Source organism: Streptomyces sp. NEAU-W12 (assembly GCF_026242095.1).
Classification (GTDB): Bacteria; Actinomycetota; Actinomycetes; order Streptomycetales; family Streptomycetaceae; genus Streptomyces.
Genome location: NZ_JAPJDM010000021.1, coordinates 1 through 115343, shown reverse-complemented (window position 1 = coordinate 115343; position 115343 = coordinate 1). Strand labels below are relative to the sequence as shown.

Annotated in this window: 100 protein-coding genes and 3 pseudogenes (1 of these 103 running past the window's edge); 49 read left to right on the top strand and 54 right to left on the bottom strand. The window is 71.3% G+C overall.

What is annotated here, in order from left to right; translation table 11 throughout:
- Both xseA and ORI94_RS25215 read left to right on the top strand, forming a co-directional pair.
- On the top strand, nt 1–589 hold the final stretch of the coding sequence (xseA, locus tag ORI94_RS25220) for an exodeoxyribonuclease VII large subunit (RefSeq protein ID WP_266079624.1). 620 nt of this gene lie to the left of the window's left edge; 589 of the gene's 1209 nt are visible here — the last part of the coding sequence; its start codon lies off the left edge, out of view; its stop codon occupies nt 587–589.
- A gap of 9 nt (nt 590–598) precedes the next feature.
- Nucleotides 599–901, top strand: coding sequence for an exodeoxyribonuclease VII small subunit (locus tag ORI94_RS25215; protein ID WP_266079622.1), 303 nt, complete (start codon nt 599–601; stop codon nt 899–901).
- 53 nt (nt 902–954) lie between these two features.
- On the opposite strand, the gene ORI94_RS25210 is transcribed toward ORI94_RS25215, so the two are convergent.
- Complete coding sequence (locus ORI94_RS25210; protein WP_266079620.1) at nt 955–1176, bottom strand: DUF4287 domain-containing protein; 222 nt, start codon at nt 1174–1176, stop codon at nt 955–957.
- A 256-nt stretch (nt 1177–1432) separates the two neighbouring features.
- Between ORI94_RS25210 and ORI94_RS25205 the strand changes: the two genes are divergently transcribed.
- A complete protein-coding gene (locus ORI94_RS25205) occupies nt 1433–2023 on the top strand; it encodes a malonic semialdehyde reductase (RefSeq protein ID WP_266079618.1) in 591 nt (196 codons plus the stop codon).
- Nucleotides 2024–2137: 114 nt separating this feature from the next.
- Here the strand turns inward: ORI94_RS25205 and ORI94_RS25200 are convergent, their stop codons facing one another.
- A complete protein-coding gene (locus ORI94_RS25200; RefSeq protein WP_266079616.1) occupies nt 2138–2665 on the bottom strand; it encodes a DUF4245 domain-containing protein in 528 nt (175 codons plus the stop codon).
- Between the two features lie 126 nt (nt 2666–2791).
- On the opposite strand from ORI94_RS25200, the gene glpX reads away from it, so the two are divergent.
- Nucleotides 2792–3826, top strand: coding sequence for a class II fructose-bisphosphatase (gene glpX / locus ORI94_RS25195; protein WP_266079614.1), 1035 nt, complete (start codon nt 2792–2794; stop codon nt 3824–3826).
- A gap of 308 nt (nt 3827–4134) precedes the next feature.
- Here the strand turns inward: glpX and ORI94_RS25190 are convergent, their stop codons facing one another.
- Nucleotides 4135–4512: a WhiB family transcriptional regulator gene (locus tag ORI94_RS25190; protein WP_266079612.1), complete on the bottom strand. Its 378-nt coding sequence runs from the start codon at nt 4510–4512 to the stop codon at nt 4135–4137.
- 199 nt (nt 4513–4711) lie between these two features.
- On the bottom strand, nt 4712–5407 hold the full coding sequence (locus tag ORI94_RS25185; protein WP_266079610.1) for a DUF1707 SHOCT-like domain-containing protein: 696 nt from the start codon (nt 5405–5407) through the stop codon (nt 4712–4714).
- A 230-nt stretch (nt 5408–5637) separates the two neighbouring features.
- On the opposite strand from ORI94_RS25185, the gene ORI94_RS25180 reads away from it, so the two are divergent.
- The 5 genes from ORI94_RS25180 (at nt 5638) to ORI94_RS25160 (ending at nt 13811) form a co-directional block, all read left to right on the top strand.
- Nucleotides 5638–7314 carry a fumarate hydratase gene (locus tag ORI94_RS25180; RefSeq protein ID WP_323056088.1) on the top strand — a complete coding sequence of 559 codons (1677 nt, stop codon included), beginning with the start codon at nt 5638–5640 and terminating at the stop codon, nt 7312–7314.
- Nucleotides 7315–7716: 402 nt separating this feature from the next.
- Nucleotides 7717–8685: a M28 family metallopeptidase gene (locus ORI94_RS25175; protein ID WP_266079607.1), complete on the top strand. Its 969-nt coding sequence runs from the start codon at nt 7717–7719 to the stop codon at nt 8683–8685.
- A 390-nt stretch (nt 8686–9075) separates the two neighbouring features.
- A complete protein-coding gene (locus ORI94_RS25170; protein WP_266079605.1) occupies nt 9076–10479 on the top strand; it encodes a class II fumarate hydratase in 1404 nt (467 codons plus the stop codon).
- Between the two features lie 161 nt (nt 10480–10640).
- Complete coding sequence (locus ORI94_RS25165; protein ID WP_266079603.1) at nt 10641–11318, top strand: DUF402 domain-containing protein; 678 nt, start codon at nt 10641–10643, stop codon at nt 11316–11318.
- Between the two features lie 330 nt (nt 11319–11648).
- On the top strand, nt 11649–13811 hold the full coding sequence (locus tag ORI94_RS25160) for a SpoIIE family protein phosphatase (protein ID WP_266079602.1): 2163 nt from the start codon (nt 11649–11651) through the stop codon (nt 13809–13811).
- An 83-nt stretch (nt 13812–13894) separates the two neighbouring features.
- On the opposite strand, the gene ORI94_RS25155 is transcribed toward ORI94_RS25160, so the two are convergent.
- The gene (locus ORI94_RS25155) at nt 13895–14404 is read right to left on the bottom strand and encodes a hypothetical protein (protein WP_266079601.1); all 510 of its coding nucleotides are present in this window, start codon (nt 14402–14404) and stop codon (nt 13895–13897) included.
- 315 nt (nt 14405–14719) lie between these two features.
- Here ORI94_RS25155 and ORI94_RS25150 point away from each other — a divergent pair, with 315 nt between their 5' ends.
- The 3 genes from ORI94_RS25150 to ORI94_RS25140 all read left to right on the top strand — a co-directional run bounded on the left by ORI94_RS25150 (nt 14720) and on the right by ORI94_RS25140 (nt 16852).
- On the top strand, nt 14720–15547 hold the full coding sequence (locus tag ORI94_RS25150) for a helix-turn-helix transcriptional regulator (protein WP_266079599.1): 828 nt from the start codon (nt 14720–14722) through the stop codon (nt 15545–15547).
- A 128-nt stretch (nt 15548–15675) separates the two neighbouring features.
- Entirely contained in the window at nt 15676–16641 is a 966-nt protein-coding gene (locus ORI94_RS25145; RefSeq protein ID WP_266079598.1) for an SMP-30/gluconolactonase/LRE family protein, read from the top strand.
- An 82-nt stretch (nt 16642–16723) separates the two neighbouring features.
- Entirely contained in the window at nt 16724–16852 is a 129-nt protein-coding gene (locus ORI94_RS25140) for a hypothetical protein (protein WP_266079709.1), read from the top strand.
- Between the two features lie 144 nt (nt 16853–16996).
- Here the strand turns inward: ORI94_RS25140 and ORI94_RS25135 are convergent, their stop codons facing one another.
- Entirely contained in the window at nt 16997–19291 is a 2295-nt protein-coding gene (locus tag ORI94_RS25135) for a transglycosylase domain-containing protein (protein ID WP_266079596.1), read from the bottom strand.
- Between the two features lie 291 nt (nt 19292–19582).
- Between ORI94_RS25135 and ORI94_RS25130 the strand changes: the two genes are divergently transcribed.
- The 6 genes and pseudogenes from ORI94_RS25130 to ORI94_RS25105 form a co-directional block, all read left to right on the top strand.
- The gene (locus ORI94_RS25130; protein ID WP_266079594.1) at nt 19583–20539 is read left to right on the top strand and encodes an SPFH domain-containing protein; all 957 of its coding nucleotides are present in this window, start codon (nt 19583–19585) and stop codon (nt 20537–20539) included.
- The gene (locus ORI94_RS25125) at nt 20536–20871 is read left to right on the top strand and encodes a hypothetical protein (protein WP_266079592.1); all 336 of its coding nucleotides are present in this window, start codon (nt 20536–20538) and stop codon (nt 20869–20871) included. The genes ORI94_RS25130 and ORI94_RS25125 overlap by 4 nt, the downstream gene beginning before the upstream one ends.
- Before the next feature lie 465 nt (nt 20872–21336).
- On the top strand, nt 21337–21861 hold the full coding sequence (locus tag ORI94_RS25120; protein ID WP_266079590.1) for a PadR family transcriptional regulator: 525 nt from the start codon (nt 21337–21339) through the stop codon (nt 21859–21861).
- Complete coding sequence (locus ORI94_RS25115; protein ID WP_042175639.1) at nt 21858–22547, top strand: ABC transporter ATP-binding protein; 690 nt, start codon at nt 21858–21860, stop codon at nt 22545–22547. The genes ORI94_RS25120 and ORI94_RS25115 overlap by 4 nt, the downstream gene beginning before the upstream one ends.
- A gap of 104 nt (nt 22548–22651) precedes the next feature.
- Nucleotides 22652–24970 (top strand): ABC transporter permease, encoded by a 2319-nt coding sequence (locus ORI94_RS25110; protein ID WP_266079706.1) that lies wholly within the window; start codon nt 22652–22654, stop codon nt 24968–24970.
- Between the two features lie 136 nt (nt 24971–25106).
- A pseudogene (locus ORI94_RS25105) lies at nt 25107–25646 on the top strand (alkyl hydroperoxide reductase); the annotation flags it as partial.
- A gap of 277 nt (nt 25647–25923) precedes the next feature.
- On the opposite strand, the gene ORI94_RS25100 reads toward ORI94_RS25105, so the two are convergent.
- The 12 genes from ORI94_RS25100 to ORI94_RS25045 all read right to left on the bottom strand — a co-directional run bounded on the left by ORI94_RS25100 (nt 25924) and on the right by ORI94_RS25045 (nt 38744).
- Entirely contained in the window at nt 25924–27381 is a 1458-nt protein-coding gene (locus tag ORI94_RS25100; RefSeq protein ID WP_266079587.1) for an AI-2E family transporter, read from the bottom strand.
- A 142-nt stretch (nt 27382–27523) separates the two neighbouring features.
- Complete coding sequence (locus tag ORI94_RS25095; protein ID WP_416237894.1) at nt 27524–28249, bottom strand: transglycosylase SLT domain-containing protein; 726 nt, start codon at nt 28247–28249, stop codon at nt 27524–27526.
- 447 nt (nt 28250–28696) lie between these two features.
- Entirely contained in the window at nt 28697–30022 is a 1326-nt protein-coding gene (locus tag ORI94_RS25090) for a PhoH family protein (RefSeq protein ID WP_266079583.1), read from the bottom strand.
- A gap of 344 nt (nt 30023–30366) precedes the next feature.
- Complete coding sequence (locus ORI94_RS25085) at nt 30367–31140, bottom strand: isoprenyl transferase (protein ID WP_266079581.1); 774 nt, start codon at nt 31138–31140, stop codon at nt 30367–30369.
- An 875-nt stretch (nt 31141–32015) separates the two neighbouring features.
- The gene (locus ORI94_RS25080) at nt 32016–32888 is read right to left on the bottom strand and encodes a methyltransferase domain-containing protein (RefSeq protein WP_266079579.1); all 873 of its coding nucleotides are present in this window, start codon (nt 32886–32888) and stop codon (nt 32016–32018) included.
- A 73-nt stretch (nt 32889–32961) separates the two neighbouring features.
- Nucleotides 32962–33849 (bottom strand): LLM class flavin-dependent oxidoreductase, encoded by an 888-nt coding sequence (locus tag ORI94_RS25075; RefSeq protein WP_266079577.1) that lies wholly within the window; start codon nt 33847–33849, stop codon nt 32962–32964.
- A 10-nt stretch (nt 33850–33859) separates the two neighbouring features.
- Nucleotides 33860–34525 carry a hypothetical protein gene (locus ORI94_RS25070; RefSeq protein WP_266079575.1) on the bottom strand — a complete coding sequence of 222 codons (666 nt, stop codon included), beginning with the start codon at nt 34523–34525 and terminating at the stop codon, nt 33860–33862.
- Complete coding sequence (locus tag ORI94_RS25065) at nt 34522–35166, bottom strand: hypothetical protein (protein ID WP_416237893.1); 645 nt, start codon at nt 35164–35166, stop codon at nt 34522–34524. Before ORI94_RS25065 ends, ORI94_RS25070 begins: the two co-directional genes overlap by 4 nt.
- A 96-nt stretch (nt 35167–35262) precedes the next feature.
- A complete protein-coding gene (locus ORI94_RS25060) occupies nt 35263–36621 on the bottom strand; it encodes a hypothetical protein (RefSeq protein WP_266079573.1) in 1359 nt (452 codons plus the stop codon).
- Nucleotides 36618–36935 carry a hypothetical protein gene (locus tag ORI94_RS25055; protein ID WP_266079571.1) on the bottom strand — a complete coding sequence of 106 codons (318 nt, stop codon included), beginning with the start codon at nt 36933–36935 and terminating at the stop codon, nt 36618–36620. Before ORI94_RS25055 ends, ORI94_RS25060 begins: the two co-directional genes overlap by 4 nt.
- 106 nt (nt 36936–37041) lie before the next feature.
- The gene (locus ORI94_RS25050; RefSeq protein ID WP_416237892.1) at nt 37042–38082 is read right to left on the bottom strand and encodes a hypothetical protein; all 1041 of its coding nucleotides are present in this window, start codon (nt 38080–38082) and stop codon (nt 37042–37044) included.
- Nucleotides 38064–38744, bottom strand: coding sequence for a hypothetical protein (locus ORI94_RS25045; RefSeq protein WP_266079567.1), 681 nt, complete (start codon nt 38742–38744; stop codon nt 38064–38066). The genes ORI94_RS25050 and ORI94_RS25045 overlap by 19 nt, the downstream gene beginning before the upstream one ends.
- A 305-nt stretch (nt 38745–39049) precedes the next feature.
- Here ORI94_RS25045 and ORI94_RS25040 point away from each other — a divergent pair, with 305 nt between their 5' ends.
- Both ORI94_RS25040 and ORI94_RS25035 read left to right on the top strand, forming a co-directional pair.
- Nucleotides 39050–40594, top strand: coding sequence for an alpha-1,2-mannosidase (locus ORI94_RS25040; protein WP_266079565.1), 1545 nt, complete (start codon nt 39050–39052; stop codon nt 40592–40594).
- Between the two features lie 64 nt (nt 40595–40658).
- Nucleotides 40659–41075, top strand: a complete 417-nt coding sequence (locus ORI94_RS25035; RefSeq protein WP_266079562.1) for a DUF192 domain-containing protein — start codon at nt 40659–40661, stop codon at nt 41073–41075.
- 168 nt (nt 41076–41243) lie between these two features.
- On the opposite strand, the gene ORI94_RS25030 is transcribed toward ORI94_RS25035, so the two are convergent.
- Nucleotides 41244–41648 (bottom strand): ATP-binding protein, encoded by a 405-nt coding sequence (locus ORI94_RS25030; protein WP_323056087.1) that lies wholly within the window; start codon nt 41646–41648, stop codon nt 41244–41246.
- A gap of 292 nt (nt 41649–41940) precedes the next feature.
- Here ORI94_RS25030 and ORI94_RS25025 point away from each other — a divergent pair, with 292 nt between their 5' ends.
- Nucleotides 41941–42792, top strand: a complete 852-nt coding sequence (locus ORI94_RS25025; protein WP_266079560.1) for a helix-turn-helix domain-containing protein — start codon at nt 41941–41943, stop codon at nt 42790–42792.
- An 11-nt stretch (nt 42793–42803) separates the two neighbouring features.
- On the top strand, nt 42804–42995 hold the full coding sequence (locus tag ORI94_RS25020) for a hypothetical protein (protein WP_266079558.1): 192 nt from the start codon (nt 42804–42806) through the stop codon (nt 42993–42995).
- 151 nt (nt 42996–43146) lie between these two features.
- Here ORI94_RS25020 and ORI94_RS25015 read toward each other — a convergent pair whose 3' ends face one another.
- From ORI94_RS25015 to ORI94_RS24935, 17 genes are all read right to left on the bottom strand, one after another.
- Nucleotides 43147–44181, bottom strand: coding sequence for a hypothetical protein (locus tag ORI94_RS25015; RefSeq protein ID WP_266079556.1), 1035 nt, complete (start codon nt 44179–44181; stop codon nt 43147–43149).
- Nucleotides 44169–44840, bottom strand: a complete 672-nt coding sequence (locus ORI94_RS25010) for a hypothetical protein (RefSeq protein WP_266079554.1) — start codon at nt 44838–44840, stop codon at nt 44169–44171. Before ORI94_RS25010 ends, ORI94_RS25015 begins: the two co-directional genes overlap by 13 nt.
- Nucleotides 44841–45198: 358 nt before the next feature.
- Nucleotides 45199–46374: an amidinotransferase gene (locus ORI94_RS25005; protein WP_416237891.1), complete on the bottom strand. Its 1176-nt coding sequence runs from the start codon at nt 46372–46374 to the stop codon at nt 45199–45201.
- A 173-nt stretch (nt 46375–46547) separates the two neighbouring features.
- The gene (locus ORI94_RS25000; RefSeq protein WP_266079552.1) at nt 46548–47195 is read right to left on the bottom strand and encodes an OmpA family protein; all 648 of its coding nucleotides are present in this window, start codon (nt 47193–47195) and stop codon (nt 46548–46550) included.
- Nucleotides 47196–47203: 8 nt separating this feature from the next.
- Entirely contained in the window at nt 47204–47785 is a 582-nt protein-coding gene (locus tag ORI94_RS24995; protein WP_266079550.1) for a hypothetical protein, read from the bottom strand.
- 34 nt (nt 47786–47819) lie between these two features.
- On the bottom strand, nt 47820–48425 hold the full coding sequence (locus tag ORI94_RS24990; protein ID WP_266079548.1) for a pilus assembly protein TadG-related protein: 606 nt from the start codon (nt 48423–48425) through the stop codon (nt 47820–47822).
- Nucleotides 48422–48619: a Flp family type IVb pilin gene (locus ORI94_RS24985; RefSeq protein WP_266079547.1), complete on the bottom strand. Its 198-nt coding sequence runs from the start codon at nt 48617–48619 to the stop codon at nt 48422–48424. Before ORI94_RS24985 ends, ORI94_RS24990 begins: the two co-directional genes overlap by 4 nt.
- 160 nt (nt 48620–48779) lie before the next feature.
- Nucleotides 48780–49679 (bottom strand): response regulator transcription factor, encoded by a 900-nt coding sequence (locus tag ORI94_RS24980; protein WP_266079545.1) that lies wholly within the window; start codon nt 49677–49679, stop codon nt 48780–48782.
- Between the two features lie 23 nt (nt 49680–49702).
- Complete coding sequence (locus tag ORI94_RS24975) at nt 49703–51199, bottom strand: sensor histidine kinase (RefSeq protein ID WP_416237896.1); 1497 nt, start codon at nt 51197–51199, stop codon at nt 49703–49705.
- Between the two features lie 97 nt (nt 51200–51296).
- Nucleotides 51297–52184, bottom strand: coding sequence for a DUF5936 domain-containing protein (locus ORI94_RS24970; protein ID WP_266079541.1), 888 nt, complete (start codon nt 52182–52184; stop codon nt 51297–51299).
- Nucleotides 52185–52203: 19 nt separating this feature from the next.
- Nucleotides 52204–53148: a type II secretion system F family protein gene (locus ORI94_RS24965; RefSeq protein ID WP_266079539.1), complete on the bottom strand. Its 945-nt coding sequence runs from the start codon at nt 53146–53148 to the stop codon at nt 52204–52206.
- Nucleotides 53149–53158: 10 nt separating this feature from the next.
- Nucleotides 53159–54496 (bottom strand): CpaF family protein, encoded by a 1338-nt coding sequence (locus tag ORI94_RS24960; protein ID WP_042175704.1) that lies wholly within the window; start codon nt 54494–54496, stop codon nt 53159–53161.
- A 155-nt stretch (nt 54497–54651) separates the two neighbouring features.
- Nucleotides 54652–55050, bottom strand: a complete 399-nt coding sequence (locus ORI94_RS24955) for a TadE/TadG family type IV pilus assembly protein (RefSeq protein ID WP_416237890.1) — start codon at nt 55048–55050, stop codon at nt 54652–54654.
- A complete protein-coding gene (locus tag ORI94_RS24950; protein WP_266079699.1) occupies nt 55051–55383 on the bottom strand; it encodes a pilus assembly protein in 333 nt (110 codons plus the stop codon).
- Between the two features lie 158 nt (nt 55384–55541).
- Complete coding sequence (locus ORI94_RS24945; RefSeq protein ID WP_266079533.1) at nt 55542–56825, bottom strand: AAA family ATPase; 1284 nt, start codon at nt 56823–56825, stop codon at nt 55542–55544.
- 9 nt (nt 56826–56834) lie between these two features.
- Nucleotides 56835–57542, bottom strand: a complete 708-nt coding sequence (gene cpaB / locus ORI94_RS24940) for a Flp pilus assembly protein CpaB (protein ID WP_266079531.1) — start codon at nt 57540–57542, stop codon at nt 56835–56837.
- A gap of 105 nt (nt 57543–57647) precedes the next feature.
- Entirely contained in the window at nt 57648–58541 is an 894-nt protein-coding gene (locus ORI94_RS24935; protein ID WP_266079529.1) for a hypothetical protein, read from the bottom strand.
- Between the two features lie 492 nt (nt 58542–59033).
- Here ORI94_RS24935 and ORI94_RS24930 point away from each other — a divergent pair, with 492 nt between their 5' ends.
- Nucleotides 59034–60809 carry a chitinase gene (locus tag ORI94_RS24930; protein ID WP_416237889.1) on the top strand — a complete coding sequence of 592 codons (1776 nt, stop codon included), beginning with the start codon at nt 59034–59036 and terminating at the stop codon, nt 60807–60809.
- Nucleotides 60810–60903: 94 nt separating this feature from the next.
- Here ORI94_RS24930 and ORI94_RS24925 read toward each other — a convergent pair whose 3' ends face one another.
- Complete coding sequence (locus tag ORI94_RS24925) at nt 60904–61500, bottom strand: hypothetical protein (protein ID WP_266079525.1); 597 nt, start codon at nt 61498–61500, stop codon at nt 60904–60906.
- 173 nt (nt 61501–61673) lie between these two features.
- Here ORI94_RS24925 and ORI94_RS35605 point away from each other — a divergent pair.
- Together ORI94_RS35605 and ORI94_RS24920 are read left to right on the top strand one after the other, a co-directional pair.
- Nucleotides 61674–61919 (top strand): annotated as a pseudogene (locus ORI94_RS35605) (Scr1 family TA system antitoxin-like transcriptional regulator); the annotation flags it as partial.
- A gap of 133 nt (nt 61920–62052) precedes the next feature.
- Nucleotides 62053–62325, top strand: coding sequence for a hypothetical protein (locus ORI94_RS24920; RefSeq protein WP_266079523.1), 273 nt, complete (start codon nt 62053–62055; stop codon nt 62323–62325).
- On the opposite strand, the gene ORI94_RS24915 is transcribed toward ORI94_RS24920, so the two are convergent.
- Nucleotides 62294–63199 carry a helix-turn-helix transcriptional regulator gene (locus ORI94_RS24915; protein ID WP_266079697.1) on the bottom strand — a complete coding sequence of 302 codons (906 nt, stop codon included), beginning with the start codon at nt 63197–63199 and terminating at the stop codon, nt 62294–62296. The two genes, ORI94_RS24920 and ORI94_RS24915, sit on opposite strands and share 32 nt — an antisense overlap.
- Before the next feature lie 78 nt (nt 63200–63277).
- Here ORI94_RS24915 and ORI94_RS24910 point away from each other — a divergent pair, with 78 nt between their 5' ends.
- Together ORI94_RS24910 and ORI94_RS24905 are read left to right on the top strand one after the other, a co-directional pair.
- The gene (locus ORI94_RS24910) at nt 63278–64039 is read left to right on the top strand and encodes an SDR family oxidoreductase (protein ID WP_266079521.1); all 762 of its coding nucleotides are present in this window, start codon (nt 63278–63280) and stop codon (nt 64037–64039) included.
- A 123-nt stretch (nt 64040–64162) separates the two neighbouring features.
- Nucleotides 64163–64372, top strand: coding sequence for a 4-oxalocrotonate tautomerase family protein (locus tag ORI94_RS24905; protein WP_266079519.1), 210 nt, complete (start codon nt 64163–64165; stop codon nt 64370–64372).
- A 35-nt stretch (nt 64373–64407) separates the two neighbouring features.
- Here ORI94_RS24905 and ORI94_RS24900 read toward each other — a convergent pair whose 3' ends face one another.
- Complete coding sequence (locus ORI94_RS24900) at nt 64408–65736, bottom strand: Nramp family divalent metal transporter (RefSeq protein WP_266079517.1); 1329 nt, start codon at nt 65734–65736, stop codon at nt 64408–64410.
- Between the two features lie 226 nt (nt 65737–65962).
- Between ORI94_RS24900 and ORI94_RS24895 the strand changes: the two genes are divergently transcribed.
- The gene (locus ORI94_RS24895; protein WP_266079515.1) at nt 65963–67300 is read left to right on the top strand and encodes a M14 family metallopeptidase; all 1338 of its coding nucleotides are present in this window, start codon (nt 65963–65965) and stop codon (nt 67298–67300) included.
- Nucleotides 67301–67334: 34 nt separating this feature from the next.
- Here the strand turns inward: ORI94_RS24895 and ORI94_RS24890 are convergent, their stop codons facing one another.
- From ORI94_RS24890 to ORI94_RS24870, 5 genes are all read right to left on the bottom strand, one after another.
- Nucleotides 67335–68069, bottom strand: a complete 735-nt coding sequence (locus ORI94_RS24890; RefSeq protein ID WP_266079513.1) for a hypothetical protein — start codon at nt 68067–68069, stop codon at nt 67335–67337.
- 134 nt (nt 68070–68203) lie between these two features.
- Nucleotides 68204–69691 (bottom strand): GntP family permease, encoded by a 1488-nt coding sequence (locus ORI94_RS24885; protein WP_266079511.1) that lies wholly within the window; start codon nt 69689–69691, stop codon nt 68204–68206.
- 175 nt (nt 69692–69866) lie between these two features.
- A complete protein-coding gene (locus tag ORI94_RS24880) occupies nt 69867–70286 on the bottom strand; it encodes a RidA family protein (protein ID WP_042175733.1) in 420 nt (139 codons plus the stop codon).
- 31 nt (nt 70287–70317) lie between these two features.
- A complete protein-coding gene (locus tag ORI94_RS24875) occupies nt 70318–71076 on the bottom strand; it encodes an IclR family transcriptional regulator (protein ID WP_266079507.1) in 759 nt (252 codons plus the stop codon).
- Nucleotides 71073–72269, bottom strand: a complete 1197-nt coding sequence (locus ORI94_RS24870) for a sugar kinase (protein WP_266079505.1) — start codon at nt 72267–72269, stop codon at nt 71073–71075. Before ORI94_RS24870 ends, ORI94_RS24875 begins: the two co-directional genes overlap by 4 nt.
- A gap of 266 nt (nt 72270–72535) precedes the next feature.
- On the opposite strand from ORI94_RS24870, the gene ORI94_RS24865 reads away from it, so the two are divergent.
- Both ORI94_RS24865 and ORI94_RS24860 read left to right on the top strand, forming a co-directional pair.
- Nucleotides 72536–73813, top strand: a complete 1278-nt coding sequence (locus tag ORI94_RS24865; protein WP_266079503.1) for an amino acid deaminase — start codon at nt 72536–72538, stop codon at nt 73811–73813.
- 11 nt (nt 73814–73824) lie between these two features.
- On the top strand, nt 73825–75435 hold the full coding sequence (locus tag ORI94_RS24860; protein WP_266079500.1) for an N-acyl-D-amino-acid deacylase family protein: 1611 nt from the start codon (nt 73825–73827) through the stop codon (nt 75433–75435).
- Nucleotides 75436–75458: 23 nt separating this feature from the next.
- Here ORI94_RS24860 and ORI94_RS24855 read toward each other — a convergent pair whose 3' ends face one another.
- A complete protein-coding gene (locus ORI94_RS24855; RefSeq protein ID WP_266079498.1) occupies nt 75459–76439 on the bottom strand; it encodes a S1 family peptidase in 981 nt (326 codons plus the stop codon).
- 350 nt (nt 76440–76789) lie between these two features.
- Between ORI94_RS24855 and ORI94_RS24850 the strand changes: the two genes are divergently transcribed.
- The 6 genes from ORI94_RS24850 to ORI94_RS24825 all read left to right on the top strand — a co-directional run bounded on the left by ORI94_RS24850 (nt 76790) and on the right by ORI94_RS24825 (nt 83746).
- Nucleotides 76790–78001: a pyridoxal phosphate-dependent aminotransferase gene (locus ORI94_RS24850; protein WP_266079496.1), complete on the top strand. Its 1212-nt coding sequence runs from the start codon at nt 76790–76792 to the stop codon at nt 77999–78001.
- Nucleotides 78002–78096: 95 nt separating this feature from the next.
- On the top strand, nt 78097–78519 hold the full coding sequence (locus ORI94_RS24845) for a hypothetical protein (RefSeq protein WP_266079494.1): 423 nt from the start codon (nt 78097–78099) through the stop codon (nt 78517–78519).
- An 807-nt stretch (nt 78520–79326) separates the two neighbouring features.
- Nucleotides 79327–80403, top strand: coding sequence for a substrate-binding domain-containing protein (locus ORI94_RS24840; protein ID WP_266079492.1), 1077 nt, complete (start codon nt 79327–79329; stop codon nt 80401–80403).
- Between the two features lie 22 nt (nt 80404–80425).
- Nucleotides 80426–81601: a toxic anion resistance protein gene (locus tag ORI94_RS24835; protein ID WP_416237888.1), complete on the top strand. Its 1176-nt coding sequence runs from the start codon at nt 80426–80428 to the stop codon at nt 81599–81601.
- Nucleotides 81598–83157, top strand: a complete 1560-nt coding sequence (locus ORI94_RS24830; protein WP_266079488.1) for a substrate-binding and vWA domain-containing protein — start codon at nt 81598–81600, stop codon at nt 83155–83157. The genes ORI94_RS24835 and ORI94_RS24830 overlap by 4 nt, the downstream gene beginning before the upstream one ends.
- 4 nt (nt 83158–83161) lie before the next feature.
- Nucleotides 83162–83746 carry a hypothetical protein gene (locus ORI94_RS24825; RefSeq protein ID WP_416237895.1) on the top strand — a complete coding sequence of 195 codons (585 nt, stop codon included), beginning with the start codon at nt 83162–83164 and terminating at the stop codon, nt 83744–83746.
- 238 nt (nt 83747–83984) lie between these two features.
- Here the strand turns inward: ORI94_RS24825 and ORI94_RS24820 are convergent, their stop codons facing one another.
- A complete protein-coding gene (locus tag ORI94_RS24820) occupies nt 83985–85820 on the bottom strand; it encodes a phosphoenolpyruvate carboxykinase (GTP) (RefSeq protein ID WP_266079484.1) in 1836 nt (611 codons plus the stop codon).
- A 364-nt stretch (nt 85821–86184) separates the two neighbouring features.
- Here ORI94_RS24820 and trhA point away from each other — a divergent pair, with 364 nt between their 5' ends.
- Together trhA and ORI94_RS24810 are read left to right on the top strand one after the other, a co-directional pair.
- Nucleotides 86185–86916 carry a PAQR family membrane homeostasis protein TrhA gene (gene trhA, locus ORI94_RS24815; protein WP_266079482.1) on the top strand — a complete coding sequence of 244 codons (732 nt, stop codon included), beginning with the start codon at nt 86185–86187 and terminating at the stop codon, nt 86914–86916.
- Nucleotides 86917–87137: 221 nt separating this feature from the next.
- Nucleotides 87138–87869 (top strand): Mut7-C RNAse domain-containing protein, encoded by a 732-nt coding sequence (locus ORI94_RS24810; RefSeq protein ID WP_266079480.1) that lies wholly within the window; start codon nt 87138–87140, stop codon nt 87867–87869.
- 19 nt (nt 87870–87888) lie between these two features.
- Here ORI94_RS24810 and ORI94_RS24805 read toward each other — a convergent pair whose 3' ends face one another.
- Nucleotides 87889–89931 (bottom strand): thioredoxin domain-containing protein, encoded by a 2043-nt coding sequence (locus tag ORI94_RS24805; RefSeq protein WP_266079478.1) that lies wholly within the window; start codon nt 89929–89931, stop codon nt 87889–87891.
- 311 nt (nt 89932–90242) lie between these two features.
- Between ORI94_RS24805 and ORI94_RS24800 the strand changes: the two genes are divergently transcribed.
- Nucleotides 90243–93461 (top strand): tetratricopeptide repeat protein, encoded by a 3219-nt coding sequence (locus ORI94_RS24800; RefSeq protein ID WP_266079476.1) that lies wholly within the window; start codon nt 90243–90245, stop codon nt 93459–93461.
- Between the two features lie 255 nt (nt 93462–93716).
- Here ORI94_RS24800 and ORI94_RS24795 read toward each other — a convergent pair whose 3' ends face one another.
- Both ORI94_RS24795 and mca read right to left on the bottom strand, forming a co-directional pair.
- The gene (locus ORI94_RS24795; protein ID WP_266079474.1) at nt 93717–93974 is read right to left on the bottom strand and encodes a hypothetical protein; all 258 of its coding nucleotides are present in this window, start codon (nt 93972–93974) and stop codon (nt 93717–93719) included.
- Nucleotides 93967–94848, bottom strand: a complete 882-nt coding sequence (gene mca, locus ORI94_RS24790; RefSeq protein WP_266079472.1) for a mycothiol conjugate amidase Mca — start codon at nt 94846–94848, stop codon at nt 93967–93969. Before mca ends, ORI94_RS24795 begins: the two co-directional genes overlap by 8 nt.
- Before the next feature lie 232 nt (nt 94849–95080).
- On the opposite strand from mca, the gene ORI94_RS24785 reads away from it, so the two are divergent.
- A complete protein-coding gene (locus tag ORI94_RS24785) occupies nt 95081–95479 on the top strand; it encodes a DUF4307 domain-containing protein (protein WP_266079470.1) in 399 nt (132 codons plus the stop codon).
- A 179-nt stretch (nt 95480–95658) separates the two neighbouring features.
- Nucleotides 95659–96156: a transcription elongation factor GreA gene (gene greA / locus ORI94_RS24780; RefSeq protein ID WP_042165536.1), complete on the top strand. Its 498-nt coding sequence runs from the start codon at nt 95659–95661 to the stop codon at nt 96154–96156.
- A 185-nt stretch (nt 96157–96341) separates the two neighbouring features.
- On the opposite strand, the gene ilvA is transcribed toward greA, so the two are convergent.
- Nucleotides 96342–97571 carry a threonine ammonia-lyase gene (gene ilvA, locus ORI94_RS24775; protein ID WP_266079467.1) on the bottom strand — a complete coding sequence of 410 codons (1230 nt, stop codon included), beginning with the start codon at nt 97569–97571 and terminating at the stop codon, nt 96342–96344.
- A 162-nt stretch (nt 97572–97733) separates the two neighbouring features.
- Between ilvA and ORI94_RS24770 the strand changes: the two genes are divergently transcribed.
- Nucleotides 97734–98240 (top strand): MarR family winged helix-turn-helix transcriptional regulator, encoded by a 507-nt coding sequence (locus tag ORI94_RS24770; protein WP_042165530.1) that lies wholly within the window; start codon nt 97734–97736, stop codon nt 98238–98240.
- Nucleotides 98241–98383: 143 nt separating this feature from the next.
- On the opposite strand, the gene ORI94_RS24765 is transcribed toward ORI94_RS24770, so the two are convergent.
- Nucleotides 98384–99541, bottom strand: coding sequence for a cystathionine gamma-synthase (locus ORI94_RS24765; RefSeq protein WP_266079465.1), 1158 nt, complete (start codon nt 99539–99541; stop codon nt 98384–98386).
- Nucleotides 99542–99647: 106 nt separating this feature from the next.
- Between ORI94_RS24765 and ORI94_RS24760 the strand changes: the two genes are divergently transcribed.
- A complete protein-coding gene (locus ORI94_RS24760) occupies nt 99648–100769 on the top strand; it encodes a hypothetical protein (RefSeq protein ID WP_266079463.1) in 1122 nt (373 codons plus the stop codon).
- 93 nt (nt 100770–100862) lie between these two features.
- On the opposite strand, the gene ORI94_RS24755 is transcribed toward ORI94_RS24760, so the two are convergent.
- Entirely contained in the window at nt 100863–101903 is a 1041-nt protein-coding gene (locus ORI94_RS24755; protein WP_266079461.1) for an NAD(P)-dependent alcohol dehydrogenase, read from the bottom strand.
- Between the two features lie 172 nt (nt 101904–102075).
- Between ORI94_RS24755 and ORI94_RS24750 the strand changes: the two genes are divergently transcribed.
- Nucleotides 102076–103008: a helix-turn-helix transcriptional regulator gene (locus tag ORI94_RS24750; RefSeq protein ID WP_266079459.1), complete on the top strand. Its 933-nt coding sequence runs from the start codon at nt 102076–102078 to the stop codon at nt 103006–103008.
- 143 nt (nt 103009–103151) lie between these two features.
- Here ORI94_RS24750 and ORI94_RS24745 read toward each other — a convergent pair whose 3' ends face one another.
- Complete coding sequence (locus tag ORI94_RS24745; protein ID WP_266079457.1) at nt 103152–106517, bottom strand: S8 family peptidase; 3366 nt, start codon at nt 106515–106517, stop codon at nt 103152–103154.
- A 398-nt stretch (nt 106518–106915) separates the two neighbouring features.
- Between ORI94_RS24745 and ORI94_RS24740 the strand changes: the two genes are divergently transcribed.
- The 5 genes from ORI94_RS24740 (at nt 106916) to ORI94_RS24720 (ending at nt 114542) form a co-directional block, all read left to right on the top strand.
- The gene (locus ORI94_RS24740; RefSeq protein ID WP_266079455.1) at nt 106916–107419 is read left to right on the top strand and encodes a hypothetical protein; all 504 of its coding nucleotides are present in this window, start codon (nt 106916–106918) and stop codon (nt 107417–107419) included.
- Complete coding sequence (locus ORI94_RS24735) at nt 107389–108813, top strand: hypothetical protein (RefSeq protein ID WP_266079453.1); 1425 nt, start codon at nt 107389–107391, stop codon at nt 108811–108813. Before ORI94_RS24740 ends, ORI94_RS24735 begins: the two co-directional genes overlap by 31 nt.
- Nucleotides 108810–110252, top strand: a complete 1443-nt coding sequence (locus ORI94_RS24730) for a vWA domain-containing protein (RefSeq protein ID WP_266079451.1) — start codon at nt 108810–108812, stop codon at nt 110250–110252. The genes ORI94_RS24735 and ORI94_RS24730 overlap by 4 nt, the downstream gene beginning before the upstream one ends.
- Nucleotides 110253–110316: 64 nt before the next feature.
- Nucleotides 110317–111438: an ATP-binding protein gene (locus tag ORI94_RS24725; RefSeq protein WP_266079449.1), complete on the top strand. Its 1122-nt coding sequence runs from the start codon at nt 110317–110319 to the stop codon at nt 111436–111438.
- Nucleotides 111435–114542, top strand: coding sequence for a DUF5682 family protein (locus ORI94_RS24720; protein WP_266079447.1), 3108 nt, complete (start codon nt 111435–111437; stop codon nt 114540–114542). Before ORI94_RS24725 ends, ORI94_RS24720 begins: the two co-directional genes overlap by 4 nt.
- 263 nt (nt 114543–114805) lie before the next feature.
- Here the strand turns inward: ORI94_RS24720 and ORI94_RS24715 are convergent.
- A pseudogene (locus ORI94_RS24715) lies at nt 114806–114997 on the bottom strand (ABC transporter ATP-binding protein); the annotation flags it as partial.
- Nucleotides 114998–115343: the final 346 nt, after the last annotated feature.

Below are 115343 nucleotides of genomic sequence, written 5' to 3'. Positions count from 1 at the left end.
GCGGGGCGGGGGCAGCGTGGAGGACCTGCTGCCGTTCTCCGACGAGCAGCTGGTGCGGGCGGTGGCGGCCTGCCGTACGCCGGTCGTCTCCGCGATCGGGCACGAGCCGGACCATCCGCTCCTGGACCATGTCGCCGACGTACGGGCCTCCACTCCGACGGACGCCGCCAAGAAGGTGGTCCCGGACGTGGGCGAGGAGTACGAGCGGGTGCGGCTGCTGCGCGACCGTGCGCGGCGCTGCGTCCAGGCGTTCGTCGACCGGGAGGAACGGGGGCTGGCCCATGCGCTGGCCCGGCCCTCGATGGAGGAACCGCACCGGATGGTCGACGGGCGGGCCCAGGAGGTCACCGCACTGCTCGACCGGGCCCGGCGCTCCCTGCGGCACCAGCTGGACCGGACCGACTCCGAGCTGACGCACACGCACGCGCGCGTGGTGGCCCTGTCCCCCGCCGCGACGCTGAAGCGCGGGTACGCCGTGCTGCAGCGGGCCGACGGGCAGGCGGTGCGTGATCCGGGCGAGGTGGCGGCCGGTGAGGCGTTGCGGGCGCGGGTGTCCGAGGGCGAGTTCAGTGTCCGAGTCGATGCGTAGGGTGGGCGGATGACCAGCAAGACGGAGCAGACCGGGCAGGCGGAGCAGGTGGCGGGGACCGCCGGGCAGGCGGAGGCCGCGGCCGAGGCGCTCGGGTACGAGCAGGCGCGGGACGAGCTGATCGAGGTCGTACGCCGCCTGGAGACGGGCGGTACGACGCTGGAGGAGTCGCTCGCGCTCTGGGAGCGGGGCGAGGAGCTGGCCAAGGCGTGCCGGAGCCGGCTGGACGGGGCACGGGCCCGGCTGGACGCGGCACTCGCGGAGGAGAGCGCCGGCGCGGGGCGCGCGGAGGAGGGGTCCGGGGACCTGTAAGGCCGCGCGCGGCCCGCCCGCCCGGCCCGTACCGGTGGAGGGGCGGGCGGGGGCTACTGGACGTTGCCCCCGGCGTCCTCGGCCAGGGTGTGGGCGACGAGGGCGTTCGCGTGGCCGTGGCCCAGGCCGTGCTCGGTCTTGAGCCAGGCGACCAGCTCCATGTGCTTGACGAGCGGCGAGGAGCGGATCAGCTCCTTCCACTCCGCGACCGGACGGCCGTACTTCTTCTCGATCGACGGGAAGTAGCCGGCCGGGCCCTTGGCGGTGGCGGTCATGTCGGGCGGGTCCCCTCTGCATCGGAGTGGTGGCGCACTGCTCTGGTGAGGACTGCGGGCGCGCGAGGAAGTGATCGGGGGACCGACGTGAGCCGCGTCACTCGACCGGCGGAAAGGTGACACGTGCCACTGCTCCCCGCCTCGACCGACCCCCGCTTTGATTGAACATTGAACTTCTCTGGCGTAACGTTTTTTCCGTCACGGGCTTCCCGCCGACCGCGCGGAGCCGACACCCCCTCCCCCAGGAAGATCACGCATGTCTCTCGTTCTTGACGCCGCCGCCCAGGACCTGCTCTTCCGTGAGGCGCGCACCGCCAACACGTTCACCGACGAGCCGGTGACCGACGAGCAGGTGCAGGCCATCCACGACCTGGTCAAGTACGGCCCGACCTCCATGAACCAGTCGCCGCTGCGCGTCACCCTGGTCCGCTCCCCCGAGGCCCGCGAGCGCCTCGTCCAGCACATGTCCGAGGGCAACAGGTCCAAGACGGCCACCGCCCCGCTGGTCGCGATCCTCTCCGCGGACAACGAGTTCCACGAGGAGCTGCCGCGCCTCTTCCCGCACTTCCCGCAGGCCAAGGACATGTTCGCCGCCGACCGCTCGATGCGGGAGAACAACGCCGCGCTGAACGCCACCCTCCAGGCCGCGTACTTCATCGTCGGCGTGCGCGCCGCGGGTCTGGCCGCCGGCCCGATGACCGGCTGCGACCTCGAGGGCATCCGCAAGGAGTTCCTCGACGACGACCACACCCCGCTGATGGTCGTCAACATCGGCCGCCCCGGCCAGGACGCCTGGTTCCCGCGCAGCCCGCGCCCGGAGTACGACCAGGTCGTCACCACCGTCTGACCGGGTCGCCAGCACCGTCCGATCACCGCCGGCGCCGCGCCGCGGCGCGCACAGCACGCGCATGCGACCAGGACCCCCCCGACGGCGCGTCGGGGGGTCCTGGTCGCATGCCGGTCAGTCGGATTCGGTGCGCAGGGCCTCGGCCATCTCCGTCAGCCGGGCGAAGGACGCCGTGCCCGTCACCACCGTGGTCGAGTCCTCGTCCTCGAGCACCAGCGCGTCGTACTGATCGCCCTCGTACCGGGTCCAGGTCTTGCCGGCGATCTGCTGCGTCCTCCCGGTCCTCTCCGCGCCCTGGGTCTCGTCCTCGATGAAGACCACCGGCTTCCGAGTCGACTGCTCGACCGCCACGTACTCCCCGTCGGGGGCCCGGTAGCCGAGGTGCCAGGCGTCGAACTCCTCGCCCTGGAAACGGACGGAGGTGGGCTTCCACGCCTCGGGCAGCCCCTCGGGCGCGGCCACCGCGTAGGCGGCGGCACGGCGCGCGGTGAGCAGGTCGACGCGGTAGTCGACCCGCTTGAGGTCGGGCTCGCTGTCGTCGTGCGGGATGAACAGCCAGATCACTCCCGCGGCGAGCAAGATGAGACCCAGGGAAAGGATCATGTCCCGGGCCGACTTCTGGGTGCTGTTCGTTCCTGCCACGCCCCCTATCGTCGCAGGCGCCCGGCCCGCTCATCCGTGGGGCCCCCTGCTCATTCTGTCTGCCCGGCGCTAGAGTCGGGCTCAACACCCTCATCCGGCCGTCGTCGTACAGAAAGGTGCGCTCCGATGACCGAGAATCATCAGTTGCCGTCCGAACTCGATGTGCCCTCCGAAGCTCCCGACCGCAACCTCGCCATGGAACTCGTCCGGGTCACCGAGGCCGCCGCGATGGCCGCCGGGCGCTGGGTCGGGCGCGGCGACAAGAACGGCGCCGACGGTGCCGCGGTACGGGCCATGCGCACCCTCGTCTCCACCGTCTCGATGAACGGCGTCGTCGTCATCGGCGAGGGGGAGAAGGACGAGGCCCCGATGCTCTTCAACGGGGAGCGCGTGGGCGACGGGACCGGGCCCGAGTGCGACATCGCCGTCGACCCGATCGACGGCACCACGCTGACCGCCAAGGGCATGACCAACGCGATCGCCGTACTGGCCGCCGCCGAGCGCGGCTCGATGTTCGACCCGTCCGCCGTGTTCTACATGGACAAGCTGGTCACCGGACCCGAGGCCGCCGACTTCGTCGACATCGACGCGCCCGTGTCCGTGAACATCCGCCGGGTCGCCAGGGCCAAGCGGGCCACCCCCGAGGACGTGACGGTGGTGATCCTCGACCGGCCTCGGCACGAGGGCATCATCAAGGAGATCCGGGAGACCGGGGCGCGCATCAAGCTGATCTCCGACGGTGACGTGGCCGGCTCGATCCTCGCCCTGCGCGAGGGCACCGGCATCGACCTGCTGCTCGGCATCGGCGGCACCCCCGAGGGCATCATCTCGGCCTGCGCCGTGAAGTGCCTCGGCGGCACCCTCCAGGGCAAGCTGTGGCCGCAGGACGACGCGGAGCGGCAGCGCGCGGTCGACGCGGGGCACGACCTGGACCGGGTGCTGACCGACGCGGACCTCGTCACGAGCGACAACGTGTTCTTCGTGGCCACCGGCATCACCGACGGCGAACTGCTGCGCGGGGTGCGGTACCGGTCCGAGACCGCCACGACCGACTCCATCGTGATGCGGTCCAAGTCGGGGACGGTCCGGCGGATCGACTCCGAGCACCGGCTGAGCAAGCTGCGTGCGTACAGTGCGGTGGACTTCGACCGGGCGAAGTAGCTCCGCGGGGTCCGCCGGAGGTCGTGCGGGCGGCCCACGGGTGTGCGGTCCGTGGGTCCCCCGCCTCGCGCCGTCCGGCGGTCCCGTCGGACGGCGCGGATCCGCTGTGGCCGGGCGCGCGGTCCCCCGCGGCCCCTTCCTGTGCCACCGGCGCGGGAAAGGCGTCCCCCGTGCGGTGGGCGTCGCGCGGTGACCCGCGCCCCCGGCGGGTCACCCGGTGCCGGGAACGCACCCCGTGTGAGCACAGGCCGCGCGGTTCCCCGCACCCCTGGGCGGGCCGGGGGTGCGGTGCCGGTGCCGGGGGCCGGTCAGCCTGCTGCCGCTATGGGGCCGCCGGCGCGGGCCGCCTTCTGGAGTTCCAGGTCCCGGCGGCGGCGTCGGGCCAGGACCACGCGGCGCTCGGCGGCGGTCAGGCCGCCCCAGACGCCGTAGGGCTCGGGCTGGAGCAGGGCGTGTTCCCGGCATTCCACCATCACCGGACAGCGGGCGCAGACCCGCTTCGCGGCCTCCTCGCGGGAGAGCCTGGCGGCCGTGGGCTCCTTCGACGGGGCGAAGAACAGTCCTGCCTCGTCGCGCCGGCACACCGCCTCGGTGTGCCAGGGCGCGTCCTGGTCCCTGTCGCGCGTCGGCACCCGCTGGGCCGGAACGGCAGCTACCTGCAGGGAAGAATGCGGCGGTTGCGGCACGGGTCTACTCCTGACGACGGCTTCGCGAGCGAGAGACGATGCAGCAAGGCCTACCCGCTGTGCGCACGCCTATGCACTGAGTCCCGAACCGCCGCTTCCGCAACCGGAATCCGGCACGTTCCGCCACCGCACCGCCGGCCCCACCGCAGCGACGGGACGCCTCCGCTTCCGCGCCCGCGTCCACCCCGCTGCACGCGTGTCAACGGTCCTGGCGCCACCGCAGGCTCTTGTCCACCGAGCGCTGCACCCGGTCGAGGATGTCCGCCACCAGCTTGCCCCGCTTGGCCCGCGCCTCGACGTTGCCCAGTACCGCCCAGCCGTCCACGTAGACCACCGGCGCCTCGGGGTCCTCCGCGTCCAGCGAGGCCACCTCGAAGTTGCCGAGGACGCCCCCGCCCATGCCGCGCAGCGACACGTTCTGCGGTACGCGGACCTCGACGTTGCCGAAGACCGAGAAGGCCTTGATCATGACCTGCTGGTGGTCGAAGATCGCCTCACTGAGGTCTATCTCGACGTTGCCGAAGACCGCGTACGCGTGGATGTGGCGGCCCGCCCGCCAGCGGCCCTTGCGGGTGGCGGCGCTGAAGACCGCGACCACGTTGTCGTCGGGGTCCATCGGGATGGCACCCGCGGCGGGCCGGCCGGGCGCCGCGGCAGGGGCCGGTCGCCGCTGGTGGGCGCCCGGCAGGTCCCGCACGAACACCTCGAGCTCCCCGGCGGTCTTGGCGGCCAGTACACCCTCGACACGCTCGGAGTGCTCCTCGGGCGTCAGCCTGCCTTCGGCGAGGGCATCGCGCAGAAGGTCGGCGACACGGTCGCGGTCGGCGTCCGAGACGCGCAGCTCGGCGGCCCGCGGTGCGCTGTCCTGCGGCTGGGCGTGCTTCTGAAGGTCCACGGCAGCAGCGTACCCAAACGCGATAGATCGCGACTACCCCCTGTCGCGAAATACTCGCGGACACCACGGGAACCACGGGCGGGAAGCACGGGACGGGAGGCACGAGGACCCCCGGCCGGGCCCGTGGCCCACGGCGACTGAGGACAACCTCACAAGTTCCCCCGCCGCGGCAGGTCCTACGCTGGTGGCCGCCCGCCGACGCCGGCGGGCGGCCACCTGTCGAGTGAGGAATGGGCGAGATGCCTGAGTTCGAGTACGCGGATCTGCTCCCCATGGGAGAGGACACCACCCCCTACCGGCTGGTGACCTCCGAAGGTGTCTCCACCTTCGAGGCCGACGGACGGACCTTCCTCAAGGTGGAGCCCCGGGCGCTGCGCAGGCTCGCCGAAGAGGCCATCCGCGACATCCAGCACTACCTCCGCCCCGCCCACCTCAGCCAGCTGCGCCGCATCATCGACGACCCCGAGGCCTCGTCCAACGACAAGTTCGTCGCCCTGGACCTGCTGAAGAACGCCAACATCGCGGCGGCCGGCGTGCTCCCCATGTGCCAGGACACCGGCACCGCGATCGTCATGGGCAAGCGCGGCCAGAACGTGCTCACCGAGGGCGGTGACGAGGAGGCCCTGTCCCGGGGGATCTACGACGCGTACCACAACCTCAACCTGCGCTACTCCCAGATGGCGCCCCTGACGATGTGGGAGGAGAAGAACACCGGCTCCAACCTCCCCGCCCAGATCGAGCTGTACGCCACCGACGGCGGCGCCTACAAGTTCCTGTTCATGGCCAAGGGCGGCGGCTCCGCCAACAAGAGCTTCCTCTACCAGGAGACCAAGGCCGTCCTGAACGAGTCCTCCATGATGAAGTTCCTGGAGGAGAAGATCCGTTCGCTCGGCACGGCCGCCTGCCCGCCGTACCACCTGGCGATCGTCGTCGGCGGCACGTCCGCCGAGTACGCGCTGAAGACCGCGAAGTACGCGTCCGCGCACTACCTCGACGAGATCCCCTCCGAGGGCTCCCCGCTGGGCCACGGCTTCCGCGACAGGGAGCTGGAGGACAAGGTCTTCGAGCTGACCCAGAGGATCGGTATCGGCGCCCAGTTCGGCGGCAAGTACTTCTGCCACGACGTCCGCGTGGTCCGGCTGCCGCGGCACGGCGCGTCCTGCCCGGTGGCGATCGCCGTCTCCTGCTCCGCCGACCGCCAGGCCGTCGCGAAGATCACCGCCGAGGGCGTCTTCCTCGAGCAGTTGGAGCGGGACCCCGCGCGGTTCCTCCCGGAGACGACGGACGAGCACCTCGAGACCGAGGGTGACGTCGTCCGGATCGACCTGAACCAGCCGATGGACGACATCCTGGCGGAGCTCACCAGGTACCCCGTCAAGACCCGGCTTTCGCTCACCGGTCCGCTGGTCGTCGCCCGCGACATCGCGCACGCCAAGATCAAGGAGCGGCTGGACGCGGGCGAGGGGATGCCGCAGTACCTCAAGGACCACCCGGTGTACTACGCCGGTCCGGCCAAGACCCCCGAGGGTTACGCGTCCGGCTCCTTCGGTCCGACCACGGCCGGCCGCATGGACTCCTACGTCGAGCAGTTCCAGGCGGCGGGCGGCTCCAAGGTGATGCTCGCCAAGGGCAACCGCAGCAAGCAGGTCACCGACGCGTGCGACGCGCACGGCGGCTTCTACCTCGGCTCGATCGGCGGGCCGGCCGCCCGGCTCGCCCAGGACTGCATCAAGAAGGTCGAGGTCCTGGAGTACGAGGAGCTGGGCATGGAGGCGGTCTGGAAGATCGAGGTCGAGGACTTCCCGGCGTTCGTCGTCGTCGACGACAAGGGCAACGACTTCTTCCAGGACCCGGCGCCGGCTCCCACGTTCACGTCGATTCCGGTGCGGGGGCCGGGGCCGGCGTAGTACCCCCGGGGCGGCGGCCGAGGGTTTCAGCCCTCGCCGCCGCCTCCCTCCCGTCCCCGGGACCACGCCCCGAACCCCCTTCGGCCCCGACCGGGCCCCGCCCCCCGAACGCCGGACGGCCGGGGGGCGGCCCACCCCCGCAGTCCGTCCTCGGCCGGCTGGGCCGACCCGGCACCGGCGCGCCCTCAGGACAGCCCCGGAAACGCCCGCGGGGGCTGCCGCGGGGTTCCGTGCGCCCGAATAGCGGACGGCGTGTTCTTTTTTTGGACAACCTGTCCGCACGGAGCCCGTTTCCGTTGACTCTCCCGACCTTCCCTGTGAGCCTTCTCGCCACCTTGACATGCGCACGCCATGCCAGGCTCCCTGTGGCCCGCCCCACGGCCACCTCCCGAAGGAGACAGTGTGAGACGACGATTCACCGTGGCGAGCTTCTCCCTCGCCGTCGTGCTCGGCTGCGGAACACTCCCCGCTGCGGCCGCCGCTCCCGCGGACACGGGCCGGTCCGTCACCGCCGTGAACGCGCTCGCCGCGCCCGACGTCGACGTGACGAAGGTGCGGGCCCACCTGAGCGAGCTCAGCGCCATCGCCGGCCGCAACGGCGGCAACCGCCGCTCCACCACCCAGGGGTACCGCGACTCGGTCGCCTACGTGAAGGGCAAGCTGCAGGCGGCCGGGTACACCGTCACCGAGCAGCCCTGCACCTCCGGCTGCACCAGGGGAGCGGGTCCCAACCTGATCGCCGAGTGGCCGCAGGGCGACACGGACCACGTGTACGTGTTCGGCGCCCACCTCGACGGCGTCTCGACGGGCCCCGGCATGAACGACAACGGCTCCGGCTCGGCCGCACTCCTGGAGAACGCCCTGACCCTGGCCCAGCAGAACCCGGCCATGCGCAACCGGGTCCGCTTCGCCTGGTGGACCGACGAGGAGCAGGGCCTCAACGGCTCCGAGTTCTACGTCCGTTCACTGTCCTCCACCCAGCGCTCCAGGATCCGGGCGTACTACAACTTCGACATGATCGCCTCGACCAACGGCGGCTACTTCATCAACCGCATCACCTCGTCGGCCGCCGCGCCGATGAAGGCGTACTGGGACTCGCTGGGTCTGCGCCCCGAGGAGAACACCGAGGGCGCCGGGCGCAGCGACGACTACCCCTTCCAGCAGGCCGGCATCCCCACCTCCGGCTACGCGACGGGCGCCGGCGCCCGCAAGACGTCCGCACAGGCCGCCAAATGGGGCGGCACGGCCGGTTCCTCCTACGACCCCTGCTACCACCGGTCCTGCGACACCCTCACCAACATCAACACCACCGGCCTGAACCGCGCGGCCGACGGCATCGCCCACACCCTCTGGCAGCAGGCCGTCTCCTGAAACCGGGAAGCCCCCGGTTCCCGGCCCGCCGGTGTACGGGGGTCCACGCCGGGGCCGACGGCGGCACGCTCACCACGCCCTCCGACGCCGACACCCGTAGCGGACGCGTGCGGCGCCCGGCCGGCCCGGCGCCGTACGCGGGCGGCCGGGCGGCCGGGCGGCCGTCCCCCCGCGGGTCGGTGAGAGCACGTCCCCGCGAACCGGCCTCCCGGCCGACGACGCGTGCCTGCGGGGCATCCGGCCGACGCCGTTCTCCACGCGGCGCTCCGCCCCGCCACTCCCTCGTGGCGGGGCGGAGTCAGTTGCGGGTACCCGCGCGGAACGCCGGCAAGGGGCCGGCAGGAATACACACGGTCCGCACCACTGCTGTGGACCTTCGGAGGTACGACGATGACGACCACGGACGACAACCGGCACTACCGCATCGAGCACGACTCCATGGGGGAGGTGAAGGTACCCGCCGACGCCAAGTGGCGGGCCCAGACGCAGCGGGCCGTGGAGAACTTCCCGGTCTCGGGGCAGCGCATCGAACGCGCCCACATCGAGGCCCTCGCCCGGATCAAGGGCGCCGCGGCGAAGGTGAACGCGCGTCTCGGCGTGCTGGACGAGGACATCGCCGAGGCGATCGGCGAGGCGGCCGGGGAGGTCGCCGGGGGGAAGTGGGACGAGCACTTCCCCGTCGACGTGTTCCAGACGGGCTCGGGCACCTCCTCCAACATGAACACCAACGAGGTCATCGCCACCCTGGCGACCGAGCGGCTCGGGCGCCCCGTGCATCCCAACGACCACGTCAACGCCTCCCAGTCGTCCAACGACGTCTTCCCGTCCTCGATCCACATCGCCGCCACCGCCGCCGTCACCCGGGACCTCGTACCGGCCCTCGAGCACCTCGCGGCCTCGCTGGAGCGCAAGGCCGAGGAGTTCACCGACGTGGTGAAGTCGGGGCGCACGCACCTGATGGACGCCACGCCCGTCACCCTCGGGCAGGAGTTCGGCGGGTACGCGGCCCAGGTGCGGTACGGGGTCGAGCGGCTGCACGCCTCCCTTCCCCGGCTGGCCGAGCTGCCCCTCGGCGGGACCGCCGTCGGCACCGGCATCAACACCCCGCCCGGGTTCCCGGCCGCCGTCATCGAGGAGGTCGCCCGGGTCACCGGGCTGCCGCTGACCGAGGCCCGCGACCACTTCGAGGCGCAGGGCGCGCGGGACGGCATCGTGGAGACCAGCGGCCAGCTGCGGACGATCGCGGTCGGCCTGACGAAGATCGCCAACGATCTGCGCTGGATGGCCTCGGGCCCCCGCACCGGCCTCGCCGAGATCACCCTGCCCGACCTCCAGCCCGGCTCCTCGATCATGCCCGGCAAGGTCAACCCGGTCGTCCCGGAGGCCGTGCTCATGGTGAGCGCGCAGGTCGTCGGCAACGACGCGACCGTCGCCACCGCCGGTGCCGCCGGCAACTTCGAGCTCAACGTGATGCTGCCGGTCATCGCGAAGAACGTCCTGGAGTCGATCAGGCTGCTCGCGAACGCCTCCCGGCTGCTCGCCGACCGCACGGTCGACGGGATCGTCGCCGACCGCGAGCGGGCCCGGGAGTACGCCGAGTCCTCGCCGTCCGTGGTCACCCCGCTCAACAGGTACATCGGCTACGAGGAGGCCGCGAAGGTCGCCAAGAAGGCGCTGGCGCAGCGGAAGACCATCCGTCAGGTGGTCCTGGAGAGCGGGTACGTCGAGCGCGGCGACCTCACCGTGGAGCAGCTCGACGAGGCGCTGGACGTCCTGCGGATGACGCGCCCGTGAGGCGGCGCGGCCGAGGCGTACCGCTCCGCCGCGTCCCGGCCGCCCCCCGTCGCTTCCCCGTCGCGTCCCCTCCGTGTCCACGCCGTGTCTCCGGTGTTCCGCACGGGTGAAGCGTGACGGGGACCGCAGCGATCTGTGCCTGCGGCACCTAATATCTGCCCATGGCAGAGGGCGGAGCGGCAGGACGCGGGAACGGCCACTGGGCACCGGGGACGCAGGTCCTGTGGCGCTACCGGGAGAACGGCGGCGCGCGCTTGCACATCGCGCGCCCCGTCACGGTCGTGCGCGACGATCCCGAACTGCTCGCCGCGTGGATGGCACCCGGCACCGAGTGCGTGAAGCCGGTGCTCGCCGACGGCACCCCCGTGCACCAGGAACCCCTCCCCACCCGGTACACCAAGCCCCGTACGGTCCAGCGCGGCCGCTGGACCGGGACCGGTGTGCTGAAACTGGCCCGGCCCGGTGAGCCCTGGTCGGTGTGGCTGTTCTGGGACCAGGACTGGCGGTTCAAGAACTGGTACGTGAACCTGGAGGAACCGCTGGCCCGTTGGGCCGGCGGGGTGGACTCCGAGGACCACTTTCTGGACATCTCCGTTCACCCGGACCGCAGTTGGCACTGGCGGGACGAGGACGAGTTCGCACAGGCCCAGCGGGACGGACTGGTGGACGCCGCGCTGGCCGGCCGGGTGCGGGAGGCGGGCCGGGCGGCGACGGCCGTGATCTCCCGGTGGGGAGCCCCGTTCTCGGACGGCTGGCAGAACTGGCGCCCGGATCCGTCGTGGGCGGTACCTTCACTGCCATCGGACTGGGACCGCACGCCCGTGCACCTGTCGTCGTGAGACTCTTGATGCACCCCGGGGCAGGAAACGTAGGATCGTCCTCCGCAAGGCACCGGGCGGCAGCAACTTCCGCAGTACGCGCTGGGTTTGACCGAACGTCACCGAGGGGCGGCAGGACGTGAGCGAGGGGTACGGCACCACCGGTGCGGGCCGGGAACGGCCGGCGGGCGGCACGCAGGCAGGCGCTCCCCACGCGGAGATCCCGTTCCCGGGGCAGGCGTTTTGGGTATCGGAGTTTCGCCAGGGCGTACGGTGTGCACGGCGTGCGTCCCCGGCCTCACGTTCACGGGGCAGGCGGGAACGTGAGAAACGGGCCGTGGCCCCGGACGGATGGACTCGACACGCGTGACGGAGCAGCCGACCTCCTACGAGCGCCCGGAACCGGGCGTCACCCCCGCGGACGCCCGCGGGGCGTTCCCGCCCGCCTCGGCCCCGGCACACGGCCCCGGCTCGGCACCGTCGTCATCACCGCCCCCGGCGGCGGGTACGGCCGGGCCCGGCACCGAGCACTCCCAGCCGCAGGCCGGGCAGGAATCCGAACCCGACACCCACCGGCCTCGGCCCGCGCCCGAGGCCATCCCGCTCCAGCCGGCCGGAGGACAGAAACCCGACGTGCACGACCACCCGGCATCGGACCACCTGACAGCGGACCACCCGTCAGCGGCCCCTTCGGCACCCGACGGTGCCTCCCCGGAGCAGGCGTCCCCGGACCGCTCCGTACCCGCCCCCGACGGCTCCGAGCGGCGTACCGGTCAGGCGACCCCGCCCGGGAAGCCCACGCCGATGCGGCGGGACGGGGACCGGCTGAGGTTCGTCGGCGCCGCGACCCGGCGGATCGCCCGCGGCATCGACCTCGAAGAGATCGTGATGGGTCTGTGCCGGGCCACCGTGCCCACCTTCGCCGACACCATCCTGGTCTATCTGCGCGAGCCGCTGCCGGTCGGTGACGAGCGGCCCACCGGCCCGCTGGTGCTGCGGCTGCGGCGCAGCGACCGGATCCCGGCCGAGCGCGACACCGAGGGCGGATTCGTGCCGGCCGCCACGCCCGCACCCTCGGAACTGGACTCCATCGGCTCGGAGCGGTGCACGGTGCGGCCCGGCAGCGCGCTCGCCGAAGTGCTGCGCGGCGTACGGCCGGTGTTCACCGACGCGCCCGCCGCACGCGCCGCGCTGCCCGAACTCCTGGGTGAGGGTGCGGAATCGGCCGTCCCCGGTGGTCAGCGGGCGATCCTCGCGCCGCTGCGCGGCCGGCGCCGGGTGATCGGCGCGGCCCTGTTCCTGCGCGGCCCCGAGCGCATCGCCTTCGAGGCCGACGACCTGCTGGTCGCCGCCCAGCTCGCCACGCACAGCGCCCTCGGCATCGACAAGGCGGTGCTGTACGGGCGGGAGGCGTACATCGCGGACGAGTTGCAGCGGACCATGCTGCCGGAGAACCTGCCGCGCTGCACCGGCGTGCGGCTGGCCTCCCGCTATCTGCCGGCCGCCGAGACCGCGCGCGTGGGCGGTGACTGGTACGACGCCATCCCGCTGCCCGGCAGCAGGGTCGCGCTGGTCGTCGGCGACGTCATGGGGCACTCCATGACCTCCGCCGCGATCATGGGCCAGCTGCGCACCACCGCGCAGACCCTGGCCGGTCTCGACCTGCCGCCGCAGGAGGTGCTGCACCACCTCGACGAGCAGGCGCAGCGGCTCGGCGCGGACCGCATGGCGACCTGTCTGTACGCGGTGTACGACCCGGTCGCGCACCGCATCACCATCGCCAACGCCGGTCATCCGCCGCCCATTCTGCTGCCCCTCGGCGGGCGGGCCGAGGTGCTGCGGGTGCCCGCGGGCGCCCCGATCGGCGTCGGCGGCGTGGACTTCGAGGCGGTCGAGCTGGACGCGCCCGCCGGGGCGACGCTGCTGCTCTACACGGACGGCCTGGTCGAGTCCCGGCTGCGGGACGTGTGGACCGGCATCGACCAGCTGCGCGACAAGCTCGCCGCGACCGCGCAGCTGACCGGCCCGGACCACCCGCCGCCGCTGGAGGCGCTGTGCGACGAGGTGCTCGACATGCTCGGTCCGGGCGACCGGGACGACGACATCGCGCTGCTCGCCGCCCGCTTCGACGGGATCGCGCCGAACGACGTGGCGTACTGGTTCCTCGAGCCGGAGGACGCCGCTCCCGGCCGGGCCCGCCGGCTGGCCCGCCGGGCGCTGTCCCGGTGGGGCATGGAGGACCTGAGCGACTCGGTGGAGCTGCTGGTCAGCGAGGTGGTCACCAACGCGGTCCGGTACGCCTCCCGCCCGGTCACCCTGCGGCTGCTGCGTACGGACGTCCTGCGCTGCGAGGTCGGTGACGACGTGCCCCAGCTCCCGCGGCTGCGGCAGGCACGCGCCACGGACGAGGGCGGCCGCGGCCTCTACCTGGTCAACCGCCTGGCCCGCCGCTGGGGCGCGACCCGGCTGAGCACCGGCAAGGTGGTGTGGTTCGAGCTGAACCACACCGGCTGAACAAGAGAACGGCACGGGCCGGTCCCCGCACTGTGCGGGGGCCGGCCCGGTGCGGTGTCCGCCAGCGTCCGCCGTCCGGCTGCTCAGGACTGCTGTCGTGCCATGCGTTCGGCGGCACGCTTCCGCGAGGGTTCGAGTGGGTGGGCGCCTGAGCCGGCACCGCCGCCGAGAGCCCGGCCGGGCGGAGTGGTCGTGGGGGGCAAGATTTCGTCAAGGGCCCATCGGTGGCCCGCCCGGCGGTAGGGGGGAGTGACCCGTTCCCAGGCCAGCTCCAGGATCGTGCCACTGGCGGGGACGACCACCGGGGCACCGCGCGCCCCGCCCGGGTGGCGGGTGTCGAAGGCGCGCACCTCGGCCGTGCCGTCCGGGTAGAGGTGGCTGGTGCCCCGGCCGACCTGGGAACCCTGGGGACAGGCGTGCACTCCACGCTGTTCGATCGTCGTACGGGAGCAGGTGGGGAAGGCTTCGGGCCGGAAGCGGAGCGAGGCGTCGAAGAGGAACACGAAGCGGCGTGCCCCGGCCGGCTCTGCCCGGCCGGTGCGGTCGAAGGCCACGCGCACACCGTGCGTGGTACCACCATCCGGGACGATCATGGCGCTGAGGGCATCGAGGTGACGACGGCCGGGCACGTCTGGTTCGTACGGGCGTTGAGGGCCGCCCGGCGCGGGATCGGGCGGTGAGCCTTCCCCGCCGACCGCGCTCGGTGCCGCCGGGCACAGCAGTGCCACTGCTGCCGTGACCACCGCTGCGATGTGACGTTTCCCCGTGCGCATACGTCCGCCCTCTCCCCCGTACCGGTCACCCTGCGTCCATGCTCACCCGGCCGCGGGTGGCGTGCCTGTGCCCCGTCACGCCTGGGGCCGGCCGTACCCAGGGACAATGAAACCCAGGAATGCGACAATGAACTAATGCATTCACGCAGCGAGTTGGGGGACTTCTTACGTTCACGGCGGGCCAGGATCCGACCCGAGGACGTCGGTTTCGCCTCCGGCTCGGGCCTGCGGCGCGTGCCGGGGCTGCGCCGTGAGGAGCTGGCGCATCTGGCGGGGGTGAGCATCGACTACTACGTACGCCTGGAGCAGGGCCGCAACCGCAGCGTGTCGGACGCCGTGCTCGGGGCGGTGGCTGCCGCATTGAGGTTGGATGAGGACGAGCGCGCCCATCTCTTCCGGCTGGCGCGGCCCCGGAAGTCGGACCCGGACCCCGGGCAGGCCAACGGCGGGGCAGCACGCCCCGGAGTGCGTCGGCTGCTGGACTGGATCACCGCTCCGGCGCTCGCCATGGGCCGCCGGATGGACGTGATGGCCTGGAACCGGCCCGTGTGCGCCCTCATCACCGACTTCGCCGCACTGCCTCCGGCCGAGCGCAACCTGTGCCGGCTCCATCTGCTGAACGACGAGATCGGCCGCCGCTACCCGGACCGTGAGATGGTCGCCCGTGAGGCAGTGGGCCATCTTCGTATCGCGGCGGGCCGCTTCCCCGAGGACCCCGAACTGTGGCGGCTGGTCGAGGAACTCAACCAGGGCAGCGAGGAGTTCCGGCGTCACTGGCGGCAGCACACCGTGCGCACCAAGTCCCACGGTCTCAAACGCATCGACCACCCCGAGGCCGGCCCGCTCACCCTCTCCTACGAGATCACCCACTTTCCCCAGGACCCCGAGCTGAGCCTCCTCGTCTACACAGCCGCTCCGGGCTCGCCCGAGGAGGAGGCACTGCGCGTCATGGCCAAGGCGTAGGCCGGTGAGTGGGTCTGGGCGTACCCAGGTTCGCCGTGTCCCCGGTGAGACTGGGGGGAGGGAACCGGTCAGCCAGCCGCCCAGGATGGACAGGACCATCCGCTCCATCGACTCCGCCGAGGTCCTCCATGCGTCTGCTCGCGTCCGCCCTGGCAGCATTCACCGCGCTCGCCCTCACGCCCGCCACCGCCTCCACCTCCGCACCACTCCCCGACCGTTATACGATCCCGGGGGCGAGGGCCTTCCCGACCGGCGTGGCCTACGAACCGCGCAGCGGGTACTTCTACGTGGGCAGCGCCCAGGACGGCACCCTCTACCGGGGACACGTGCGCAAGCCCACCGTACGGGTCTGGTCGCCCAGCGGGCAGGACGGACGCTCCTTCACCGCCGGCATGACCGTCGACGGCGAGGGACGGCTCTACGTCAACGGCGGCAGCACGGGCACGCTGCGCGTCTACGACACCGCGACCGGCGCCCTGCTGACCACGCTGCACGGCGCGGAGGGTGGTTTCGTCAACGAGGTCACAGTGGCCGTGGACGGCACCGCCTATGTCACCGACTCCTTCAAGCCGGTCCTCTACCGTCTGACCGAGGACGAGGGCGGCCGGTGGAAGCTGGAACGCTGGCTCGACGTCGACGCCTCGGGCATCGACTGGATCGACGGACAGCACAACCTCAACGGCATCGCGGCGGTCGGCGCCCGTTACCTGCTCACCGTGCAGAGCAACACCGGAAAACTGTGGCGTATCGACCGCTTCACCGGCCAGACCACCGAGGTCGACCTCGGCGGCCGCGCTCTTCCCAACGGCGACGCCCTGGTGTGGAGGGACGGCCGCCTCCATGTGACGCAGGGAAACCTGTACGCCGATCCTGACACCGAGCCGCAGGTCGCCGTCATCGAGATGAACGACGACCTCACACGCGGCCACTTCCTCAACCCTCTTGTCCCACCGCGGGGCTTCCACCATCCCGCCGGCGCGGCCATCACCGACCACGACCGCCTTCTCGTCGTCAACAGCCAGTACAACCGCTGGGCGGCCGGCCTTCCCCCGGAGACCCTGCCTTTCACGATCTCCAGCCTGCCGCTCGAGTAGCGGAACCGTGAATCGTTCGTCTCTGTCGCCCTCCGGGAGTGTCTGGTCAACAGCGGATCCCGCGTCGGAGACCCTGGTCGTGGTGAGCGCCGGACACGACGTGCTCCGTCCGGCCTTCCTGCTGAAGGACCTGCAGGCACGCGCCACGGACGAGGGCGGCCGCGACCTCTACCTGGTCGCCTGGCCCGCCGCCGGGGCGCGACCCGGCTGAGCACCGGCAAGGTGGTGTGGTTCGAACTGAGCCACACCGGCTGAAGCACGGCGGCTGAAGCACGGCAGGCACGCCGAACCGCACGAACGAGGTGGGGGCACCCGGTGACAACACCGGATGCCCCCACCTCGTGGGTCTCCCCGCCTACTGCTGCTCCTCGCCGTCCGGCGTCTCGTCCGGGTCGGGCGGGATCTCGTCGGTGGGCGGGGTGAAGGACGGCGACGACGGTGGTGTGGTCGTCGGCTCCTCGGCCGGGGGCTCGGTCGTCGGCTCCTCGGTCGTCGGTTCCTCGGTGGTCGGAGCCTGCGTGGTCGGTTCCTCGGTCGTCGGTTCCTCGGTGGGCGACTGGGACGGTGACGCGGGCGCCGACGAGGACGGGGGCGGGGCGACGGCCGCTCCCTGGTCGGTCTCCAGGTCGAACCTGCTGGTCTCCTCCATCACGCCGAAGGTGTACGCGGCCCAGATCTGTGCCGGGAAGCCGCCTCCGTTGACCCGGTCCTGGCCGCCCGCCCCGTACATCTCGACCTGCGGGTGCGGGGCCTTGTCGTCCTCGCCGAACAGGCCGACCGTGGTGACCAGGTCGGGGGTGTAGCCGGCGAACCAGGCCGACTTGTTGTTGTCGGAGGTGCCCGTCTTGCCGGCGACCGGCTGGCCGTCGCGCAGCGGGTTGTCCCGGACCGAGGCCTGCGCGGTGCCGTCGTCGACCACGCCGGTCAGGACCGAGGTCACCGTGTCGGCGGCCTCGCGGCTGATGGCCTGCTCGCCGACGGCGTCCGGGATGGTGACGGTGCGGTTGAGGTGCTCCGCCGACTTGATGAGCGTCGGGGTGGTGCGCTTGCCGTGGTTGTCGAGGGTGGCGTAGACGGCGGCCATGTCCAGCGGGCTCGCGCCCATGGAGCCCAGGGTCTGGGCGGGCACCGCCTCCAGGTCCTCGACGTCCATGCCGAGCCTGCCCGCGGTCTCCATCACCTTCTCCATGCCGACGTCGACGCCCATCTGCGCGAAGACGGAGTTGACGGACCTGTTCATGGCCGTCTGGACGGTGATGTCGCCGTAGTCCTTGTCGTCCTCGTTCTCCGGGGCGAAGCCGACCTTCGTGCCGTCGTCCTCGACGGGGCGCTTGCTGGTGCCGTCGTAGACGGTGCCGGCCGCGATCGGCCGGCCGTCCTGCGTCTCGGCCTCCTCCTCGACGGCGGCGGCCAGGATGACCGGCTTGAAGGTGGAGGCGGGCTGGTAGTCGGAGCGGGTCGCGTTGTTCGTGAAGTGCTTGAGGTAGTCCACGCCGCCGTACATCGCCACGACCGCGCCGGTCTTCGGGTCCACGGAGACGGCGCCGGCCTGGACGTCGGCGTCGACCTCGCGCTCCCCGGCGTCCAGTTCGCCGGTGAGCTGGGTCTGGACCGCCTCCTCCAGCGCCTTCTGATTCTTCTTGTCGATGTTGAGGGTGATGGTCCAGCCGCCGAGGTCGACCAGGGCGTCGGCCTCCTTGGCGTCCGCGGCGGTGCCCTGGTCGACCAGCCGGCGCTTCAGCGCGGCGTTGGCCTCGTTCACCAGGTAGCCGACCTGACCGGCCCGGCCCGGATTGCCCTTGGGGTCCTTGGGCACCGGGAACTCCATGCCGGACCGCTCGGCGGCGTCCAGCCACTTCTCCTCGACCATGTTGTCCAGGACGTAGTTCCAGCGGTTCTTGACGAGCTTCTTGCCGGCGTCCGAGGCCACCGCCCAGTCGTACTGGCTCGGCGCCTGGAGCAGCGCGGCGAGGTAGGCGCCCTGCTCGACGGTCAGGTCCTCGGCGTCGACCCGGTAGTAGGCCTGGGCGGCGGCCTGGACACCGTAGGCGCCGCGGCCGTAGTAGCTGGTGTTCATGTAGCCGGCGAGGATGTGGTCCTTGGACTTCTCCCGGTCCAGCTTCAGGGAGATGACGAGCTCCTGGAGCTTGCGCGAGACCGTCTGCTCCTGGGTCAGGTAGTAGTTCTTCACGTACTGCTGGGTGATCGTCGAACCACCCTGCGCGCCCTTGCCGGCCACGGTGTTGAGCAGACCGCGCGCGGTGCCCTTGAGGTCGACGCCGGCGTCCTGGTAGAACGTCTTGTTCTCGGCGGCGACGAACGCCCGCCGGACCGGCTTGGGGACCTGCGCCAGGTCGACGACCTCGCGGTTGACCTCGCCGTCGCGGGCCATGACCGAGCCGTCGCTGTACTTGTAGACGTTGCTCTGCTGCTGGGCGTCGGCGTTCCCCTCGGGGATGTCGATCACCATGTACAGCACGATGAAGGCGCCCATGCCGAGCAGGCAGAGGCCGAAGGCCGTGCCGAGGATCTTCTTCCAGGTGAAGAGGCGGCGTATCCGGCCCGGGCCGTTCCCGCCCGACGAACGGCCCTCGGATGCCGCACGGTGCCCACCGCGCTGTCGCGCGCGTCGTTCTTCCGCTCGTCCCATGGGTCCGCTCTGCTCCGCTTCGTTCGTGTGTGCCGACGAAGCACACGGGTTCGCCGCTCAGGTCAACTCCGCAAGCTAACACCGGAAGCTATGACAAACATCGACCGATCCGGCCTTTACGGGCGTGACAATCAGCACCCTCCCCACCGGAACCTCCTCCCGCCTCACCAGAACCGACGTGCGAAACCTGTTCACGGTTGCCGCGAGGCGTTAAAGTGATATCACTTAGATAGACAGGCGCCAGCGGCACCCAGGTCGCGCCGCGGCGCCCCGAGACACGGGGGATCACCCATGCCCACACACGACACCCAGACAGCGGCACCGGCCGCACCGGCCGCGGCCGACGTCCCCGAGATGCCGACCCCGCGCGTGCGGGAGACGGTGGCGCACAGCATCGGCGGCGGGCTCGCCCTGACACTCGGCCTGGTCGGACTGCTGCTCGGCATCGGGATGGTCGTCGGCGCCACGGCGGTCACCACGACTGCCGGAAAGGCCCTGCTGATCGTCTTCGGCGTCCTGATCGCCCTCGCCGCGTTCCTCGCCATGTGCGGACTGAACATGGTGGCGCCGGGCGAGGCCCGGGTGGTCCAGCTCTTCGGACGCTACCGGGGCACGATCCGCCAGGACGGCCTGCGCTGGGTGAACCCCCTCACCTCGCGCGTCAAGATCTCGACCCGGGTCCGCAACCACGAGACCGCGGTCCTCAAGGTGAACGACGCCTACGGCAACCCGATCGAGCTGGCCTCGGTCGTGGTGTGGCGGGTGGCGGACACCGCGCAGGCCACCTTCGAGGTGGACGACTACATCGAGTTCGTCTCCACCCAGACCGAGGCAGCCGTCCGGCACATCGCCATCGAGTACCCGTACGACGCCCACGAGGAGGACGGCCTCTCGCTGCGCGGCAACGCCGAGGAGATCACCGAGAAGCTCGCGGTCGAGCTGCGCGCACGCGTGGACGCGGCCGGCGTCGAGATCATCGAGTCCCGCTTCACCCACCTCGCCTACGCCCCCGAGATCGCCTCGGCGATGCTCCAGCGGCAGCAGGCGGGCGCGGTCGTCGCGGCCCGGCAGCTGATCGTGGAGGGCGCCGTGGGCATGGTCGAGACGGCGCTGGCCCGGATCGCCGAGCAGGACATCGTCGAGCTGGACTCCGAGCGCAAGGCCGCGATGGTGTCCAACCTGATGGTGGTCCTGTGCGGTGACCGTGCGGCCCAGCCGGTCCTCAACACCGGGTCCCTCTACCAGTGACCGCCCCCTCCGACTCCCCCGGGGGCCAGACCCCTCGGCGCAGGCCGCAGCAGCAGCGCAAGCAGGTGCTGCTGCGGCTGGACCCGCTGGTGTACGAGGCGCTGGCGCGGTGGGCGAACGACGAGCTGCGCTCGGCGAACGCGCAGATCGAGTTCCTGCTGCGGCGGGCGCTCACGGAGGCGGGCCGGCTGCCCGGCGGGGCAGGCCCCCTGCCCCGCCGGGGGCGCCCACCCGTCCAGCCGCCGACCGCGCCCGCACAGCCGCCGCCCGAGCAGCCGTCCGCACAGCCGCCGCCCCTGCAGCAGCCCGAGGGCCCCTCCGGACCCCGCTGACCCGAACCTCCCGGGCCCGGTGACCCACCCCGGGCTCCGACGATCGACCCCTCCGCCCCCCTCTCCGACCCTCAGGCCCCGCCCCACCACCCGGGCAGACGCGGCCCGCACACCCACCACCCGAGGACCCGGCCAAGCCCCGCCAACCCGAGCACCCCGAACCCGGCAACCCACCCCGGGCCCCGACAACCAATCCCTCCGACCCACCCTCTCCGGACCCCGGTCCTCGCCGCCTCCGGCCTTTCCTCCCTCCGGCTCCCGCTTCCGGTCTCCCCCAGGCTCCTCGCCCCAGGCCCCGGCCGCCATCCGTCCCGGACCCCTCGGCACCCCTCAGCCCTAGCCCTTCCCCCACGCCGGTGACAGAGCCGTGACAACCGGCCCCCACCTGGGCCTCGGCACCGCTGCCCCCGGTGTACACACGCGACGTATACACGGCACGTATACACACTGTGTAGAGTGCTCGCCATGTCCATCGGTCACACACTCCTCGGACTCCTGGAGTCCGGCCCGCGCCATGGTTACGACCTGAAGCGGGCCTTCGACGCGAAGTTCGGTCAGGACCGGCCCCTGCACTACGGCCAGGTCTACTCGACGATGTCCCGCCTGCTGAAGAACGGACTCGTCGAAGTCGACGGCATCGAGGCCGGCGACGGCCCCGAGCGCAAGCGGTACGCGATCACCGAGGCAGGCGTCACCGACGTCGCCTGCTGGCTCGCCACGCCGGAGAAGCCGGAGCCGTACCTCCAGTCGACGCTCTACACCAAGGTCGTCCTCGCGCTGCTCACCAGCCGCGACGCCGCCGACATCCTCGACACCCAGCGCTCCGAGCACCTGCGCGGCATGCGCGCCCTCACCGAGCGCAAGCGCCGGGGCGACCTGGCCGACCAGCTCATCTGCGACCACGCCCTGTTCCACCTCGAGGCCGACCTGCGCTGGCTGGAGCTCACCGCCGCGCGCCTCGACAAACTCCGTGAGGCGGTCTCCCGATGACGATCCCCGCCGGATCCCTGCTCACCGCCCAGGACCTGCGCAAGGCGTACGGGCCGACCCCCGCGCTCGACGGGGCCGCGTTCTCCATCCACCCCGGTGAGGTCGTGGCCGTGATGGGCCCCTCCGGGTCGGGCAAGTCGACCCTGCTGCACTGCCTCGCCGGGATCGTCACGCCCGACTCCGGCTCGATCACGTACGGCGGGCGCGAACTGACCGCGATGAACGACTCCGAGCGCTCCAGACTCAGGCGCTCGGAGTTCGGCTTCGTGTTCCAGTTCGGGCAGCTCGTGCCGGAGCTGACCTGCGTGGAGAACGTCGCGCTGCCGATGCGACTGAACGGCACACCCCGCAAGGAGGCCGAGCGGGCCGCCCTGGTCTGGCTCGAGCGGCTGGAGGTCGACGACGTCCGCGCGAAGCGGCCCGGCGAGGTCTCCGGCGGCCAGGGGCAGCGGGTCGCCGTGGCCCGGTCGCTGGTCACCGGCCCGCGGGTGCTGTTCGCCGACGAGCCGACCGGCGCCCTGGACTCGCTCAACGGCGAGCGCGTGATGGAACTGCTCACCGACGCCGCCCGGTCCACCAACGCCGCCGTCGTCCTGGTCACGCACGAGGCGCGGGTGGCCGCGTACTCCGACCGCGAGGTCGTCGTACGCGACGGGAAGTCCCGGGACATGGAGCACGCCGTATGAGCGGGACCAAGGAGCGCGCCCGCACCGCCCCCAAGGCCCCCTCCGCACCCGCCTCCGCAGTCCGGGGGGAGTCGAAGGCGCGGAGGGTGGTCCGGGACCTGGGCATGGGTGTCCGCTTCGCCCTGGCCGGCGGGCGCGAGGGATGGGTCAGGGCGCTGCTCACCGGCGTCGGTGTCGGTCTCGGCGTGGCGCTGCTGCTGCTCTGCTCCGCGCTGCCCGGTGTGCTGGCGGAGCGGGACCGGCGGGAGGAGGCGCGCCTGGACTGGCCCTTCCCCAGCGAGGTCATCCCGAAGGCCGACGACACCCTGGTCGTCGCGCGGACCGACACCGGTTTCCGGGACCGGCACATCCGCGGCCGGATGATGGAACCGGAAGGCCCGGATGCCCCGCTGCCGCCGGGCCTGGGCGGGTTCCCGGCGGCCGGTGAGATGGTGGTCTCCCCCGCCCTGAAGGACCTCCTCGCGTCGGACGGCACCGGGCTGCTGCGCGAGCGGCTGCCGTACGACGTCGTGGGGACGATCGGGGAGCAGGGGCTCATCGGCTCGCAGGAGCTCGCCTATTACACGGGCGCCACGGGGCTCGCGGACCTGATCAGCAGCACGTCGACGGTGCGCCTGGACGATTTCGGCCCGCCTCCCGGGCAGGTGTCCGAAGAAGAGAACGACCCGGTGCTCACGCTGCTGATCCTGGTCGTCTTCGTGGTGCTGCTGACGCCGGTCGCCGTGTTCATCGCCACGGCCGTACGGTTCGGCGGCGAGCGGCGCGACCGCCGGCTGGCGGCACTGCGGCTGGTCGGCTCCGACGCGGCGAGCACCCGGCGGATCGCGGGGGGCGAGGCGCTCGCCGGAGCGCTGCTCGGCCTGGTCCTCGGCACGGGGTTCTTCCTGATCGGCCGCCAGCTGGCCGCCTCCGTCGAGATCTTCGGAATCAGCGTCTTCCCCGGTTACCTGAACCCTTCGCCGCTGCTGGCCCTGCTGGTCGCGACAGCGGTCCCGGCGGCCGCGGTGCTGGTGACGCTGCTCACCCTGCGCGGGGTCGTCATCGAACCGCTGGGCGTGGTCCGTACGGTGCGTCCGCCCCGGCGCCGGCTGTGGTGGCGGCTGCTGCTGCCGCTGGTCGGCATCGCGATGCTCTACCCGATGGTCGGGCAGGGCCGCGAGAACGGGGAATTCAACGAGTACCTGGTCGCCGGCGGTGTCCTGCTGCTGCTCATCGGGATCACCGCGCTGCTGCCATGGATCGTGGAGACGGTCGTCTCCCGGCTCGGCAAGGGCAGCCTGTCGTGGCAGCTGGCGGTGCGCCGGCTTCAGCTCAGCAGCGGCGCGGCGGCCCGGATGGTCAACGGGATCGCGGTGGCGGTGGCCGGCGCGATCGCGCTCCAGATGCTGTTCGCCGGCGTCGAGGGCGACTACACCAAGGACACCGGGTTCGACGTGTCGCTGGCCCAGGTGCAGGTGGAGTTGCCGGACGGCCAGGAACTCGCCCCCGCCGCCGCGAAGCTGGCGGACACCAAGGGGGTGAACAAGGTCTACGCGCTGTCCCACGGCTACCTCGCCGACAAGCCCTGGCAGCAGGAGCCGGAGAGCAGCACCGCACTGACCGTCGCCGACTGCGCGACCCTGCGCACGGTGGCGGATCTCCCCTCGTGCCGGGACGGCGACGTGTTCGCGGTGTCCGGCGCCGAGTACGACACCGGCACCTCGACGCTGAACGAACCGGGCCGGGACCTCTACCTCGAGGTACCCGATCCCTCGGCCCCCTCCGGCTACGGCGAGAGCGTCACCTGGACGGTTCCCGCGGGGGTCAAGCAGGCCCGGTCGATTCCGGACCCGGTGGGCAATGAGAGCGGCGGCTTCCTGCTGACGCCGGGCGCGATGACGGCGGGGATGACCGGCACGCTCTCCGGTCAGTTCTACCTCGGGATCGACGACTCGGTGCCGTACGCCATGGAGCACGTGCGGAACACGGCCGCCGCGATCCATCCGCTGACGGACGTGATCAGGTGGAACGCCACCGAGCGTTCCGGGAGCTATGACTCGATCCGCACCGGCCTGTTCGTCGGCGCGACCTGCGTCCTGGCGTTGATCGGGGCGAGTCTGCTGGTCTCGCAGCTGGAGCAGCTGCGCGAACGCCGCAAGCTGCTGTCGGCGCTGGTCGCCTTCGGCACCCGCAGGCGCACGCTGAGCCTGTCCGTGCTGTGGCAGACGGCCGTGCCGATCGGTCTGGGGCTGCTGCTGGCCTCGGCGGTGGGGGGCACGCTGGGCGCCGTCCTGCTGCGGATGACGTCGGCACCGGTACGGATGGACTGGGTGAGCCTGTTGCAGATGACGGGTGTCGGTGCGGGTGTCGTCGTGGTGGTGACGTTGCTGAGCATGCCGCCCCTCCTGCGCATGATGCGGCCGGACGGCCTGCGCACGGAGTGACCGGGGCGGTGGCGGCCGGTCCCGGGCGGCACGGGATGCCTGGTCCATGCTGCCAGGACCGGCCGCCCGGTCCTGGCAGCCCGGTCCTGGCAGCATGGACCGCGTTCGACCCACCCCTCCACCAGGAGCGTTCCCCATGTCGTTCGCGTCCGTCGAGTCCCTCAAGTCCCGTCTCCCCGACTACGCCCGGGACCTGAGGCGCAACCTGGACTCGGTCATCGGCGCCTCGGACCTGCCGCTCCAACGGCTGTGGGGGACGGTGCTGTCGACGGCGATCGCCTCACGCTCGGCCGTCGTGCTGCGCGAGCTGGCACCGGAGGCGAGGGCGGTGCTGTCGCCCGAGGCGTACCGGGCGGCGAAGACCACCGCTTCGGTGATGGCCCTGAACAACGTCTTCTTCCGGACCCGCCATCTGCTCTCGGACGAGGAGTACGGCACCCTGCGCGCGGGCCTGCGGATGAACGTCCTCGCCGACCCGGGCGTCGACCGGACCGACTTCGAGTTCTGGGCGTTCGCGGTCTCCGCGGTCAACGGCTGCGGGCTGTGCCTCGACGCGCACGAATCGGCCCTGCGCGGGGCGGGCGTCGAACGCGAGGTCGTCCAGGAGGCCCTCAGGATCGCCGCGGTGATCCAGGCCGTCGCCACCACCCTGGAGGCGGAGTCGACCCTCGCGGACCTCGAGGGCCTCGGGGACACCGGAACCACCGGGAGTCTCGGGACCACCGGGACCACCAGGAGCCTCGGGACCACCAGGAGCCTCGGGGACACCAGGAGCCTCGGGGACACCGAGAGCAGCGAGGGCACTGGGGAGACCGGGAGCCTCGGGGGCACTGGGAGCAGCGAGGGCACCGGAAGCACCGGGGACACCGGGAGCCCCGGAGATCCTGGGAGCCTCGGTAAGTGACTCCGCGCGCACCGGCCCCACCGGCGGCGGTCGGGGACGGAGCGGCTGCCTACTCCCGCCCGTCCTCCACTTGCGTGTCCCTGCCGTCCTCCGGCGGCTTCGGCCCGGCGGGTGACGCCGGCGGGGCCGGCGGCACGGGGTGGTTCACGGCCGCCGACGCCGCCGTGGCCCCCCGGGGCTTCGGGGCGAGTCGCGCGACCGGCTCCTGGGCGTACGCGCGGAGGTAGACCACGACGGTGTTGGTCACCGCGACCAGTGGTACGGCGACCACCGCACCGCCGATCCCCGCCACCATGCCTCCGGTGGCGACCGCCAGGACCACCGCGAGCGGGTGGACGCGGACCGCGCGGCCGAGGATGAACGGCTGGAGGATGTGGCCCTCGATCTGCTGCACCGCCAGGACCACCACCAGCGTCATGACGGCCGTGAACACGCCCTGGGTGACCAGGCCGACGACGACCGCCAGCGCGCCCGAGACCACCGCGCCGACGAGCGGGATGAAGGCGAACAGGAAGATGAAGACGGCGAGCGGCACCGCCATCGGCACGTCCAGGATGTAGATGCCGAGGCCGATGAAGATCGCGTCGATCAGTGCCACTATCACCGTGCCGCGCACATACGCCGTCAGCGTCCGCCACGCGGCCGGTCCGGCGCCGGCGACGCCCGGACGGGCGGCGGCGGGCACCAGCTTCAGCGTCCACTCCCAGATGCGCTTGCCGTCGTAGAGCAGGAACAGCGTCGAGAAGACCGCGAGCAGGATGCCGGTGAGCGCCTCGACGACGACCGTCACGCCTTCCAGGCCCGCCGAGGTGATCTGCTCGGTGTTGGCGCCGACCGCCTCGCGCAGGTTCTTGGCGATGTCGTTGATCTGGCGGTCGGTGACGTGGAAGGGGCTGTTGAGCAGCCAGTTGCGCAGCTCGTCGATGCCGTCCTGGATCTGGTCGGAGAGGGTGTCGATGTTCTCCATGACCTGCCAGGTCACGAACCACCCTATGAGGCCGATGACGACGAACCCGAACAGCGCGGTCAGCGCCGTGGCCGGTCCGCGCGGCAGCCCGATCCTCCGCAGCCGGGCCACCGTCGGCTGGAGCAGTGCCGTGATCAGCAGCGCGGAGGCGAAGGCCAGCACCACGAGCTGGACGGCGCCGATGACCCGCATGAGCACCCAGACCGTCCCCGCGAGCACCAGCAGGCGCCACCCGGCCTCGGCGGCGACCCGCACGCCCCAGGGCACGGCGTGCGCGGGATCGGGACGGGAGGGAAGGACAAGGGTGGGAGCCGCCGCGGGGCCGTGGTCGTCCGGCGACCCGGGTGCCCGGTCGGCGGGTTCGGCGGGTTCGGCGGGGGTGGTGGAGGCCTCGGAGGGGGCGGCCGATCCGGGCGTGGCGTCGGGTTCGGGGCTCGCCCGGTTCTCCCGTTCCATCTCGGCGCGGCGTTCCTCCAACCGCCTGCTCACCTCGGTCAGTCCGGCTCCGATCCGGCCGAGCCATCCTGGCACGTGCGACATGATGCGTCCTCTTCCCCCGGTTCTCCCCATCACTCCCCACTGCCCCTGGGGCCACCGATCAGACCGTACATGGCGAAAGCCCCGCACCGTAGGACGGTGCGGGGCTCTGCCGTGGTCGAGCGGGGCTGGTACCGGCGGGGCTCTAGTACCAGTTGTTGGCCTGCCAGAACGACCAGGCGCCGCAGGGGCTTCCGTAGCGGTCGTTCATGTAGTTGAGGCCCCACTTGATCTGGGTCGCCGGGTTGGTCTGCCAGTCGGCGCCGGCGGAGGCCATCTTGGTTCCCGGCAGCGCCTGGACGAGACCGTAGGCGCCGGAGGAGGGGTTGACGGCCTTGTAGTTCCAGGTGGACTCGTGGTCCACGATGTTGCTGAAGCACTGGAACTGGTCGGCCGGAATCATCTGCCGGGCCATCGCCTGGACCTCGGCGACGCTGTACGAGCTCTGGACCGCGAAGTCGGCGGCGGACGCGGAGGCCGTCTTGGAACGGCTGGCGGCCTCCTCGGCCTCCTCGCGCTCCTTGGCTTCCTGCTCCGCCTTGGCCGCCTTGGCCGCCTTCTCGGCGGCTTCCTGCTTCTTGGCGATCGCGGTCTCGGCGGCTGCCTTGCGGGCCGCTTCCTCCGCGTCCTTCTTGGCGCTCGTGTCCGCGGCGATGGCCATGGTTTCGGCCTGCTGCGTCAGGGACGCGGTCTGCACCTCGACCTGCTGGCCCGCGGGGATGTCCGCGAGCAGCGTGGTGCCGGCCGCCGTCGCCTCGGCGTCATTATTGGTCTGCGCCACACTGCCCGACGCAACACCGACGACACTTCCGACAGCGGTGACCGCGGTGGCCGAAGCCACTGCGAATCCCCGGACCGAAATCCGGCTCACACGGTTTCCTTCCAGCATCGACCGCTTCGGTGACCCTCGCGGACGCAATCGTGCCCCTGGCACTGGCCTCCCCAACTCGGGTCACGGGAGGCACGGGCCCGGTGGGCAACTCCCGAACGGGAGCGCCGCGTGGTGCTCGGGCGGCATACGACGACGCTATGGAGTTGATGCTGGTGCTCATGTGGCGCCCTACCGCTGGGGGCAGGGCTGTGTCGTATGCGGGGCCTGACAGGAATGAGACTCTGCCGTAATACGGAGCCGGGAGGCAATTCCATCGTGAGTGTGAAAGCTCACACCCCGTTTGACCCGGGCGATCAGCGGAAAGCCGCACGCACGCCGACGCCGCCCGGTTAGGCTCTTCGCCTTTCCGGACGGCGTCAACTCATCGGACCGGGCAGACGGTTCGGATCACCCGGACCGCCATACCACCCATACCGCTCAGACCGCTCAGATGTGCCCGTCCTCCAGCATTTCGGTCACGAGCGCGGCGATCTGGGACCTCTCGGACCGGTTCAGGGTGACGTGGGCGAAGAGCGGATGGCCCTTCAGTTTCTCGACGACGGCGACCACACCGTCGTACCGGCCCACCCTGAGGTTGTCCCGCTGGGCGACGTCGTGGGTCAGGACGACCCGCGAATTGGCGCCGATCCGGGACAGGACGGTCAGCAGGACGTTCCGTTCCAGCGACTGGGCCTCGTCCACGATCACGAACGCGTCGTGCAGCGAACGGCCCCGGATGTGCGTGAGCGGCAGGACCTCCAGCATGCCGCGCGCGGTGACCTCCTCGATGACCTCGCGGCTGGTGACCGCAGACAGCGTGTCGAAGACGGCCTGCGCCCAGGGGCTCATCTTCTCGGCCTCGCTGCCGGGGAGATAGCCGAGCTCCTGCCCGCCCACCGCGTACAGCGGGCGGAAGACCATCACCTTCTGGTGCTGGCGGCGCTCGAGCACCGCCTCCAGACCGGCGCACAGCGCCAGCGCCGACTTTCCGGTGCCGGCCCGCCCACCGAGGGACAGGATTCCCACGTCGGGGTCGAGCAGCAGGTCGAGCGCGATCCGCTGCTCGGCACTGCGGCCCTTGATGCCGAACGCCTCCCGGTCGCCGCGCACCAGTCGGACGCCGCCCTCGGGGGTGACCCGGCCGAGGGCCTTGCCGCGCTCCGACTGGATGGTCAGCCCCGTGTGCACGGGCAGGTCGGCCGCCTCGGGCACATGGACCCGGCCCTCCTCGAAGAGGACGTCCACCTGCTCGCCGGGCAGGGTCAGTTCGGACATTCCGGTCCAGCCGGAGGCGTCCGTGAGGGCGAGCTCGGCGCGGTACTCCTCGGCGAGGAGTCCCACGGAGGACGCCTTGATCCTGAGCGGGAGGTCCTTCGACACGACGGTGACGTCGAACCCCTCGGCCTGCAGATTGCGGGCGACCGCGAGGATGCGGGTGTCGTTGTCCCCCAGCCGGTAGCCGCTGGGCAGCAGGCCGGGGTCCGAGTGGTTGAGCTCGACACGCAGGGTTCCGCCGAGATCCCCGATAGGGAGGGGAGCATCGAGGCGGCCGTACCGCACCCGGAAGTCGTCGAGCAGGCGCAGGGCCTGCCGGGCGAAGTAGCCGAGTTCGGGATGGTGCCGCTTGGCCTCCAATTCCGTCACCACGACGACGGGAAGCACGACCTCGTGCTCGTCGAAGCGGCTCAGGGCGTTGGGATCGGCCAGCAGGACGCTGGTGTCGATGACATAGGTGCGCCGGTCGGGCTTGTGGCGCTTTGTGCTGGTCACCACGGAAGGACGTACCCCCTCGGAAGAGGTCGGGGAGCGACGGAGCGGAGCTGGACCGGTTGACGGCGCCGATGCACGGGCCGAGAACCGGCCCCCCGCTGCTTCGTCCGTGCCGTGACCGCACGGTCGGGCTGGTGCAAAGGGCCTCCCGGGCGGACGGCCCCGGGCCGCCCGCTGAGATCCGACACCCGTGATTCGGGTGTCGACCTGTCTGAGTCATGCCCTCGAACCATCGCCGCCATGCCCGATCTCCGGGCGGCGCCCCGATGAACTCCCCGTTACGTCCGGTCCTCCCAGCGCTCCCCGTCCGGGAGCGGGGTGGTGACGGGGCGGCGGGAGTGGGGGCCTCAGCCGCCGAAACGCCGGTGGCGGGCCGCGTAGTCGCGCATCGCGCGCAGGAAGTCGACCTTGCGGAAGGCCGGCCAGAAGACCTCGCAGAAGTAGTACTCCGAATGGGCGGTCTGCCACAGCATGAATCCGGACAACCGCTGCTCGCCGCTCGTACGGATGACGAGGTCCGGGTCGGGCTGGGCCCGGGTGTAGAGGTGACGTCCGATCATGTCGACGTCGACGTCCTCGGCGAGCGCCTCCATCGAGGTGCCCCTCTCATGGGCGTCGAGAATCATGGAGCGCACCGCGTCGGCGATCTCCTGGCGACCGCCGTAGCCGATGGCGACGTTGACCACTATTCCGTCGACCTGCGCGGTGGCCGACTCTGCCTCCTTGAGGCTGGCCTGCATCCCGGCCGGCAGCAGGTCGGGGTTGCCGACGTGGTGCACCCGCCAGCGGCCGTCGGCCGCGAGGCTGCGGACGACGTCCTCGATGATGCCGAGCAGCGGGACGAGTTCTTCCTCCGGCCGGTCGAAGTTGTCCGTCGACAGCAGCCAGAGGGTGACGACCTCGACGTCCGTCTCGGTGCACCAGCCGAGGAACTCACCGATCTTGTCCGCACCGGCCCGGTGGCCGTGGACGGTGCTGGAACCCGAGGCCTTCGCCCAACGGCGGTTGCCATCCATGATGACGCCGATGTGCTTCGGCACCTGATCGTGGTCCAGGTGGCCTTCCACCCGGCGTGCGTACAGCCTGACCAGCAGGCCGCGCAGCTTGTCACGCAGGTTCACGTGATCGTCAGCCCCTCCGTACGGATCGGACAGGGGCGGCACCCGCCGCGGTCCGCGGCATGCGGCCCGGTACTCGGCCGCGGGCGGACTCCGTCTCCCAATGGCAGCCCCCGGAGGCGAAGCCTACCCCTGCGGAGGCGGGGGGCCTCAACGCCGGGGGCCCCAGCGGTGAGGGTGTCAGCGCCAGGGGTCTCGGCGTCGAGGGTGGGGGGCGGGGCGGACCCGTATCCGTGCCCGTGCCCGTGCCCGTGTCCGGCGTCTGCCCGATGACCACCCGGGGCCGGGGCGGGGCGGCCCGCAGCCGGGCCCCGGACGCGGGCAAAGAAAACGGGCCGGTCCGTGGGGGGGATACGGACCGGCCCGAGGGGGGGTTTCCACCATAACCCTTCGTGAGTGATGCTGCGTGCATCGGCGCGCCACAACTACTCTCCGGAATCACCTGGCGACGCCCCGATGGCCATGGGGGCACACATTCCGGGCACCCCGAGGGGCGAAATGCGACGTTTCCTCCTGGAAGAAACGGGTGATAGCGGATCATCCCGTTCGGCGCGACGCGGCACACCCCCAGCGGAACCCCACCACGACCACTCTTCCGGCTGTCCCTCCGACGGGTGAACCGCGAGGAACGCCCGCTTGACCCACCGACGAGTCGGCGGTGGGGTGACGGCACGACACCCCTGGGCATTGCGCGCCCCCTCCACCACGCGGGTCGGGCGCGACACCGACGGACGCACGGGACGCACGGGACACACGGGATGCGCTGCGGGAAGACCGTGCCCGTGAGCCGGTCCGGTGGGTCTCGGTGTCTCGGTGGGTCTCGATGTCTCGGCCGACCTCAGCAGGTCTCGGTTTGCCTCGGCGGGTTTCCGTGGGCCTCAGGGCTTGCGCAGGTCGAAGAGGTGACGGCTGCTGTGGGCGACGAACGCACCCTCGGCCAGGATTCGTTCGTGCAGGGCACGCAGCTGGGGCAGGTACGCCTCGACAGTGAAGCCCGGAACCATCCAGATCACCTTGCGCAGGAAGTGCACGACGGCGGCGATGTCGTAGAACTCCATGCGCAGGCGTTCGGCCCGCAGGTCGACGATCTCCAGCCCGGCGGCCTCGGCCTCCCTGCGTTCGCGTTCGGGGTGGCGGGCGTCGCGCTGCTCGTCCGGCTGCGGCCCGAGGAAGTGCTCGACGAGTTCGTAGGCACTGCCGGGCCCGACGTGCTGGGCGAAGTAGCCCCCACCGGGCCGCAGCACGCGCGCGATCTCACGCCAGTGGGCTTCGACGGGATGCCGGCTGACGACGAGATCGAAGACCCCGTCGGCGAAGGGGAACGCCGTACGGGCGGACGCGCCCTCGGAGACGACGACGAAACCACCCCGTGCCCGGAGCAGCCCGGCGGCTTTCACGGCGTTGGGCGCCCAGCCTTCGGTGGCGACGACGAGCGCGGGCCGACGGCCGTCGGGTGCGACACGTCGGGCCTCGTCGAGGGCGAGGCTCAGCACCTCTCCTCCCCCGGTCTGCACATCGAGCACGGCCCGGGCCGCCGCACCCGGCTCCGCTCCCAGCCGCGCAGCCAGTGCACGCGCATATCCCCAGGAGGGCCGCGCCTCGGTGGCCCGCCCGTCGAACCAGGAGAAGTCCCACCCCTCGGTGGGGACGGCCGCACCTTCGGCAACCAGCTCGTCAAAGGACGAGGAGGAAGACCGCGAGGAGGAGAAAGAGGAGACGGAGAACCGGCCCGAGCGGCGCCCATACGACATCCCGCGATCCTCACAGAACGCCACGAAATCCGCTCACGGTTTTCCCGGGCGATCCAGCCGGACCGCCAACGGCTCACGACACGGTGGCCCCCACTCGCCGGGCCACTTCCTCCGCGGCGAACCGCACGAACCCCTCCGGGTCCGGCTCGTCCCCCGTCGGCTGGAGGATCACGGAGTCGGCCCCGGCGTCGGCCAGCCGCTGGACCGCCTCGGCGACGGCACCGGCGTCCCCGGCCACTCCGAGACCGGGCTCGGAGCCGACGCCCTCGGCGATCAACTCGGCGCGGAGCCGCTCCTCGGCGCCGGGTCCGGTGGCGGTGAGGAGGTAGACGACGACCGTGTGCGCCGCGGTCCCTCGCCCGGCCGCCGCACGCCCCTCGTCGATGAGGCGCCGGGCACGCCGGACGCCCTCGGGAGAGGTGGACGCCGTGAGAACCGTGCCGTCGGCGACCTCGCCGGTGAGCCGCAGGGTACGCGGCCCGGTGGCCCCGGCGAGCACCTGGACCTCGCCCTCGGGCGGCCAGTCGAGGGCGACGTCGTCGAGTGCGACGTACCGCCCGTCGACGGTGAGCCGTTCCCCGCGCAACAGGGCACGCAGCGCGACGAGATGTTCCCGCAACAGCGTCACCGGAGACTCGACCCGGGCCCCGACCTGCCCCATCCAGTCCTGCACCCCGTGCCCGACACCGAGGACGGCCCGGCCCGGGAACATCCGGTGCAGGGTGGCGGCCTCCATGGCCGTGACGGCAACGTTCCGCAACGGCACGGGGAGCAGCCCGACCCCGATCCGCACCCGCTCCGTCCAGGCCAGCGCGGCGGCGGCCGTGGAGATACCGCCCTCCCGGAAACAGTCCTCCCACAACCACAACTCGTCCAGCCCGGCGTCCTCCGCACTGCGGGCAACGGCACGAAGACGCTCAGGAGCAAGCTGCGGCCGGAATACGGCACCAAGTGTGGTCATGGCGAAGTACCTACCCGGGGCTCTCGAAGCTGACGCTCTCGGCGATCGCCCGCAGAATCGCCCGGTACTCCTCGCGCCGCGCCGGAGCCGTGGTGGTGAGCGTGAGGACAGCGAGCCGCCGGCAGTCCGGATGGGGAAGGTGGGCGTGCACCTGGAGAAGCGGCCGCTGCGGCAGCCCGCTCCCGCTGCCGGGGGTGGAGGTCGACTCGCTGAGCGTGGCGGGCCCAGCGGCCAACTCGACGAACTCAACACACCGATGCCCGCCACCGGCCGTCACGGCACGGGCAGCGGTGACACCCCGGGGCGCAGGCGCGAACTCCCGCCAGGAAACCGTGAACAACGAAAACAACGGTCCCCCGGCCCCATGCCCCTCCACCCCACCCACATCATCCCGATGCAGCCCAACGGAACAGTGCACGGTACCTGCTTCACGGAGAGCGGAGAGGAGTTGCTGACCGGCGGCAAAAGCTGCGATGAACTGCCGGCGGGCCGCCTCGTCGGGCGCGGCATCGAGAAGCGGTGCGGCCGCGGCCCGCAAGCCGTCCCCTGCCGAGGAGTTCGGGTCGGGAAGCAGTGCGTCCAGGGGAAGCGGGAGAAATCCCGCCGGCTCGACGAACCACAACTCGGCGAGGGGATCCGCGACAGAGGCATCGAGGACGATCGTGGGCCCGCTCAAGTCTCCGCCCCCTCGCCGCCCTTGACACCGGAGACGGCAGTGGACGGGACATCAACAAACCGCGCTCCGGCCCGACGGGCGCGCTCAAGGTCGACCAGCTCCACACCCTCCCAACTTCTGCGCGGGGCACGCCTGTCGAAGGCGGACGGTTGGTAGAGGAAATGCAGACGCCTCGGCGCCTTGCCGTCCCGGGAGGACACGGCCACGACACCGAGGAACCGCGGATCGCCCGCAAACCACAGCGGCTCCAACCGCGCCTTGAGCGCAGGCTTCGTACGCGGCCCCCCGATACGCCGCAACCACCAGAACGCCCGATGATGCTTCACGAATACCAGAGGGATCCCCGCATCTGAACGACCTGCGGGGTCGGGGAGCTCGATCCAGATCCCTTTGTCTTCCGCTTCAGGATGTTCACGAATTCCGCGACGGATTCCGAGAATAATTTGCCACGGATATTCTCGAATGACCGATCGAATCCGAAACAGCATGGCGACTTGACGAAATTGAAGTGCGGCTCGGTAGAAAGCGTAGCAGAGAGGGAGCAAGAACAGGGGGATGAACCTCTGGGACAAGAACACAATCAATAAATAGAGCATGCCGAACCAAGCGACAGGCCAACCCATCAACCCGAAGGCCATCACGAGTCCGTGCCTCCTCCAAGCTCGACGTGTTTCCGGATGCTCCCACGCGGAAGGGTAGTCGGCGGGATTCAAACGCTTCCCTTTCACGCTAAGCCGTCAGAAAATGTGGCGCACAAGACCATAAATTCCGCCGGTATCAAGACCCAGCCGCGCACCGTCAATACCGGCCACGGTACCGTCCTTCACTCCGTCGTCTTCGGCATCCACAGTTTTGTTGTAGATGCCGAAGCTGCTGGTCCCCACGCCCACCAGACCAGACGTACCCTCGACGACCTTGGCCGCACCCCCTGGATTGGTGCAGCCACGTACTGCGCGCGCCACCAACTGATTATCCAAGGACACGACGACCTTCGCCTCATCCATCGTATTTGTTCCAAGGAGGACGGCCTTCTGCCCCAGGGTCGTTGCCGTACCGCCACCTAGCGCGGCACGAATTCCCGTGTACGCACCCTTTCCAACCGCTCCGACCCCGGGCAGTGCGCCCATGAAATCCGCACCCACCGAAACAAAGTTGCTCCAGAAATCGGCGTCGAGCTCACCCTTGCTGAACCCGTCCTTCAAGGACTCCCACGTTTCACCGTCTGAGAGTCGGAACGCCAGTGCCGTCAGGCTCACCGCCGAAGACGTAAGCATGAGCACCGCTACAGTCGCCAGGCTCCACCCCAGCGGACCGGAGAGGAGGAGGGCTGCGACGACGATCAGCCCCGCTGTGAAGCTGAGGATGTCCGGCAGGTTGTCCGTCAGCCAGTCGAGGGCCTTGTCGAACATGCCCGGCTCATGCGGCGCCAGCTTCTTCGTCGCGTCGCGGATCTTCGTCGCGCGATGCTTGGCCTGGCGCTCATGCTCCTCGGCCAGCCTCTTCGCCTTGCCGATGACCTTGTCCAGCTCCGCCTGTGCCTCATCGACATCGGCATTGGCACGGGTCAGCGCCCGCTGCGCCGAGCTGTCCCCGTTTCCCTTCTTCTCCTCCAGGTCGGGATGGTCCTCCGCCCTGGCAGCACGCCCCTTAGCCCGGTCCACCGCAGCCCGCGCGGCTTCGGCATCGCTTTCCAGCCGCTTCGCGCGCCGCTGGAGGTCGTCCAGCTCGCTTTCCCAGCAGTTCAGCTGCTTGGCGGCCTTGCGAATGGACCGCGCGGCGTTCTTCAGGTTCAGTGGCAGCGGGCCGTCGTCGAGTTGTTCGCGGAAGGCGACGGCGGCATCACCTTTCCAGTAACTTCCGTCCAGCAGCTTGGCGACCAGCTCGTGGGTGTCCTCGAGCACCTTCGCGCACCCGCTCAGCTTTTTGTGCAGTCCGCGGACGGTCTCCGTGTCCCCCGGAACGGGGTTGAATCCCAGGTGCGGATAGTCGGGGTACGGGATGCGGGGTGCCGACTTGAGCCCTTGTGGTTTGCCGAGGTCCGCCCTCGACTTCGGATCGAGCGCCGCACCGGTGTCGTCGATGTGGGTGACGGTCACGTACGGCCGCCTCTGCCACTGCCAGCCTTTTTCAGCGCGGCTTCCAGCGCCTTGTCGACTTCGAGGTAGCTGTCCTTGCTCTTGCCGATGATCTCGGCGAGGTCCTCGGTCTGCTTGCCGATCTCCTCGGCCCCGTGCTTCCAGTCGTCCTGGAAGTGCTCGCAGGCACGGTCGAGATCGTCCGTGCCGAGTCCGGTGACAGTCCCGTCGGCGAGCGCCTGCCGTACGCCCCGGAGCGAGCTCGCCGACTTGCGCAGCGACTTCATGAACCGCCCGAGCTCGTCCCCGTCGACAGCCAACTGCGGCTCGGCCATACGCGCGCCTCTCTCCCGATCCACCTGCACCCATGGAAGGAACGAGAGGTTCCGTATTTCGTGGCGCATCCGGAGCAGAGGACCCTCTTTAGGAGGAGCGCGTGGTTCAGCGGTTGATGGCCTGGATCTCCTGGACGACGACGTCCTGCGTGGCGCCGAAGCTGCCGTCGGGAAGGTCACCGCCCGCACCGCCGGTTCCGGTCCACTCGATCTTCCAGGTGACCGTGGCCGTGAGCTCGTACGAGTCGTCTCCCGAGGAGCGCAGATACGTCACGCCGCACGGCGGGGTTTCGTCTGCCTTGCCCTTGGCGTAGGGCTCACCGATCCGGCCGCTCCGGATCTCGCAGACACCGGACGCCGGATGGACCTCGGCATCCGGCGTGCCCGGCTCGATCTGCACGGACACCGGTGCGGCAGTGGTCGTCGCCTCGATGCCCAGCAACGGAACCGAGGCCGTGACGGAGACCGGCCTGAACTGTGCTGCGTCCAGCCATGCCCAGGTGGGAAGGTTCACCTTGGTCGTGCCCTCCGGCGCCAGAGCCACTTCCGTCGAGGGAACACGGACCTCGGCATAGGCGAGCTGGGCAAGGACCTCCGGGGTGACCGCCTGTGGGATGTCGGCCGGCGGGTCGTCGTTCTCATCCACCCAGAAAACGGGCTCGTCGCAGTCGGTAGCACCTGGATCGCCTTCACGACCGGCTGTTACATACGAGTCCCACCAGTGGCCCTCGCCGGCCTTCTCCTTGTTGAAGTCCGTGTAGGGCTCGCCCTTGACGTAGCGATCGCGTTGCCGTGCGTCCCACTCGTAGCCCGTCGACTCCGCTTCCCAGATCGGTTCCAGGTGCTTCTGCAACTGGTCCGGGGTGTATTTGGGAGCGTAGTAACAGGCCGGTGGTGTCCAGTTCGTGGCAGGGGAAACCGGTCCAGATTTCTGGCCCGAACCATTGTTACTTCGGTCGATGACGACGACGCCGGCAGAAAGTGTGCCGTCATCGGCGGCATCGCCGTGAACGTCCGCGCTGGGCGCCGGGCCTCGGGTTCCACCGCCGATCCCGTTGTCGGCAAAAGCAGAGGAACCCCCCAGCAGCACCGCTCCGATCACAACGGGAGCCATGAGCGCGCGTGAGGTCAGGCAGAGGGCTGGCACCGGTCACTCCCCCTCTGAGAGAGCAGCTTCGTAACTACCCAGACTCCCTCGTCATTCTTCTGAAGCCGTGTGTTGTAGAGCACATAACTATTCTTGGTGACAGGAGTCTTGTTGACCTCCTCGTCCTTCAAGAACATGTCGTAGGCCTTGCCCTGGTCCTCACAGTAGACAAGCGACCCTGTGTTGTCGTCGCTGATGTCGACGGAGGCGTTGTAGTAGCGGTAGGCGCCCGTCACCCTGGCTTTCTCTTTGACGTATGCCTGGATGAACTCCTCCGTCTCCGCAGCAGCTTCCCCCTCGTGATAGTAGAGATAGGCATCGTCGAGGGCATCCTGGTTCGCCATCGCGAGATGCACCGCTTTGATGGACTCCTCACTGTCCGCCAGGATCGCGTCCTTCTCCTTGTCACCGGTCTTGGGCCAGTCGAAGGTATGGGAAAGATCGGACGGCAGCTCGATCTTCGGGCGTTCCGCAGCGGCCGGTCCCGATGACTGGCTCGGCGGAGCCGACTTCTCGCCCCCCGTGTCCGCGCCCGCGATCTTGTCACTGCCCTTGTCCTTGGCGGAGCCCTCCTCGTCGCCGCTGCCGCACGCGGACAGCGTCAGCGTCGTGGCGGCGGTCAGCGCGAGCGCTGCGAGCAGGGTGGGGCGGCGGCGGTTCACGGTTTCGGCTCCCGGTGGGGCGAGGCGTCTCTCGAGCGAGCCAACGCTATCCAGCGATGCGTAGCGACACCAGGGAGATCAGTGACGACTTGCCGGGCGTATCCGACCAAATCCTCCGCCCCTCCACTCTCCTGGGACGGGGCCGTTACGCAAGCAGACACCCCGATGCCCGGTCTCCGGCGCCGACCGGAGGCGTTGTCACAGGAGGGCGCTAGGTTCACTGTTCGTGGGGCCGGTCGTGGCGGTTGAAGTCGCCTTTTCTCCTTGTGCCACACCTTGTTGACGAGCCATCAGGAGTTGTTGCCATGAGTATGGAAGCCACCTACGCGGACTTCTCCGTCAGTCCGGCCCGGCTGGCCAACGCCGATGTCCGGCACGAGGACGGCCGGTTCGCCGGGTCGCATCTGGTGCTCGGCGCAGGCGGGTCCGTGACCATGGAGTTCGAGGTGGAGGACCCGGAGGACATCCCCCAGGCGACGCTCACCGTCACCGCCCTCGTCTCCAAGCTGGGCCCCGAGCCCGGGTATGCGCCCGTCGACGTCCTGCTCCAGGGTGAGGCGCTGGCCGAGGGCCTCACCGTGCCCGGTGGCGGCGACCTCCCGCAGGACAACGTCTTCGCGGTGCCCGGACATCTGCTCAAGGCCGGGACCAACACCCTGGAGATACGCTCCTCCGCCAAGGCCCGCAGCATGTTCTGGCTCTACCGGATCACTCTGGACCCCGTCGCCCAGCGGGGCCGCTCCGAGCGTGCACGGAATACGGAGGCCGCCCGGGACTCGGTCTTCACGTACCGGACCGAACGCCGTTCCGCCCACGCCTCCCCGTCCCGCTCCTGGCAGGCAGCCCCCCGGCTGCTGTTCCACATCGACCGGGACGAGCACTCGCTGCCCGCGCAGCTCAGCTGGAAGGGTGAGGACGGCACCGAGACGGCCATCAGCTTCCAGTCCACCATGTCGGACTTCCACGGCGTCCACCGTGCCGCCGACGGTACGGCGTACGAGTACCGGGGCCGCCTCACCGGCAGGTGGCCGTACGCGGAGGGCATGCCGAACGCCCCGGTCTCCGGCTCGCACCACCTGCACCGCTTCCACACCGAGGAGGGCTGGGGCGGTGACTGGCACCGTTCCCACGAACTGCGGCTCCTGGTGGACGACGGCGGCCCCGCCCCCGTGGAGCGGGTGACCTGGCGCGACCAGCGCGGGAACTCCGGCGTGGCCGTGCTGCACACCCTGTCGAACGAGGTCGAGGCCACCGGCGTCGAGGCGAGCGACGAGTTCGAGGAGGTCGGCGAGATCGCGGAGAACCTCATCGAGGACTCCCGCGACAAGTGGCTGGCCGGCGACGACGTCGCCCTGCTCGACTTCACCCTCGCCCGTCCCGCCGCCGTCACCTCGTACACCCTCACCTCCGCGAACGACTGCGCCGAGCGCGATCCCCGCGACTGGACCCTCCTCGGGTCCCACGACGGCACTGCCTGGACCCCCCTGGACGTGCGCATCGGGGAGAGGTTCACCGACCGCTTCGAGACGCGGGAGTTCTTCCTGCGTCCCCGCGCCGACATGCCCGCCTTCCGTCACTACCGCCTCGACATCACCCGCAACTCCGGCGGGAGCGAGACGCAGCTCACCGGGGTCCGTTTCGTCGAGGCCCCCTCCGGCAAGGGGTTCACCGGCTACTACCAGCGCTACAACGAGGGGCCGATCGGCTACCGGGGTACGCCGGTTCCCTCCGCGCCCACCGCCGCCCTCCCGGCACCCCGCCTCGCCTCGGACCTGGACGCCGCCGTGGAGAGCCTGACCGACACCGCCCAGACCCTGGCCGCCCTTGCGGCCCGCCTCCGCGGCAACTGACCATGGAGGGAAGGGAAGAAACGTAGGAGATCGAAAAACCGAAGAGACGGAAGAGGGGGTGGGGATGGCAGCCTGGCGGGACGGACACGGGGAGTTGATCGTGCCGGGTGACGAGGGGTGGCCGGACGTGCGAGTGTCCCTGGAGATCGCCGCCTCCTACCGCGCCCGCACCAGAGGGCTGTTGGGACGGGACTCGCTCGACGGCGCGCTGCTCCTCTCCCCCGCCAACAGCATCCACACCTTCCGTATGCGCATGCCCATCGACGTCGCCTATCTGGACCGGCGTCTGCGCGTCATCGCCGTACGCACCATGGCTCCGGGACGGCTGGGACTGCCGAGGGTGCGGGCGCGGCATGTCGTCGAGTCCGAGGCCGGGGCGATGGCGGGATGGGGGCTGCGGCGAGGGGTGCGGGTGACAGTGGTGACGAGCTCTCCCGGCCCCGACACCGTGAAGGCGGCGCCCGCCACGCCGCGCGCCTAGGGGCTTTCGTTCGAGTCGGGCCGGATCAGACCCTGGTCGCGGCAGCCGAGCGGCACGTCACGAGCGGGAGCGGTGAGAGCCCCCGGCCGCGTACGCGCGTGCACCGCCCCTGGGGAGAACCGCCCACATCCGGATGCCTCCGCCCGGTTCCCGCGCGTCCCCGAAGCCTCAGTCCCCGCACAGGCCTTGACCACGCAGGCCAGAACACGGAGCGCCGCTCAGCGGCGGGCGTCGCAAGCCGCAGCCAGCCGGGGGGTGCGTGTGGCGGGGGTGGGTGTCGTAGAGGACCACGCGGAGGGCGTCGTCCCGGTAGCGGAGGGAGACGTACACCTCGGCAGCGGGCGCCAACCGGCACGAGCACGCGGGCAGTTCACCCACCACCTGCACCGCGGCGTCCATCACGTCGTCCAGGCCGTGGGACCGCAGGATCGCCCTCGTCGCCGAGCGGGCGATCGCGGGGCTCTGCGGGGCGGCGGGAAGCGTGAAGCTGTAGGCAAGAGTGTCGGAGGCAGGCGGGGCGAACGGCCGGTCGACGGGCGCGGCGACCGGACAGAGGGACGAGCGGTCAGCCATGGCAACTCCCTTTGACTGAGAACTGATTGCTGAGCGGTGACTGCTGGTCTGTGATGCGGTCCCGCTGGTGGCCTGTCTTCCTGACGCAGGCACACCCCTCCCAGGGCGGAGAGTGCGGGTGAGCTCGCGTGACGCACTTCCGGACGTCACGGATCGCGTCTACCGCATCACTGAAGGTAGACCACAGAGGTGACACATTGCCACTAAGTAGTCGGATTTACCACTCTTGTGGGTGGACCCATCGAGCCGGCAAGGGGCAGACTGACGCCGCGACCACTGGAGGAAGTGACAGATGCCGCCGAGGGCAACGCCCACTCAACGCCAACGACGACTGGGCGCGGAACTGCGGAAGATGCGTCTCGCAGCAGAGGTGTCGACGGAGTACGCCGCCGGGCTGCTCGGCCTCGATCGGGCGAAGATCTCCAATATCGAGGCAGGGGTCCGGACCATCACTCCCGAACGTCTGCGGACCCTCGCGTGCAACTACGACTGCCGCGACGAGGAGTACGTCGAGGCCCTCGCAGACATGGCCGGCGACCGGACACGAGGCTGGTGGGAGTCCTATCGCGGTCAACTTCCCGCAGCACTGCTGGACATTGCCGAGATGGAGTGGCGGGCCAGGCGAGTCCGGGGCGGACTGGCCCTGCACGTGCCGGGCCTGTTGCAGACCGACGCCTATGCACGCAGGCTGTTCGCCGCCGCCCTGCCGCCACTGTCACCGGCCGAGATCGAACTGCGAGTGGCGCATCGCATGCAGCGTCAGCAGGTTCTGCATCGGGAAGCCCCGATCACGTACGTCGGCTACGTGCACGAGGCCGCACTACGCGTCGAGTTCGGCGGCACGAAGACCATGCGTGCGCAGCTCGGCCACCTCTGCGACCTGTCGGAACTCGCGAACATCGACGTGCGGGTGATCCGCTTCAAGGCCGGAGCCTTCCCCGGAGCCGGCCAAGGCCTCACCTACGCGGAGGCGGCCGTACCCCAACTCGACACGGCGGAACTGGACTCGGCTCATGGGCCCGAGTTCCTTCACGGCCAGTCCCAACTGGCCAAGTACCGTGCGCACCTGGACTGGATGGAAGAGGCATCGCTCTCATCGGCCGATTCACGCGACTTCATCCACACCATCGCCAGCGACCTCTGAGGAGTATCCCCATGGCAGACATCACCTGGGAAGAATCCTTCTGCGCCGAGGGCGCCAACTGCTTCCGCATAGGCACCGATCCCGACGGCAACGCCTACGTCGCCGTCGCCGGCCAGGAGGACCGCCCCCTCACCGACACCCGGGAAGCCCTCCGCACCCTCATCCTCGAGATCAAGGCCGGCAAAGCCGACCACCTGCTGTAGGCCGCTCGGACGGCGGGACCCATGGCCCCGACGTGCCCTCTCCCGTCGTCGCTCGGCCTCGTGCGCTGACGACGTAGATGTCAGCCACCCGGACAGTCCGGAATCCGACGATGACGGGTTCCGGACTGCCTCCGGACTTTCAGCATGTGGTTCAGCGGTTGACGGCCTGGATCTCCTGGACGACGACGTCCTGGGTGGCACCGAAACTGCCGTCGGGAAGGTCACCGCCCGCACCGCCGGTGCCGGTCCACTCGATCTCCCAGGTGACCGTGGCCTGCAGCGGGAAGGTGCCCTCACCCGAGGAACGCAGGTACTCCACCCCGCAGGGCGGGGTCCGCTCCGCCTTGCCCTTGGCGTACGGCTCCCCGATACGGCCGCCGTCGATCCCGCAGACCCCGGACGCCGGGAACGTCCGGGCGTCGGGCGTGCCCGGCTCGATCTCCAGCGACACCGGCACCGCCGTGGCCGTCGCCTCAATACCGATCACCGGCACGGACGCGGTGACCGACACCGGCTTGAACTCCGCCCCGTCCAGCCACGCCCACGTCGGAAGATTCACCTTCGCCGCCTCCGCAGGCGCCAGCGTCACCTCCGTACCCGGGACACGGATCTCCGCGTAGGCGAGCTCCGCGAGAACCTCCGGAGTGACCGCGTTCTCGATGCCGGCCGGCGGGGGATCACCCTGCTCCACCCAGAAGTAGTCCTCGTCACAGGAATCCCAGCCCGGGGGAAAACTGTCATTGACGTAGGAACCCCACCAGTACCCCTCGCCGGTCCTGTCCTTGTTGAAGTCCTTCTCCGGCTCGTCCGGATTCAGATACTTCTTCCGCTGCGCGGCATCCCACTCGTGCCCCGTCGACCCGGCCTCCCAGATCGGCTCCAAGTACTCCTGCAACTGTTCCGGCGAGTACTTCGGCGCATACCAACAAGGCGGCGGCGACCACGACGTAGACGCCCTCAACGCACCCGCGGAGTCGCCGCTCCCGTTCTTCGAACGATCGAAGACCACACCACCCACCGTGACCGAAACAGTGCCATCATCACCAGCTTCGGCCTGCTGCTGCGTCCCCTCTCGTGTACCGTTCTCCCCACGCCCGCCGGCAAACGCCGCAGGTGCCACAAGCGCGGGGATGGAAACGAGCGCGGAAAGAGCTGCGACCCTTACTGCTTTTCCTACGGCTGACACTCCTTGCTCCCCCGGTTCGACGCGACGTCGGTGGTTTGCCAGACGCCGTCAGCGCTTTTCTCTAGCTTGGTGCTGTAGAGGACGTAACTGTCTGCCGTCGTCGGCGTGTCCTCGACTTTCCCGGTCTTCTTGTTCTTGATGAACGACTTACTTTCGTCGGAGCAGTAAGTGACATAGGCCTCGTCCGCCCCAGACAGGCTCACCTTGTAGTCGAAGTAACGAGTTTCACCGACCCAGGTGTCGTCTTTCTTGATGTATCCGAGCGCATAAGCGATCGAGCCGCTCAGCGCCTTCTCCGCGTTGTAGAAGCCGAGCGCCTCGGTGTCCGTACTGCCAGCAAAAATCGCTTCATCGACAGAGTTGACGCTCAATACACTGTCCGCGAGGACTGCGTCCTTCACAGGGTCGCCCGTCTTCTCGTACTCGAAAACATTCTCCGCATCCGAGGGAAACTCGATTTTCGGGCGTCCCGCAGCAGCCGAAGCACTGGGACTCGGCGACGACTTCTTCTCGCTCCCCGTGTCCGCCCCCGCGATCTTGTCACTGCCCTTGTCCTTGGCGGAGCCCTCCTCGTCACTGCCGCCGCACGCGGACAGCGTCAGCGCCGTGGCGGCGGTCAGCGCGAGCGCTGCGAGCAGGGTGGGGCGGCGGCGGTTCACGGTTTCGGCTCCCGGTGGGGCGAGGCGTCTCTCGAGCGAACCAACGCTATCCAGCGATGCGTAACGACACCAGGGAGATCAGTGACGACTTGCCGGGCGTATCCGACCAAACCCGTTGCCGTTCAGCCCACTTGGAACGGAGCCGTTACGCACGCCGGCACCGTCGATGCTCCGGGCGCCGACGTAGGCCAAAGGCGTTGCCGCAGGAAGCGCCGGGTTCACTGGGTAGGACGGCATCCGCACGGCATCCGTCGTCATTTGGTCTTGCACGGCGTGACGCACCGGAGCACCGCCATCCTGCCCCCATCGCTCCCTCCCCTCGCACTTCGGGGAGGGGACCTCAGTGACCGGTGGGTCGTCAATCGGCATACGACTCGAGTGTGCCGCGGCGCCGGATGTCGAGGGTCGCGCAGTGGAACGAGCCGCCGAACGGTGCGTAGTGCAGCAGGTCGCACGGGATCGGCTCGAAGCCCCATTTCTCGAGTGCGCGCAGCATGTCGGTGTGGTGGCGCTCCGCGATGACCCGTTTCTCGTCGATCATGAGAACGTTCATGCTCAGCCACTTGCCGCACATCGAAGTGACCTTGAGCAGACGCTCGTCGATCGGACAGGGCTCGGGGGCGATCAGGACGTCCCACGAGCTCAGGACGTCGGGCAGGTGGTCGACGTCGACGTATTCGGGGTTGACCAGTACCTTGCCGGGCGCGAGGAGGACGAACGTCGTGTCGATGTGCATGGGGGTGCGGCAGCGGCTCTTGATCTCGTGGATGCGGTAACCGGGCCCGAGATGGCGGCGCAGCCAGTCGATGCCCATCCGGTTGGTGACGTTGCTCCGCGTGACGAACAGGTCGCGTCCCGCGCGCATGAAATCCGCCGCGTCGAACACCGGCTCGAACTCGGTGAGGATGTAGCGCATGGGCTCACCGACCTCGGGGATACGGAAATCCGCCTCGAAGAGTTCGTCGGTGAGCTGCGGCTTGGGAGCCGCCGTCCAGCGCGCGCCGCCCCGGAAGTACTCCTTGAGGATCGTGCGATAGGAGTGGGTCTCGAAATACCGGCACGGCCATGCCATTGGGGTCTCGACGATCTCGTCCCCGATCACGAGCATGCTGTCACGCGGGCACGTGTTGCAGAAGCCGCGTGACGACCAGTCGGGGGTGCTGAAGCGTCGCCGGTGGTCGACCTCGTCCGGGCGTCTGACGGTGACGTCGAGGGACTCCAGGAGGGCGACGAACTGATCGAGCTCCTGCTGCGCCCGCTCGACCAACAGGCGCGGGTACCTGAAACCGGCGGCAAGTCCCTGCATCCGTGCCGCCCATGGCGGGATGTTGCAGGTCACGACCGGATGGTCGGAGGGAATCGTCGCGCCGTCGAGACGCCCGACGATGATCTCCTCCAGCGGGTCCCACTCGTTGTGCGAATTGACCGGCGAGGCGAGAGGTTCCGAGGCGCTGTCAACCGTGGCTGATCCCGCCGGACGCGAATCCTTGTCTACTGCTGCCGTCAACCTGTCGGGCCTTGGCGTTACCGCCATGATCAACCGCTTTCGATCGCAAAAGTCAGTAACTCACCACATTCAACGCGTTACGTCGGGAGATGTACAGGACTGGTGCGTGTCTACGAGTAGGACCACGTGCGCAGGAAGGCGGAACTTCGCTCGGATCAAAGATCCGGGAATCGCACGAGTGTTTTAGTAGTTTTCGGTTCTCAGTTCTCAGTTCGGGGGAACGTGATCTCGACCCTGCGGTTCTTCTTGCGGCCGGCTTCCGTCGAGTTGTCGGAGATCGGGTACTGCTCGCCATAGCCGCGTACCTCGTACGTGACGTCGGAGTCGTTCAGCTTCTGGTCCAGGACGGTGTGGACGGCGCTCGCGCGCCGGCGGGACAGGACGTCGCCGTGGGCCGAGGAGCCCAGGTTGTCCGTGAAGCCGAAGACGCGGATCCTCGCCGCGTTCTGCTTCTTGATCTCCTCGGCGATCGCGCCGATACGGGCCCTGGCCTGCGCGCTGAGTTTCGCGCTGTCCTTGCCGAACAGTACCTCCGCCTGCAGCGCGAACGTCACCTCCGTGTTGGTGTCCTCGCGGCGCTCGTCACCGCTCTGCTCCTCGACGACCTGCTTGATGTCCAGGACCTTCGGTTCGGCGAGGGTGGCGCCGTCGGGGAGTTTCAGGTCCGGGTCGTTGGGGTCGAGTTCGACCGGAGCGGAGGCGGTGGCCTCGGTGCCTGGGGGGACGTTGGGGTCGTCGGCGGCGGCGGTGCCGGCGGCGCCGTAGAGGGTGGTGGCCACCAGGACGGTTGCGGTGGTTGCTACGGCTGCGAGGCGTGGGGCCTCCAGACGGTTGCGCAAACGGGTCATTGGCGGCCTCATCCAGAAATCGTGATGTCGCCAGTGGCGAACATCGGCAACTGGAAGGTCACCTCGGTCGTCTCGTTCGGAGGCGACGGGAACTGCATGAAGACAGGCACGGTCTCACCGGACTTGACCCGGCTGATCCCCGTTGTGGTGAGGGGGCGCCCCTCTGTGTCACGCAGAACGTAGTAACGCTTCTTGCTCTTGGAATCGACCAGCGTCGCTCCGCCGAGGGACTGACCGTTCCTGATCACCTCGGTCTCGTTGCCACTCAGTTGCGCGGGCAGGGTGAGTGTCTTGCCGCTCTCGTTCTTCAAGATGCCGTTGACGGTGACGAAACCTCCCGCATCCCGGCCCACGGAGGTGACTTGAAGCAGTAGGCCGTCAGGTCCCTTCAGTTCGACCTGGACCTCGTCCGTCGGCCCCTCCTGAGCACTCGGGTTGGACCCGTCACCCTTGGAAGCGGGCACCGACTGCTCCGGGCTCTTGCCGTCGTCTCCGCCCCCACCACAGCCAGCCACCCCGAGGGCCAGTCCGGCCGCAACGATCAGCGCGGCCATCCCCCTCTGGGCCTTCGTCGTGAACCGAATGCTCATGCCTCTGCTTCCTTATTCACTCGTGGTTCGTAGGTCAGTCGGCCAGGTGGACATCGAAAAGGTCCTCGGGCTGCGGAAGGAGTTGCACCGGATCTTCCGGATCCAGTTCCCACTCTGCGCCCCCCTTGCAGGTGAGCAGGGGCAGTGTGTCCTCAGGCGCGTCCTCAGTCAGGGGATCGAAGGCGCAGCGGGGATCGATCACCGCGGTGGCCGTCTCCTGCGACTTCATGTCCTCGGTGCCGGGCACGATGGAGTCCCCCACGGTGTCGGTGGTCTCGACCTCGACCGTGTAGCCCAGTAACCCGTTCGGCACGCATCCCCGGACCACCGCGTCGTTCTGTGCGGCTAGTTCCTGGGCGCGCCAGCACGAGTCGGCGAGCCCTTCCGCGCTGCCGTCGAAGATCGCCTGCCACTTGGTCGGGTCCAGGAGTTCCTCGACCCAGGCACCGGCGAGTTGGTCGCGCCTGTCCTGCGCCGCAGCCAGTGCTGCCGCGTCTGCGGCGGTCTGAGCACCGTTCCTGTTGGCCGCGGCCTGCCCGACCGCCAAGTACGCGAACGCGAGAAAGAGCAGGCCCCCCACCACTGTCAGGTAGATGGGAAAGGCCTGCCCTGCGTCGCCGAACCTGCGGGACCGCCTCAACCGCCGGTTACCTCGGTGATCTTGTCCGTGATCGCATTGAAGATCGTCTGCCCGATGCTCGTCCCCGTGATGGCCAGCACGATCGCCACCACCACCGCGATGATCCCCAGGTATTCCACCGCGGTCTGCCCCCTGTCGTTGCGGGCGGCGCGGGACTGGAGGTGTGTGACCGTGGTGTTGATCCAGTTGTTCATGGTGTTCCCCTCCGGCTGACGCGGTTGCGGCTTCCTTCAGGGTGCCGCATTCGATATCAGCAACGTACGGCGAATTTCGCAGTCCGCCAGAGGGCCCCAGGACCCAATCCCGGGCCCAGTTGCCGGGCCGCCGCTTCGTCCTCCCTGACGTCACCACAGGTCACCCCAGTCCTCGTGCGGAGTCCGGGGCCGTGCCGAGCCACTTGGCGGCGGCTTCGGAACGGCTGGTGCTGTGCAGCTTGGCGAAGATGCGGTTGATGTGGTTCTTGACCGTCTTCTCGCTGATGAAACAAGTGGCGGCGATCTGCTGGTTGTTCATGCCGGATGCGATGTGGTCCATGATCTCCGCCTCCCTGCTGCTCAGTTGGAACCTCGGCCTGTCGGGAACGGCCGGACGCCGACCGCTTGTCCACCCTGACGACTGTCCCACATCCGGTTGCAGTTGCGAAAGGTTTTGTGGAGAAACGGATGAGGGGATGGGTCGTTGCGTATCCAATACACCTGGTCGTCCAGCTTGTTGCGGGTCCATATGCTGCGTCTTCTTGTTGGAAAGTTCGTATGCAGTCGCATCCGTCCGGGCTCCCAGGCCGTCCGGCAGGGGCGGGCCCGAGGGGGTCTTGCGGAGTTGGGCCAGCAGCGCTTCCGCCGCCGCGGGGGTGAAGTGGGGGCGGCCGTGGCTGACGCCCCTCACCGCCGCGACCAGTTCGTCCGCCGTGAACTCGCCGTGGACCAGGTAACCACCCGCTCCCCTGCGCAGCGCCTCCTCGACGACCTCCGGCTCCCCGCTGTACGTGAGCATCACCACCGGCGCGATCCCCACCAGGTACGGAAGTGCCGAGATGCCGTCCATGCGCGGCATCCGGACGTCGAGGAGGATGACGTCCGGATGGTGGTCGCGGGCCGCCTCGCAGGCCTCCCGGCCGTCTGCGGCCTCCGCCACCACCCTTGTCCCTCCCCGGCCGGAGAGCAGGGCCGTCAGGCCGGCGCGGACCACCGGGTTGTCGTCGGCGACGAGGACCCGCAGGGCCGCAGTGGGCGGGGGTTCCTGGTTCGTCGTCATCCGTGGCGTTTGCTTCGTCTGGGTCATCGGGCCGCCTCCGCTGGCGCGCGGGTGCTGGGGCTGGGGCTGGGGCCGGGGCTGGTGAGTGGTCTCGTGGGCGCTGTCGGGAGTTCCAGACGGACCTCCGTGCCTCGGGGGTGGGCGCCTCGGCCGATGCGGATGCGGGCGCCGATCGCCGCCGCACGCTCGACCATGCCGACCAGGCCGAAGTGGCCGTCCCTGCGGAATTGTTCGAGGGTCGTGCCGGGCGGGAGGCCGCGGCCGTCGTCGTGGACGGTGATGCGGAGCAGGCCGTCGTGGACGCCCGCACTCACGGTGACTCGTGTCGGGTGCGCATGGCGGTGGGCGTTCTCCATGGCCTCCGAGACGATGGTGAGCAACTGGCGGGCCACCGTGAACGGGACGGGTACGGGGTGCGGCGGTGTCCCGGCCTCCTCGTCATCGCCTGTCCGGCGGAAGGACACCGGAAGGCCGGTGCGGGCGCTGAAGATGCCTGTGTGGGCTGCCAGTTCGGTGAGGATCTCTTTGCCGCCGCCCTGCCGGACGCCCGCGTCCCCGGGCGTCCCTCCCCGCAGGTCCGACAGGAGTGCGCGGGACTCGGCGGCGGCGCGGCGGGCCGAGCGGGCGACCAGTTCCGCCTGTTGCCGTACTCGCGCCGCGTTCACGGGCCCGGCGCTCGCCGAGTCGGCGAGGCCGTCGGCGGCCAGGGCGACGCCGTACAGGGTCTTCGCCACCGAGTCGTGCATCTCGCGGGCCAGACGGGCGCGTTCCTCGCTGACCGCCTCCGTGGCGGCCAGACGGGCCTGGACCGCCGTCAGGGCCCGGGTGGCCGCGCCGAAGCGGAGCATGAGGTTGCGGAGGCTGGAGCCGACCGCGCCCGTGATGACGCAGAGGCCCGGCAGGAACAGTGTCTCCGTGAGGCCCGCAGGCGGGTCCGCGTCCGCCAGGGCCACGTGGACCAGGAGCAGGATCAGGCCCTGGAGGGAGGCGAACACCGCCGCGCCCCGCCACCCGTAGACCAGGCCCGCGAGGAGCGGGGTGCAGACGCCCGCGTACGCGAGGAGGCTGCCGGGGCCGGCGGAGATGAGGAGCAGGGCGCCGAAGAGGGTGTCCACGGCGAGGAGGGCGGGGTGGCGCAGGAGGAGGGGGCCGAAGCGTTCCCAGTCCCGGACGAGGACGTAGGACGCCATGAAGGTGACCACGACCGCGATGCCGACCAGGCGCACGCCCCAGCCCGGGCCCGCGTTGAGGAGGGCGGCGGGGGCGGCCAGCGCGATCACCGCCAGCCGGAAGCCGAGCACCTGCCGGCACAGGGACTGGAGTGCGTTGATCTGGAGGTCGACGGCCGGGGACCCGAATGCCGGCGTGGACGGAGGTGTGGGCGGGGGTGGAGGTGTGGGCGGGGCGGTCCGGTCCGCCGGGGGCATGCCGGGCCCGGACCGCCGGGTGCGGCACCGGCACAGCAAACCCCTGCGGCCCCTGCGTGCTGAGCGCGGCCTGCGCTCCCCGGTCGTCGCCATCCTGCTGTTCACCGTCCCTCGTCCTTTGTCCTCGTCCTTTGTCCTCGCCTTTTGTCCTCGCCCTTTGTCCTCGTCCTTTGTCCTCGCCCTCGTCCCGCTACTCGCCCGTGATCGAGCCGAAGTCGGTGCCGGAGCCCAGGATCAGGCCCGCGCCGAGGAGGATCATCGTGGCCGGGACCATGAACGTGGTGATCATCATGGTGGCCTTGGGGACCGCGCGGGCCGCCTTGCGGCGGGCGTTCTGCGCGTCCGTGCGGCGCATGTCCTTCGCGAGGGCGACCAGCGTCTCCACGATGGGGGCGCCGAGTTCCTCGCCCTGCTGCAACGCCGTGACGAACATGGCGACCTGCTCGGAGTCGTTGCGTCGGCGCAGTTCGGCGAAGGCCTGGCGGCGGCTCATGCCGAGGTCCATCTGGCGCAGCGTGATGCGCAGCTCGTCCGCCCACGGGCCCTCGTACTTGGTGGCGACCCGGTCCAGGGCCTGCCGGAAGCCGAGGCCCGCGCTGACGACGACGGCGAGGACGTCCAGGAAGTCCGGCAGGGTCCGCTCGATCACGTCCCGGCGGATCCGGATCGCCGACCAGATGCCGACCTCCGTCCAGAACGCGCCGAAGGCGAGCAGCAGCAGGGCGACGAAGAACTGCCCCCGCATGAGGAAGACCAGGAAGCCGAAGCCGCCGAGGAAGCCGTAGACCGCGCGGCGGGCGGCGTAGCGGTCGATGGTGAGGCCGCCCGGGTTGCCCGCGAGGTCGATCCTGCGGCGGTACCGGGCGACCCGCTGGGGGCCCATGAGGCGCAGGACGGCGGGGGCGTACCGCATGCCCATGCGGTCCACGAGCGAGTCCACCGCCCCGGTGCGGGTGGCGCCGACCTCCAGGGCGAGGACCAGGTCGGCGGGGAGTTTCGCGTCGGCGCGGTACATGCGTACGCCGGCGAAGACGCCCCCTACGGCGAGGGCCGCCACCAGCGCCAGCAGAAGTCCCATGTCGCTCACTCCTCCCTCCTCATACGTCGATGCGGGACAGTCGGCGGATCAGGACGAAGCCGACCGCGTACAGGCCGAAGGCGACGATCACGGCGCCCTGGCCGACCGGGGAACCGGTCATGCGTTCCAGGGCGCCGTCCTTCACCCCGTTCATCAGGAACAACGAGCCGACCCCCAGAACGGGGACGGCGTACGACGTCATGCTGACCTGGGAGAGCTGGGTACGGACCTCGCGCCGGGTCTCCTTGCGTTCCTCCAGGGTGTCGGTGAGGTTCCGCAGGGCGCTGACGACCTGGCCGCCCGCCCGGTTGGAGAGAACCAACGTGGTCACCAGGACGACGAGTTCGCGGGATGGGAGGCGTTCGGCCAGCTCGCCCAGCGCCTCGTCCATCGAGGCGCCGAGGGCCAACTGGTTGTCGACCTTGGCGAGTTCCTCGCCGGCCGGCGCCTCCAGCTCCTCCGCCGCCATGCCGATCGCCGTCCGCAGGGCGAGACCGGCCTGGGTGGCGTTGGCCAGGATGCGGGCCAGTTCGGGGAGTTGGTTGATGAACTTCTCGATGCGTTTCTGGCGTTGCCAGTCGAGGAACTGGAACGCCAGCCAGATGCCCAGGATGCCGGCCAGCGGGCCGAAGAACGGGGCGAGGACGGCCTGGCCGGTGAGGAGGAGTCCCAGGGCGAGGGCGACCATGTAGGCGACGAACTCGCCCGGGGTGATGTCCAGGCCGGTCGCCACCAGGCGCAGTTCCAGTTTCCTGCCGAACGCGGTGCGGCGCAGCCTGCGGTCCAGGGTGGGGAAGTGGCGCCGGCGCCCGCCGACCGTGACCTGCCCGGTGTACGCCAGCCGCTCCACCAGCTCCTGCCGCTGAGCCCTGCCCGCGGCGTACGTGTGCACGCCGGCGACCGCGAGGACGCAGGTCAGCAGTGCGATGCCGGTGGTCAGCGTGATCAGGTCCTGCAGATCCATGGCGGCGGTCCTACCTGGCTTCTCGGGTGGTGAGCTGGTCGGGGGAGCGGGCGATGCCGAAGGCCTGCGGTAGGGGCTGGCTCGCCATGTAGAGGCGTTCGGCGGTGCGGCGCGGGAGCGGGTGGTGCTCGTACGAGCCGTGGATGCGGCCGTCGCCTGCCATCGGCTGCGCGTTGAACCGGGCGACCGTGGTCAGCCGGTACGGTTCGCCGCCGTGGCTCTCCAGCAGGGCGATCTCGGTGATGCGGCGGGCGCCGTCGGCGAAGCGGGTGAGCTGGACGACGACGTCGACGGCGCTGTTGATCTGGTCGTGCAGCGCGACGAAGGGGATCTCCACCTCCGACATGGAGGCGAGGGTCTGCAGGCGCATCAGGGCGTCCTCCGCGCTGTTGGCGTGGACGGTGGCGAGCGAACCGTCGTGGCCCGTGGACATCGCCTGGAGCATGTCCAGGGACTCGCCGCCGCGGACCTCCCCGACGACGATCCGGTCGGGGCGCATGCGCAGCGAGTTGCGCACCAGGTCGCGGATGGTGATGCGGCCCTTGCCCTCGACGTTCGGGGGGCGCGCCTCCAGGCGGATCACGTGCGGCTGCTGGAGCTGGAGTTCGGCGGAGTCCTCGATGGTGATGATGCGCTCGCCCTCGGGGATCAGGCCGGAGAGGGCGTTGAGGAGGGTCGTCTTCCCGGTGCCGGTGGCGCCCGAGACGATCACGTTGAAGCGTGCCTGCACCAGGCCCGCCAGCAGGTACAGCATGTGCTCGTCGAGCGAGCCGAGGCCGATCAGCTCGTGGAGGGTGAAGGAGCGCGGGAAGCGGCGGATGGTGAGGGTGGCACCGGTCAGGGACAGCGGCGGGATGATGACGTTGACGCGCTCGCCGGACGGCAGGCGTGCGTCCACCATCGGGTTCGACTCGTCGACCCGGCGGTTGACCGTCGAGACGATGCGTTCGATGGTCTGCATCAGCTGGTCGTGGGAGGCGAAGCGCATCGGCAGCTGCTCGACGCGTCCGCCGCGCTCGACGAAGATCGCGTCGGGGCCGTTGACCATGATCTCCGTGATGGAGGCGTCCTCCAGGAGCGGTTCCAGGATGCCGAGGCCGAGTGCCTCGTCGACGACCCTGCGGATCAGCTGCGAGCGCTCCACGGTCGACAGGACCGGGCCCTCGCGGCTGATGATGTGCCCGAGCACCCGCTCCAGTCTCGCCCGGCGCTCGGCGGCGGCCAGCGAACTCATCTCCGCGAGGTCGATCTCCTCGAGGAGCTTGGCGCGGTAGGAGGCGACCAGATGGCCGTCCTCGCCCCGGCTGCCCTTCTCCTCGGGGGAGTTGATACGTGACCGCAGACTCATGAGTCCGGCGCTCCTCGTTCCTGGTTACGTGGTGAACACCTGGGGGTGGTGGACACCTGGGGGTGGTGGACAGTTGGCTGGTCGGGCGGGTGGACGAGTGGTCGGTCAGGTCAAGTCAGGTCAGGTCAGGTCAGGTCCTGTTCGATCCGTTCCGGTCAGTGGTCGACGGGCATCGTGGCGGTCTTCGTGGCCTGGCCGAAGTCCCAGCCCGGCACGATCGACGGGATGCCGATCGTGGCGGTGACGGTGACCTCGTCGCCGCCCCCGGACGCCCCGCAGTCGGTACGCCCGGCCAGCCAGCCGCTCACCGCCACCGCGCAGGCCGGCCCGGCCGCCTCGTCGAGCGAGGCGCTGCGGGCCCCCGCTCGGGCGGCGGTACCGGCCTGCTGGGCGGTGTACGCGATCAGGCCCAGCTGGACGGCGGCCATGGCGACGATGATCAGGACCGGCAGGAAGCCCAGGTACTCGATCGCCACCTGCCCGCGGTCCCCCGGCCTCCCGGACCCGCCCCGCCGCCGCCTGTGCCCGTACCCGTACCCGTACCCGTACGACATCTAGTCCCCCACCTCCTCCTCCACCGCGCCCGCGTGCCCCCTCACCTCGAAGGGGAAGGTGGCGGTGCCCGGGAAGAGGACGGGGACGCCCAGTGTCACGTCTGCGGTGACATAGCCGCCCCCGGTCGCGCACGTCACCGTCGCCGCCCCCTCCCAGGCACTGGGCAGCTTGTCCAGCCCCGCCGCCTCGCAGGCGCCCTGGCGCGCGCCTGGGTCAGCGGCGATGGCCGCCCGTACCGCCTCGTCCGCAGCATTCCCCGCGAGGGTGAACGTGTATCCCAGCAGCACGAGTTGCCACAGCACCACGAGTGTCACGAGGATCGTCGGGATCATGCCGAGGAACTCGATGGTGACCTGGCCCCGGTCACGGCCCTGGTTGCCGGCGCTGTCACGGCCACGGCCACGGTCATGGTCATGACCATGGCCATGGCCGCCCTCACGGTCACCGTCACGGCCCAGGCAGAAGCGCGGCTCCTCCCCCTTCATCACCGTCATCCCCCTCCGTCCTTGCGCCGCCGGAGGCTCACCGCTCCCCGGTCTCCGCGCAGCCGGTCTCCGCGCTGCCGGTCCCCCCGCAGCCGGCCGGACTTCTGGGCGCCCTCCGGGGCCTTGGCCAGTCCCAGCTCTCCGGCCAGGGTCCACAGCGCCTGCTTCACCGCGCTCCTGTTCTCCAGTTCGTGGACCCGGCCCGCGTCCACGACGGACTGGAGTTCCTTGAAGTTGGCGGGGATCACGGTGGCCGCGACCGCGGTGCCGGTGATCTTCCGGATGAGGGGCGGCTGGATCTCCGTACCCCGGGTGTGGCGGTTGACGACGACCGTGGTCTCCTCCGCCTTGCGGATCTGGAGCCGGTCCCACATCCGTACCGTCCGTTTGGCGCCCCGGACGGAGACGACGTCCGGGGTGGTGACCAGGAGCGCGGTGTCGGCGGTCTCGACGGCGGCCGCGCCGGCCCCGACGAGCTGGGCGCCGGTGTCGACGACCACGACCTCGTACCGGGAGCGCAGGGCGCCGACGATGTGGCGGGCGGCGCGGTCGGTGACGTCCTCACCGCGTTCGCCCTCGCCGGGGGCGAGGAGCAGGGTGAGGCCGGTGTCGTGGCGGAAGACGGCGTCGGCCAGGACGCGCGGCGAGATGTCGGTGATCGTCGCGAGGTCCACGACGGACCGCCGGAACTGGACGTCCAGGAAGGAGGCGACGTCCCCGCTCTGGAGGTCCAGGTCGACCAGGGCGGTGCTGCGGCCGGACGCCTGGGCGGCGAGGGCGAGCTGGATGGCGGTCAGGGTCACGCCCACGCCGCCCTTGGCTCCGCTGACGGTGACGACCGTGCCGCCGACGCCGGTGAGCACGTCGCTGCCGGCTCCGAGATGGCGGCGTACGCCGGAGGACCACTGGGCGACGGCCTGGACGCGGGTGGCGAGTTCCTCGTAGCTGAGCGGCAGGGCGACCAGGCCGCGGGCGCCGTAGTCCATCGCGGCCTGGAAGAGGCCGGGACTGGCGTCGGAGGTGACGAGGACGACGCCGACGGCGGGGAAGCGCAGGGCCACTTCGCGGATCAGTTCCAGCGCGGGGACCGGGCCGATCCGCTCGTGCACGACCACGACCTCGGGCAGTTCGTCGATCGACTCGGCGGCCAGGCGCGCGAGGGTGTCGACGAGCTGGGTGGAGTCGGTCACCGGGACCACCGGTTCGGCGTCCGGGAGCTGGCTGAGCAGCGTGGTGATGGACCGGACGGCGTCCGCGTCACCGACTGCCGGGAGGATCCTCGTGGGCATGCGGGCCTCTCACTTGTCCTTCGCGAGTTCGTACGTACGGTCCTGCTCGGGAACCGTGGTGTCGCCGCCGGGGGCGACGAGCGCGAGCCTGACCCGCTGGGCGAAGGACTCGGCGTAGGTGATGCGCTGGGCGTCGATGGTGGACAGCGCGAAGGTGATGGGGACGGCGTCCGTGGGCTGCCGTCCGCGGTCGTTCCCGTCGGGTTCGAGGGCGGTGATCCGGCCGACGTCGAGGACCTTGGCGTTGGTCACGATGATCTTCGACTGGGCCGGGGCGCCCTCGCGTTCCCCTTCGAAGGTGGCGTAGACGTTGACCGACGAGCCCGGCGTGATCTTTCCGGCGACGCCGGTGGCCGCGTCGATCATGATGGCGACCTCCTGCTGCCCCGGCTGCAGGGCGGGCTGGTTCACGATCATGTCGCTCTGCAGCAGGGAGCCCTCCCGCAGCGTGGTGACGGCGATCTTGCCCCGGATGTCGCCGAGGTCGGTGACCGCGTTCTCCGACAGCCAGCGCTCGGGCATCTCGATCTTCTCGAACTGGCCCGTTCTGAGCGGCGTGTAGGGCGCCACATCGGATTTCAGCCGGTACGCGCCGACCTCGGGGCCGACCTTGGACTCCACGTCGTTGACGACGGAGAGCACGCCGGCGAACGCGGCGAGGGCGCACAGGATCGACAGGAGCAGGAGTATCACGCCGCGGCGCTGACGGGAGTTCATAGACCGTGCAACCTCATTGGGGGATATGGGCCGAGCGGGACGGTGGGAGACCGCGTTTCGTGTGCGGGCGGAACGGTGCGGTGCGGTGCGGGACGGTGTGCCGGGTCAGCTGCCGCGGACGAGGGCTCTGCTGCCGGCGCCGCGGCCGCTGCCGATGCCGCGGGGACTGTCGTGGGCGGGTACGGACGGGGGCGTGGCCGAACAGAACACGCACCGGTCGCCGATGACATCGATGCCGCACCAGTGGCAGACGCCGCGCCGCACGCTCGTGACCAGCTGGTAGAGGACGGAGAGGTCGGGAAGATAGGTGCAGAACTCGATCATCTTGCCGGTCCCCCACCAACGCGGGGACTCGGCGGGCAGCGGCGTTTCGCGCAGCCCCTGCACCTTCCAGGACGGTGCCAGGGTTCCGGTGACCCAGTCGGACTGGAGCTGCCCCTTGGCGACGAGCATCCAGGTGCCGAACTCCGGTCCGTCCAGCGCGGCTTCCGGGCCGAGGCGGACGAGTTGCGGCTGCGGGTGGGCAAGGACGGCGAACTGGCTGCCGGGCACCCACGACCTGGCGTGCTGTTTCAGGTCCACGGGGATCCGGTCGAGCCGGGCGACGGAGCCGAGCAGGGCCCCGGAGTGGATGTAGTGGACCAGCAGCCGGCCGGCCGAGGCGAGCACACCGGGACTGAGGTCGCAGGAGGCGAGCTGTCTCAACTGACGCGCGAGTACGGCGAGTCCGAGCGGGGGCAGGTCGGGACTGAAGAGGGCGATCCGGTCGCTCTCCAGCAGGGAGCGCAGGGTGTGCAGCCGCCGCAGGACGGCGACGGGCGTCGCCCGGGAACAGACCACGATGACGTACCCGTGCTGCTCGATGAGCACCTGGACTTCGGTCAGCGCCTGTTCGAGCGGCAGGGTGGCGATGTCCCGCAGGACCACGGCGGGCAGGGTTCGTTCGTCCTGCGGTGGCAGTGCCAGGTCGGCACTGGTCACGGCAATGGCAGTTGGCACGCGCGGCTCCCCGTTCTCCCCATGCCCCTCGGTCCGCCGGACGTCACTCCGGCACACCCTGATGACTTCGCTGCGTGACTATGCGAGCACTGTAACCACGGCTCTGTGGCTGGAGAACAGCGTTCGTGCAGCTTGCAGGCAACCGGCGTCGCACAAGGTGCGCCAAAACGGGACACGTCGAGCATCTTGCCGGTCTCGGCACGACCCGCGGGGCGGAGATCCCGTGCACCGCCTTGACGTCGACCCCCTGATGCCCGGCCGCCCGGCGGGCCGGGCGCCGGGGCGGCCGTACGCGATCCCGCACCCTCGAATTGGTCTGGACCCATTGACAACCTGATTGGTCTGGACCACCTTGTTGCTCCAACGACGACACCCACTGTCACCCCCACGCCTCTCTCACTTGCCCCTTCTCCCCCCTCGCCCCTCGCCCTTCGCCTCTCGTCTCTCCTTCTCCCCTCCGGGCCCTCCGTGCATCCCCTCTCCCTGTACCCCATGTCCAGCCCCCCTCCCCCACCCCCACAGGAGGCTTCAGTGGACCGCACACCCACCACGACCGACCGCAGAAACAGAGCCGCCCGCCGCCCCGGCCGCCTCTGGGCGGGTGCCCTCGTCTCGGCCCTCGCTCTCACCCTCCCCCTCGCGGGCGCGGGCCAGGCGTCCGCGGCGGACGTGAACAACGCCAGGAACGCCGGTTTCGAGTCGGGCCTGAGCAACTGGACCTGTTCGGCGAACAGCGGCACGACCGTCTCGTCCCCCGTGCACGGCGGCACGGCCGCGCTCAAGGCCACCCCGGCCGGCCAGGACAACGCCCGCTGCACGCAGACCGTCGCGGTGCGGCCCGACTCCACCTACTCCCTGAGCACCTGGGTGCAGGGCGGGTACGCCTACCTGGGCGTGACCGGCACCGGCACGACGGACGTCTCCACCTGGACCCCGGACTCCAGTGCCTGGAAGCAGTTGACGACGAGTTTCCGCACCGGCTCCGCGACCACGTCCGTGACGGTCCACACCCACGGCTGGTACGGGCAGCAGCCCTACTACGCGGACGACCTGTCGGTCTTCGGCCCCGACGGAGGCGGAGGCGACGGCGGCGACCCGGACCCGACCGTCCCCGGCACCCCGAGTGGCCTGAGCGTCTCGGGCACGACGTCGTCGACGGCGTCCCTGAACTGGAACTCCGTCTCCGGAGCGACGGGTTACACCCTCTACCGCAACGGCACGAAGATCACGGCGGTGACGGGCACGTCGGCGACGGTGACCGGCCTCGCCGCCTCCACCTCGTACTCCTTTCAGGTCGCGGCGACCAACGCGGCGGGAGAATCACCCAGGTCGACGGCGGTGACGGCCCGGACGACGGAGGGCGACGACGGTGGCGGCGGCGACCTGCCCCGGCACGCGGTGACCGGTTACTGGCAGAACTTCGACAACGGTGCGGCCGTTCAGCGCATCTCGGACGTCCCGGCCCAGTACGACATCATCGCGGTCGCCTTCGCGGACGCGACGGGCACGCCGGGCGCGGTCACCTTCAACCTGGACTCGGCGGGCCTGAACGGCTACACCGTCGACCGGTTCAAGGCGGACGTGCGGGCGAAGCAGGCGGCCGGGAAGAAGGTCATCATCTCGGTGGGCGGCGAGAAGGGCACCGTCTCGGTGAACGACGCCGCCTCCGCGACGAACTTCGCGGACTCGGTGTACGCCGTGATGCAGGAGTACGGCTTCGACGGCGTCGACATCGACCTGGAGAACGGCCTCAACGCGACCTACATGACGCAGGCACTGCGGTCGCTGTCCGCGAAGGCGGGCCCGGACATGATCCTGACGATGGCCCCGCAGACCATCGACATGCAGTCCACGTCCAACTCCTACTTCCGGACCGCGCTGAACGTGAAGGACATCCTCACGGTCGTCAACATGCAGTACTACAACAGCGGTTCGATGCTGGGCTGCGACGGCAAGGTCTACAGCCAGGGCTCGGTGGACTTCCTGACCGCGCTGGCCTGCATCCAGCTGGAAGGCGGCCTCGACCCGTCCCAGGTGGGCCTCGGCCTCCCGGCCTCCACCCGCGGCGCGGGCAGCGGCTACGTCTCCCCGTCCGTGGTGAACAACGCCCTGGACTGCCTGACCAGGGCCACGAACTGCGGTTCCTTCAAGCCGTCGAAGACCTACCCGGCCCTGCGCGGCGCCATGACCTGGTCCACCAACTGGGACGCCACCGCCGGCAACGCCTGGTCCGACGCGGTGGGACCGCACGTCCACGCCCTGCCGTAACCGGCCCCCCTTGCCTCCCCACCGCCCCGAACACGCCGCCCTGCCCACGACCATGTGGGCAGGGCGGCTGTCGGAGGGTTCCGCACGACGGGTTCTAGCCGTCGACCTCGTACCGGCCGACCTCGAGGAAGTGGCGCAGCGCTTCCGGGGTGTACTCGTCCAGGGCCGCACCCGCCGCCGCACGCAGGGCGTCGCTGGTCCCGGGGTCGGCGAGGATCCTGGCGATGGCCACGGCGTCGTCCTCGAACTGGGCGAGACGGTGACCGGTCTCGAGCCAGGTGCGTATCTCCTCCGCGGTGCCGTGGTCGAGGAGTTCGTTGACTTCTCGGATCACGCGCCTGCCACTGTCGGGATCGGCCAGGAGCCTGGCGACGGCGACGAGGTCGTCCTCGGCCTGGGCGAGGGGATAACCGGTCTCGAGCCAGGCGCGTATCTCCTCCGCGGTGCCGTGGTCGAGGAGTTCGTTGATCTCCTGGGTCACCCGCCTGCCACTGTCGGGATCGGCCAGGATGCGGAGGATCGCGATGTGCAGGTCGTGGATGTCCATCCCGTCGTAGGGGGAGCCCGTGTCCGACGCCGCTGCGACGGCGGTCGGCGGCGGCACGGGGGCGGCGAAGGACGGAGTGGAGAGCAGCAGGGCCGGGGCGAGGGCGCCGGCGGCCACGGTGAGGGTCACGCGGGTCAGTCTCACGGAGTCAACCACCTGGTGTCGTAGGCGCGGAGTACGGCAGGACATCGTTACGGCGAGGACATCGTCCCAGGGGGAGGCGGAGTGGATCACTGCCCGGATCAGGCAGCCTTCACAGGTCGCTCATTGCCTACGGTCCGCCGCCGGGTGGTCGCGGGGCCCGAATCCGCCCCCAGGTGCGCAGAGGCACCCGTGGTGCCGGGAAGTTTTGTCCGGCACCTGGCACCTCTCGCCGACGCCGGCCTCGTCGACGAAGGCGCGTCAGCGGTGGGAGCCGTGCCGGCCGGGGGCCTCCACGGGGGTCGCGCCGGGGCGGGTCCACTGCGGCACGTGGGCGGCTGGAGCACCTGCTCACCATGTCCGGCTTGCCTCATGTGTCCTTGCGGGTCCTTCCCTTCGCGGTCGGCGCCCTTCCTGGCGCGGGCCAGACCGTCGTCTGCGGGAAAGGGCCGGTACGGCGTCTCGACACCGCTCGGATCGACAGCACCCGCGCACGGCCCGCGATTCGTCCGCCACGAAGCACAGGTGTCCGGGTACCGGGCTCAACTCGACCGGATGGAGCAGCACGCCCTGTCGCCCGCGGATTCCCGCGGCTTCCTCCAGGACATCGCCGGCCGACGGCGAGGAGACACCACCGTGCTCGACGTCGTCCGGGAAGAACCGTTCTGCGCCGAGGGGCCGGCTTGCTTCCGCCCCCGGTGCCGATCAGGACGGCAACGGCTGCGTCACCACAGCCGGCTCCGGCGACGCCACCTCACCGACAGCCGGGACGCCCTGCGGCGCATGATCCTCGACATCACGGCGGGGAGGGCCGGCCACCTGCTGTGAAGCCGGTGCCCGCCGGGTCGGCGACGGCCTGGGTGCCGATGACCACGAGCAGGTCGAGGAGGTCGGCGCTGTCGGTGCCGACCGCCGGGGTGAACCAGAGCAGCCGCTGCCGGCCGTCCTCGCTGAAGAGGTGCAGGCAGTTGACCTCGACGGGGCCGAGGACGGGGTGGAGGAGGCGTTTGCGGTCGTCCCGCCGGAACGCGACGTCGTGGTCGGCCCACAGCGCGGCGAACTCGGGGGACGCGTCGAGCAGCGCACCGATCAGCGAGCCGGCCTCGGCGTCCCCCCTGTCCCGCCTGGCAGCGGCCGCGCGCAGGTCGGCGACGAAGGAACGGGACTGGCGGTCGTGATCGGCCTTCGGGTAGAGCTTCCGGGCGGCGGGGTCGGTGAACCACCGGTACACGAAGCTGGCCCGGCGTCCCCGCAGGCCGGACTGGTCCCCGAGGAGCGCCACGGCGAGGGGGTTCTGTACGAGGGTGACGTGCAGGTCGGTGATCACCTGTGCCGGTGTCGTCGTCAGCCGGCCGAGCAGGTCGAGCATGCCGGGGTGCACGTGGGCGGCGGCCCCGCCCTGTACGGGCACCGGCCGGTCCGCGAGGTGGTAGAGGTAGTCGCGCTCGTCGGCGGTCAGGCGCAGCGCCCGTGCCAGCGCGGCGATCATCTGTTCGGACGGCTGGGAGCCGGCTCCGCGTTCGAGCTCGTTGTAGTAGTCCACCGAAGCCCCGGCGAGCTGGGCCACCTCGTCACGGCGCAGCCCCGGCACCCGGCGCCGGGGTCCGGAGGGGAGACCGACGTCCCCGGGGCGGATGCGTGCACGCCGTGAGCGGAGGAAAGCTCCCAGTTCGGTGTACTTCACAGAGCCCATGGCGTCCATTCTGCGCTCGGCCGGGTCGGCGACACAGGGGATGTCGCCCCCTGGTTCCGCCGGCCGTCCGTGCGCATCGTGGAGGACGTGACTACGCACCCCGAAGCATTCGCACCGGCGGCCGACCGGGTTGCCGTCGTGACCGGCGGATCACGCGGCATCGGCCGGGCGGTCTGCCTGAAGCTGGCCCGGGACGGTCTGGCCGTCGTGGTGAACTACGTCGGCGACACGGCCGCCGCCGAGGAGACGGTGAAGGCGATCGCCGCCGCCGGCGGGCGGGCGGTCTCCGTCCGGGCGGACGTGGCGGACGAGCACGCGGTCGCCGCGCTGTTCGACCGGGCGGAGGGCGAGTTCGGCGGCGTGGACGTCGTCGTGAACGCCGCCGGCCGGCTCGCGCTCTCCCCCATCGCCGACCTCGACCTGGCGGTGCTCGACGCCCTGCACCGCACCAACGTCCGCGGCGCCTTCGTGGTCGCCCAGCAGGCCGCACGGCGGTTGCGCGCGGGCGGCTCGTTCGTGGGGTTCTCGACCTCCGTGGTCGGCACGCAGCTCCCCGCCTACGGCGCGTACACGGCGAGCAAGGGCGCCGTCGAGGCGCTCACGCTGACCCTCGCCCGCGAGCTGCGCGGGCGGGACGTCACCGTCAACACGGTCGCCCCCGGGCCCACGGCCACGGACCTGTTCGTCGAAGGCAAGACCCCCGGGCAGATCGACGCGCTCGCCAAGGCCCCGGCGCTGGAGCGGCTCGGCACCCCGGAGGACATCGCCCGGGTGGTCGCCTTCCTCGCCGGCCCGGAGGGCCACTGGGTGAACGGCCAGATCGTGCGGGCCAACGGCGGCCTGGTGTGACGCCGCCGCCGGGCTGAGGCGGCGTCGCGCCAGGCCGCCGGGTGCCTCCGCACCGCAGGCCCGCCGCCACCCCGCGGACAAGCCCTTCCGCACCCACCGATGACGGCTCCAAGGAGAAGACCCATGCCTTTCGCCCACTTCAGGGTGCCCGCGGGCACCCTCACCGCCGAGGACAAGAGGAAGATCGTGGAGCGCACCACCGACCTGTACGCGGAGCTCTACGGCGAGCGCGCCCGCCCCACCACCGTCGTCCTCGTCGACGAGGTCACCGACGGAGGCTGGGGCGTCGCCGGCGACGTCCTCACCGCCGCCGTGCTGAACGGCGGCGCCTGACCCGGGCCGCGACGCCCGGGGCCGGGCCCCGAACGTCAGAAGAACTCCGACCACGGCTGGTCCCAGACCTGCTTGACGCACAGGACCAGGAAGAGGAGGCCCGCGGCGGCGAGCATGCCGTTGCTGAGGGGGCCGTTGCGCCATTCGCGCGGGGTGCGGGTGGAGTTGAGGAGCCAGAGCAGGGTCAGGGCGAGGAAGGGCATGAAGGCGGCGCCCAGGACGCCGTAGATGATGATCAGGCGGAAGGGCTGGCCCTCGAACAGGAGGATCATGGGCGGGAAGGTCAGCCACAGCAGGTAGGCGCGGAACGGCCAGGACTTCTCCGGGCGGCCGGACGCGATGGCCTCGCCCGTCGACTCCTTCGCCTTCTTCCGGCCGCGTGTCACGAAGTCGGCGAACATCAGGCTCACCCCGTGCCACACGCCGATCAGTGACGTGAACGACGTGGCGAAGAAGCCGATCAGGAAGAACGTCGCCGTCGCGGTGCCGTACCTCTCCTCCAGGATGTCGCCCAGCTGCACCAGGCCCTTGTCGCCCTTCTCCAGCGCGAGCCCCGCCGAGTGCAGGAGCTCGGCGCCGACGAAGAGCATCGCGACGACGAAGAGGCCGGTGGTGAGGTACGCGACGCGGTTGTCCAGGCGCATCACCTTCATCCAGCCGGTGTCGGTCCAGCCCTTGGCGTTGACCCAGTAGCCGTACGCGGCCAGCGTGATCGTGCCGCCGACGCCGCCGATCAGACCCAGGGTGTAGAGGACCGAGTCGTTTGCGTCGGGCAGCACCGGGACCAGTCCGGCGAAGGCGTCCCCGAGGTTCGGGGCCACCCTGACCGCCAGGTAGACGGTCACCACGAACATGACGCCCACCAGGACCGTCATGACCTTCTCGAAGACCGCGTACCGGTTGAACCAGACGAAGGCCAGACCCGCCAGGGCGCAGGCGATGCCCCACCCTTCGAGGTCCATCACGTCCGGGAAGAGGGCCTGCAGGGGCAGCGCGCTCGAGGACATCGCCGCCGCCCCGTAGACGAAGCCCCAGATGACGACGTAGACGCCGAAGAAGTACGTCGTCCAGCGGCCCAGGCTCGCCCAGCCGTCGAACAGGGTGCGTCCGGTGGCCAGGTGCCAGCGGCCCGCCGCCTCGGCGAGGGAGATCTTCACCAGGCAGCCGACGACCGCCGCCCAGAGCAGGGTGTAGCCGAAGGCGCTGCCCGCGATGAGGGTGGCGACCAGGTCGCCCGCGCCCACACCGGTCGCGGCGACGACGATTCCGGGGCCGATGTAGCGCCAACCGGACGTACGGGGCTGGTGGCCGGGGGTCTGGGGTGGTGCTCCGGTGTCCTGGGGGTTTCCCGTGGTGTCCGCCATGGAGGCAAGAAAGCTCATGAACACCGGGCGGACAAGAGGGCGTGCGGGGATCTTCACCGGATGCACCTGGTCGAGGGGCGGTCCGGGCGGGGCCGGGACCACACGGACGCAGTCTTGACCTGATCATGTCATGCATCGAGGATGACGGCACCGCACCACGAACCCGGTACCTCGTGGTGCGTGCGTCGCACGAACCACCCCCACCTCCCACAAGGAGTTTCCCTTCATGCGACTTCGCCCCCGCGGCAGACGGTCCGCCGTGCTCGCCGCACTCCTCGCCCTCGCCCTCGCCGCGCCCGTGTCGATGTCGGCCACGGAGGCCGACGCCGACAGCGCGAAGCAGGCGGCGCCCTCGGCGGACGACGTCCGCCAGTACGAGATCCACCAGCACACGACTCCCCTGACCCGTACGGCGATCCAGCAGGCCGGGGTCACCGTGGACGAGGCCGACGAGGAGACGGTGGTCGTCTCCGGTCGTGCGGACCAGATCCGCGCCCTGCGCCGGCAGGGTTACGAACTGACACCGCTGGGCGCCGCCCCCGACCGCTCGTCGGCCGCCGACGGGCTGCGGCTGTTCGACTTCCCCTCGGCCGACTCCCGGTATCACAACTACGCCGAGATGAACGCGGAGATCGACCAACGGCTGTCGGCGTACCCGAACATCATGAGCAAACGGGTGATCGGCCGGTCCTACCAGGGCCGGGACATCGTCGCCATCAAGATCAGCGACAACGTGAGGGCGGACGAGAACGAACCCGAGGTCCTGTTCACCCACCACCAGCACGCGCGTGAGCACCTCACCGTGGAGATGGCCCTGTACCTGCTGCGCGAACTCGGCGCGGGGTACGGCAGCGACTCCCGGATCACCGACATGGTCGACGGCCGCGAGATCTGGATCATCCCGGACCTCAACCCGGACGGCGGCGAGTACGACATCGCCACCGGCTCCTACCGTTCATGGCGCAAGAACCGTCAGCCCAACTCCGGCTCGTCGTACGTCGGCACCGACCTGAACCGCAACTGGAACTACCGCTGGGGCTGCTGCAACGGCTCCTCCGGCTCCAAGTCCTCCGACACCTACCGGGGGTCGGCTCCCGAGTCCGCGCCCGAGGTGAAGGTCGTCGCCGACTTCGTGCGCAGCCGGGTCGTGGGCGGGGTGCAGCAGATCAAGGCCGGCATCGACTTCCACACGTACAGCGAGCTGGTGCTGTGGCCGTTCGGCTACACCTACTCCGACACCACGACCGGGATGACGGCCGACGACCACGCCGCCTTCCGGACGGTCGGTCAGAAGATGGCCGCGAGCAACGGCTACACGGCCCAGCAGTCCAGTGACCTGTACATCACGGACGGGTCGATCGACGACTACCTGTGGGGCACGCACAAGATCTTCGGCTACACCTACGAGATGTACCCGAGGTCCTCGTCCGGCGGCGGCTTCTACCCGCCCGACGAGGTCATCGAGCGGGAGACGTCCCGGAACCGGGACGCCGTCCTGCACCTCCTGGAGAACGCCGACTGCATGTACCGCTCCATCGGCAAGGAGGCGCAGTACTGCGGTTAGCGTCACCAGGAGTCGTCGGGAGTCGTCGGGGCTCCTAGACCACGGGGTCGGCGTCCGGCCTGGGCTTGTCCGCATCCGCGTCGGCATCCGGCTCGGGCTTGTCGGACGGGTCCGCGTCGGACGCCTCGGGTTCGGCCGCCCCGTCGTCGAAGTAGGCGTCGAGGACCGCGTCCAGCTCCGTGTCCCATGCGGCGAAGCGGCTGCGGGACGTGGCCTCGATCTCGATCGGGTACCAACGGCCCTCCGTGGTGTGGACGGTGACCGTGTAGCGCTTGCCGAAGCGACCGGTCTCCGTCTCCACCGCACCGATCTCGTCCCAGCGGAACTCGCACGCCTGGTCGTCCAGCCGGAGCCGTACGCCGCCGTGGTCGGCGACGATTTCGGCGCGGCGGTCGGACGCCTCGAAGACGGGGCCGTCGGTGACGGGCTCCGCCTCGGAGGCCCCGGACGCCTCGGAGGACTCGGACGTCCCGGAGGCCGGGGAGACCTCGGCGGCCGCGGAGGCTTCTGCGGTCTCTGAGGCCGCGGGCTTCTCCAGGGAGGTCGCCGCCCCGGACTCCGTCCCCGGTCCCCCGGCCGCGTCGGCCTCCGCCTCCGGCGCCTCCCCTCCCTTCACGTCCTCCGGCTCCTCGCCCTCCACGTCCTCCGTGTCCGCCTTGCGGTCGGACGCGCCGGACGCGGGTGCGGTGAGCCCGGGGATGAAGGCCGGGTCGAATCCGGCGCCTTCGAGGGGCTGGGGCTGGCTGTTCGAACCTATGCGCTGCTCCACACCGGATGAGTATGGTCGAGAATCCTGCGCGGGGCACAGCCAGCCCCTACTTCGTTATCAGACGCCTACATGTGACCCACCGTTCGTACCAATCGGATGATGATCAGCCGATTCGCACGGTGACCCTCCGGGGGTTACACGACCAGGCTGAGCGCCGCCGCGACCACGAAGCCCGCCACCGACAGGACGCTCTCCAGCACCGTCCACGTCTTCAGCGTGTCCCGCTCGCTGATGCCGAAGTACTTGGCGACCATCCAGAAACCGCCGTCGTTGACGTGCGAGGCGAAGATGGAGCCCGCCGAGATGGCCATGATGACCAGCGCCACGAACGCCTGGGAGTGGTCCCCCTCCGACAGCAGGGGGGCGACGATGCCCGCCGTCGTCACGATCGCCACCGTCGCCGAGCCCTGCGCGACCCTGAGCACCACGGAGATCAGGTACGCCAGGACGATCACCGGCAGACCGACGCCGTTGAACGTGTCGGACAGCGCCTGGGCGACACCGCTCCCCTTGAGGACCGCGCCGAAGACACCGCCGGCGCCGACGACCAGCAGGATGTTGCCGACCGGCTTCAGCGAGGACGTCGAGACGGTCTCCAGGGACTTGCGGGACCAGCCGCGCCGGATGCCGAGCAGGTAGTACGCCAGGAACAGGGCGATGGTGAGCGCGACGAACGGATGGCCGAAGAACTCGACGACCGAGCGCAGCATGGACTCGTCCAGGGCGATCGAGGAGAACGTCGCGGCGAGGATCAGGAGGAGCGGCGCACCGATGATGCCGAGGACGGTGCCGAGCGGCACGGGCGCCTCGTGCGGCTCGAGGCCCGCGGCGCGCTGCTCGTCGAGGACGGCCTGACGGGACTCCTCGGCGGCCTCGACCATGTCCTGCGGTACGGCGACGAAGATCCGCCTGCCGATCCAGGCGGAGTAGACCCAGGCGGCGACCACGGCCGGGAGGCCGGTGACGACGCCCATCAGGATGACCCAGCCGAGGTCGACGTCGAGCAGTCCGGCGGCGGCGACGGGGCCGGGGTGCGGGGGCAGGAAGGCGTGGGTGACGGACAGGCCCGCGAGCAGCGGCAGGCAGTAGAGCAGGATCGACTTGCCGGAGCGCTTGGCGGCGGCGTACACGATCGGCGCGAGGACGAAGATGCCGACGTCGAAGAAGACCGGGATGCCGAAGATCAGACCGGTGAGGCCCATGGCGAGCGGGGCGCGCTTCTCGCCGAACAGGCCGAGAAGCCGCGAGGCCAGTACCGCGGCGCCTCCGCTGACCTCGAGGATCGCGCCGAGCATGGTGCCCAGGCCGATGATGATCGCGACATGGCCGAGGATGCCGCCCATGCCGGACTCGATGGTGGACACCGCGTCCGAGCGCTGGACCGTGCCGAAGAGTTCGGTGACCGACAGACCGGCCATCAGGCCGACGGCTATGGAGACGGCGAGCAGGGCGACGAACGGCTGGAGCCTGACCTTGATGATCAGGAAGAGGAGCAGCGCGATACCGAGGGCGGCGACGGTCAGCAGACCGGCGGTGCCGTCGACGAGGAGGAGCAGCCCGCCGGTGTGCGGGGGCGTCTCGGCCGCCGCGCCGGCGGCGAGCGAAAGGGACGGGTGGGACATTCGGGGGTCCTCTGCTGAAGCGCATGAATCGGGGGTCCGGGGGCCGCCTCCGCAGGGTGCGGCCGGGCACGGGGGATCGCGGCACGGCGTCACAGGGGTGGCGGACGCCGTGCCGTGGCATGCGGGATGCGGGGATGCGGGAGGGTGACCGGGGAGGGAGAGGGGCGAGCGCGCGTCAGCCCAGTACGGCCAGTGCGTCGATCTCGATGAGGAGCCCCGCGGGCAGGCCGACGTAGACGGTCGTGCGCGCGGCGGGCGGCTGGGTGAGGCCCTGCTCCTCGAAGTAGGTGGTGTAGATGCCGTTCATCTCGGCGAAGTGGTCCACGTCGGTGAGGTAGACGCGGATCATCATCACGTCGTCCCAGGTCGCACCGCCCTCCTCGAGGATCGCCTGGACGTTGGCGAGGGTCTGGAGGGTCTGTTCGCGCAGGGTGGGGCCGGCGGGCGTGGGCGGCTTGCCCTCCTCGGCCGGGAGGAACCCGACCTGGCCGGCGACCTGGAGGATGTTGCCCTTGCGCACGCCGTGGGAGAACTTCGCGGGCGGGGTGGTGTGCGTGCTCGGGGTGAGGGCGACCTTCTCGGCTTTCTCGGTCATGCGGGGCGGTCCTTCGCTGGAGTCACTGGGGTCACTGGAGTTCTGCCGGAGTCCGGCCGGAGTACTCGCCGCTGATCGCGGCCGCGGTGCGGCGGACCGACGGGAGCAGGGTGAGGAGTTCCTCGGCGGTGACGACGACGTTCGGCGCGGAGACCGACATCGCGGCGACCACCCGGCCGTCGGCGCCGCGGATCGGCGCGGCGACGCAGTTGATGGACTCCTCGTGGCCACCGAGGTCGGTGGCCCAGCCCTGTTCGCGCACCTTCTCCAGCTCGCGCAGGAACGCGGCCGGACCCGGTGTCGAACGGGACGTGTACATGGGGTAGTCGAGCGTGTCCGCGAGGGCGCGGCGCTCGTGTTCGGGCAGGTCGGCGAGGAGCAGCTTGGCCACGGCGGCGACCGTGAGGGCGACGGGCTTGCCGATCCGCGAGTACATGCGGACCGGATAGCGGCTCTCCACCTTGTCGATGTAGAGGACCTCGTTCTCCTCGTGGACGGCGAGGTGCACGGTGTGCCCGCACTGCTCGTTGAGGCGGACGAGGTGGGCGTGGGCGATCTCGCGGACGTCGAGGTTCTCCATCGCCTCCTGGGCGAGGGCGAAGAGGCGGGCGCCGAGCCGGTAGCGCTGGTCGGACTGGCGGTAGACCAGTCCGTGTTCGTGCAGGGTGCGCAGCAGCCGCAGGGCGGTGGACTTGTGCACGCCGAGGCGGTCGGCGACCTGTCCGAGGTCGGCGGGTCCTTCGGCGAGCAGCGGCAGGATGCTCAGTGCGCGGTCGACGGTCTGGCTCATGGGGTACGTACCTCCTCCTCGGCCCGGTCCGCACCCGCGTCCGCGTCTGTGCACGCGTCCGCGTCCGCGGTGTCGGTCTCTGTCCAACCGGGGCCGAGGCGCAGTCTCCCCCACGCCGCCTCGTCCAGGGCGGCCAGCCGGTCGGCCAGGTCGCGGGCGGGGGGCGCGGCGAGGTCGCCGGGGACGGTGAGGGCGGCGGCGGCCGTGAGGTGGCCGTGCCGGAGCCGGTCCCGTACGGGCAGGGCGCGCAGGGTGGCGGAGAGGAACCCGGCGGCGAAGGCGTCCCCGGCCCCGACCGTCGCCACGACGTCGACGGCGAGGGCGGGGACGAAGGTGCCCGCTGCCGGTGCCTGCCGGGGGCGGGTCCCGCGGTCCGGCGCCGACGGGGCGCCTTTCCCGGAGGGGGCGTCCGCGGCGGCACGGCTGCCCACGGGTGTGCGGCAGAAGGCCGTGGCTCCCCGTTCGCCTTGCTTGACCACCAGGATCTCCGGCTCGGGCAGCGCCTCGCGGATCGACGCCGGGCCGCCCACGATGCCCCAGGCGGACTCGGCCTCGTCGTCGCCGACGAAGACGATGTCGGCCCTGCGGGCCAGTTCCAGGAGCACCTCGGGACCGTGGGCGTCGCGCCACAGACCCGGCCGGTGGTTGACGTCGAAGGAGACGAGCGGGCGGCCGGGGCGGGGGGCGGTGAGCTCCCGCACCAGTTCCAGGCAGCCGGGGGAGAGCGCGGCCGTGATCCCGGACAGGTGCAGGACGCGTCCGGCGCGCACCGCCTCCGGGTCGACGTCGGCGGAGGTCATCGCGGAGGCCGCGGAGCCCGCCCGGTAGTAGGCGACCTCGTGGGCGTCGGTGGCGCGGTCGCCGGCGGTGCGGAAGTAGACGCCGGTGGGACGGTGCGGGTCGCGCCGGACGTACGAGACGTCGACGCCGTACTCCCCGATCGCCCGTACGAGGTGGTCACCGAAGCCGTCCCGGCCGACCGCGCTGATCCAGCGCGCCGAGTGGCCGGCCGCCGCGAGGACGCAGGCGGTGTTGGACTCCGCGCCGCCGATGGCCCGCTCGAAGGAGGGCACGTCGGCGAGGCGGCCCGGCCGGGAGGGCAGGAACGTCACCATGGACTCGCCCAGCGCGACGACGTCGACGGTCTCCACGGCGTCGGCGTCGGGGGCGGTGCGGGGACCGGTGGCGGTCACGGTGGGGTGACTCCTCGGGTGGCAGGGTCGGGCGGGGTCGCTCGCGGGTCGGGCGGTGTCCGGACTTTCGGTGTCCGGACTTTCGGTGTCCGGACTTTCGGTGTCCGGACTTTCGGCGTCCGGCGTCCGGCGTCCGGCCGCACCGTGCCCGTCGGCTGCGGGGCCCGTTTTCGTTGACCCCGCGTGGCCGAGATGTTAGACAACGGTAAGCGACATACGCAATGGCTGTTGCAGAGAGCGCAACACGCCGGATCAGGGAGGCTCTGATGGTCATGGACCCCGGCTCCGACGCCTACACGCTCCTCGCGGAGGAACGCGTCGACCACCGTTTCAAGGGCCTCCCGCCGGACGCCGACGGGCTGACCGTCGGCGAGCTGGCCGCCCAGCGCCGGAACCTGTTCACCGGCGGTTTCACCACTCCGGTGCTCGCGCTGTCCGCCGAGCGCCTGGAGCACAACCTGAAGCTGATGGAGACGTACGCGGCCCGGCACGGCCTCGCCTTCGCCCCGCACGGCAAGACGTCCATGGCCCCACAGCTCTTCCGGCGCCAGATCGAGCACGGCGCCTGGGGCATCACGCTCGCGATGCCGCACCAGGTGCGGGTGGCGCGGGCGTTCGGCGTGCGGCGGGTGTTCCTCGCCAACGAACTGGTGGACCCGGCGGCCCTGCGGTGGGTCTCCGGCGAGCTGGACGCCGACCCCGGCTTCCGGTTCGTCTGCTACGTCGACTCCGTGCGCGGTGTCGAGCTGATGGACGCGGTCCTCGCCGGCTCCGCCCGCCCGGTGGACGTCGTGGTCGAGCTGGCCGGGGGCGAGGGCGCGCGGACCGGGGTGCGGACGGAGGCGGAGTGCGCCGCCGTCGCCGACGCGGTGGCGGGCGCGCGCGGGCTGCGGCTGGTCGGGGTCGCCGGGTACGAGGGCGAGGTGCCGGACGCCGACCCGGAGCGGGTGGCGGCGTGGCTGCGGCGCCTGGTGGCCCTGGCGGTGGACCTCGACGGGGCGGGGCGGTTCGCGGGCCTGGACGAGGTCGTGGTGAGCGCGGGCGGCAGCGCCTGGTTCGACGCGGTCGCCGACGTCTTCGCCGGGATCCCGCAGCTCTCGCTTCCCGTGCTGAAGTTGCTGCGCTCGGGTGCGTACGTCTCGCACGACGACGGGCACTACCGCAAGCTGACGCCGTTCAACCGGGTACCGGAGGAAGGCGCGCTGGAACCGGCGTTCCGGCTGTGGACGCAGATCGTGTCCCGGCCGTCCGCCGAACAGGCCTTCGCCAACGCGGGCAAGCGGGACGCGGCCCACGACCTCGACCTGCCGTTCGCCCAGGTGGTCCGCCGGGACGGTGTGGAGCGCCCGGCGGCCGGGATCTCGGTCGTCTCCCTCTCCGACCAGCACGCCTGGCTGAGCACCGCCCCGCAGGCCGACCTGGAGGTCGGCGACTGGCTGGGCGTCGGGCTCTCCCACCCGTGCACCTCCTTCGACAAGTGGGTGCTCATCCCCCTGACGGAGGCGGACGGCACCGTGGTCGACTACATCCGTACGTTCTTCTAGGAGGCCGTGTCGTGGAAGAACTCGTCATCCGGGACGCCGACGTCGTGGACGGCTCCGGCGACGGCGCGTACCGCGCGGACGTGGTCGTCGACGGCGGCCGTGTCGTCTCGATCGTGAAGGAGGCGGCGGCAGCGGGCTGTCAGCGCCCGAAGGCCCGCCGCGAACTGGACGCCGAGGGGCTGGTCCTGGCCCCCGGTTTCATCGACATGCACGCCCACAGCGATCTGGCGCTGCTGCGCGACCCCGACCACAGCGCCAAGGCCGCACAGGGCGTCACCCTCGAAGTGCTGGGCCAGGACGGCCTGTCGTACGCGCCGGTCGACGACCGCACGCTCGGCGAGGTCCGCCGCGCGATCGCCGGGTGGAACGGTGGCGGGGACGACATCGACTTCGACTGGCGGTCGGTCGGCGAGTACCTGGACCGGCTCGACGGGGGCATCGCCGTCAACGCCGCCTACCTGATCCCGCAGGGCACGGTCCGCGCCCTCGCCGTCGGCTGGGAGGACCGGGACGCCACCCCCGCGGAGCTGGACCGGATGCGGCAGCTGGTCGCCGAGGGCATGGAGCAGGGCGCGGTCGGCATGTCGTCGGGGCTGACGTACACGCCCGGCATGTACGCCAAGGACGCCGAACTCACCGAACTGTGCCGGGTGGTGGCCCGCTACGGCGGCTACTACTGCCCGCACCACCGCAGTTACGGGGCGGGCGCGCTCCGGGCGTACGAGGAGATGGTGACACTCGCCCGGGAGGCGGGCTGCCCGCTGCACCTGGCGCACGCGACGATGAACTTCGGCGTGAACAAGGGCAGGGCGCCCGAGCTGCTGGCGCTCCTCGACGACGCGCTCGCCGCCGGTGCCGACATCAGCCTCGACACGTACCCGTACACGCCGGGCGCCACCACGCTGGTCTCGGTGCTGCCGAGCTGGGCGGGCGAGGGCGGCCCGGGGGAGATCCTCCGGCGGCTCGCGGACGACGCGACGGCCGAGCGGATCCGGCACCACCTGGAGGTCACCGGCTCGGACGGCTGCCACGGGGTGCCCGTCGAGTGGGACACCATCGAGATCTCCGGGGTGGGCGACCCCGCGCTGACCGAGTACGTGGGCCGCACGGTCCAGGAGTCGGCCGCGCTGCGCGGCGAGAGCCCGTGGGCCCTCGCCCGCGGACTGCTCCTCAGGGACGGGCTGGCCCCGTCGATCCTCCAGCACGTCGGCCACGAGGAGAACGTGCGGGAGATCATGCGGCACCGGGTGCACACCGGCGGCTCGGACGGCATCCTCCAGGGGGCCAAGCCGCACCCGCGCGCGTACGGCACCTTCCCGCGGTATCTCGCGCGGTACGTGCGGGAGCTGGGTGTGCTGTCGCTGGAGGAGTGCGTCGCGCACCTGACGTCCCGGCCGGCCGCGCGGCTGCGGCTCGCGGACCGCGGGCTGGTCCGCGAGGGCTACAAGGCGGACCTGGTGCTGTTCGATCCGGGGACGGTGGCCGCCGGTTCCACCTTCGAGCAGCCCCGGACGCTGCCCACGGGCATCCCGTACGTGCTGGTCGACGGTCGGTTCGTGATCGAGGACGGGCGGCGTACCGACGTACTGGCGGGGCGGGCGGTCCGCAGGTCGCCCCGCTGAACCGCCCGCCCGCGACGGGCCCGTCAGGGCTTGGGCAGAGTGCAGGCGCTCGCGTCGAGGTCGAGCACGCCGTCCGCGCCGAAGCAGTCGGTGAACGGGTGGGTCTGCTGGGCGTAGTTGATGCCCCGGCGGACGGTGACGGCACCGTCCGCGTCGACCTCGCACGGGTTGTTGACCGTGCAGCGCTCGCCGTCCTCGTTGCCGGTGTTGTTGACGGCGACCACCTTGCCGGTGGCGTCGTCGACGACCGGCGAGCCGGAGGTGCCGCCGATGGTGTCGCAGGCGGGGGTGTAGCGGACCGAGTCCTTCCAGGTCCAGGCCCCCTCCTTCAGCCGGTGTGCGAATCCGTCGACGGAGCAGCCGTAGATCCGCTTCCAGTAGCCGGAGACCACGCTGATGGCGGTGCCGGCCGCCGGGCGGGTGTCGTCGAGGGTGAGCGCGTCGATGCCGTACACGCTCCTGATCCGCGCGTACGTGGTGCCGAGCCGGTAGACCGCCGCGTCCGTGTCGGTCATGGTCGCGTAGACGAGCCGGTTGGCGCGCAGGGTGGCGACCCGGGAGCCGGAGGACCCCAGCAGTCCGAAGCTGCGGCTGGAGGCCCGGTCGACGAGGACCTCGCCGGCCGCGGGGAAGCCGCTCTCCAGGCAGTGGCCGTTGGTGAGGACGAGCGCGGGGTCGTCGTCCTCCGAGTGGGGCAGGCGGACGACGGAGCCCGAGCAGTTGCTCAGCGAGACGGTGCCCGCGAAGTCCACCGCGGCGGCCTTCGGCCCGGTGAGGCCGGCCACGGCGTCCGCCGCGGTACCGACGGCACCGTCGACGACGTCGAGCACCGTGGTCGGACCCGCGCCCGGGCCGGCTCCCGGGGCCGTGCCCGCTGCCGCGTCCGCGCCCGTGGGGGTGGGCGCGGACGCGGCAGCGGGGGCGGGCGCGGCGGCGGCCGCGGGAGTCACGCCCGCCCCGGCCAGGGCCAGGGCACAGAGCGCGACGACGAGAGGTCTTCTCATGCGGGGTCCCCTCCTGCGACGGATCCTGCGACGGAGGCGGCGGGATTCCTCCGGCCACCCACAGGATTCATTGACATGCGCATTGTCAGCACGTCGCGGGCAGGGGACAAGACGTCGTTTCCGGCCTTCGGGCTTTCGGGCTTCCCCGCCCTCCCCCGCACGGACGACGGAAACGATGGAGGCCCGGCGCGGAGGCGACGGAGCGGCTTTCACGGCGGCTCCAACGCTCACGGACGGCACCGCCCCCACCGCGCTCCGTCACAGGGAACCGGACATTCCACCCCGACCGACACGTCTCACGTGGCGGATGACACGCCGCAAACGGCATTACCGGGCCGTAAGCTCCCACCATGCAGGTGATCCAGTCGACCAAGCTCGCCAACGTCTGTTACGAGATCCGGGGCCCGGTGCTCGAGGAGGCGATGCGGCTGGAGGCGGCCGGGCACCGCATCGTCAAGCTCAACACCGGCAACCCGGCCGCGTTCGGGTTCGAGTGCCCGCCCGAGATCCTGGAGGACATCCTCCGCAACGTGTCCTCGGCGCACGGTTACGGCGACGCGAAGGGGCTGCTGGCCGCACGCCGGGCGGTCGTGATGCACAACCAGACCCTCGGCATAGAGACCGACGTGGAGCACGTCTTCATCGGCAACGGCGTCTCCGAGCTGATCGTGATGGCGATGCAGGCCCTGCTCGACGACGGGGACGAGGTGCTCGTCCCCTCGCCGGACTACCCGCTGTGGACGGCCGCCGTCTCGCTGTCCGGCGGTACGGCGGTGCACTACCGGTGCGACGAGCAGTCCGACTGGATGCCGGACCTCGCCGACATCGAGCGCAAGGTCACCGACCGCACCAAGGCGATCGTCATCATCAACCCCAACAACCCGACCGGCGCGGTCTACGACGAGGCGATGGTCAGGGGCCTGACCGACATCGCCCGCCGGCACAACCTGCTGGTCTGCTCGGACGAGATCTACGACAAGATCCTCTACGACGACGCCACGCACACCCCCACCGCCTCGATCGCCCCCGACCTGCTCACCCTCACCTTCAACGGCATGTCGAAGGCGTACCGGGTGGCCGGATACCGGGTCGGCTGGATGGCGATCTCCGGACCCCGCGCGCACGCCGACTCCTACATCGAGGGCCTGACGATCCTGGCGAACATGCGCCTGTGCGCGAACATGCCGGGCCAGCACGGCGTGGTCGCCGCGCTCAGCGGACGCCAGACGATCAACGACCTGGTGCTGCCGGGCGGCCGGCTGCGCGAGCAGCGGGACACGGCCTACGAGCTGCTGACCCAGATCCCGGGCGTGACCTGCGTGAAGCCGAAGGGGGCGCTGTACCTCTTCCCGCGGCTCGACCCCACCGTTTTCAAGATCAAGGACGACCGGCAGATGGTCCTCGACCTGCTGCGCAGCGAGAAGATCATGGTCGTGCACGGCACGGGCTTCAACTGGACGGAACCCGACCACTTCCGGGTGGTGACCCTGCCGTCGGCCGACGACCTGCGGGACGCGGTGGGGCGGATCGCCCGCTTCCTGGACGGTTACTGCCAGCCCTGACTCTGCGTGCCCCCTTCGTCCGGTTCTGTCAACGACACAACTTTAGACGAATTCCAAGCTAGGATGGTTTCCTGACAGCACTCAGGAGGCCATCCATGTACGAACCGATCCGCGCCAAGTCGGTCCACCGCACGATGGCCGGCGCTCCTCACGACTTCCCCGGCCGCTCCCGCGAGGAAGAGCTGGACATCCAGCTCGCGGGCCATCTCGACGCACTGCTCGTCGTCACCGACGAGCTGCGCGCCGCGGCGCCCTCGGTCGATCTGGACACGGCGGCCGAGCGGCTCGCCGAGCAGGTGACCCGCCTGCGGGGAGGAAGTGAGCCGGCCCGCGCGCCGGCGACCACGAGCGGGAGCGCGCCCCGCGTCACCGCCCTGCACCGACAGGCGCACGCCCTCGCGGGCCGCGCCCTGGTCGTCGCCGCCTCCCGCGCCGACACGGTGGCCGCCATCCTGGCCGCCGAGCGGATGGACGCGCACACCGCGGCCCTCGCACCGCGCGAACTCGCGTCCCACTGAGCCCCACCCCGGGCTCCCCCCTACGGCCCCGGTCCGCGTGCACCCACAGCGACGCGCGGACCGGGCGCCACGCACCCCCGCACCGCCGCCGGGGCACTCCGTCAGCACCGCGTGGAGCGCGACGCCCGGACGGGGTGCCGCGAAGCCGTCGCGGTGACCGAGACCGTACGGCCCGCCCGGCGCGGCATGCGACAGGTTCGTGCGCGGGTGGACCACGGTGAGAACTGCGCGGTCCGTGACGACCGACTCCTGCTCCGGGCCGGCCCCCGCCGCCCCCACCCTCCCGTGACGACCCCGCCGGCGCGGTTCCGCTCCCCACAAGTCCGCTCCGTACGAAGCGGACCGCGGTTCGGCCGGCTCCTCGGTCGGACCGCGGTTCGGCCGGTTCCTCGGTCGGACCGCCGGGATGCCGGCGGTGGACACCGGTGGAGGCAGGAGGGGACGAGGCCGCGCGGGCCCACTTCCCGGTCCCGCTCGAGGAACCCGCGCGGCCGTCCTCAGGTCACGGCCGGGCCGCGACCGGCCGTGACCGCCGAAGCACACGCCCGTCCGCGGGACTACCGCCGGCGTGCGTCCAAACGCCGCGGCGCCTCGGGCAGGACCGCGGGTGCGAGCCGGCGACCGGACCGCCGGAGGGTGAGCGTGGTGGACGCCCGGGCCGGCGGGACGAGGTGGCCGTGACGGCGTGAGGGCTCCCGGGCCGCTGGTCCGGAGTGACCGGTTCCTGTTGCATACCGGTATCGCGAGGCCATTCTCCGTTCACCTCGGCCACCCGGGAATGACGGGTTCCGGCGGCACGCTCCGGGTGTGAGACGTATCGCGGGAATCGTCCTCGCGGTGCTGCTGATCGGTGGCGTGGTGGCCGCCGTCGTGGCAGGCCGGGACAGGGACGGGACAGGCACGGCAACGAAGACCGTGCGGATGGTCGTCGGGTCGGAGAAGACCGAGTTCTTCGCCGATCCGGACGTGGTGAAGGCCCTCGCCGCCAAGGGCTACACCGTCGAGGCCGAGACCTCCGGGTCCTGGGCCATGGAGGGGCTGGACCTGACGGGGTACGACCTCGCCTTCCCGTCCAGCCGGGCGCCGGCCGTCGAGATCGCGGCCAAGCACAAGGTCCGGGGCGCGCTGCCCCGTCCGTTCTACTCGCCGCTCGTCGTGGTGGCCCACAGCGGGGCCGCCGAGGTGCTCGTGGGCAACGGGCTGGCCGCGCTCGACGGAAGGAACCGGGGCACCCTGAAGATGGGCCCCTATCTGGAGGCCGCCGAGGACGACCGGACCTGGCAGGAGCTCGAGGGAGCGGGCGAGTACGGGGAACTGACCGGCACCCTGTACATCTCCAGCACCGATCCGGAGACCTCCAACTCGGGCGCCCTCTACCTGGCCGCCGCCTCCTACGTGGCCAACGGCGGCAAGGTCGTCTCGAGCGACGCGGAGGTGGGGCGCGCGGCACCGCTGATGCGCAAGCTGGTCAGCGTGCAGGGCGCGCAGCAGGCCGGCTCCGACGCCGTCTTCCGGGACTTCGTCAGCGGCGCGGGCAACCCGCTCGTCCTCGTCTACGAGTCCCAGGTGGCCGCCCTCCTCGCTGAGCAGCGGAATCCCGACGACCTGGTGGTCCTGTACCCGGACACCACGGTCAACAGCGACCACACCGTGGTGCCGCTCACCGACGACGGCAAGGACCTGGCCGAACTCCTCCGCACCGAAACGGCGTTGCGCAAGCTGGCGGTCCGGCACGGTTTCCGGCCGCAGGGCGACGTCGCCGAGTTCGAGCAGGCCGCCTCGCGGCGCACCGCGTATCTCAAGCAGGAACTGACCGGCGTCCGTCAGGCCCCCGTGCCCACCTCCGCGGTGCTGCGCGAACTGGCGCGACGGGCGCGCGGATAGCGGACAAGGGGGAACGATGCACGTGACGAACACCGGAGGGGACTTCACCCTCACACCGCCCGAGGCCGTCACCGCCGTGCCGCGGCAGAAGGCCGGCGGGCTCGTCCCGGTCGAGGACGGCGTCCGCGAGGAGATGGCGTCCAGGGCCGCCGCGTACGTCGAGGGCCTCGCGGCCCTGGACGCCCGCTCGCCCGAGTTCGCCGGCAAGGTCGGCGAGATCACCGCGCTGGGCGCCGGTGAGATGCGCACCGCCACGGCGCAGTCCGACCGCATGCTGGAGCGCACCGTCCGCAGCCTGCCCGGCAAGGGCGGGGACGCCTCGTCCAAGGTGGCGGGTTCGCTCGTCGAACTGCGGCGCGTGGTCGAGGACCTGGACCCGCGGGACCTGCCGGCGGGCAGGGGGCGCAGGTTCCTCTCCCGGCTGCCCGGCGGCAACAAGCTGCGCGACCACGTCGCCAGGTACGCCTCCTCGCAGTCCACCCTGAACAGGATCGTGGGCGCGCTGCGCGGCGGGCAGGACGAACTGCGCCGTGACAACGCCTCGTTGCAGACCGAGCGGGTCCGCCTCTGGGAGAGCATGGGCAAGCTCCAGGAGTACGTCGTGCTGACCGAGGCCCTGGACGCGGCCGTCGAGGAGCACATCGCGGGAGTGGGGGCGGGCGACCCCGCCCAGGCCGACGCGCTGCGCGCCGACGTCCTCTTCCCGGTCCGGCAGAAGCACCAGGACCTGCTGACCCAGCTCGCGGTCTGCGCGCAGGGCTACCTCGCCATGGACGTCGTACGCCGCAACAACGAGGAGCTGATCAAGGGGGTGGACCGGGCGGCCACCACGACCGTGTCGGCGCTGCGGATCTCCGTGATGCTCGCCTCGGCGCTCGAGCACCAGAAGAAGGTCGTCGCGCAGGTCGACGCCCTGCGCGGAACCACCGAGGAACTGATCCGGTCCAACGCGGAGATGCTGGCGACGCAGAGCGGGGAGATCCAGCGCATCGCGGCCGACCCGGCGGTCGGCGTCGAGACGCTGCGGGCCGCGTTCCAGCAGATCTACCGCACCCTCGACGACATCGACACCTACAAGGTGCGGGCGACCGAGGCGATGGCGGTGACGGTGGAGAGCCTGACCTCCGAACTCCAGGGTGCGAGAACGTACCTGGAGCGCAGCCGGTCGCAGAACCCACTGGAGGGCGGCCCCCGATGAGACGCCCACCGGCCTCGGTCCCGGCCGCCGCGCTCGCCGCGCTCACCGCGCTCACCCTGCTGACCGCGTGCACCGGCGCGGCCGACGAGGACAGGGACGACACGGGCGCACCCCGGCCCGGCACGCTGAGGGTCCTCGCCTCCAGCGAACTCAGCGACATGGAGCCGGTGTTCGAGCAGGTGGAGAAGGACACCGGGGTCACGCTGCGGCCCACCTACACGGGCACCCTGGACGCCGTGGACCTGCTGGCCGAGGGGAAGGCGGACAGCAGGTACGACGCCGTGTGGCTGGCGTCCAACGACTATCTGCGGCTGAACCCGGCCGCGGAGAAGAAGGTCGTCTCCCAGACCCCCGTCATGTCCAGCCCGGTCGCGATCGGGGTCAAGGACTCCGTCGTCCGGGAGCTCGGCTGGAAGCCCGCCGAGGTCACCTGGTCCGACATCGACCGTGCCGTCCGGGACGGCGGACTCACCTACGGCATGACCGACCCGGCCCGCTCCCACTCCGGCTTCGCCACGCTGGTCTCGGTGGCTTCGGCACTCTCCGGAGCCCAGTCCGCGCTCACCGACGCGGACGTGGCGAAGGCCCGCCCGAAGCTGAAGGAGTTCTTCGGGGGGCAGCAGCTGACCTCGGGTTCGTCGGGCTGGCTGGCGAGCGCGTACGCGCGCCGCGGCGACGTCGACGCGCTGCTCAACTACGAGTCCGTCCTCGAGGGGATCAAGGGTCTGACCGTGATCCGCCCGAAGGACGGTCTGGTCACCGCCGACTACCCGCTCTCCTCCCTGGCCGCCACCGACGCGGCCACCCGCGAGGACGTGCGCCGGGTGACCGAGGCGCTGCGTTCGGACGCCGTGCAGCGGCTGATCACCGACCGCACGCTGCGCCGCCCGGTGGTCCCCGGGGTGGAACCGTCGGCCGCCCTCGACGACGGCCGACGACGCGAACTGCCGTTCCCCGGCAGCCTCTCCGTCGCCGAGGGCCTGCTCGACTCGTACCAGAACGAGCTGCGCCGTCCCTCGCGGACGGTGTACGTCCTCGACACCTCCGGCTCGATGGAGGGTGACCGCCTCGAGCGGCTGAAGACGGCCCTCACCGGCCTCACCGGCGACTTCCGGGAGCGGGAGGAGGTCACGCTGATGCCGTTCGGCACGGAGGTGAAGAGCGTGCGCACCCATGTCGTCGGCCCGGACGACCCGGAGAAGGGCCTCGCCGCGATCCGCCGGGACGCCGGGCGGCTGTCCGCCTCGGGCGACACCGCGATCTACTCGTCGCTGGAGCAGGCCTACGCCCGTCTCGGCGACGGCGAGGACACGTTCACGTCGATCGTGCTGATGACGGACGGCGAGAACACGGCGGGCCCCGGTGCCGGTGCGTTCGAGGACTTCTACGCCGGACTGCCGGACGGGCAGGCCGGCATCCCCGTCTTCCCCGTCCTCTTCGGCGACTCCGACCGCACCGAACTGGAGGGCATCGCCGAGCTGACCGGCGGCCGTCTCTTCGACGCCCGGCAGGGCTCGCTGGACGGCGCCTTCGAGGAGATCCGTGGCTACCAGTAGGGCGATGGCGTATCTGGAGTCCCGCAAGAACCTCGCCGGGAGTGCGGGCGGGCTCGCCGGGCTGGTGCTGACGTTCACGGGCGTGGCCGGGGCGTACTGGCCGGTCGTGGTGGCCGGCCTGTACGGTGCGGGCGCGTTGATCGCCCCGCCGGAGCGGCCGGACCCGCCGGACTTCCCGGACCCGTCCGCGCAGCTCGCCGAGGTACGGGCCGACTTCGAGCGGCTCGAGGCCTATCTCTCCGGCGTCGACCTGCCGGACGCGGCGGCCGGCCGGCTCGGCGAACTGACCGGGCTGCTGTCCGCGCTGCTCGACCCCGACTGGGCGCCCGAGATCCTCGCCCGGGACCCGGAGGCCGTCCATGCCCTGTCCCGGGCGGTGCGGCAGGACGTTCCGGAGGCCGTCGACACGTTCGTGCGGACGCGCTGGTGGGCGCGGCTCGCACCGGGCCAGGAGCCTCCGGAGCGGCATCTCGAACACCAGCTCGACCTGCTGGGCGCGGAGGCACTGCGGCTGGTCGAGAGCGTGGGCGAGGAGGAACGGCAGCGGCAGCGGACGCTCTCGCAGTATCTGAAGGACCGGTCGGAGTAGGGGGTCGGACTCGCCGGGTGGTGGGCGGTGACATGGCGAAGGCCCGTCGCCGCCCGTTCCCGTCGGGGCGGACGGGTGGGTGACGACAGGCCCAGGGCCCCCCACGCCGTTGTGCGGGGCCTCGCCGGTCTGTGGTGCGTTCACCGCGGCCGGCCGTGACGACGGTGCTGGTCAGGGCGCGATCGGAGCCGGCCGCGGCGTCTTGGGTCCTCCGCGGCGGGAGGACCGGCGGGCGGGGTCAGCCCAGGCGTCGCACCAGGGCGTGGTACTGGTCCCACAGCTCCTTGGGCGTGTGGTCGCCGAAGGTGTTGAGGTGCTCGGGAACCAGCGCGGCCTCCTCGCGCCACACGTCCTTGTCGACGGTGAGGAGGAAGTCCAGGTCGGACTCGGACAGGTCGAGGCCGTCGGTGTCCAGCGCGCCCTTGGCCGGCAGGACGCCGATCGGGGTCTCGACGCCGTCCGCCGTGCCCGCCAGGCGCTCCACGATCCACTTCAGGACGCGGCTGTTCTCGCCGAAGCCGGGCCAGACGAAGGTGCCCTCGTCGTTCTTGCGGAACCAGTTGACGTAGTAGATCTTCGGCAGCTTGGACGGGTCCTTGTCCTTCGCCACGTCGATCCAGTGGCCCATGTAGTCGCCCATGTTGTAGCCGCAGAACGGCAGCATGGCGAACGGGTCGCGGCGCAGTTCGCCGACCTTGCCCTCGGCGGCGGCGGTCTTCTCGGAGGCCACGTTGGCGCCGAGGAAGACGCCGTGGTTCCAGTCGAAGGACTCCGTCACCAGGGGGACGGCGGTGGCGCGGCGCCCGCCGAAGAGGATCGCGGAGATCGGCACGCCCTTGGGGTCCTCCCACTCGGGCGCGATGATCGGGCACTGGGCGGCGGGCGTGGTGAAGCGGGCGTTGGGGTGGGCGGCCGGGCTGTATCCGTCCTCCCGGGCCGACTCGGGCGTCCAGTCGTTGCCCCTCCAGTCGGTCAGGTGGGCCGGGGTCTCCTCGGTCATGCCCTCCCACCACACGTCGCCGTCGTCGGTGAGGGCGACGTTGGTGAAGATCGAGTTGCCCCACAGGGTCTTCATGGCATTGGCGTTGGTGTGCTCGCCGGTGCCGGGCGCGACGCCGAAGAAGCCGGCCTCGGGGTTGATCGCGTAGAGGCGGCCGTCCTCGCCGAACCGCATCCAGGCGATGTCGTCACCGATCGTCTCGACGGTCCAGCCGGAGATCGTGGGCTCCAGCATGGCGAGGTTGGTCTTGCCGCAGGCGCTCGGGAAGGCCGCGGCGACGTACCTGGACTCCCCCTGCGGCGGGGTCAGCTTGAGGATCAGCATGTGCTCGGCGAGCCAGCCCTCGTCGCGGGCCATGACGGAGGCGATGCGCAGGGCGTAGCACTTCTTGCCGAGCAGGGCGTTGCCGCCGTAACCGGAGCCGTAGGACCAGATCTCGCGGTCCTCGGGGAAGTGCGAGATGTACTTGGTCCGGTTGCAGGGCCAGGGCACGTCCTCCTGGCCGGGCTCCAGGGGGGCACCGACGGAGTGCACGGCCCTGACGAAGAAGCCGTCGTCGCCGAGCTCGTCCAGGACGTCCTGGCCCATGCGGGTCATGGTGCGCATGGAGACGGCGACGTACGCGGAGTCGGTGATCTCGACGCCGATCGCGGACAGCGGCGAGCCGAGGGGGCCCATGCAGAAGGGCACGACGTACATGGTGCGGCCCTTCATGGAGCCGCGGAAGACGCCCTTCTCACCGGTGAAGATCTCCCGCATCTCACCGGGGGCCTTCCAGTGGTTGGTGGGCCCGGCGTCCTCCTCCTTCTCGGAGCAGATGAAGGTGCGGTCCTCGACGCGGGCGACGTCGCTGGGGTCGGAGGCCGCGTAGTAGGAGTTGGGGCGCTTGATCGGGTCGAGCCTGCGGAACGTGCCCCGGTCGACCAGTTCCTCGCTCAGCCGCTGGTACTCGGCCTCGGAACCGTCGCACCAGACCACGTGGTCCGGCTGGGTCAGCTCGGCGATCTCGTTGACCCAGGAGATGAGTCCCTGGTGGGTGGTGGGGACGCCGGGAGCCGCGATGTCGCGCGCCACGATTGCTCCTAAGTGAGGGTTCTTGGTCTGGAGGGCCCCGTGGGGGCTGCGGCCCGGATGCTTCACGGTGGAATCTTGGGCGCTCATCCGGTGCCGACCGCACTCATTTGATCCTCCGACGCGAGTGCCCATCTGTCCAGGGGGACTCACATGTGAGCAGAGTGACGATGGCCACGGTTTCCGGGGAGGGCATGCGCGCACGCTGGGTTTCTTTACGCGCACGTTGCGTTCACCATGTCTTCTTTTTACCGGTAGGCACCGCGGGGGGTACTGACGAGTAGCCCGCGTGAGATCATGACCACGTCACGGGGTCGTCCCGCTGGACCGATTCGTAACTTACGGTTCCGTAGATACGATTGCAGTCATGACAGCGTTCGTCCCCGACGCCTCCGACTCGCCCGACGCGCCCGCGGCCCGGTCGGCCGAAGGCCGCGGCCCGGTCCCGACGTCCCTCCCCCACCCGGTCAAACCCAAGCTCCGCGGCTGGCTGCACCTGGGCATGTTCCCCGCCGTCCTGGTCGCCGGGCTGGTGCTCGTCGCCCTCGCCGACTCGACCCGGGGCCGCGTCGCCTGCGCGGTCTTCGCGCTGACGGCCTGCCTGCTGTTCGGGGTGAGCGCCCTGTACCACCGGGGCGACTGGAGCCCCCGCATGGACGGCGTGCTCCGCCGTCTCGACCACGCGAACATCTTCCTGATCATCGCCGGCACCTACACGCCGCTCACCATGCTGCTCCTGCCGGAGACGAAGGGGCGGTGGCTGCTGTGGGGCATCTGGGCGGCGGCCCTCGCCGGGATCGCCTTCCGGGTGTTCTGGGTGGGCGCCCCGCGCTGGCTCTACACCCCGTGCTACATCGCGATGGGCTGGGCCGCCGTCTTCTACCTCCCCGACTTCATGCGCAGCGGCGGCGTCGCCGTCCTGGTCCTGGTGATCGTGGGCGGCGTGCTCTACAGCGCGGGCGGAGTGATCTACGGTCTCAAGAAGCCCAACCCGTCACCGCGCTGGTTCGGCTTCCACGAGGTCTTCCACTCCCTCACCCTGGCCGCCTTCATCGCCCACTACGTGGGCATCTCCCTGGTGGCCTACCAGCACGGATGAGCCGGGGGCGCCCCGGGGCCCGTCCGGCGGACCGAGCCGAGGACACGGGAGCCGGCACGCCCTCCTGCGCCGCGCGGCCCAGCGCACCGGCCCCGCTCGCCCCAGCCGGGCAGGCCCCGCCGGCCGCCTCCGGCCCGGTCCTCCGGACCGGCACCAAGGCCCCGGGCCGGGGCGGCCGGAAATCCCGCGGCCCCAGGCCGCGCACATGACATCCTGGCCCGGTGAACGGTCCCGAGATCCATGTCGAGTTCGCCCCCGACCTGCTCGTCTTCGTCCCCCGGGCACGCACCACCGGCGCCCTGAAGGCCCCGTCCGACGGCGTCTCCACCCTCGGCCACCTCGTCGAGTCCCTCGGCGTCCCGCTGACCGAGGTCGGCGCGCTGCTCGTGGACGGCCGCGAGGTGGCCGTCTCGCACCTCCCGGCCGCGGGCGAGTCGGTCACCGTCCGCCCCGTCGCCCGCCCCCAGCGCGTACCCGGCGCCCCGCTCCGCTTCCTCCTCGACGTCCACCTCGGCACACTGGCCCGCCGGCTGCGGCTGCTGGGCGTGGACACGGCCTACGAGTCGACGGACATCGGCGATCCGGCCCTGGCCGCCCGGTCCGCGGCCGAGAAGCGGGTGATGCTCAGCCGCGACCGCGGGCTGCTGCGCCGCCGGGAACTGTGGGCCGGCGCGTTCGTCTACAGCACCGGCCCCGACGAGCAGCTGCCGTACGTCCTGGACCGGTTCCGGCCCGAGCTGCGCCCCTGGACCCGCTGCACCGCCTGCAACGGGCTGCTCCGCGCCGCCACCAAGGACGAGGTCGCCGACCAGCTGAAGAGCGGCACGCACCGCTCGTACGACGTGTTCGCCCAGTGCGGCGACTGCGGCCGCGCCTACTGGCGGGGCGCGCACCACGACCAGCTGGAGGCGATCGTGGAAAGCGCGCTGAGCCGGGTCGCCCGGGGAGACTGAGCGGCCCGGCCCCGCCGCCTCAGCCGCCCAGGGCCGCGCCCAGCCGGGCGGGATCGGTCGTCGGCGCGTCACAGGTGAAGTTGCGGCAGACGTACGCCGTCGGTTCACCGCCCACCAGGGGCCGGTCGGCCAGCAGCGGGAACTCGTCGCTCCCCGGTGTCCCGAGGGCGATCACCGTCCCCGGGGCGGTGCCCAGAAGCGCCGTACGGTGCAGGGCCGTCGTGGCCGGGTCGTCGAGCGCGGGGCCGACCACCGCGACCTCCCGCGGCCCGTCCAGCGCCGCCTCGGCGACCGCGAGCCCCCAGCCGACGAACCGCGGCACCCGCGGACCGAGCGTCCTCACCACTCCCAACGCCCTTTCCGCGGCGGTGCGGTGGGGCTCGGAGCCGGTCTGCGCCGCGTACCCGAGCAGCGCGCCCGCGGCGGCCGTCCAGCCGGACGGAACGGCGTTGTCGGTCGGGTCCTGCGGGCGACGGATGAGCCGCTCGGCGTCGGACGCCGTGTCGTACAGGGTGCCCGACCCGGCGTCGGCGAAGCGGGCCAGCACGTGGTCGAGCAGCAGCCCGGCGAATTCCAGCCACACCCCCTCCCCGGTCACCGAGGCCAGCGCGAGGAAGCCCTCGGCGACGTCGGCGTAGTCCTCCAGGACGCCCGCGTTGCCGCCGACACGGCCGTCCTTGCTGGTCCGGGCGATCCGGGCGTGGTCGTCGAGGTGCACGCGGACCAGCAGGTCGGCGGCGCCGACCGCGGCCTCGGTCAGGTCCGCCCGGCCGAAGTAGGCGCCGGTCTCGGCGAGCGCGGCGATCGCCAGCCCGTTCCAGGCGGCGACGACCTTGTCGTCCCGGCCGGGAGCGGGACGCGCCCCGCGCGCCGCGAGCAGCCGCTCCCTGATCCCGCCGGGGCCGGCGATCCGGCCGGCGTCGAACACCTCGTCCTGCTGCGGAAGCCGGAGCACGGAGGCGCCCTCCTCGAAGGTGCCCTCCTCGGTCACCCCGAAGTACCGCACGGCGAGTTCGGCATCCTCCGCCCCGAGCGCCTCACGCAACTGCGCGGGCGTCCAGACGTAGTAGGCCCCCTCGACGTGCCGCCCCGTCCCGTCGTCGCTGTCGGCATCCAGCGCGGACGCGAACCCGCCCTCGGGCGTGCGCAGTTCGCGCACCATGAAGTCGGCGGTCTCCAGCGCGACCCGGCGCGCGAGCTCGGACCCGGTGGACCGCCAGAGATGGGCGTAGACGCGGCACAGCAGGGCGTTGTCATAGAGCATCTTCTCGAAGTGCGGCACCACCCAGTCCCGGTCGACGGAGTAACGGGCGAAGCCGCCGCCGAGCTGGTCGTAGATGCCGCCGCGGGCCATCCGCTCGGCGGTGTCCCCCGCCATCTGGAGAGCGCCCTCGGCGCCGGTGCGGGCGTGGTGCCTGAGCAGGAACTCGAGCACCATGGACGGCGGGAACTTCGGCGCCCCGCCGAATCCGCCGCGCTGCGGGTCGTACTCCCTGGTCAGGCCGAGCAGCGCCTGCGCCTGCTGCTCCTCGCCGGGCAGCCGCGCGTCGCCGTAGGAGATCTCCCGCCCCGCCAGGTCCCGCACGATCTTCCCGGCGACCTCGGCGACCTCGTCCCGGCGCTCGGCCCAGGCCTGGTGCACGCCCTGGAGCAGCTGCCGGAAGGACGGCATGCCCTGGCGGGGCTCGGGCGGGAAGTAGGTGCCGAAGTAGAAGGGCTCGGCGTCCGGGGTGAGGAACACCGTCATCGGCCAGCCACCCTGCCCGGTCGCCGCCTGCACGGCCTCCATGTAGACGGCGTCCACGTCGGGCCGCTCCTCCCGGTCCACCTTGACGCTCACGAAGTGCGCGTTCAGATAGTCGGCGGTCGCCCGGTCCTCGAACGACTCGTGCGCCATGACGTGGCACCAGTGGCAGCTCGCGTACCCGACGCTCAGCAGGACGGGCACGTCGCGCTCACGCGCCTCGGCGAAGGCTTCGTCCGACCAGGGCCACCAGTCGACGGGGTTGTCGGCGTGCTGAAGGAGGTAGGGGGACGTCTCGTGGGCCAGTCGGTTCGGCATGGTTCCATCCTGCCCCAGTACCGGCACCGCACCGTCGTACCGATGCGCCCCGCCGCCGTCCGTGACCCGGATGTCGGCCGCGCGGGTGTCCGCCGCTCGGGTGTCCGTCGATCAGACGTCCGTCGCTCAGGCGTCCGTCGCCCGGATGTCCGTAGCCCGGACGGCGTCCTGTCTCCCTCTCTCCAGGGCGGGGCACGCGCAGGACACCGGGGCCACGCATAACCGGCAGGGGTCTCGGGGAGGGGACGGGAGGGACCCGAGGACCGCCGGGCACACCGGGTGCGGGCAAGGCCGCCGGAGGGGGACGTGGCATGCGGGACAGTCATCGTGCGGACGCCGAGCGGTTGCTGGCGCGGGCTGTGGAGGAAGAGGTGCGCCGCTCGGGCGGGCGCACCGACGGAAAGGTGCTGCTGTCCCGGGCGCGCGGCGCCCTGGACGCGATGGCGGGGACGGCCGCCGAGGAGTACGAGGCGTACACCCGTGCCCTGGACGACGCGGCGGCCGGGCAGCTCACCTTCGGCCAGCGGTACGCCCGTGAGGGTGCCGGGACGCCGCTGCTCGTGGCCGGGGTGGCCGGGGCGGCGGCCGTGGTCGCCGACCTCCTCCTCGGCACCGGGACCGGGACGGCACTCGGCGCGGGTGTGGCCGTCGGGGCGGCCGGGGCGGCGGCGACCGTGGCGAAGGTCGCGGGCGTGCATGTGCCCGCCGCCCACCACCGGGCCGGCGCGGTGAGCCAGCCGGGCGGGCCCGAGCAGCTGCGGCTGCAGTGGCTGACGGCGCTGGAGGTGCGCGGGGTCCGGCCGTTCCTGGACCAGCAGCGGATGCTGGCCGCGGCCACGGGGCCCCGGCAGAAGGGGCCTCGGCTGCGCGGCGCGGACAAGAGCGCGGCGGCCCGCGGCCGCAGCGTGCTCGAGCAGTCGTTCGGGCAGCTGCCCGAGCCGGTGGGGGCGTTCGCGGGGCGCCGGCGGGAGATGGCGCAGATCCGGCAGTGGGTGCGGGCCGCGCGCGCGGCCACCGGGACCGTGCCGACGGTGGTGGTGCTGTACGGGGCGCCCGGCAGTGGCCGGACCACGCTCGCGGTGCGCGCCACGCACGACCTGAAGGACTACTTCCGCGGTGCCTGCGTGGTCGATCTGCGTGCCGACAGCCCCGGCGAGGCGCCGCTCTCGACCCGGGACGCGCTGCTGCATCTGCTGAACCGGCTGGGGGCGCCCCGCGAGCAGTTGCTGTTCCGTGAGCGGTCCTCGCCCGACCAGCAGGTCAGGCGGCTGAGCGAGCTGTACCACCAGCATGTGACGGGCATGCCGGTGACGGTCGTCCTCGACGACGCCGCGGACCCGCAGCAGGTCCGTACCCTGCTGCCGGAGCGTTCCGACAGCCTGGTCCTGGTGACCTCCCGCGCGCCGCTCGGCCTGCCCGACGACCTGCCGGCCCGGGTGCACCAGGTGCCGGTGGAGGCGCTGGACGCCGCGGATTCGGAGGAGCTGCTGTCGTCCGCCGCGCAGGACTCCTCCGAGCCGTACGACGCCGAGTCGGCCGACCTCGTCCGGGAGCTGTGCGGCGGGCTGCCGCTGGCGCTGCGGATCGCCGGTTCGTCGCTGGGCGCGCGCTCGCCGCGGGCGCTGGCCTCGGACCTGAGCGCGTACGGCCCGGTCGACCCGGTCGAGCGTGCCCTGTGGCTGCGCTACACCGACCAGCCGGACACGCTGCGGCGGCTGCTGCGCCGACTGGCGCTGGCGGGCCGGGTCTCGCTGGGTGCCGCCGCCGCGGCCGCGGTGCTCGGCACCGACGAGGCCGAGGCGCGACGGCACCTGGAGGCGTTGTCCCGGGCCGGTCTGATCACCCCGGTGCGGCAGGGCCGCTACCGGCTGCACGACCTCGTACACGCCTTCGCGCTGGCCCGGCTCCTCGACGAGGAGGACCCGGCCGAGCGGGCGGCGGCGCAGGAACGGCTGATCGTGAACTACGCCGAGCTGGCCGATTCGGTGCTGCGCCTGGTCGACGGGAACATGTCGACCCGCTCGGACCGCTTCGGCCCGTACGGCTTCACGTCGCTGGACGAGGCGCTGCGCTGGCTGGACGACGAGTCGAGCTTCATCACGGCGGCGCTGCGGCACGCGGAGGGTGTGGACCAGAGGGCGGTGCTGAACCTCCTCGGCGCGTTGTGCGACTACTGCCTGCTGCGCGGCGACCTGTACCGGCTCGGGGAGATCAGTGAGCTGGCGCAGTCCGTGGACGAGGGGCTGCTGGTGCGTTCGGTGCAGTGGCGTACCGGTATCGCGGCGCGTCAGCTCGGTGAGCTGGACACGGCGCGGACGACTCTGACCTCGGTGGTCGACCTGTACCGGGGGGCGCATCACGACGCGGGGGCCGCGCGGGCGCTGACCTCGCTGGGCATCACGCTGCACCACCAGGGCAACCTGACGGAGGCGTCGGCGCGGCTGCGGGAGGCGATGGACCTGCAGTCCGCGCCCCGGCTGGCCACCGACCGGGCGTGGACGATGCACGCGCTGGCGGCGGTGGAGCGCGACCGGGCCCGGCTGGCCGAGGCCCTGGAGCTGCTCACCGGGTCGCTGGTGCTGCACCGGGCGGGCGAGTCCGTGCACGGTCAGGCGTGGGCGCACTTCCAGCTCGGCCAGCTGCACCTGCGGACGGGCGACGTCCCGCGCGCCGAGACGGAGCTGCGCACCGCGCTCGAGCTGTACGGCCGTACCCGTGACGCCCGCGGGGAGGCGTGGGCGCTGACCCAGCTGGCGCGGGCCCTGCTGGTCTCCGGGGACGCCTCGCCGGCGGTGGAGGACCTGCGGCGGGCCGCCGCCCGGCACCGGGACAACGAGGACGCCCGCGGGGAGGCGTGGACGCTGTACTACCTGGGCCAGGCGCTGGAGGAGACCGGGGACCTGGACCGGGCGGTGCGCGAGCTGGAGCGGTCCCGCACCATGTTCTCCCGGATGCGGGACGTGTACGGGCTGGCCTGTGCCCGGCACCACTCGGCCCGGGTGACCCGCGACCAGCGGGCCGCGCGGACCGGATCGCTGCGCAACTCCGGCTTCGCCCGTCAGCTGCTGGTCGACGCCCGCGCGGACTTCCAGCGCATCGGGGTGGCCCACGGCGAGGCGTGGACCTGCCTGGAGCTGGCGGTCGTCGACGCGGGCAACGCCCGTACGCAGCAGGCGCTGGCCCTGTGCGAGGAGGCGGCTGCACTGTTCGCTTCCTACGGGGACCGGCGCGGGGAGGACTGGGCCCGGTTCCTGCGCTGCACCCTGCTGCCGTACGCCGCCCCCGGCGGTACGGAGGTCGGTACGGCGGTGGCCCTGGAGGAGCTGGCCCAGCTCGGCCGGACCGCGCACGCCGCCCGCGACGGCAAGCTGGGCGACTACGTGGACGCCTACCGGCTGCTGCTGGAGCGGGGGGCGAGCCTGGAGGCGGGCTGGCAGGCCTGGCGCCTGGGCATGGTCCCCAGCCGTCACGCGCGCGAGGTCATGGGGGTGGCCGTGGGGTCGCAGACGCGGGGCGGCCCGGCGGGGTGACACGGACGCCTCTGCTCACCGGGCGCCTGCCGGGCGCGGGGCGGGCCGGTGGCGGACGGCGTGCCGAGACGGCCGCCCGGAGCAGACCGACGGGGCCCCGGCCGGAAGACCGCCTCAGCCGGCGGTGGGAGAAGCCCGGACGGCGGGGCGGGGGCCCTGGTGACGCGGGTCACCGTGTGACGCGCGCGACCCTGCGGGGCGCCGCCGCCCGCGCGTGCTGCCGCGCAGCCCCCCGGTACCGGAGGACTACGCGGATCAGCCCTGCTTCCCGCCCGCCGTGCCGGCGGGCGGCTGCCCGGCGTTCCCGGGTTCCGCCGCCCGGGGCCCCGGCTCGGCGAAGTCGACCCGGTTCATGTGCCGGTTCATCGACTTCATCAGACCCCAGACCGCCAGGGCCATCACCGCGAACACGACGAAGCCGAGGACACCGGGGGTGACCTTGTCCTCGTCGAGCTCGGCGAGGGTGACCAGGTGGCTCATTGCCAGGTGTGCGCTTGCGCTCATGTCAGGCATTGTCGCGGATGCCCGCGAAGAGGTCGTCCTCGGGGAGGGAGGTGTCGACGAGGGACTTCGCCAGCTCGTACTCCTCGGTGGGCCAGACCTCCTTCTGGATGTCCATCGGGACCCGGAACCAGCCGCCGTCGGGGTCGATCTGTGTGGCGTGCGCGATCAGGGCCTTGTCACGGATCTCGAAGAAGTCCGCGCACGGGACGTACGTGGTGAGGGTGCGCTCCTTGCGCTCGAACTCCGACCAGCGCTTCAGCCAGTCCCCGTACGGCGACTCCAGGCCGCGGTCCAGCAGCGCCTGGTGCAGCGTCTCGGTGCGGGGGCGGTTGAAACCCTGGTTGTAGTAGACCTTCAGCGGCTGGAAGGCCGGGCCGAACTCGTCCTCCGGGTACGCCCCGGTGTCCGCCGCGCCCTCGAAGGCCACCATCGTGATCTTGTGGGTCATGATGTGGTCGGGGTGCGGGTAGCCGCCGTTCTCGTCGTAGGTGGTGATCACCTGGGGACGGAACGCGCGGATCCTCCGCACCAGCTCCCCGGCCGCCGCGGCCACGTCCTGAAGGGCGAAGCAGCCCTCGGGCAGCGGGGGCAGCGGGTCGCCCTCGGGCAGACCGGAGTCGACGAAGCCGAGCCATTCCTGCTTCACCCCGAGGATCTCCCGGGCCTCGTCCATCTCCTTCCTGCGCACCTCGTGGATGTTCTCCTCGATGTACGGATCGCCCTGCAGTCTGGGGTTGAGGATGGAGCCGCGCTCCCCGCCCGTGCAGGTCACGACCAGCACGTCCACCCCCTCGGACACGTACTTCGCCATGGTGGCCGCGCCCTTGCTCGACTCGTCGTCGGGGTGGGCGTGCACGGCCATCAGTCGCAACTGGTCAGTCAAGACTCATTCCTCAAGTCGGCAAGTCGTCAGACGCCCCGCGCGTCCGGCACGCGATCCCGTCGGCGGCCGTCCCGTGGGAGGTAGGTGTTGTTCCCCGGGCGTCCTGGTGGGGTGGCGGTCGGGCGGTGGGCGGAAGGCTTCTATAGTGACCGAAGCCGGGGGCGAATAATTCCGGAGTCCGCCTCCGGGACTTCCCGGGAGTACGCGTCCCGTTCCTGCCGAGGAGACGACCATGAGTACGGCGAGCACGCGACCGCCCGAGAGCCGCTACGGCCGCTCCTCGGACGAACGCGCGGACCGCACTCTCAAGATCGTCGGTGCGGGTCTGGCCGCGGTCGTGCTGGCCCTGTTCGGCTGGTTCGGTTACCACTACGTCGTCCAGAACGAGATCAGCGGTGAGCTGATCTCCTTCGACGTCTCGAAGACCGAGGTGCGGGTGCGTCTGGAGGTCCACAAGGACGCCGGCGTCGAGGGCTACTGCACGGTGCGGTCGCAGGCCGGCGACGGTGCCGAGGTGGGTCGTGCCGACTTCCGCTTCGGCGGGGACGACACCCGTGTCGACAGGGTCGTCACGCTGCGCACGACGTCCCCGGGCACCTCGGCCGAGCTCCTCGGCTGCCACGCCGACTAGGACCTGTCCGGGTGTTGCGGGAAATGCAGCACCGCTGACCTGCGGGAACAGGATTCTGGTGGCTTATGTCCTCCCCCTTCCACCGCTGAATTGTTAGGCTCGTGGTTTCGCCCATCCGTGGAGGAACATCCTTCAGGGAGGGCGAGCTTTGCATTCCCACGTACCTACGAGGAGCACCAGTGACCCAGACCAGCGAGAACGTCACCTGGCTGACCCAGGAGGCGTACAACAAGCTCAAGGACGAGCTTGAGTACCTTACTGGTCCCGCGCGTACGGAGATCTCCGCCAAGATCGCCGCCGCGCGCGAGGAGGGCGACCTGCGGGAGAACGGCGGGTACCACGCGGCCAAGGAGGAGCAGGGCAAGCAGGAGCTCCGCGTGCGGCAGCTCACCCAGCTCCTCGAGAGCGCCAAGGTCGGTGAGGCGCCGGCGGCCGACGGTTCGGTGGCGCCCGGCATGGTCGTCACGATCGCCTTCGACGGCGACGAGGACGACACGCTGACCTTCCTCCTCGCCTCGCGGGAATACGCGAGCGGGGACATCGAGACGTACTCACCGCAGTCCCCGCTGGGTGCCGGGGTCAACGGCCACAAGGTCGGCGAGGAGGCGGAGTACGAGCTGCCGAACGGCAGGAAGGCCTCGGTGAAGATCCTCAAGGCCGAGCCGTACGACGGCTGACTCCAGCCGGCTCCGTCCTGCGCGTCCGCACGACCGGGACTCCGCACGACCGGGACTCCGTGTGCCGGGACCCCGTACGCCGGACTCCGCACGCGTCGCGCCCCCGAACGCGGCCCCCGGCGGCTCTCCCCGACAGGGAGACCGCCGGGGGCTTCGTCGCGCCGCCCGGCCGGGTCGGGCCGGGGTCAGTCGATGACCGTGTAGCCCGCGTCGCGCAGGATCCGGTCGACCTCGGTGCGGTGCGCCGGACCCTTCGTCTCCAGGTGCACCTCGACCTCCACCTCCGTGAGCCCGAGCCGGGGGTCGGTCCGTACGTGGCTCACGTCGAGGACGTTGGCGTCGGCCACCGACAGGGCCCCGAGAAGCGTCGCGAGGGCGCCCGGCCGGTCCGGCAGGCGCAGCCGTACGGCCAGGTAGCGGCCCTGCGCGGCCATGCCGTGCCGCAGCACCCGCTCCAGCAGCACCGGGTCGACGTTGCCACCGGACAGCACGGCGACGACCGGCCCGTCGAAGGCGTCGGGGCGGCTCAGCAGCGCCGCGACCGGGCTCGCCCCGGCCGGCTCCACGACCAGCTTGGCCCGCTCCAGGCACAGCAGCAGCGCGGCCGACAGCTCGCCCTCGGTGACGGTGCGGACCTCGTCCACCAGCTCGCCGACGATCCCGAACGGCACGTCGCCGGGCCGGCCCACCTTGATGCCGTCGGCCATCGTCGCCGGGGCGCGCACCGACACCGGGTGCCCGGCCGCCAGCGAGGGCGGATACGCGGCCGCGCCCTCCGCCTGCACCCCGATGATCCGTACGTCCGGCCGCAGCGCCTTCACCGCGACCGCGATCCCGGCGGCCAGCCCGCCGCCGCCGATACCGACGACGATCGTGCGCACCTCCGGGCACTGCTCCAGGATCTCCAGACCCACGGTGCCCTGGCCGGCGATGATGTCGGGGTGGTCGAAGGGATGGATGAGCACGGCGCCCGTGTCGGCCGCGTACTCCTCGGCGGCGGCCAGCGCCTCGTCGACCACCTGGCCGTGCAGGCGCACCTCGGCTCCGTACTCCCGGGTGGCGCTGATCTTCGGCAGCGGGGCGCCCTTCGGCATGAACACCGTCGAATCCACCCCGAGCAGCGAGGACGCGAGCGCGACGCCCTGCGCGTGGTTTCCGGCACTCGCGGCGACGACGCCGGCGACACGCTGCTCCGGCAGCAGCCCGGCGATCCGGACGTACGCGCCGCGCAACTTGAACGAACCCGTCCGCTGGAGGTTCTCGCACTTCAGGTGTACCGGGGTGCCCACCGTGCGGGACAGGTGCCTGCTGCTCTCCATCGCGGTCGTCCGCGCGACGCCCTGGAGCATCTTCCGGGCACCGCGTACGTCATCGAGGGTGACGGTGCGCAAGGAGTCAGCCGTGCCGTAGCTCATGACTCCAGCATCGCAGTTCACGGGAGACGGGCGGACGCGGTGACCAACGGGCGGACGCGGCTTTGCGAAGCGTCGCTACGGCCCGCCTCCGGCCGCGTACCCTGTCCCCCAATTAGCAGCCCTTCACGAAGTGAGCCTCCGGCCATGCCCACAACACCTGACATGTCGATGGACATGACGACCGTCGGTGACCCCGGCCTCCTCGAAAAGCTGCAGCACGAGGTGGCGCTGTTCGCCCGCCGTGCCGAACAGACCCGGCTCGGCGGTGTCGGCCAGGTGCGCAACTCCATGGACCGCGCCGCCTATCTGCTGCTCAACCGCCTGGACAACGAAGGCCCGATGGGGGTCAAGGCGCTCGCCGCGAGCATGGGCATCGACTCGTCGACGGTCACCCGCCAGGTGGCCCCGCTGGTGGACACCGGTCTGGTGAAACGCACCTCGCACCCCGAGGACGGCCGGGCGGTGGTGCTCCAGCTGTCTCCGCGCGGGCAGTCGCGTCTGGAGGAGGTCCGTTCCTCACGGCGTCGGTTGATGGCCGAACTGACGGAGGACTGGGAGCAGGAGGAGCGCGAGGCGTTCTGTGCGCTCCTCACGCGCTTCAACAGCGCGCTGTCCGCCCGGATGGCGGCGCCGGCCCTGCCGGGGCAGGACGAACAGCCGGCCTCCTGAGCTCCCGGGCCGCGTCGTACGGCCGGCCGAGCCGTGCGCGGCGGGCGTGGGGGGCGGTGCGCGCCGCGTGCGGGCGCGGCTTCGGGGCGGAGCCGCCGCCGAGGGCGGCTCCGCCCCGTCGACCCGGGCTTCGGCGGCGGCCCTCAGCGGCCGAGCGCCTGCTGGAGGTCCTCGAGCAGGTCGTCGATGTTCTCGATGCCGACGGAGAGGCGGACCAGGTCGGCGGGGACCTCGAGGGCGGAGCCCGCGACGGACGCGTGCGTCATGCGTCCGGGGTGCTCGATCAGTGACTCGACGCCGCCCAGGGACTCGCCGAGCGTGAACACCTCGGCCCGGTTGCAGACCTCGACGGCCGCCTCCTCTCCGCCCTCCACGCGGAAGGAGACCATGCCGCCGAAGGACCGCATCTGCTTGGCGGCGACCTCGTGGCCGGGGTGCTCGGGCAGCCCCGGGTAGAGGACGCTCGTCACGCGCGCGTGCCTGCTGAGCATGTCGGCGACCTTGGTGGCGTTCTCGCTGTGCCGGTCCATGCGCACGGAGAGCGTCTTGGCGCCGCGCAGCACCAGCCAGGAGTCGAACGGCCCGGCGACCGCGCCCATCGCGTTCTGGTGGTAGGCGAGCTCCTCGCCGAGCTCCGCGTCGCCCGTGACCAGGGCACCGCCGACGACGTCCGAGTGGCCGCCCATGTACTTGGTCAGGGAGTGCACGACGACGTCCGCGCCGAGCGCGAGCGGCTGCTGGAGGTACGGGGTGGCGAAGGTGTTGTCGACGACGAGGCGGGCGCCGGCGTCCCGGGCGACCTGGGCGACGGCGGCGATGTCGGTGATGCCGAGCAGCGGGTTGGAGGGGGTCTCCACCCACACCGCCCTGGTCTTCGGGGTGAGGGCGGCCCGGACCGCCGCCGGGTCGCTGGTGTCGGCCACCGACCACTCCACGCCCCAGCGGGCGACGACCTTGGCGAACAGGCGGAACGTGCCGCCGTACGCGTCGTTCGGGATCACCACGTGGTCGCCGGGGGCGAGCAGCGTACGCAGCAGGCAGTCCTCGGCCGCCAGCCCGGACGCGAACGCGAGGCCGCGGCGGCCGCCCTCCAGGGCCGCGAGGTTCTCCTCCAGCGCGGTCCTGGTCGGGTTGGCGCTGCGGCTGTACTCGTAGCCGCCGCGCAGGCCGCCGACACCGTCCTGCTTGTACGTGGAGACCTGGTAGATCGGCGGGACGACCGCGCCCGTCAGGGGGTCGGCCGTGTTGCCCGCGTGGATCGCGAGCGTCTCGAAGTGCTGGCTGATGTGCGTGTCGCTCATGTGCACCGAGGGTAGTGCGCCCGCGCCCCCGGCGCCGGGAGTCGGGTTGTCCACAGGTCCGGCACCACGTTGGCCAAGTGGCGGCGCGATCTGGTTCGCTTGAGACATGGAGATTCTCTTGGTCCTGCTCGCTGTGGTCATGATCGGCTTCGTGGTGCTGCCGTTCCTGAGGCGCGGGCGCGGCGGGATCACGCAGGTACCGGCCGGACACCCCGACGCGGCGGACCCGGCCGGGTACGGCTTCGCCCTCGAGGAGGAGCTGGACGTCCGCATGCCCGGACCCGACCAGGACCTGCTGGACGTCCTGGACCTGGTGCAGCGCACCCAGGACTACCGCGGGGCCCAGCAGTTGCTGGCCGGCACCGAGGCGACGAGCGAGCTGCGCTGGCAGCGCGTGCAGGCCTTCGCGGGAGCCGCCTCCCTGGAGCTCACCGCGCGGCCCGGCGGGGCGGCCGGTGAGGCCGCGGGCGGGCAGTGGCTGCGGGTGTGGCGCTCGGAGGCACCCAAGGACGCGGGCGGCGCGGCGGTGCACGCCGAGTTCCTGGTGCAGCAGGCGTGGCGTACGGCGGCGCCCGGGACGGACGAGTTCCGGATCATCATGGAGGAGGCGAAGGCGGCGTGCGGCGAGGCGGCGCTGCTGGCCCCCGGTGACCCGGTCCCGTACATCGTGGAGCTGTCGGTGGCCCGCGGACTGGCCTACGAGCGGGCGGACTTCGAGCAGGTCTGGCTGAAGATCCTGGACCGCGCGCCGGCCCACATGGGCGCGCACCTGGCCGCGCTGCACTACTGGTGCGAGAAGTGGCACGGCTCGCGGGAGCTGGCGAACTCGTTCGCGGAGGCCGCGGCGGCGCGGGCGCCGCAGGGGTCGCTGCTGGCCGCGATGCCGCTGTTCGCGGTGTTCGAGCACCTTCCGGAGGTGAACCTGGTCAGCGGTTTCTACCAGAGCCAGGTGGTGACGAAGGCGGTCCACGGCGCGCTGCACGCGGTGCACGCGGCCCGCCCGGACGACCCGATGGCGGCCCACGTCCGGCATCTGCTGGTCTTCTTCCTGGTCCGCGGTGAGCGCTGGGCGGAGGCCATGGACCAGCTGGTGCACATCGACGGCCACGTCGGCGCGCTTCCCTGGACCCTGTCCCCCGACCCCGCCGCGGAGTTCGCGGTCTACCGGGCCCTGGCGGTCGCGGGCTACGAGGCCAACGGCGGCAGCCCGGCGACCCTGCCGCAGTGACCGCGGCGGACGCCGACCGGCCCGGGCCCCGGCGCGCCGGGGCCCGGGTCACGGCTTCGTCCGTCAGGTGACCGGACCGTACCGGGCCGCGTGTCAGATCGTCGCCGTGTCGATCACGAAGCGGTAGCGGACGTCGCTGTTCAGCACCCGCTCGTAGGCGTCGTTGATCTCGGTCGCGCCGATCAGTTCGATCTCCGCGCCGATGCCGTGCGCGGCGCAGAAGTCCAGCATCTCCTGGGTCTGCCGGATGCCGCCGATGCTCGAACCCGCGAGGGTCTTGCGTCCGGCGATCACCGAGAAGAGGTTGAGCGAGACGGGCTGCTCGGGGGCGCCCACGTTCACCAGCGCGCCGTCCGTCCGCAGCAGCGACAGGTACGCGTCGAGGTCGAGCGGCGCGGACACCGTGGAGACGATCAGGTCGAAGGTCCCGCGCAGCGTCTCGAACGTGGCCGGGTCGGCGGTGGCGTAGTAGTGGTCGGCGCCCATCTTCAGGCCGTCGTCCTTCTTGCGCAGGGACTGCGACAGCACCGTCACCTCGGCACCGAGCGCGTGCGCGATCTTGACGCCCATGTGGCCGAGGCCGCCGAGTCCGACGATCGCCACCTTCTTGCCCGGCCCGGCGTTCCAGTGCCTGAGCGGGGAGTAGGTGGTGATGCCGGCGCACAGCAGCGGAGCGGCCACGTCGAGGGCGAGCCCGTCGGGGACGCGGACGACGTAGTTCTCGTCGACGACGATCTTCTGCGCGTAGCCACCGTGGGTCGGCTCGCCGTCCTTGCCGATGCCGTTGTACGTCATCACGGCACCGTTCGCGCAGTACTGCTCCAGACCGGCCCTGCAGTTGTCGCACTCACGGCAGGAGTCGACCATGCAGCCGACACCCACCCGGTCACCGACCTCGAACCGGGTGACGCCGGGGCCTGTCTGCGACACGACTCCGGCGATCTCGTGGCCGGGGACCATCGGGAAGATCGCCTCGCCCCAGCCCTCGCGGGCCTGGTGGATGTCCGAGTGGCAGATGCCCGCGAACTTGATGTCGATCAGGACGTCGTACTCGCCCACCTCGCGCCGCTCGATGGTGGTGCGCTCCAGCGGAGCCTTGGCGGCGGGTGCGGCGTACGCGACGACAGTGGTCATGCCGGGGTTCTCCTAGGAAGACGGGTGCGCCCGGTTGCCTTCTTCCGACCGGGCACGGCCCCAGCCTGCCCCCGCGGGCGGGGGTTACCCAGGCCACCGCTTTGCCTAGGTTGGCCGTGCGTACCACTGGCGGGGACAGGTCCGCAGGCGTACGACCGGCAATACTGGACGTATGGACGAGCAGACCGACCCCGTGCCCGCGTCCGCCTCCTCGGCCGGCCGGAGCGGCGGTCTGGACCCACGGGCGGAGCTGAGCGAGTTCCTGCGTACCCGGCGGGCCCGGCTGAAGCCCGAGGACGTGGGGCTGCCGGACTTCGGGCGGCACCGGCGGGTGCCCGGGCTGCGCAGGGAGGAGCTGGCACAGCTCGCCGGGGTGTCCGTGGCGTACTACACGCGCCTGGAGCAGGGCAACGGGCGGAACGTTTCCGCGGAGGTGCTCGACTCGATCGCGCGTGCCCTGCGTCTCACCGGCGCCGAGCACTCCCACCTCGTGCATCTGGCGAAGCCGAAGCAGCAGAGGCGGAAGCAGCAGCCGCGCACCCAGCAGACGCGGGCAACGCTGCGACAGCTGCTGGACACGATGGACACGGTCCCCGCCTACGTCGCGGGCCGCCGTTCGGACATCCTGGCCTGGAACCGGATGGCCGCCGCGGTCTTCGGCGACTGGGGCGCCCTGCCGCCTCAGGAGCGGAACTGGGCGAGGCTCGTGTTCCTCAACCCCGACTACCGCGAGCTGTTCGTGGAATGGGACCAGAAGACGTCCGACATGGTGAGTTTTCTGCGGTGGGACGCGGGCTGCCACCCGGACGACCCCCGGCTGGCCGCGCTGGTCGGGGAGCTCTCGGTGAAGAGCGAGGAGTTCCGGCGGCTGTGGGCCGCGCACGACGTCAAGGAGAAGAGTCACGGCGTCAAGCACATCCGGCATCCGCTCGTCGGTGAACTGACCCTGTCCTTCGAGACGTTCCGGCTGGTGGACGACAGCGAGCAGCAGCTGGTCACCTACCACGCCGAGCCGGGTTCGCCGTCGGCCGAGGCGCTGCGGCTGCTGGGGAGCTGGGGAGCGGACGCGAGGCGGGCCACGGACGTCTCGCCCCGGTCGCACTGAGTGGCACCCCGAGCGCGGGGGCGGGCAGGCGGGGGACGGGGGGCAAAACGCGGAGGGCCCGCCGGAAGCCGTGCTTCCGGCGGGCCCTCGCCCGGTGCTCAGCGGTGGGCCGGCGTACGGCTCATCCGCTGCTCACCCGGCTCTCACTTGCCGTAGTAGGCGTTGTAGACCGAGAGCGTCGACTTGTTGCCCTTCTTGTCGGCGATCTTGGCGTGGAAGGAGATCGCCTTCCCCTTCGCGGGGTTCTTGACGGTGATCTTCCCCTTCTTGACGTCGGTCTTCTTCCAGGTCTTCCCGTAGTCGTAGGAGACGTACACGGCGAGCGACTTGAGGTTCTTGCCCTTGGCCGCGCCCTCGACGGTGACCGGGAAGGTGGCCTTCTTGCCCGCCGTGACCTTGCTGTCCAGTCCGGTGACCGCCTGGAAGCGGGCCGTGGAGGCCGGCAGTTGCTGCAGGCCGGAGGTCTTCTTGGAACGGAAGGTCCAGCTCGCGTCGATGCGGGTGGACGCGGCGGCGATCTTGGCGCTGCGCTTGACCGAGGTCGTCAGCCGGTAGGAGGCCTCGGCGGAGGGCACCTTGAACTCCTTGTCCCCGAACAGCGGGTCGTCGTGGGAGCCGACCTTGGTGCCGTTGCGGTACAGGCTGGTGGTGACCGAGGTGAACTGCGAGGAACCGGGGTTCCCCTTGCCGTCGGCGAACAGCGGGAGGACCCCGTAGAGGGTGTTGCCGTCGCGGAAGAGACCGTGGCCCGAGGTGACACGCGGTCCGAAGACGGCCTTGTTCACGGTCTTGGAGTACGTCTTGCCGGCCTTGAAGGTGAAGGCGTCACCGAGGGTGTAACCGGAGTCGGTGACCGGCCAGCCCTCGGCGTCGACCCCGCCCTGCTGCTCGAAGTCGAGGCCCCACTCCACCCCGCCCTTGGTGGACAGGTACAGGGTGCGGGTGCCGGGCAGGGCCTGCGGGAGGCCGACCGAGGAGGCGAAGTAGCCGCCCGGCAGCCAGCCCGTGGCGCTGAGCGCGCCCTTCTTGCCCTTCGCGGCGGCGCCCATGGCGACCTTCACCGTGGCCAGTTCGGCCGTCTTGTAGGCGCGGGTGTAGCCGGTGGCGAGCTTCTTGACCTTGCCGCCGGTGACGGTGCTGTACTGCGCCTTGGCGCCCTTGCTCCAGTGGGCGTCCCACTGCTGGCTCAGCGAGCCGTCGGTGATCTGCGGGCCGAGGTGGGCGGTACGGAAGTTGTCGTACGACTCCAGCCACCAGCCGAAGCCGTGGACGGAGTTCTTCGTCTCCACGGAGTAGTCGGCCGAGGCCGACTCCGGCTTGGCCGTCTTGTCCGGCACGGTGACCTTGACCGGCTTGGCCTTGCGGGCGTCCAGCGTGACCGTGGTCTTCTTGGTGACGCTCAGCTTCGGCTGGGCCAGCCAGTCGCCGCCCTCGAAGTTCTCCGGGTCGGAACCGGTGAACACCGCGGCGTCCACGAGGTAGTCGCCCTTGGGCACTCGGACGGTGACGTTTCCGTCGGCCTCGTAGGGCATGAACCACTCGCCGGCCGCCGCGCCGGTGAGGCCGTCCAGGGCGGCGATGTAGTCGGCGCTCGCCCTGCCGTCGCGGCCGAGGACCTTGAGCGTCACGTCGTAGGACTCGGCCTCCCGCTCCACGCCCGCGGCCGTGCGGACGCTCTGGCCGCCACCGGTCGCGACCACGTAGGCCGAGTACGCGCCGTCGGTGGTGCCGCCGAGCTTGGTGTTGACGGTGAGGTCGACGGAGGCCTTGCCGCCCGCGGGGACCGTCACCGTGGTGGCGCCCAGGGTGAAGAAGCCGGCCGGTGCCGCCTTGCCCTTGGGGTTGGTGGCGGTGGACGTCAGCTTCAGGGTGACGTCCTCGGTGCCGAGGTTGCGGTAGGTCACCTGCCTGGTGACCGGCTTGTCGTCGGTGTGCGGCCACTGCTGGACGCCGAAGCTCACCGAGACCGGCTCGGCGATCACCGTCTGCCGGACGGCCTTGTCGACCTGGACCCGTCCGGAGCCCTGTTCGAACGGCGTGTGGGCGCCGCCCTTGGTGGAGCCGGTGAGCGCGCCCTTCAGCTCCGTGAAGGTCCAGTCGGGGTGCTGCTGCTTCAGGAGCGCGGCAGCGCCCGCGACATGCGGGGTCGCCATCGACGTGCCCGAGATGGACATGTAGCCGGCCGGCTTCTCGCCGACCTCCTTGGCGATGTCGTTCCCCTTCGCCGAGGCGGCCGTGATGTCGACGCCGGGCGCGGTGACGTCCGGCTTGACGGCGCCGTCGCCGAGGCGGGGGCCGGTGGAGGAGAAGTCGGCGAGCTCGTCCTTGTCGTCGACGGCGCCCACGGTCAGGGCGGCGTCGGCGCTGCCGGGCGAACCGATCGACTCGGGGCCCTCGTTCCCGGCCGCGATGGCGAACAGGACGCCCTTCTCGGCGGAGAGCTTGTCGACCGCCGCCTCCAGCGGGTCGATCTCGGCCGTGTCCTGGCCGCCCAGGCTCATGTTGACGACGTCGGCGCCCTGCGCGGCCGCCCACTCCATGCCGGCCAGGATGCCGGAGTCGTCACCGAAGCCGGAGTCGTCGAGGACCTTGCCGTTGAGGACCTTGGCGCCGGGTGCGACGCCCCTGTACTTGGCTCCGCCCTTGGCCCCCGTACCGGCCGCGATCGCCGCGACGTGGGTGCCGTGACCGACCTTGTCGCCGGTGTTCGACGAGCCGGTGAAGTCCTTGGACGCGGTCACCTGGCCCTTCAGGTCCGGATGGGTCGTGTCGACACCGGTGTCCAGGACGGCGATCTTCACGCCCTTGCCGTCGTAGCCGGCGGCCCACGCCTTGGGGGTGCCGATCTGCGCGACGGACGTGTCGAGGGACGCCTTGCGGACGCCGTCGAGCCAGACGTGTGCGATGCCGGACGCGGTCCGGTCGCCGTCGGTGACCGCCTTCCACAGGTCGGGCGTGTCCTCGTGCGGGGTCTGCACGGCGTCGGCGTTCAGGGCCCCGAGGGTCCGGCGGAGCGTGCCCGCGTCGCGGACGTCGGACTTCGCGGCGGCGGCGCGGCCCCGGTAGCCGACGATGACCTTCAGGCCGCGCTGCTGGGAGCGGCGGGTGGAGGCCTTGCCGAGTTCGGTGACGTCGAAGAGCCGCCGGTCGAGCCTGCCGCTCGCGATCAGCCGGGCGGCGTCCGCCGGCAGTACATGGGTGTGGCCGCCGGACCTGTGGATCTGGACGGGGATGTCCTCCCGCCCCTTGGCCCGCTCCAGGCCGACGACGCGGCCCCTGGCGTCCACGGCGACCCGGTCCCCGGTGATGAGCGTGATGCGGTGCTTGGCCTTCGGCGAGGACGCCGTCCGGGCGGCGGTGTCGGTCGCGGTGCCCGCGGCCGACACCGCGTCCGTCCGTCCACCGTTCGCCGACGCCGGGCCGGTCATGCCCGCCACGAGCGCCACGGCTGCTGCCGTGGCGACCGTGGCCGCGCCCGTCGCGCGCGCTCTTTTGACTTGTCTGCGCAAGGTTCCCCCTAGCGGATGTTCCGGGTGTTTTCCCCATCACCCGGCCGGGGGTGGTCTCGTACGCGTGTGCGCACCCCCCGGGTCACGCAGTATGCCGAGGGGTGATCAAGCGTCTCAAGGGGTTACGGAGGGGATCGCGGAGTTGACGGGCAGTCGTGGGGTGCCTGTGACGCCACCGCCGTAACTCCGTTACCTGACCGATGGGTTGGCGGGACGGTGACGGAGTGCGGACGAGTGCTCGGGCGGGCGCGCAAGCGGGGGCGCGGGGCCCGCTTCCGGGCGGCCCCGTCCGGGGCTCCACGCGGGGCGGCCGCGTTGTCAGTGGTCGGGGATAGCTTCGGTCGTGTTGCGCCGACGTGGCGTTGACGTCCGCTTTCGCATGCAGGGGAGATGGTGCGTTGTCCGTCTGGGAGAAGTCGAGCACGGCGCGGGTGGTGGCGCCCGCGCGGCCGCGGAAGCTGTCCAAGGTGCCGTTCGTCGAGCTGGCGGACGGCCGGCTGCAGGGGGTGGTCTCCAGCGGGTCGGACATCGGACGTGTGTACGTGTCGTCCGTCGCCGCCGGGACCTACGCGTTCGCGTGCAGCACCAACAACAACCGCCCCTGCGGCGGCGCGCACGGCATGTTCTGCAACCACATACGGGCACTGGTCGACGAAGCAGTGCTGCAGTACGGCGCCGGGCGCGTGGCCCGCTACCTGAAGGTCGAGGTGGAGGGCGGGGAGCCGGACGCGTACGCGGTGACCTCCGCCATGGTCGTCGCGCGGCCCGCGCAGGGCGACACCTCGGCCGCGGCGCCCGTGTTCAGCCGGTTCCTGCGGCACCTGGCGTATCTCGAACTGGCTCCGACGACCGCGCCGTTGCCCGAGATGCAGTGGTTCCCGACGACGAGGGCGGTGGCATGATGCGCGCCGATCTGCTGTTCGACCCCGTCGAGGGTCTCGACGAGGCCCTCGCGGCCGTGGACGCCTTCGACGCGGTGCTCGTAGCCGGTCTGCTCCGGCCGCAGCCCGAGCAGGCCGCCGGTGTGGTGGAGCTGGCCGATGCCGTCGCCGGGACCCCGCTCGCCGCACGCGTCGCCGAGGCGGCCGACAAGGCGGTGGCCGGCACCGCGGGCGAGGACCACTTCGTCGCCCTCGCCGCCGCCCGGGCCGCCCTGCTCGGCTCGGTGCACGACGCGCTGGCCGCCCGCGTGGCGGAGGCCGTCGGCCGGCCCGTCGCCGAGGAGACCGCCCCGGCCGGGGCCGTCGGCGCCGGCCACGCCGCGAACCTCCTCGCCGCCGCCCGCAGCTGGCTGAGCGACCTCGCGCGCGCCGGCTGGCAGGGCATCGACCACGAACTGGTCGGCGGTGCCGCGCCCGTCGTCTCCGCGATGCTGCCCGACCCCGCGCTGCGCCGGCAGGCCACGCTGCTGGACGGGTTCGCCGCCGAACTCGCCGCGTCCTGCCCGGGGGCCACCCTGGAGCGGATCCCGGTGCGCCGGTGGGCGGACCTCTGGTCGCGGGCCCTGCTCCTGACGCTGCCGGGTGCGACCGGCGCCCCCGCGGCGGACACGGCCACCGGCCGCCTGCTTCCGCTCGGGATCGACGTGCAGGAGCACGCGACCGCCGTACAGGCCCAGGTCCACGCGGTGTTCGAGCCCGCCGACGGCACCGCGCCCCGGCTGGTGCGGGCCGCCGCGTCCGCCCCGAAGCCCGACACGGTCGTCGGGGCGGGCCTGTGGCAGTTGCTGCGCCCGCACCTGTCCCTGCTGGCCGCGGCCGGCGAGGGCCGCTCGATGGACCTCGACGCGATGCCCGTCACCGCCGAGGGCGACCTGATCTGGGACGACGCGCACGCCCGGACGGGCGAGCCGGCCGACGCCTTCGCCACCGCGCGCGTGGCGCTGCCGACGGCCACCTCGTCGGCCACCGCCCCCCTGGACCGGCATCCGGCCCGGATCGCCGTCCCCGTCCTGCTGGAGGGGTACGAGGCGGAGCAGGACGACGACGGGACGGTGTTCCTGGTCGCCGGGCACCGCCTGGCCGTCGACACCGACCGGATACCGGCCGCCGGACCGCTCACCGCCGAGGCCGTCGCCGCGTCCGGCGCGTGCGTCGCGCTGCTCCGGTGGGACGCCGGGACGTTCCACGTCCAGCCGCTGGCCGTGGAGAGGACGGTCCGCAGGAAGGCCGTCGCCGTGCACGCCGGCGCGTGGGCCGGGGGCACCGCCGACAAGGCCGGTGTCCGTGCGGAGAAGGCCGCCACCGGCGCCGTCGACGCGCTGCGTGAGCGAGCCGGAAGGCTGCTGCGGAAATGACCGACCCCACTCCCGTACCGGCCGCCGGTCCCCGTACACCGGCCGGGCCCGCCGAGGCCGCCGGGCCCGACCCGGACGACAACAGGCGTCAGGTGCTCTACTGGCGGCTGCTGGCCCGGCTGTTCGACCCCGAGGAGCAGGCCTCGCTGGAGTCGGCGAGCCTGGCCGTGGTCGAGGACATCGGGCTGCCGCCCGCGCTGCTCGACCCGGACGCCTCCGTCGACTCCGTGGTGCAGCGGCACCCGGAGCTGGCCGCCGAGTTCGACGGCCTGATGGCCCCCGGGCCGGAGGAGGACGAAGCCCGCGACCGGGCCGCCGAGGTGCGGCGCGCGGCCCTGGTCTCCAAGGTCCTGCTGAACGTCTTCTCCACCGGCTCCGGCGCCGTCACCGCCGAGCAGCTGGCCCGCTGGCAGTCCGACGCGGGCTGGCTGGAGCGGGCACTCGGCTGCCGTCCCGGCGACCTGCGGGGCACCGGCGCGGGCGGCCGGGGGGTCGGCCCCACCGGTACCGGTGGGGGCGGGCGCACCCCCGACCTCAGCCGGCTGATCCCCGCCGTCGGCCCGGAACTCGGCTCCTTGGAGGCCGGCCTGGTCAAGCGGATGCGGCTGCGCGAGGTGCTGGCCGACCCGCGGCTGGCCGCGCGGCTGACCCCGAGCATGTCCCTGATCGAGCAGCTGCTGCGGGACAAGGACAATCTCTCCGGCGTGGCCCTGGCGAACGCCAAGTCGCTGATCCGCCGCTACGTCGACGAGGTCTCCCAGGTCCTGCGCACCCAGGTGGAGAAGTCCACGGTCGGTGACATCGACCGGTCCGTCCCGCCGAAGCGGGTCTTCCGCAACCTCGACATCGACCGCACCATCTGGAAGAACCTCACCAACTGGAGCCCGGAGGAGGAGCGGCTCTACGTCGACCGCCTCTACTACCGGCACACCAGCCGCAGGACGACACCGCAGCGGCTGATCGTCGTCGTGGACCAGTCGGGCTCCATGGTCGACTCGATGGTCAACTGCACCATCCTGGCCTCCATCTTCGCCGGTCTGCCGAAGGTGGACGTCCACCTGATCGCCTACGACACCCAGGCGCTGGACCTCACCCCCTGGGCGCACGACCCGTTCGAGACCCTGCTGCGCACCAAGCTCGGCGGCGGCACGGACGGCACCGTGGCCATGGCGCTCGCCCAGCCGAAGATCGCCGAACCGCGCAGCACCGTCGTGGTGTGGATCTCCGACTTCTACGAATGGCGCGCCGACGAGCTGTTCGAGAGCATGTCCGCCGTCCACCGCTCGGGCGCGAAGTTCATCCCGGTCGGTTCGGTGACCAGCGCCGGGCGCGGCAGCGTCAACCCGTGGTTCCGGGAGCGCTTCAAGGACCTCGGCACGCCGGTGATCTCCGGCCACATCAAGAAGCTCGTGCACGAGCTCAAGACGTTTCTCACCTGATCCCACCCGATTCCCGCACCCGAACTTCTCCTCCCCGAGCACCGAACGGAAAGGCCCTCACCCGATGTCCGACCTGCTGCGCGCGCCCGCCGAGATCAAGTACGCCGAGGAACTGGACTGGCTGGAGTCGGTCGACGACGGCCCCAAGCCGTTCTCGTGGCGGCTGTCGCCGAAGATGGTCCGGCTGTTCGTACTGGGCTCCGAGCGCTCCGACGGCCTGGACCGGGAGATCTCCCAGAAGTGGTTCGGCGACCGGAGCTTCGTCGAGCGTTCCATCGTCACCCTCGCCTCCGACCGCGGCCTGCTCCTGATCGGCGACCCCGGCACCGGCAAGAGCTGGCTGGCCGAACTGCTGTCCGCCGCGATCAGCCGCAACTCCACGCTCGTGGTGCAGGGCACGGCCGGCACCACCGAGGACCACATCAAGTACTCCTGGAACGTGTCCATGGTCATCGCCAAGGGCCAGTCCAGGGAGTCGATGATCCCCTCGCCGATCATGACCGCGATGGAGGCCGGGTCGATCGGCCGTTTCGAGGAGCTGACCCGCTCCACCAGCGACGTCCAGGACGCGTTGATCTCCGTCCTGTCCGAGAAGTACATCTCCGTGCCGGAGCTGGAGAGCGGCGGCAGCGACAACATCGTCTTCGCCAAGCCCGGCTTCTCGATCATCGCCACCGCCAACAGCCGCGACCGCGGGGTCAACGACCTCTCGTCCGCACTCAAGCGCCGCTTCAACTTCGTCCGCATCCCGGTGATGACGAACAAGAAGAGCGAGGCGGAGATCGTCCGCTTCCGCACCGAGGAGCTGCTGCGCCGCCACTCGATAGAACTGGAGGTGCCGCCGACCCTGCTCGACGTGCTGCTGCAGAGCTTCGCCGACCTGCGCGCCTCCGCCGCCGCGGCCGGCAGCGACGACGAGAAGCTGGAGTCCGCGCTGTCGACTGCCGAGCAGATCGGTGTGCTGGAGGACGCCGTCCTGCACAGCAACTTCTTCGGCGAGCGCACGCTGACCGCCCGTTCCCTCGCCTCCTCGCTCGTCGGTTCCCTCGCCCGCCGCGAGCCGGAGGACCTGGCCATCCTCAACAAGTACCTGCACGGTGTCGTCGAGCCGCGCAGCAAGGAGCAGGGCGGCTCGTGGCCCGAGTTCCTGGAGGGCGGCCGGGACGCGATCGCGACGCTGTCATGAGCGCCGCACCCGAGAGCGCACCCGCGAGCGCGCCCGCCGTGGGGGAAAGCACCTTCGCGGGGCTCCGCGACCGGCTCCACGAGGCCGCCGTCGCGTTCGCCGGCGGGCCGGACGCCCTGGAGGGCATCCTCCTCGGCATGATCGACGACGTGGACCGCGCGGTGCGCGAGCCGCTGGAGATCTTCCCCGTCTGCCACCACTCGCCCGCCTCGGCCCTCGCGATGGCCCGCCGGCTGCGCGAGAAGCAGCCCAAGGTGGTGTACCTGGAGCTGTGCGAGGACATGGCGCCGCTCCTCACCGAGTTGCGCAACTGCCGCCTGCCGGTGGCCGTCCAGGCGTTCGCGAACGAGGTGGACGGCTTCCCGCCCGAGTGGGCGCCGCTGTCGGTGGTCGCGCCGATCACCGAGGCGTCCGCCGAGTACCAGGCGATCGCGTACGCGCTGGACACCCCGGGTGTGGAACTGGTCCTCGTCGACCGGTCCTCCGACCACGTGTTCCAGTGGGACAGCCGCGGCCGGCCCGCCACGGAGACGGAGGCCGACGCCGACGCCGACGCCGACGCCGACGCGGACGCGGCGGACCCCGACGACGCCACCCGGGCGGCGCTGCACGGCGAGGCCGTCGGCGTGGAGATCGGCGACCTGCGGCCGCGCTTCGCCGAACTGGAGGAACACCTGCTGCGGCACGGCAGGGTGCGGCACTGGTCGGAGTGGTGGCACCAGTACGTCGAGCTGCCGCTCGGCGACGGCGACCACGACGCCTACCGCCAGGTGATGTTCCTCATCGGCAGCCTGTTCCGGCGGCTCGCCCCCGGCGACCCGTCACGGGTGCGGATCGACGAGGACCGCGAGCGGTACATGTGGACCCGGATGCGGGAGCACCTGGCCGCGACCGGCACCGACCCCGAGGACTGCCTGTACGTCTGCGGCGCGTTCCACGCGGCCAGCAGGGTGGAGGAGTTCGGCGTGGCCGGCTCCGGCACGTACGAGATCTCACCGCGCTCCGCCACCGTGTGGCAGCACGGGCTGATCCCGTCCAGCCACGCGGCGATCGAGGCGCAGTTCGCTCTCGCCGCCGGCTCGGTGTCCATCGCGGCGACCGAGTGGGCGAAGAGTCTCAGGCGCACCCGGGTCACGCCGTACCGGCTGGCGGGCCAGGCCGGTACGAAGAGGTCCCGGGCGAAGCAGACCGCCGTACCGGCGGCGGGGGCGTGGGGGGGGGGGGGCGGGGGCCCGGGGGGGGGGGGGCGGGGGCGGGGGCGGCGCGCGGGGGCGGGCGGAACGACGGGGGCCGGGGCCCAGCCCCCCGCCGGCCGGGCGGGGGGGGGGGCGCGCCCGGCCCCGACGGACCGGCTGTCCGGCTTCCTGGGCCGGCCGCCGGTCCTGGACCCGTTGGACGAGGCCGAACTGCTCGGCTGGTGCGTGGACATCGTGGGCGCGGCCCGGCGCAACGGCTATCTCGCCTCCACCGCCGACGCGATCGCCGTCTTCGAGACGTCGATCCTGCTCGCCGGGATGCGGGGCCGGGTCAAGCCCACGCCGTACGACTTCCAGGACGCGGCGGTCACCTGCATCGAGAAGGACGCGGTGCCGGGGCGGCGGGACGTGCGGCGGCTCGTCGAGATCATGATGGGCGGCGACCGGACCGGCCAGGTCGGCTACGACTCGCTGCCGCCGCTGGCCCGCGACGTGCACGACCGGCTGGAGCCGCTGGGGCTGAAGCTCCAGCAGCGGGGCGTGCGGCGGGCGCTGCTGGACATGGCGTCCCAGCCGGAGCTGCGGGCCTGCTCGGACGTGCTGTGGATGCTGCGCCGGCTGCTGCCGCAGGGTGCGGCCCGGCCCATCATGGGCGAGCGCGCGCTCGGCGAGCGGTCGATCCAGGAGTCGTGGGACCTGGCGCTCGGCACCCACCAGCGGGCCCTCATCGAGCTGGGCTACGAGGGTGTCAGCATCGAGCAGGTCCTGGAGCAGCGTCTGCGCCGCGCCGCGTACGCGCCGCAGGCGACGGCGGCGACGGTCCTGGAGGCCGTCGAGGACGCGACGCTGTACCTGGGCGGCCGGCGTCTGGCCGACGAGCTGGGCACGCGCGCGCTGGAGGTGCTGGCGTCCGAGCGCAGCGTCGACGGGGCGCCGGAGGTGCTGCGCCGGGTGCGCAGGCTGCTCGCGTACTACCGGACGAGCGAGCCGGCACTGCCGCCGTGGATCGAGTCCTTCGTCAAGGCCGGTTACGCGCACTACTGCACGCTGCTGCCGACCGCGTTCACCGACGAGGACGCGACGGTGGGGCAGGTCGCGGCGATGCTGGGCTTCCTGTTCGGCATGGAGAGCCTGGCGCTGTCGCTGGGCTGCGACCGGGCGCAGCTGGAGCTGGCGGTCGCGCAGTCCCACCCCGAGGATCCGTCGAAGACGGCCCTGCTGTGGGCGGCACAGGTGCAGCTCGGCACGCTCTCCCGCGAGCGGTTGCGGGCCCGGTGCGACGAACTGCTGGCCAACCCGCTGGTGGTGCCCGCGTATCCGCGTTACCTGAGCGGCTTCGTGCACGCGCTGGAGCCGGTGCCGGGCCTGGCGGACGTGGTCGTGGAGGCGGTGTCGAACGCGTTCGGGCGGCTGCCCGACGCGGTGCTGCTGCCGTGGCTCCCGACGCTGATCAGCACGCTGCGGTCGGGGGCGGCGGATCTCGCTCCGCTGCTGGTCCGTGAGGCCGGGCGGATCTTCCCGGGCCGGCTCGCGGCGCTGGACGCGTGGATCCCGCCGTGGCGGGCCCCGGCCCCCGTACGCCGCTCGGCACGGGCGGCGGGGCAGGCGGCGGCCGACGTCCGCCGGGGCGCCGCGCTGGCACCGGCGCATCCCGCCGCGTTCGACGCGCTGGCGGCGCTGCTGGGCTGCACGGAGGGCTGGCCCCCGGCCGCCGCACCGGCCGCACCGGCGGGCACGGCGCTGCTGGCGGCCCACCCGGCGACCTGCGACGCGGTGGCGGATCTGCTGGGCTGCACCGAGGGCTGGGCCCCGGCCGCCGCACCGGCGTCTCCGGCGGGCGCGGCCCTCCTCCCGGCCCGTCACCCGGCCTCGGCAACAGCGCTCGAGTCCCTCCTCGCCGCCACCTGACCGGCGGGGCGGCGCTCCCGGCCGGGGCGGAGGGGCCGGCCCCGGCCGGGAGCACGCCCGGGCACTGGATGTGCGCACCCGTCCGCCCGGCCGGTCCCGCGGGCGCGACCGCCCGCGGTCCGCCCCGGTCACGAAGCCACGGAACCGTACGCGGGACCGGGAGCAAGCCCGCCCTGCCGGCAACTCCGCCGGCCCCGGAAGCAGCTTCGGAATCCTTCCTCACCGGTACCCGACCGGCGGCGGGGGCGCGCGGTGCCCGCGGGTCAGGCGCCCACGTCCTCCTTGACCGTGACGCGGCCCTTGCGGATGGTCGCCACGCGCGGGGCCTGCTTCGCCAGGGGGGAGTCGCGGGTGGCCATGACGAAGGTGAGCCCGAGCTCCTTCCACATCCGGATCAGTACGTCCATGATCGCGTCGCGCATCGACTCGTCGAGGTTTCCGGTGGGTTCGTCGGCGGCGCGTCCGGCCTGCAGGGTGGGGCTGATCGCGGTGACGGTGTACGCGCCCGCCAGGCCGAGCGCAGTACCGAGCGCGAGGCCGGAGGCGACGACGAGGGCCGCTCTCCTGCGGCGGCGCGGTTCACGCCTCAGATAGGTGAGGAACAGGGAGGGGAAGCCGGGGACGACCCGTGACGAAGTGTTGAGCCCGGGACGAGAACCGTATGAGAAGACAGCCCGGCCACCCGAACGGACCGATGCCGCCACGACGCCCCTCTCCCATCGCCTCCCGCAACTCGTCCATCACGGACCGCTGCAACGGATTCGGCTCGCCCTGAATGCCGTACGCCTCCGCGAACCCCTT

What these genes read in the sequence shown, in the direction of transcription:
- cpaB (WP_266079531.1), bottom strand. Translation starts at nt 57,542, where the DNA reads ATGAACTCCCGTCAGCGCCGCGGCGTGATACTCCTGCTCCTGTCGATC.
- ORI94_RS24760 (WP_266079463.1), top strand. Translation starts at nt 99,648, where the DNA reads ATGGAGATTCTCTTGGTCCTGCTCGCTGTGGTCATGATCGGCTTCGTG.
- ilvA (WP_266079467.1), bottom strand. Translation starts at nt 97,571, where the DNA reads ATGAGCTACGGCACGGCTGACTCCTTGCGCACCGTCACCCTCGATGAC.
- ORI94_RS25145 (WP_266079598.1), top strand. Translation starts at nt 15,676, where the DNA reads ATGCGTCTGCTCGCGTCCGCCCTGGCAGCATTCACCGCGCTCGCCCTC.
- ORI94_RS24880 (WP_042175733.1), bottom strand. Translation starts at nt 70,286, where the DNA reads ATGACCGAGAAAGCCGAGAAGGTCGCCCTCACCCCGAGCACGCACACC.
- ORI94_RS25025 (WP_266079560.1), top strand. Translation starts at nt 41,941, where the DNA reads ATGCCGCCGAGGGCAACGCCCACTCAACGCCAACGACGACTGGGCGCG.
- ORI94_RS24750 (WP_266079459.1), top strand. Translation starts at nt 102,076, where the DNA reads ATGGACGAGCAGACCGACCCCGTGCCCGCGTCCGCCTCCTCGGCCGGC.
- ORI94_RS25000 (WP_266079552.1), bottom strand. Translation starts at nt 47,195, where the DNA reads ATGACCCGTTTGCGCAACCGTCTGGAGGCCCCACGCCTCGCAGCCGTA.
- ORI94_RS24765 (WP_266079465.1), bottom strand. Translation starts at nt 99,541, where the DNA reads ATGAGCGACACGCACATCAGCCAGCACTTCGAGACGCTCGCGATCCAC.
- ORI94_RS25110 (WP_266079706.1), top strand. Translation starts at nt 22,652, where the DNA reads ATGGGTGTCCGCTTCGCCCTGGCCGGCGGGCGCGAGGGATGGGTCAGG.
- ORI94_RS24805 (WP_266079478.1), bottom strand. Translation starts at nt 89,931, where the DNA reads ATGCCGAACCGACTGGCCCACGAGACGTCCCCCTACCTCCTTCAGCAC.
- ORI94_RS24825 (WP_416237895.1), top strand. Translation starts at nt 83,162, where the DNA reads ATGGCGTATCTGGAGTCCCGCAAGAACCTCGCCGGGAGTGCGGGCGGG.
- ORI94_RS24915 (WP_266079697.1), bottom strand. Translation starts at nt 63,199, where the DNA reads ATGGACGCCATGGGCTCTGTGAAGTACACCGAACTGGGAGCTTTCCTC.
- ORI94_RS25210 (WP_266079620.1), bottom strand. Translation starts at nt 1,176, where the DNA reads ATGACCGCCACCGCCAAGGGCCCGGCCGGCTACTTCCCGTCGATCGAG.
- ORI94_RS25180 (WP_323056088.1), top strand. Translation starts at nt 5,638, where the DNA reads ATGGGCGAGATGCCTGAGTTCGAGTACGCGGATCTGCTCCCCATGGGA.
- ORI94_RS25160 (WP_266079602.1), top strand. Translation starts at nt 11,649, where the DNA reads ATGGACTCGACACGCGTGACGGAGCAGCCGACCTCCTACGAGCGCCCG.
- ORI94_RS24905 (WP_266079519.1), top strand. Translation starts at nt 64,163, where the DNA reads ATGCCTTTCGCCCACTTCAGGGTGCCCGCGGGCACCCTCACCGCCGAG.
- ORI94_RS25170 (WP_266079605.1), top strand. Translation starts at nt 9,076, where the DNA reads ATGACGACCACGGACGACAACCGGCACTACCGCATCGAGCACGACTCC.
- ORI94_RS24885 (WP_266079511.1), bottom strand. Translation starts at nt 69,691, where the DNA reads ATGTCCCACCCGTCCCTTTCGCTCGCCGCCGGCGCGGCGGCCGAGACG.
- ORI94_RS25120 (WP_266079590.1), top strand. Translation starts at nt 21,337, where the DNA reads ATGTCCATCGGTCACACACTCCTCGGACTCCTGGAGTCCGGCCCGCGC.
- ORI94_RS24770 (WP_042165530.1), top strand. Translation starts at nt 97,734, where the DNA reads ATGTCGATGGACATGACGACCGTCGGTGACCCCGGCCTCCTCGAAAAG.
- ORI94_RS25205 (WP_266079618.1), top strand. Translation starts at nt 1,433, where the DNA reads ATGTCTCTCGTTCTTGACGCCGCCGCCCAGGACCTGCTCTTCCGTGAG.
- ORI94_RS25165 (WP_266079603.1), top strand. Translation starts at nt 10,641, where the DNA reads ATGGCAGAGGGCGGAGCGGCAGGACGCGGGAACGGCCACTGGGCACCG.
- ORI94_RS25035 (WP_266079562.1), top strand. Translation starts at nt 40,659, where the DNA reads ATGGCAGCCTGGCGGGACGGACACGGGGAGTTGATCGTGCCGGGTGAC.
- ORI94_RS24950 (WP_266079699.1), bottom strand. Translation starts at nt 55,383, where the DNA reads ATGATCCCGACGATCCTCGTGACACTCGTGGTGCTGTGGCAACTCGTG.
- ORI94_RS24965 (WP_266079539.1), bottom strand. Translation starts at nt 53,148, where the DNA reads ATGGATCTGCAGGACCTGATCACGCTGACCACCGGCATCGCACTGCTG.
- ORI94_RS24855 (WP_266079498.1), bottom strand. Translation starts at nt 76,439, where the DNA reads ATGAGAAGACCTCTCGTCGTCGCGCTCTGTGCCCTGGCCCTGGCCGGG.
- trhA (WP_266079482.1), top strand. Translation starts at nt 86,185, where the DNA reads ATGACAGCGTTCGTCCCCGACGCCTCCGACTCGCCCGACGCGCCCGCG.
- ORI94_RS25215 (WP_266079622.1), top strand. Translation starts at nt 599, where the DNA reads ATGACCAGCAAGACGGAGCAGACCGGGCAGGCGGAGCAGGTGGCGGGG.
- ORI94_RS25030 (WP_323056087.1), bottom strand. Translation starts at nt 41,648, where the DNA reads ATGGCTGACCGCTCGTCCCTCTGTCCGGTCGCCGCGCCCGTCGACCGG.
- ORI94_RS24955 (WP_416237890.1), bottom strand. Translation starts at nt 55,050, where the DNA reads ATGTCGTACGGGTACGGGTACGGGTACGGGCACAGGCGGCGGCGGGGC.
- ORI94_RS25150 (WP_266079599.1), top strand. Translation starts at nt 14,720, where the DNA reads ATGCATTCACGCAGCGAGTTGGGGGACTTCTTACGTTCACGGCGGGCC.
- ORI94_RS25005 (WP_416237891.1), bottom strand. Translation starts at nt 46,374, where the DNA reads ATGGCGGTAACGCCAAGGCCCGACAGGTTGACGGCAGCAGTAGACAAG.
- ORI94_RS25080 (WP_266079579.1), bottom strand. Translation starts at nt 32,888, where the DNA reads ATGTCGTATGGGCGCCGCTCGGGCCGGTTCTCCGTCTCCTCTTTCTCC.
- ORI94_RS24930 (WP_416237889.1), top strand. Translation starts at nt 59,034, where the DNA reads ATGTCCAGCCCCCCTCCCCCACCCCCACAGGAGGCTTCAGTGGACCGC.
- ORI94_RS24945 (WP_266079533.1), bottom strand. Translation starts at nt 56,825, where the DNA reads ATGCCCACGAGGATCCTCCCGGCAGTCGGTGACGCGGACGCCGTCCGG.
- ORI94_RS24865 (WP_266079503.1), top strand. Translation starts at nt 72,536, where the DNA reads ATGGTCATGGACCCCGGCTCCGACGCCTACACGCTCCTCGCGGAGGAA.
- ORI94_RS25155 (WP_266079601.1), bottom strand. Translation starts at nt 14,404, where the DNA reads ATGATCGTCCCGGATGGTGGTACCACGCACGGTGTGCGCGTGGCCTTC.
- ORI94_RS24920 (WP_266079523.1), top strand. Translation starts at nt 62,053, where the DNA reads ATGGAGCAGCACGCCCTGTCGCCCGCGGATTCCCGCGGCTTCCTCCAG.
- ORI94_RS24850 (WP_266079496.1), top strand. Translation starts at nt 76,790, where the DNA reads ATGCAGGTGATCCAGTCGACCAAGCTCGCCAACGTCTGTTACGAGATC.
- ORI94_RS24830 (WP_266079488.1), top strand. Translation starts at nt 81,598, where the DNA reads ATGAGACGCCCACCGGCCTCGGTCCCGGCCGCCGCGCTCGCCGCGCTC.
- ORI94_RS25130 (WP_266079594.1), top strand. Translation starts at nt 19,583, where the DNA reads ATGCCCACACACGACACCCAGACAGCGGCACCGGCCGCACCGGCCGCG.
- ORI94_RS25135 (WP_266079596.1), bottom strand. Translation starts at nt 19,291, where the DNA reads ATGGGACGAGCGGAAGAACGACGCGCGCGACAGCGCGGTGGGCACCGT.
- ORI94_RS24975 (WP_416237896.1), bottom strand. Translation starts at nt 51,199, where the DNA reads ATGGCGACGACCGGGGAGCGCAGGCCGCGCTCAGCACGCAGGGGCCGC.
- ORI94_RS24730 (WP_266079451.1), top strand. Translation starts at nt 108,810, where the DNA reads ATGACCGACCCCACTCCCGTACCGGCCGCCGGTCCCCGTACACCGGCC.
- ORI94_RS24980 (WP_266079545.1), bottom strand. Translation starts at nt 49,679, where the DNA reads ATGACGACGAACCAGGAACCCCCGCCCACTGCGGCCCTGCGGGTCCTC.
- ORI94_RS25115 (WP_042175639.1), top strand. Translation starts at nt 21,858, where the DNA reads ATGACGATCCCCGCCGGATCCCTGCTCACCGCCCAGGACCTGCGCAAG.
- ORI94_RS24795 (WP_266079474.1), bottom strand. Translation starts at nt 93,974, where the DNA reads ATGCCTGACATGAGCGCAAGCGCACACCTGGCAATGAGCCACCTGGTC.
- glpX (WP_266079614.1), top strand. Translation starts at nt 2,792, where the DNA reads ATGACCGAGAATCATCAGTTGCCGTCCGAACTCGATGTGCCCTCCGAA.
- ORI94_RS25055 (WP_266079571.1), bottom strand. Translation starts at nt 36,935, where the DNA reads ATGGCCGAGCCGCAGTTGGCTGTCGACGGGGACGAGCTCGGGCGGTTC.
- ORI94_RS24995 (WP_266079550.1), bottom strand. Translation starts at nt 47,785, where the DNA reads ATGAGCATTCGGTTCACGACGAAGGCCCAGAGGGGGATGGCCGCGCTG.
- ORI94_RS24800 (WP_266079476.1), top strand. Translation starts at nt 90,243, where the DNA reads ATGCGGGACAGTCATCGTGCGGACGCCGAGCGGTTGCTGGCGCGGGCT.
- ORI94_RS24755 (WP_266079461.1), bottom strand. Translation starts at nt 101,903, where the DNA reads ATGACCACTGTCGTCGCGTACGCCGCACCCGCCGCCAAGGCTCCGCTG.
- ORI94_RS25040 (WP_266079565.1), top strand. Translation starts at nt 39,050, where the DNA reads ATGAGTATGGAAGCCACCTACGCGGACTTCTCCGTCAGTCCGGCCCGG.
- ORI94_RS24985 (WP_266079547.1), bottom strand. Translation starts at nt 48,619, where the DNA reads ATGAACAACTGGATCAACACCACGGTCACACACCTCCAGTCCCGCGCC.
- ORI94_RS25100 (WP_266079587.1), bottom strand. Translation starts at nt 27,381, where the DNA reads ATGTCGCACGTGCCAGGATGGCTCGGCCGGATCGGAGCCGGACTGACC.
- ORI94_RS24960 (WP_042175704.1), bottom strand. Translation starts at nt 54,496, where the DNA reads ATGAGTCTGCGGTCACGTATCAACTCCCCCGAGGAGAAGGGCAGCCGG.
- ORI94_RS24720 (WP_266079447.1), top strand. Translation starts at nt 111,435, where the DNA reads ATGAGCGCCGCACCCGAGAGCGCACCCGCGAGCGCGCCCGCCGTGGGG.
- ORI94_RS25075 (WP_266079577.1), bottom strand. Translation starts at nt 33,849, where the DNA reads ATGACCACACTTGGTGCCGTATTCCGGCCGCAGCTTGCTCCTGAGCGT.
- ORI94_RS24970 (WP_266079541.1), bottom strand. Translation starts at nt 52,184, where the DNA reads ATGGGACTTCTGCTGGCGCTGGTGGCGGCCCTCGCCGTAGGGGGCGTC.
- ORI94_RS24875 (WP_266079507.1), bottom strand. Translation starts at nt 71,076, where the DNA reads ATGAGCCAGACCGTCGACCGCGCACTGAGCATCCTGCCGCTGCTCGCC.
- ORI94_RS24845 (WP_266079494.1), top strand. Translation starts at nt 78,097, where the DNA reads ATGTACGAACCGATCCGCGCCAAGTCGGTCCACCGCACGATGGCCGGC.
- ORI94_RS24785 (WP_266079470.1), top strand. Translation starts at nt 95,081, where the DNA reads ATGAGTACGGCGAGCACGCGACCGCCCGAGAGCCGCTACGGCCGCTCC.
- ORI94_RS24725 (WP_266079449.1), top strand. Translation starts at nt 110,317, where the DNA reads ATGTCCGACCTGCTGCGCGCGCCCGCCGAGATCAAGTACGCCGAGGAA.
- ORI94_RS24895 (WP_266079515.1), top strand. Translation starts at nt 65,963, where the DNA reads ATGCGACTTCGCCCCCGCGGCAGACGGTCCGCCGTGCTCGCCGCACTC.
- ORI94_RS25020 (WP_266079558.1), top strand. Translation starts at nt 42,804, where the DNA reads ATGGCAGACATCACCTGGGAAGAATCCTTCTGCGCCGAGGGCGCCAAC.
- ORI94_RS24900 (WP_266079517.1), bottom strand. Translation starts at nt 65,736, where the DNA reads ATGGCGGACACCACGGGAAACCCCCAGGACACCGGAGCACCACCCCAG.